Below are 110,538 nucleotides of genomic sequence, written 5' to 3' on the forward strand. Positions count from 1 at the left end.
TGACCAACGGGCAGTTCTCTTTGCTGATGGCGCTGAATCGTCCGCACGCGCCCACCGTGGGCGAACTCGCTCCCTTCCTGGCCATGGATCGCACCACGCTGACGGCGCTGATCAAGCCGCTGGAGCGCCGGGGGGCTGCTGGCGGTGATCGCCGATGCTCACGATCGCCGCAAGCGCCGCGTGCGCCTGACGGCTGCGGGGCATGCGCTGCTCAAGCGCGCCTACCCGCTGTGGTGCGACGCGCATGGCGCCCTCGAACGCCGGTTCGCGGATGCGCCCGCGCTGCGGGACCTGCTGCGCCGCGTGACATCACTGCCGCAGACGTGACGCGCTGATTGGCAGGTGCAAGGCCAGAACACGATCGAAGATCTGGCCTGGCCCGCCAAAACTCCAGAAAGCCCACCACCACCGATCGGTTTTTTCATCCACGCGCCCCTGATCTCGGGACTCCCCCGCGCACGGAGAGCGCACTTGCCCCGCCACCCCGGCAGGGGGTAAGGTCGTGGCGGGAGATGGCATACCTCCCCGTGTCCAACCGCCGCAAGGCTGATGATGCCTACCGAACGCGCATGACCCGATGCGGTCTCGCGGCCCGAGCCATCCGCCCGACTGGGGCAGCCGCCATCCCGCGCATGCGCGAGACAGCCACCTCCAGAGAGGTCTTGCCATGTCCGGTTTGCTGCATCCCCGCAATTCCCATCCTGCCTCCAGCGCGCCTGCGCGATCACCGCAGGCCGGCAGCCGCAGGGCGCAGCGGCTGCGCGAGGCCGCCGGGCGCCTGCTGGCCGCTGCCGACGTGCGCATCGACGGCACCCGCGACTGTGATCTCCAGGTGCACGACGAACGCGTGTTCGAACGCGTGTTCGCGCACGGCTCGCTGGGCTTCGGCGAGTCCTACATGGACGGCGACTGGAGCGCACGCGACCTGCCCGGCCTGCTGACCAGGCTGCTGCGCGCGCGCCTGGACGAGCGCGTGCGCACCTTCGGCACCCTGCTGCTATGGGCGCAGGCGCGCTTTCTCAATCTGCAGCGGGGCAGGCGCGCCTACGTGGTCGGCCAGCGCCATTACGATCTCGGCAACGACCTGTTCGCCGCCATGCTGGGCAGGCGCCTGGTGTACAGCTGCGGCTACTGGGCCGAGGCCAGCGACCTTGACGCCGCGCAGGAGGCCAAGCTGGACCTGGTCTGCCGCAAGCTGCGCCTGCGCCCGGGCCTGCGCGTACTCGACATCGGCTGCGGCTGGGGCGAGGCGCTGAAGTTCGCGGCCGAGCGCTACGGCGTGCGCGGGGTCGGCATCACCATCTCCCGCGAGCAGGCCGACCATGCAAGCGCGTTGTGCGCGGGGCTGCCGGTGGAGATCCGCCTGCAGGACTACCGGGAGCTGCGCGAACCGTTCGACGCGGTGTTCTCGATCGGCATGTTCGAGCACGTCGGCGCGCGCAACTACCGCACCTACTTCGACGTGGTGCGGCGCTGCCTCGCCCCGGGCGGGCTGTCGCTGCTGCACACCATCGGCAGCAACCAGCCGCCGAACCGGCCGGACCCGTGGATCGCGCGCTACATCTTCCCGAACTCGCAGGTGCCCTCGATGCGCCAGGCCGCCGCCGCGCTGGAAAGCCGCTTCGTGGTCGAGGACTGGCACAACTTCGGCGCCGACTACGACCGCACCCTGCAGGCCTGGATGGCGAATTTCGAGGCGGCCTGGCCGCGGCTGTCACAGCGCTACGACGAGCGCTTCCGGCGCATGTGGTGGTTCTATCTCTCGGCCTCGGCCGCTGCATTCCGCACCCGCCGCAACCAGCTGTGGCAGCTGACGCTCTCGGCCGAAGGCGTGCCCGGCGGCTACCGCGTGCCGCGCTGACGGCGGCGGCGGCGATCCGGATAATCGCGCCAGCGGCAGCCGCCGCGATCTTCCGCGACGCCCGCCCATGACCGCTCCCCCGCATCTCGCGCACGGCTGGAACGCCACCCCGATGGCGCCCGACTGGCCGCCGCTGCGGGCCGACGAGGCCGCGGCGGTGCTGGCGCGCTACCCCTCGCTGTCGCCGCCGCTGCAGCTGCGCTGGCACAGCCCGCGGCCGTTCTCGGCCGCGGCGCGGGTGGCCTGCGCGCAAAGCGAGGTCTTCCTCAAGCGCCACCACGCGGGTGTGCGCAGCGCCGCGCAGCTGGCGGAGGAGCACGCCTTCATCGCGCACCTGCGCGCGCATGGCCTGCCGGTGCCGCGGGTGCTCACCGATGCCAACGGCCACAGCGCGATCGCGCTGGGCGAATGGACCTACGAGGTGCACGCGCTGGCCGAAGGCCTGGACCTGTACCGCGACGCGCCGTCGTGGACGCCGCCGCTGTCGGCCGCGCATGCGCGCAGCGCGGGGCGCATGCTGGCCCGCCTGCATCTGGCCGCGCGCGATTACGCCGCGCCTGCGCGCAGCACCGCGCTGCTGGTGACCGGCGATGCGGTTCTGCGCGCCAGCGATCCGCTGGCGGCCATCGCCCAGTCCTGCGCGCAGCGCCCGGGCCTGGCCGCCGCACTGGCCACCCGCGACTGGGCGCAGGAACTTGCGCCGCTGCTGCCCGCGCTGGGCGCGCTGCAGCCGCGCCTTGCGGCACTGCCGACGTGCTGGACGCACGGTGACTGGCATGTCTCCAACCTGCTCTGGGACGGCCCCGGCGCGCGGGCCGGGGTGGCGGCGATCCTCGATTTCGGCCTGTGCGCGCCGACCTTCGCCCTGCTCGACCTGGCCACCGCGATCGAGCGCAATGCCATCGCCTGGCTGGATCCCGATCCAGCCACCCGTGCCGTGTTCCCGGAAATCGCCCGCGCTCTGTTGGCCGGCTATGCCGAACTGCTGCCCCTGAGCAGGGCCGATACCGACCTGCTGGCCGACCTGCTGCCGCTGGCGCACCTGGATTTCGCGCTGTCGGAACTGGAGTACTTCCACGCCGTGCTGCGCCAACCGGCGATGGCCGCGGTGGCCTGGCGCGATTTCCTGCTGGGCCATTTCGCCTGGCTTGCACAGCCGCGGGCGCAGGCGCTGCTGCAGGCGATCCGGGGCGCGGGATGAGGGCGTGCTGGCCGGCGCGGGCCGGGTTGTGCTTCAATGTCGGCTAGAAGCGGGGGTGCCCGGCGCAGGCCGGGCTGAGAGAGTCCCTTGGAACCTGATCCGGTTCGCACCGGCGTAGGGAGCTTGATCGAGGCGGCGTGCCCCTGCGGGCGCCCGCCTGCCGTCGCTTCGTCCCTTCCTCGACGATGACGACGCTGATGACACTCCGGCTTTCTCCTCTTCTTCTCGCCCTGCTGCCGCTGCTGGCCCAGGCCGCGGCCACTGACGACACCGCCCCGCAGCGCGACCGCATCACCCGCCTGCCGGCCGTGCAGGTGCACGGCGCAACCCCCTCCTCCGATTCCAGCCTGCAGGGCTGGGGCACGGGGCGCGCGCAGGACATCCCGGCCAGCCTGGAGGTGATTGGCCGCGACCAGATCGATACCCGCCAGATCCGCAGCCTGAGCGAACTGGCGCGCGAGGACGCCGCGCTCGGCGACAGCTACGCGCCGGTCGGCTATTACCAGAACCTCAACATCCGCGGCTATCCGCTGGACCTGGGCAGCGGCTATCGCTTCAACGGCCTGGCGATGACCGGCGAGCAGGCCATCGCGCTGGAAGACAAGCAGCAGGTGGAGATCCTCAAAGGACTGGCCGGGATCGATGCCGGCGTGCTGGAGCCCGGGGGATTGATCAACTTCGTCAGCAAGCGCCCGGCCGATGTGCGCACGCTCACGCTCGGCACCGACTCCCACGGTTCGCGCTATGTCGCGCTGGATGCGGGCCAATGGCTGACGCCGGACTTCGGGGTGCGCACCAACCTGGCCTGGGACGACATGCACTCTTACGTGCACCACGCCGACGGCCATCGCGCGCTGGCCGCGCTCGCCGCCGACTGGGTACCGACCGAAGCGACCCGGGTGGAGCTGGACGTAAGCGACCAGCGCAGCGCGCAGCGCTCGGCCTCTGGCTACCAGCTGCTGGGCGGCACGCGCCTGCCGCCGCATCCGGACCCGACCCGGATGCTGGGCTATCAACCCTGGCAGCGGCCGGTGCGCATCCATTCGACCAATGCCAGCGCGCGCCTGCGCCATGCGCTGGGCGAAGCGTGGACGCTGCGCCTGGCCGCCGGCCGCAGCCGCAGCGCCATCGACGACAACGTCGCCTTCGCCTACGGCTGCTACTACGTGGCCGCCTGCGCCAGCCTGCCCGGCAATCATTTCGGGCCGAACGGCGAGTACGACATCTACGACTACCGCAGCCCCGACGACACCCGCCTCAGTGGCAGCGCGCGCGCCAGTATCGAAGGCCGCTTCGCCACCGGCACGCTGCAGCACGTATTGACCCTGGGCGCGGACTGGCGCCACCGCAGCATCACCCGCCGCGCCAGCGTCAACGAGTACGTCGGCAGCGCCAACATCGACGACCGCGACCCGCCGGTGTACGCGCCTTCACCCGAGCAGCCCGGCCCGCGCGTGCGGCGCCTGGACAGCCGCCAACGGGCGGCCTTCGCGCTCGACCGGATCGCGCTGGGCGCGCACTGGCAGCTGCTGGCCGGGGTGCAGGCCGCGCGCCTGGACGAAACCGCGCGCGACAAGCACGCCGCTGTCACCCGCACCACCCGCCTGCGCCGCACCCTGCCGCAGGCGGCGCTGATCTTCCAGCCGCAGGCGGCGCTCAGCCTGTATGCCAGCTACAGCGAAGGGCTGGCGCTGGGCAAGGAAGCGCCGTTCTGGACCAGCAACGACGGCGAGGTGCTGGGCCCGCGCCTGTCGCGCCAGCTCGAAACCGGCGTGAAGTACCGCTGGCAGGAGCGCGTGGACTTGCAGGCCGCCCTGTTCCGCATGCGCCAGCCCTATCAGTTCGCGCAGCCGGATACCAGCAGCGCCGGCTACAGCTTCGTCGAGCGCGGCCAGGAAACCCGCACCGGGATCGAGCTGTCGGCCCACGGCGCGCTGACCGAGGCCCTGCGCCTGGATGCCAGCGTGGCGCTGCTGCGTGCACGTGCGAGCGGCACCGGGACCCCGGCTTACGAAGGACATCAGCTGGCCAACGTGCCGGCCTGGCGCAGCAGCGTGCAGCTGGACTATCGCCTGCCGTGGTGGCCGCAGGTCGGCGTGCAGGGCGGCTGGCGGCACGCCGCCCGCAATCCCGCCACCGCCGATGGCAGCGTGCGCGCACCGGCCTATGACGTGTTCGACGCCGGCCTGCGCTGGCAGGGCCAATGGGGCGCGCATCCGCTCAGCGTGCAGTTGGGCATCGACAACCTGTTCGACCGCCGCTACTGGCGCGACGTGGGCAGCGCCTACGGCGATACCTACCTGTTCCCCGGCGCGCCGCGGCTGGCGCGGCTGAGCCTGCGCGTGGGGCTGTGATGCCGCTGCACGAGCTCGCCGCGGCGGCGCTGAGCGCCGCTGCGGTGTGGCTGACCACCCGCCGCAACCCGTGGTGCTATCCGGTCGGCCTGGCTTCGGTGGCGGTGTACCTGTGGGTGTACCTCGACGCGCGCCTGTATTCGGAAGTGCTGCTGCAGCTGTTCTGGATCGCCATGCTGATCACCGGCTGGCGGCGCTGGCTGCGGCACCTGGACGCGAGCGGCCATGTGCAGATCGCCGCACTGCCAGCCGCCGCGGCATGGCGGCACCTGCTCGCCGGGATCGCCGGCGGGCTGGCACTGGGTGCGTTCATGCACACCTACACCAACGCCGCGCTGCCGTGGCTGGACGCGATGCTCACTGCGCTCAGCCTGGTCGGCCAGTTCTGGCAGAACCGCCGCCACATCGCCGCCTGGTGGATGTGGATCGCGGTGGACGCGGTGTACGTCGGCATGTTCACCAGCAAGCACCTGTACGTGACCGCCGCGCTGTACGCCGGCTTCGTGGTCCTCGCCGTGCAGGGCCTGCGCGCCTGGCGGCGGGCGCGGCCCGCGGCCTAGACCACCTGCGCGCAGCGCGAGAAACGGCCCGCTGAAACGAAGAAACCCCGCTGCGGCGGGGTTTCTTCGTTTCCTTCTTGGTGCCCAAGGGGGGACTCGAACCCCCACGACTTGCGTCGCTACCACCTCAAGGTAGTGCGTCTACCAATTCCGCCACCTGGGCAATGCGTGGATTCTAGAACCTGCTGCCGCCGGCGTCACTTGCCGGGGGGCGGGCGCGGCCGGCGGCTCCGCCGGCGCCGGGGCCGCGGCGGCGGGCTGCACCGGCGCGGGGGGGATCTGGGCGGCGGGCACCCGCGCGGCAGGCGCGGCCGGGGCGGTGGGCACCGGCTGCTGCGCCATCAGGCCCAGGTCCGGCTTGGCCGGGCCGCCCCTGCCCTGCTTGCTGGCGTACATGGCCATGCCCATGCTCACGGTGAAGAACACGATGGCCAGCCACTTGGTGGTCTTGCTCAGGAAGTTGGACGCGCCGCGCGCGCCGAACACCGTGGCCGAGGCACCACCGCCGAAGCCGGAGCCGGACTGCGCGCCTGCGCCCTGCTGGAGCAGCACGAAGGCGATGATGGCGATGGCCACCAGCACGTAGAGGATGTTGACGAGTTGCAGCAGCATGTCGCGCGTTCTCAGGTGAGGTCGGCCGCCGCCTGCGCGATGGCCAGGAAATCCGCGGCCACCAGCGAGGCGCCGCCGATCAGCCCGCCGTCCACATCGGCCTGCGCGAACAGGCTGGCCGCGTTGTCGGGCTTGACGCTTCCGCCGTACAGCAGCGGCAGCAAGCGAGCGATTTTAGCATCGAACTTCGCCACTTCGCCACGGATGAAGGCATGCACCGCCTGCGCCTGCTCCGGACTGGCGGTGCGCCCGGTGCCGATCGCCCACACCGGCTCGTAGGCCACCACCGCGCGCGCGAACGCCGCCGCGCCGGCGCGCTCCAGCACCGGGAGCAGCTGGCCGGCCACCACCGCCTCGGTCTGCCCGGCCTCGCGCTCCTCCAGGCGCTCACCCACGCACAACACCGGCACCAGCCCGGCCGCCTGCGCGGCGACGAACTTTTCGGCCACCAGCGCGCTGCTCTCGGCGTGGTACTGGCGGCGCTCGGAATGACCCACCAGCACGTAGCGGGCGCCGACGTCGGCCAGCATCGCAGCGGCCACCTCGCCGGTATAGGCGCCCTTGTCGTGGGCGCTGCAGTCCTGCGCGCCCAGCGCGATGCCGGCTTCCGCGCACGCCCCGGCCAGGCCGTCCAGGTAGGGGAACGGCGGCAGCACCGCCAGCTCCACCCCGGCGGGGCGGGCCGCGCCCAGCTCCGCGACCAGCGCCGCCGCGAACGCGCGGCTACCGTGCAGTTTCCAGTTCCCGGCGACGATCTTGCGGCGCATGCAGTGCTCCCCGTGCGAAGGGCCGCAAGTTTAGCAATTGCGCCCGCCGCCGCCGTATAGTCCGCGACATGAACCGCCCCGCCCCGATGATGCGCATCCTGCCCTACCGCAAGCCCACCGAGGGCCGCGACTACTGGGTGTTCGACGACGTGCTGCCCAACGCCATGGCCGTGCGCGAGCGCTGCCTGGCGAAACAGGACTGGGCGCTGGGGTTCCCGCATACCGGTGAAAGCTGGCCGGGCCGGCGGGCGATCCCGGCGCTGGAGCCAGACGAGCTCACGCAGGTGGAAGAGCGCGTGCGCGCCGCCACCGGCGCCAGACGGCTGTGGGTGCAGCCGGCACCCGACGGCAAGACTCTGAACCACAACTGCGTGCAGGTGGTGGGCGCCCGCGAGGCGCAGGCGCGCCCGCATGCCGACTCGCGCTCGCTGTGCCGCTATGCCGCGGTGCTGTACCTGCTGCCGGATGCCCCCGCCGACAGCGGCACCGGCTTCTACCGCCAGCGGCTGCCCAGCGGCCAGCTCGGCGGCAATACCGTCACCAAACCGCACGACAACCTGGTGGACGCGCTCGGCACCCGCTTCGTGCCGCCGGACAGCTTCGTGGAGGACGTGCGCGTGCCCAACCGCTTCAACCGCCTGCTGGTGTACAGCGCCGCGCTGATCCACAGCGCCACCGCCTACTGCGGCAGCGTGCTGGAAGATTCGCGCATGGCCGCGGTGTTTTTCTGGATGGCCTGAGCCCGGCACGCAAGCCGACGCCGGGCGTGCGAAGGCCGCCTCGCGGCGGCCTTCCCGCGCTCACTTCAGCTTGATCTCGCGCAGGCGCTCTTCCAGATAGCCCTGGGCGGTGATCGGCTGCGGATAGCGGCTGGGATTGCCGGCGCTGACGCAGTTGGGCAGCACGTCGATCACGAAATCCGGGTTCGGGTGCAGGAAGAACGGCGTGGAGTAGCGCGGCTGGCGCGCCTTCTCGCCCGGCGGGTTCACCACCCGGTGGGTGGTGGACGGCAGCACATGGTTGGTCAGGCGCTGCAGCATGTCACCGATGTTGACCACGATGGTGTCGGCGTCCGCGGTGAACGGCACCCACTCGCCCTTGCGCGAGAGCACCTCCAGCCCTTCCGCGCTGGCCCCGACCAGCAGGGTGATCAGGTTGATGTCCTCGTGCGCGCCGGCGCGCACGTTCGGGATCTCATCCGCGGTGATCGGCGGATAGTGGATCGGGCGCAGGATCGAATTGCCATTGTCGATCTTGTCCGCGAAGTAGTCCCCGGGCAGCCCGAGGTTCAGCGCCAGGGCGGAGAGCACCCGCGATCCCAGCGCGTCCAGCGCGTCGTACAGCGCCAGCGCGCGCGCGCGGAACTCCGGCACTTCCGCCGGCCACAGGTTGGGCGGCATCACGTCGGCGTATTTCTCGTCGCGCCGCTCGCGGCCGACGTGCCAGAACTCCTTGAGGTCGAAGTACTTGGCGCCCTTCGCGGTCTCCACTCCGAACGGGGTGTAGCCGCGCGCGCCGCCGCCGCCGGGCACGTGGTACTGCTTCTTGGCCTCCTCCGGCAGGGCGAAGAACGCGACGAAGGCGTCGTAAGCACCGTCGATCACCTCCTGCGGGATGCCGTGGCCGCGGATGCCGGCGAAGCCCCACTCGCGGTAGGCGTTGCCCAGCTCGGCCACGAAGGCCTCGCGGTCGGTGTCGAAGCGGCGGATGTCGAGGGTCGGGATCTGCGGCTGGCTCATGGGACGGCTCGGGAATAATGAGGAGTTCCGCGCAGTATGCCGTCGCCGGCGCGCGCGGGGATTGATCGGGATCAGGCCGCGGCCGCACGCACGGCGGCGGCCAGGGCCTGCACGGTGGATTCGACCAGCGCGGGGTCGTCGGCTTCGACCGTCACCCGCACCACCGGCTCGGTGCCGGACGGTCGCAGGAAGGCGCGACCGCGCCCTTCCACCGCGCGCTGCGCCTGCGCCAGCGCGGCCTGCACTGGCTCCGCCTCGGCCGGCTTGCGGCCCGCCTCGAAGCGCACGTTGACGGTCCTCTGCGGCAGCTTGCGCAGGCCCTGCACCGCCTCGGCCAGGCCGATGCCGCGCCGGCGCAACACCTCCAGCACCTGCAGCGCGCTGACGATGCCGTCACCCGTGCTGGTGCGGTCCAGGCACAGGAGATGGCCGCTGGCCTCGCCGCCGAGCACCCCGCCGTGCGCCAGCAGCTGCTGGTGCACATAGCGGTCGCCGACCCTGGCGCGCACGAAGCCGATCCCGCGCGCGGCCAGGGCCTGCTCCAGGCCGTAGTTGCTCATCAGGGTGCCGACCACCGGCCCGCGCAGGCGACCGCTGGCCTGCCAGTCGCAGGCCAGCACATACAGCAGATCGTCGCCATCGCGCACGTTGCCCTGCGCATCCACGAACAGCACGCGGTCGCCGTCGCCGTCGAACGCGATGCCGAGCTCGACGCCGCTCTCGCGCACCCGCGCAGCCAGCGCCTCGGGATGGGTGGAGCCCACGCCCTCGTTGATGTTGACCCCGTTCGGTTCGACCCCGATCGCCTCCACCCGCGCATCCAGTTCGCGCAGCACCAGCGGCGCCAGCTGGTAGGTGGCGCCATTGGCGCAGTCCACCACGATGCGCATGCCGCCGAGCTGGAAGCCCTTGGGCACCGAGTTCTTGCAGGCCTCGACGTAGCGCCCGACGGTGTCGCGGGTGCGCACCGCCTTGCCCAGGCGCTCGGACGGCACGGTGCGGAACGGCTGCTCCAGCGCGGCCTCGATCGCCAGCTCGGTGGCGTCGTCGAGCTTCTCGCCCTGGGCCGAGAAAAACTTGATGCCGTTGTCGTGGTGCGGGTTGTGCGAGGCGGAGATCACGATCCCGCCGTCGGCGCGCATGGAGTGGGTGAGGTGCGCCACCGCCGGGGTCGGCATCGGCCCCATCAGCTGCACGTCCACGCCGGCCGCCACCAGCCCCGCTTCCAGCGCGGCCTCGAACATGTAGTTGGAGATGCGGGTGTCCTTGCCGATCACCACCATCGGCTTGCGCCATTCCTGGCGATCGCGCGCGGCGGCGGCCAGCGCATGCCCGTACGCATTGCCCAGGCGCAGCACGAAATCGGCCGAGATCGCGCCCTCGCCCACCCGCCCGCGGATGCCGTCGGTGCCGAAATAGCGGCGCCCGCTCATGCTGCCTCCGTGGCGTCCACCGGCACCGGCTGCTTCATCAACAGCGCCAGCAGGTGCGCCAGCCGCTGCCGCATCTCGCGGCGGTCCACGATCTGATCGACGGTGCCATGCTGGAGCAGGAACTCGCTGCGCTGGAAGCCTTCCGGCAGCTTCTCGCGCACGGTCTGTTCGATCACCCGCTGCCCGGCGAAGCCGATCAGCGCGCCCGGCTCGGCCAGGTTGAGGTCGCCCAGCATGGCGAAGCTGGCGGACACCCCGCCGGTGGTCGGGTGGGTGAGCACCGAGATATACGGCAGCCCGGCCGCGCGCAGGCGACCCAGCGCGGCCGAGGTCTTGGCCATCTGCATCAGCGAGAACAGGCTCTCCTGCATGCGCGCGCCGCCGCTGGCGGAGAAGCACACGAACGGGCAGCGCAGCGCCAGCGCGCGCTCGGCCGCCAGGGCGAAGCGCTCGCCCACGACCGAGCCCATCGAGCCGCCCATGAAGGCGAAATCGAACGCGGCGGCCACCAGGTCGCGGCCCATCAGCCGGCCCTCCAGCGCCACCAGCGCGTCGCGCTCGCCGGTGGACTTCTGCGCGGCCTTGATGCGCTCGGAATACTTCTTCTGGTCCTTGAACTTGAGGACATCGGTCGGCCCGAGCTCGGCGCCGATTTCGCGCCCCTGCCCGCCATCCAGCAGCGCCGCCAGCCGCACCCGCGCGCGGATCGGCATGTGGAAGGCGCACTTCGGGCAGACCTCGAGGTTCTCCTCCAGTTCCGGCCGGTACAGCGCGGCGCCGCAGCGCTCGCACTTCTCCCACAGGCCCTCGGGCACGCTGCGCTTGCGCTCGCCGCCCACCTCGGTGCGGATGCCGGTGCCCGGCATCAGTTTCTTAAGCCAGCTCATTGGTCTTGATCACCGCAGATTGCATTGCAGGCAGGATTGCCCGGCCCGCCCCGGCACCCGCCGGGACGGCCCGATCCCGCTACTTTACTCCCCGGCCCAGCGCCTGGCCCGGCCCGCTTCAGGCCGCGGCCGCGACCCCGTCCAGCGCCGCCCGCAGCGGATGCAGGAAGACACCGGCGCGCGCGGCGGCGGCATCCGCATCCGGGCCGCCGTCCAGCGCCGCCACCAGGGCGCTGCCGACCACCACACCATCGGCGTGCGCGGCCATCGCCGCGGCGCTGTCGGCATCACGGATGCCGAACCCGGCGAACACCGGGATGCGCGTCATCGCCCGCACCTGCGCCAGGTGGCGCGCGGCCTCCTCCACGTCGAGCCGGGCGGCGCCGGTGACGCCGGCATAGCTGACGTAGTACAGGTACCCGTCGGCCTGCGCGCACAGCCGCTGCAGGCGTGCCTGCGGGGTGGTCGGCGAGGCCAGCGAGATCAGCGCCAGGCCGTGCTGGGCGAACGCGGCCTGGTACACCCCCGCCTCTTCCGGCGGCAGGTCCACCAGCAGCATGCCATCCACCCCGGCCTGCGCGGCTTCGGCGGCGAACGCGGCCGCGCCGCGCACCTCGACCGGGTTCAGGTAGCCCATCAGCACCACGGGCGTGTCCGCATCCGTCGCCCGGAACGCGCGCACGCAGTCCAGCACGTAGGTCATGCCGGCGCCGCGCGCCAGCGCGCGCTCGGAGCTGCGCTGGATCACCGGGCCATCCGCCATCGGGTCGGAGAACGGCACCCCCAGCTCGATCAGGTCCGCGCCGGCCTGCGCCAGCGCGTGCATGACCGGCACGGTCGCCGCCAGCGCCGGATCGCCGGCGGTGACGAACGGCACCAGCCCCTTGCGCCCGGCCGCACGCAATGCGTCCAGCCGCTGCTGCAGACGGGTCATTCGTTGGCCGCGGCCGCCGTGGCGGTGTCGGCATTCTTCAGGCGGCCGATCTTGACGCCGGCGGCCTTGTACTCCTCGGCCAGCTCGGAATCGCCCACGTCGATGCCGCGCTCTTCGCCCATGCCGTCCAGGTGCTCGTTCAGCATGCGGCGGTACATGGTGGTCATGTAGTCCAGGAACGGTACGCGCTCCTCGGCGGCGGCGATCGGCTTGACGCTGGTCAGGAACACGTGCGCGTTGAAGCGCGCGCTGGCGAACAGGGCGGCCAGGCTGATGTTCTTCTCGCCGTACTTCTGGGACTGCTTGTGGGTCAGCTCCAGGTATTCGTTGACGCACTCGAAGAACTGCGGCGGGAACGGGGTGCCCGTCTGCGGATCGACCGGGTTCTGGGCCTGCGGGGTGGTTTCGTCGGCCATGGCCGGACTCCTCTACTGGATGATGAACGAAGGGACAAGCCGGCCATTTTGGCCCAAACCGGGCCCGCAGGCCAAATCGCCCCTTCCGGGCCGCTATAGCGACAACCCCTCGCGCGCGGCGATGGTGTGCACGTCCTTGTCGCCGCGGCCGGACAGATTGCACAGCACCAGCGCATCCTTCGGCAGCTCGCGCGCCAGCTTGATCGCCTGCGCCACCGCGTGAGCTGGACTCCAGCGCCGGCAGGATGCCCTCGCTGCGGGTGAGGCGATGGAAGGCGTCCAGCGCCTCGGCATCGGTGATGCCCACGTACTCGGCGCGGCCGCTGTCCTTGAGGAAGGCGTGTTCGGGACCGACGCCCGGATAGTCCAGCCCGGCGGAGATCGAATGGGTCTCGATGATCTGGCCGTCGTCGTCGCAGATCACATAGGTGCGGTTGCCGTGCAGCACACCGACCCGGCCCGCGGCCAGCGATGCGGCGTGGCGGCCGGTCTCGATGCCGTCACCGGCCGCCTCGGCGCCGACGATGCGCACGGACGGGTCGTTGAGGAAGGCGTGGAACAGGCCGATGGCATTGCTGCCGCCGCCCACGCAGGCGGTGATCGCGTCCGGCAGGCGCCCGTACTCGGCCAGCATCTGCGCCCGCGCCTCGCGCCCGGCCACCGCGTTGAAGTCGCGCACCATGCGCGGGTACGGGTCGGGGCCGGCGACCGTGCCGATGATGTAGAAGGTGTCGTGGACATGGGTGACCCAGTCGCGCATCGCCTCGTTCAGCGCGTCCTTCAGCGTGGCCGAGCCGCTGGTGACCGGCACCACCGTCGCGCCCAGCAGCTTCATCCGGTACACGTTGATCTTCTGCCGCTCGATGTCGGTGGCGCCCATGTACACCACGCACTCCAGTCCCAGCCGGGTGGCCACGGTGGCGCTGGCCACGCCATGCTGGCCGGCGCCGGTCTCCGCGATGATCCGCTTCTTGCCCATGCGCGCGGCCAGCAGCGCCTGGCCGATGGTGTTGTTGATCTTGTGCGCGCCGGTGTGGTTGAGGTCCTCGCGCTTGAGCAGGATCTGCGCGCCGCCGACCTCGCGGCTCAGGCGCTGGGCGTGGTAGATCGGGCTGGGGCGGCCCACGTAATGCTTGAGGTCCTGCTCGAACGCGGCGAGGAAGGCCGGATCGGCGCGCGCGGCGTCGTAGGCGGCGGCCAGCTCCTGCAAGGGGCCGATCAGGGTCTCGGCGACGAAGCGGCCGCCGTGGCGGCCGAAGTGGCCGTCGGCATCGGGAAAGGCGTGGAAATCGATGACCGCGGCGGCGGCCTGGGGGCGGGAAGCGTTCACGCGGAAGTCTCCGGGGTCGGAACGCGCGGGGCGCGGGGCCACGGCGCGGGTCGAAACGAGGGGGAGTGGCGCCCGGGGGCGCGCAGGCACGACGCGTCGCGCGGCGTTATCGGACCGCCGCCGCAGGCACGCGGCGCCAGCGCCGCAGGGAGCGGCCGAAAGGAGCGCGGGGGGCGGTTGGAAGGCTTCATGGCGTGGCCATAGCCTACCCGATCCGGGGCGTGGTTTGCCCGTCGCAGTCCGCCTCGCGCACGGCCTCCACGAACCGCCGCATGCGCGCGCCGTCCTTGATGCCGGGCGCCAGCTCGATGCCGCCAGCCACGTCCACGCCCCACGGCCGCACGGCGCGGACCGCATCGCCCACGTTGTCCGGATCCAGTCCGCCGGCCAGCAGCCACGCGCCGTCGAGGGCGGCGGGGATCGCCCCGGCATCCAGCCGCTGCCCGCTGCCGCCCGGCTGCCCCGGCGCGTGGCCGTCCAGCACGAAGCCAGCGGCATGCGGCCAGCGCGCGCGCAGGGTCGCGCCGTCCACGGCCACGCCGCCCAGGCCCAGGCCCTTGAAATACGGCAGCCCGAAGCGGCGGCAGAACGCATCGTCCTCGCTGCCGTGGAACTGCAGCAACGTCGGCCGCAGCTGCGCGATGGCGGCGCGGACCTCGGCCTCGGAATTGTCCATGAACAGCGCCACCAGCTCCACCATCGGCGCCAGCGCCGCGCGCAGGGCCGGCGCCAGCGCCGGATCCACCCGGCGGCGGCTGCGCGCGGCGAAGATCACCCCCACCGCGTCCACGCCCAGCTCGCCGGCCAGGCGCACATCGCCCGGGCGGGTGAAACCGCAGAACTTGATGCGGGTGCGCAACGGCGTGGCGCGGGCCAGGTCATTCATCGCCGCAGGCCTCCTCCGGCAAGCCCCAGTGGCGCGGGTACTTCGGGCCGAGGAACAGCAGCCCGGCGGCCGGCGCGGTAGGGCCAGCGACGGTGCGATCGCGGCCGTCCAGCAGCTCGGCGATCCACTCCGGCGGGCGCTCGCCGCGCCCCACCACCAACAGCGAGCCGACGATGTTGCGTACCATGTGGTGCAGGAAGGCGTTGGCCTGCACCTCCACCACCACTTCGTCGCCGGTGCGGATCACGCAAATCTCCTGCAGGTTGCGGCGGGCGTGCGTAGCCTGGCACTGCACGCTGCGGAAGGCCGAGAAATCCCGTTCCCCGCGCAGCGCCTGCGCCGCATGGTGCATGGCCGCCGCATCCAGCGGCATCCGTTCCCAGCCCAGGTACTGGCGCTCCAGCCCGGGCCGCGCGCTGCGGTTGAGGATGCGGTAGCGGTAGCGGCGGGCGACGGCGGAGAAGCGCGCACTGAAACCGGCCGCCACCGGCACGCACCAGCGCACCGCCATCGTCGGCGGCAGGTTGGCGGTGGCGCCCAGCACCCAGCCGCGCGCATCGCGCGTGGCCTCGGTATCGAAATGCACCACCTGGCAGCGCGCGTGCACGCCGGCATCGGTACGACCCGCGCAGATGGTATCGATGCGGCTATTGGCGACCTTCGACAGCGCGATCTCCAGCGCGGTCTGCAGGCTGCCGTCCGGCTCCAGCGCGCCGGCCTGGCTCAGCCGCTGCCACCCCGAAAACCCGCTGCCGTCATACTCGACGCCCAGTGCCAGCCGCATCGCGCCCCGGCCTGCCTCAACCCACCAGCTTGCTGAGCATGCGCGCGGCTTCGTCGCTGACCGCCTCATCCTTGTCGTCCAGCAGTTCCAGCAGCAGCTGCTGGGCCGAATGCTCGTCGCCCATGTCCAGGAATGCGCGCACCAGCTTGAAGCGCTGTTCCGGGGTGGCGTGCGCGGGCACCCCGCCCGCGGCCTCCACCGCCGCAGGGGCCGCCGCCGGAGTCGGCGCGGGGGAGGCCGGGGCCACATCCGGCCCGGCCTTGACCCAGCCCGAATGCCATTGCGGCGCATCCGCGCGCGGCACAGCGGGCACTGCCGGCGGCAGGCTGGCCAGATCCACGGTGACCTCGGCAGCATGCGGCGTGACAGGAGGCGCCGGGTCTTGCGCCGTCACGGACGCCTCCGTGCCTGCCGGTTCCTGCTGCGCCGGCATCTCCGCATCGGCGGCTTCATCCGCAGCCACCGCGGCGTCCGCAGGGGCGGCATCGGCCGCGTCTTCCATCGGCGCCGTCCCGGCAGCGGCGGTCACGGCGGTCATGCTGGCCGCCAGCGCCTCGCTGTCGAACACCCGCCGGCGCGGCGGCGCGGCCGGCTTGCGGCGGCTGGCCAGCCACCACGCCAGCACCGCCAGCACCACGACGCCCAGTCCGCCCCCGACATAGGGCAGCACGCCGGATTTGCTCTCCGCCGCCGGCGCGCTGGCTGGCTGCGCGGCGGCAGCGGGCTTGGCAGCCGCCGGGGCCGCCTGCGCGGCGGCCTTGCTGGCCTGCGCCAACCGCGCCTGGGCGGCCGCCAGTTCGCTGTCCTTCAGCGCGATCAGCTTCTGCTGCTCGTCCTTCAGCTTTTCCAGCGCGGCCACGCGCTCCTTCAACTCGCCGATCTCGGCGCTCTTGGCCGCGATGTCCTCATCGCGCTGACGCAATTCCTGCTGCAGCATGCTGCCCTCGCCACCGGCGCTGGTGCCGGACTGGATTCCCTGGCCTTGCCCGGTGCGGCCGGCGGCAGGATCTGCAACCGGGCCTCGCCGCGCGCGGCGGTGGTGGATGTGGACGCCGGCGCGCGCGCAGCGGGCGCCGGCGGGGAGGCGGCCGCGGGAGCCGCCGGCGTTGCGACGCTTGCAGCCGCGGCGGCGCTTGCCTCCGGCTGGCGCACGGCGCGGTGCGCCTGCCACCATTGCCGCATCTGCTGACCCACGATTTGGGCTGCCTCGGCGGCATCGATGGCGGCCACGTCCTCGCGGCGGGGCACGCGCAGCACCGCGCCCTGACGCAGGCGGTTGACGTCATCACCAAGGAAGGCGTCGGGATTGGCGCGCAGCAGGGCCAGCAGGGCCTGGTCGAGACTGCCGCCCTGGCGCAGGCCGAGCTTGACGGCGATCTTCGACAGGGTCTCGCCGGCCTTCACCGGGCCATATTCCATGGCGGACGCGGCGGTGGCCGCGGCGCGGGGCGCGGCTGGCGCGGCCGGCAGCGGGGCCGCCGCGATCGCACGGGATGCCGAAGGCTCGGGCGCCGGCATCGTCGGGGCCGGGGCCGGCGGAGTCGCCGCTGCGGGCGCAGGTGCCGGCGCGCTGGCGGCAACCGTCGGGGCCGCGACCGCAGGCGCGGGGCGCTGCACCAGGTTCTCGGCCGGCGGCTGCGGCAGCTGCACCGGTGCCTGCACCACGCTGGCCGCGGCGTTCGGCACATCGATCGGCGCGGAGTACTCGCGCACCAGGCGGCCACTGCCCCAGTCGACCTCGATCAGGAAGTTCAGCACGCCCTGGTCCACCGGCTTGAGGGTGGTGACCCGGATCACCGGGCGCCCCTTGCTGTCACTGCCCAGACTGAACTGCAGGTCGGCGGCGACTCCCGAGGGCGGCGACAGCCCCACCCGACGGAAGGTCTCCGGCGAGGCCAGCCGCGCCTGCAGCGCGGCCAGCTCGCCCGGGGTAGTGGAAATGATCGGGATTTCGGCCAGCAGCGGCTGGTTGCGCCGCGACTTGACCTCGATCTGGCCCAGGCCCAGCGCCCACGCCTGGCCGGCAGCCAGCAGCAGCGCGGCAGCCACCGCGGTTCTCAAGGTCCGGTTCACGTGCGCTCCATCCCCATGTAAGCGTTGCGACTCTAGCCGTGCGCGGCCTTCGCCGGCAAGCCCTCGGCCAGCAGCAGCTCGGCGATCTGCACCGCGTTGAGCGCCGCGCCCTTGCGGATGTTGTCGGCCACCACCCACAGATTCAGCCCGCGCGGATGCGACAGGTCCTCGCGGATGCGGCCCACGAACACCGGGTCCCTGCCCGAGGCGTGGGTCACCGGGGTGGGATAGCCGCCGGCCTTGCGCTCGTCCACCACCTCCACGCCCGGCGCCTGCGCCAGCAGCGCGCGCGCCTCCCCGGCGGTGATCTTCTTCCTGGTCTCGATGTGCACCGCCTCGGAGTGGCCGAAGAACACCGGCACCCGCACCGCGGTGGGGTTCACCTGGAGCGAGGCATCGCCGAGGATCTTCCGGGTCTCCCACACCAGCTTCATCTCTTCCTTGGTGTAGCCGTTGGGCTGGAACTCGTCGATGTGCGGGATCAGGTTGAACGCGATCTGCACCGGGAACTTCGCCGGCGCCGGGTCCTGGAAGCTGAGCAGGGCCGCGGTCTGCCGGCCCAGCTCCTCCAGCGCACGGCGCCCCGCCCCGGACACCGACTGGTAGGTGGCCACGTTGATGCGCTCGATGCCGTATTCCCGATGGATCGGCGCCAGCACCGGCATCAGCTGCATGGTCGAGCAGTTGGGGTTGGCGATGATCCCGCGCGGGCGGTGGCGCGCCGCCTCCGGGTTCACCTCGCTGACCACCAGCGGCACGTCGTCGTCGTAGCGGAAGGTGGAGGAATTGTCGATCACCACCGCGCCGGCGGCGGCGAACTTCGGCGCGTATTCCTTGGAGATGGCGCCGCCCGCGGAGAACAGCGCGATGTCGATGGAGGCCGGATCGAACGTGGCCAGGTCCTGCACCACCAGCTCGTCGTCGCCGAACGCCACCACGCTGCCGGCCGAACGCTCGCTGGCCAGCGCCACCACCGCGCTTACCGGGAACCGGCGGTCGGCCAGGATCGCCAGCATCACCTCGCCCACCGCGCCGGTCGCGCCGACCACGGCCACCTTGTACTGCTTGCTCATCGTTGCTTGCCTCTGGAATCTGGATGCGGCGCCGGGTGGCGCCCGCGGGGGAATGGATTGGCCTGCGTGTCCCGCTGCGGCGCGCTGCTGCCCGTGGGGGCAAAGCCGGCGGCGCGCCGCTAACGTTTCGGGGCCGTGGCCGGGACACGCGGCGACACCTCGCCCACGTCGCCGCACTGCGCGCGGTGGCGCAGCGCCTGGTCCATCAGCACCAGCGCCAGCATCGCCTCGCAAATGGGCGTCGCGCGGATGCCCACGCAGGGTCGTGGCGGCCGGTGGTGACGATGTCCACCACGTGACCGTCCACGTCCAGCCCCTGCACCGGCAGGCGCAGGCTGGAGGTCGGCTTGAACGCCACCGCCACCGACACCTGCTGCCCGGTGGAAATGCCGCCCAGGATGCCGCCGGCGTGATTGGATAGAAAGCCCTCCGGCGTCATCACGTCGCGGTGCACGCTGCCCTTCTGCGCCACGGAGGCGAAGCCGTCACCGATCTCCACGCCCTTGACCGCGTTGATCGACATCATCGCCGCCGCCAGCTCGGCATCGAGCTTGCCGTAGACCGGCTCGCCCCAGCCCGGCGGCACGCCGTCGGCCACCACCAAGAGCTTCGCGCCCACCGAATCGCCGGACTTGCGCAGCGCGTCCATATATCTCTCGAGCTCCGGCACCTGCTCCGCGCAGGGCCAGAAGAACGGATTGCCTTCGACCGCACTCCAATCGTGCGCATGCGGCACGATCTCGCCGAGCTGGACCATGCAGCCGCGTACCGTGACCCCGCGCTGCGCCAGCCACTTCTTGGCGATGACGGCGGCGGCCACGCGCATCGTCGTCTCGCGCGCGCTCGAACGCCCGCCGCCGCGCGGATCGCGGATGCCGTACTTCTGCCAGTAGGTGTAGTCGGCATGGCCGGGGCGGAACTGCGCAGCAATCTTCGCGTAGTCCTTGCTGCGCGCATCCACGTTGCGGATCAACAGCGCAATCGGCGTGCCGGTGGTGACGCCCTCATACACGCCGGACAGGATTTCGACCTCGTCCGCCTCATGCCGCGCCGAAGTGTGACGCGTCTTGCCGGTGGCGCGGCGGGAAAGATCATGCGCGAAGTCCGCAGGCTGGATCGCGATCCCCGGCGGGCAGCCGTCGATCACGCAGCCGATCGCCGGCCCGTGCGACTCGCCGAAGGTGGTGACGCGCAGCAGGTGGCCAAAGGTGTTCATTGCCTCAGAGCAGCCGCCCGGTTGTCGCCGCCGGGGCCTTGTGGCCTTCGCGGGCATCCGCCAGTCGGGCGATGCTGGCGTGGTGCTCGATCAGGTCGGCGCATTCGGCCACGAAGATGCCCATCTGCCCCACCTTGAACTCCACCCAGGCCAGCGGCAGTTCCGGCAGCAGCTTGACCAGCGCGCGCTCGGCCTCGCCCACCTCACAGATCAGCAGGCCATCCTCGGTGAGGTGCAGCGGGGCGTCGCGCAGGATCTTCAGGGCCAGGTCCAGGCCGTCGTCGCCGGCGCGCAGGCCCAGCTCGGGCTCGTGCGCGTATTCGCGCGGCAGGGCGTCGGTTTCGCCGTTGGTGACGTACGGCGGGTTGGTGACGATCAGGTCGTAGCGCTCACCCTGCAACGCGGAGAACAGATCGGACTTCAGAAAGCGCACGTTCTCCACGTGCAGCCGCGCCTCGTTCTCGCGCGCCAGCGCCAGCGCGTCGTCGCTGATGTCCGCACCGTCCACGTGCCAGTCCGGGTTGTAGTGCGCCATCGCGATCGCAATGCAGCCGGAGCCGGTGCACAGGTCCAGCGCGCGGCGCACCTCGCGGTCGCCCAGCTCAGGGCTGGAAGCCGGATTCGATCAGCTCGGCGATCGGCGAGCGCGGCACCAGCGCGCGCGGATCGCATTTGAAGCTGAGCCCCGCGAACCACGCCTCGCCGGTGAGGTAGCAGGCGGGGATGCGCTCCTCGATCCGGCGCAGGAACAGGCCCAGCACATCTTCCTTTTCGGCCTCGGTGATGCGGGCGTTGCCGTAGGCAGGCGGCAGGTCGTGCGGCAGGTGCAGGGCGTGCAGGGTGAGCTGGGTAGCCTCGTCCAGCGCGTTGTCGTAGCTGTGGCCGAAGGTCAGGCCCGCCGCGTTGAACCGGCTGGCGCCGTAGCGGATCAGGTCGATGATGGTCTGCAGTTCCTGAGACATGGGCGAAGGCGCGCGGGCAAAGGATTTGAAGTATAGCGGCGGTGCCCCGCTATCATGGGCATTCACCGCCTGCTGTTGCCATCCCATGTCCAAACGTTTCATCCCCCTGCTGGTCGTCGCCGTGGTCGCCGCCGCGCTCGGTCTGTGGGCCGCGCAGCGCCTGCTCGCCCCGGCATCTCCCGCGACGCCCGCCCTGCCCGCCCCGCGCGCGCTCACCCTGTTTCCCACTCCACGCGCCCTGCCCGACTTCCGTCTGCAGCAGGCCGACGGCACCGCGCTGACGCCGGACACGCTGAAAGGCCACTGGACGCTGGTGTTTCTGGGTTATACCCACTGCCCCGACGTGTGCCCGACCACCCTGGCGGAAATCGCCGGCGCGCAGAAGCAGTGGGCCGCGCTGCCGGAGGCCAGCCGCCCGCGGGTGCTGTTCGTCTCCGCCGATCCCGAGCGCGACACCCCCGAGACCGTCGCCCGCTACGCCCACGCCTTCCACCCCGACACCCTGGCCGCCACCGCGCCACTGCCGCAGCTTCAGGCCTTCGCCCGCGCGCTGTCGCTGGTGTTCATGAAGACACCCGGCCCCAGCGGCGATCCGGCCGACTACAGCATCGACCACAGCGCCGCCTTCGTGCTGCTGGACCCTTCGGTGCGCATGGCCGGCGTGGTGCAGCCGCCGTTCGACGTGAAGGGCATCGCGGCCGATCTGGAAGCGCTGACCACCCCCGCCCGATGAGCCCCGTCACCGCCCTCACCTACGTGCTGCCGCACCGCCTGTTGTCCTCACTGGCGCGGCGCCTGGCCTATTCCACCAACCGCGCGGTCAAGCAGTGGCTGATCGACACCGTGACCCGCAAGTTCGGCGTGGACCTGAGCGAAGCGGCACAGCCCGACCCCACCGCCTACCCCAGCTTCAATGCCTTCTTCACCCGCGCGCTGAAGCCCGGCGCGCGCACGCCGGACCCCGATCCGCGCGCCTTGCTGATGCCGGCCGACGGCCGCATCAGCCAGTGCGGGCCGATCGTGGACGGCCGCATCTTCCAGGCCAAGGGCCAGGGCTTCACCGCCGCCGAACTGCTGGGCAGCGAGCAGGATGCCGCCCCCTTCCGCGACGGCCGCTTCGCCACCGTGTACCTGTCGCCGCGCGACTACCACCGCGTGCACATGCCGTGGACCGGCACCCTGCGCGAAACCGTGCACGTGCCCGGCCGCCTGTTCTCGGTGGGCGTGGACGCCGTGGCCAGCGTGCCGCGCCTGTTCGCCCGCAACGAGCGCCTGGTCTGCCACTTCGACACCGACTTCGGCCCCATGGTGCAGGTGATGGTGGGCGCGCTGCTGGTTTCCGGCGTGGAAACCGTGTGGGGCGGCGTGGAAATCCCCGCCTACGGCGACGCCATCACCCGCAAGGACTACCGCGGCCGCGGCATCACCCTGCAGCGCTTCGCCGAGATGGCCCGCTTCAACTACGGCAGCACCGTCATCGTGCTGCTGCCCAAGGGCGCGGCCACGCTGGATCCGGCGCTGCATGCCGAATCCCCGGTGCAGCTGGGGCAGCGGCTGGCGCTGCGGGTGTGACGACGACGCTTGACCGATTGGAACCCGGATCAAGACAAGGCCACAGCAATGCGGGTTCCACGCGCTGCGTTTGCCTGTCGCCAGCCTGAGCCTGCAAGCCTTCAGCGCGCGGGCCGGTCGGCGCAGGCGATACAGTGGGTAGCCAGCGGGTCGGCCTCGAGGCGGCGTGGGTCGATCGGCGCGCCGCAGGCCAGGCAGTCGCCGTATTCGCCCTGTTCCATGCGCCGCAGCGCCACGGCGATCTGCTGCAGCTGGCGCTGCCGGCGCTGCTCGGTGGCCAACGCCATCTGCTGCCCTTGCAGGGCATCCATGCGCGACAACCGGCCGACGCTGGCCTGATCGAGCTCCACCGTCTGCCCGGCGACAGCGGAAGCCTCTGCAATTGCCAGCAACTGTTCGCGCAGGGTCAGCAGGCGGGCATGCAGCGCCTGCCACTCCGGCGCGACGCGGGAATCAGCCACGGCAGCCCTCAAGCTTCAACGTCTGCCCCGGCCTGATCGCGTACCTGGGCTTCTTCAGCTTGTTGGCCCTGGCCAGGTCGCCGAGATCGCACTGCAGTTTGCGGGCGATGCCGTGCAGGGTATCCCCGCGCTTGACCTTGTACGTACGCACCGGGACCGGCTTGCGCTCGGCCGGCGCAGGTGCGGGCGAGGCCTCGCTGGCGGACGGCCCATTGACCGGCGTGGGCTCGCCCACCCGCACCAGCGCGGATTGCACGTTGCTGGCCACCAGCTGCTGGGCCAGCTCCAGGCGCTTGCCGCGGGTGCAGTTGAAGCGGTACAGCCAGGCGATGCGGGTGGTGGCGTTGAGCGCGGTGCCGGCCGGCAGCATCACGTCCGGACTCCAGCGCGGATTGAGGTTGCGCAGCGGGCGCAGGTAGCCATCGCGCGAGCCCCAGTTGCCGAGGCAGATGGTGAGCTCGTACAGCGAGGCCGGCTGCGCCAGGGTGATGGTGGACGGGCGCGCGCTGACCTTGGGCCAGCGGATGCCGTAGTCCTTCGGGTGCAGGAACAGCCATGCCGCGGCGATCACCATCGGCACGTAGTCCTTGGTCTCGGCCGGGAACTGGCTGTACACGTCGATGTCCCAGAAGCTGCGGCCGCCGGTGGCCTGATACACGCGCAGGGCGCGCCCTTCGCCGCCGTTGTAGCCGGCCAACGACAGCTCGATGCTGTTGCCAAGCTGGGCCATGCGCTCGCTCAGGTACTGCGCGGCGGCATCGGCGGCGGCGCGCGGGTCGTAGCGGGTGTCGAAGCCGCTGCCGTCGTCGCCCAGGCCGAAGCGGCGGCCGGTGGCCGGCATGAACTGCAGCGGGCCGACCGCGCCGGCGCGCGAGCCGGCGTGCACCTTGCCGTTCGATTCCTTGGCCAGGATGCCGAACAGCAGCGCCTCCGGCAGGCCGTAGCGGCGGAACGCGGGCGACATCAGGTGCTGCATGTAGCGGTAGTTCTCGTAGCTGTCCATCAGCTGCGGGCGCAGGTCGGTGAGCCAGCGGCGGATGCCGGCCTGCACCGCGGGGTTGAACTGCACCATTTGCACGAAGCGCTGGCCGTCCTCGCTCAGCAGCGCCGCCGCGCTGGCGGAATCGGGCACCTCGGCGGCGGTGAAATCGCGCTCGTCCAGCGGGTCGCCGCCGTCATCGCCTGCAGCGGCATCGTCGAAGCGCGGGGTGTCCTGCAGCAGGCGCTCGTAGGTGGCCAGCATCTGCTCCACCGCGCAGCCGCGCTGCTTGCCGCAGGCCTCCACCACGACCTTCATCTCGGCCAGCGCGGCGGTGGTGGCCTTGGCGGCGGCGTCCTCGTCCTCGGCCTGCATGGCATCGCGATAGCGCTGCTCGGCAGCATTCATGCGCTGCTGCAGCGCCGCCACCGCGGCCTGGTCGCGGCGCGACTCGGCCACACTGCCGCCGCCGCGCTCGCGCCGCGCCTCGTCGGCATGGGCAGGCAGGCTGAGAGCCACCAGCAGCGGCAGCAGGAAAGCGGCGATGGAACGGACGTGCATCGGCGGGCATCGGCAGTGCGTGGGGGCAGGCAGGGTAGCCGCGGCAGCCGCGCAGGGGGCAAGGCGCACGGCGTGAATGCGCGGGCTTGGCGCTAGAATCTGGCGCACCCGTGAATGGAGCACGCGCATGGATCCCATCCTGGTCGGCAAGGCCATCACCACCGGGGAGGGCGGCCCGGTGTTCCTGCAGCCGGCCTTCGGCAACCGCCACGGGCTGGTGGCCGGCGCCACCGGCACCGGCAAGACGGTGACCCTGATGACGCTGGCGGAAGGCTTCAGCCGGCTGGGGGTGCCGGTGTTCCTGGCCGACGTGAAGGGCGACGTGGCCGGGCTGGCGGTGCCGGGCACGCCCAGCGAGAAGCTGCAGGCGCGCATCGCCCAGCTGGGCATCGCGGACTACCGCAACGAAGCCGCGCCGGTGGTGTTCTGGGACCTGTGGGGCAAGGCAGGGCACCCGGTGCGCGCCACCATCAGCGAAATGGGCCCCACCCTGCTCGGCCGCATCCTCGAGCTCAACGACACCCAGGCCGGGGTGCTGGACATCGTGTTCAAGCTGGCCGACGACCGCGGCCTGCTGCTGCTCGACCTGCCCGACCTGCGCGCGCTGCTGGCCCTGATCGCGGAGGAGCGCAAGGACATCAGCACCGCGTACGGGCTGGTCAGCACGCAGTCGATCGGCGCGATCCAGCGCGCACTGCTGCGGCTCGAACAGGAAGGCGCCGATGCCTTCTTCGGCGAGCCGGCGCTGGAACTGGCCGACCTGATGCGCACCACGCCGGACGGACGCGGGGTGGTCAACATCCTCGCCGCCGACCAGCTGATCCTGAAGCCGCGGCTGTATTCCAGCTTCCTGCTGTGGCTGCTCTCCGAGCTGTTCGAGACGCTGCCGGAGGTGGGCGATCTGGACAAGCCCAGGCTCGTGTTCGTGTTCGACGAGGCGCACCTGCTGTTCGACGATGCGCCGGCCGCGCTCCAGCAACGGATCGAGCAGGTGGTGCGGCTGATCCGCTCCAAGGGCGTGGGCGTGTACTTCTGCTCGCAGTTCCCGGACGACGTGCCGGCGAACGTGCTCGGCCAGCTCGGCAACCGCTTCCAGCACGCGCTGCGCGCCTACACCCCGCGCGACCAGAAGGCGGTGAAGACCGCGGCGGAAACCTTCGTCAGCAATCCGAATCTGGACGTGGCGCAGGCGATCGGCCAGCTCGGCGTGGGCGAGGCGCTGGTCTCCACCCTGCAGGGCAAGGGCGTGCCGATGCCGGTGGAGCGCACCCTGATCGCGCCGCCGCGCTGCCGGATGGGCGCCATCACCGAGGCCGAGCGCACGCAGGTGCGCGCCGGCAGCCCGGTGGGCGGCAAGTACGACGCCCGCATCGACCGCGAATCCGCGGCGGAGCGGCTGGCGGAGAAGGCGCAGACGCGCGCCGAGCAGGCGCAGGCACCGGCCGCCAGGACCGCGGAATCGGAGCCGGCCGGCGACGGCAACGGCTTCGGCCAGGCGGTGAAGGAGGCGCTGTTCGGCACCAGGCGCCGGCAGGGCATGATCGAAACCATGGCCAAGCAGACCGCGCGCACGATCGGCAGCCAGGTGGGCCGGCAGATCCTGCGCGGCCTGCTGGGCGGCATGTTCGGCGGCCGCAGGTGAGGGCCGCATGGGCCGCTGGCGTCCCCTGCCGAGAAGAGCACGGCACTCATCACCCGCGCCGGCCACGACCGCCTGAAGGCGGAGCTGGACGAACTCTGGCGCGTGCGCCGCCCGGAGGTGGTCAAAGCGCTGGCCGCCGCCGCCGCCGAGGGCGACCGTTCGGAAAACGCCGAATACACCTACCGCAAGAAGCAGCTGGGCGAGATCGACCGCCGCGTGCGCTACCTCAGCAAACGGCTGGAAGCGCTGAAGGTGGTGGACGCCGCGCCCGCTGACCGCGAGGCGGTGTTCTTCGGCGCCGCGGTGGAGCTGGAGAATGTGGCCAGCGGCGAATGCGTCTGCTACCGCATCGTCGGCCCGGACGAAACCGACGCCGCGCGCGGCTGGATCAGCATCGACGCCCCGCTGGCGCGCGCGCTGCTGAAAAAGCGGATCGACGACGAGGTGCAGGTGCAGCTGCCCGGCGGCCTGGTGCGCTACGTGATCGTGGACGTGCGCTACCCGGACTGAACCGCCGCGCATCCCGCGCCCGCGGCATTTCCTCGGCGCATACGCCCCGCGCCTGCGCGGCGCCCCCACCCGTTCGTCCTGAGAGCCTGTCGAAGGATGAACGGGGCCGTGGGCCCGTCCGTGGTTCGACAGGCTCACCACGAACGGGAATGGGCTGGCTCACCACGAACGGGAATGGGCACGCTCACCGCGAGCGGGGACGGCGAGGTTCTCCGCGCGGCGAGCGGTTGCCTCAGGCGCGCAGGGCGTCGAACTCGGGATGGCGGCCCATCCAGGCGTCGGCGTAGGAGCACTGCGGGTCCACCTTCCAGCCTTGCGCGCGCGCATGCTCCAGCGCGGCCTGCACCAGCGCGCCGGCGATGCCGCGGCCGCCGATCTCCGGGGGCACGATGGTGTGGGTGATGGCCATCACCGCGCCGGCTGGATCGAGGACGTAGTCCACCCAGGCCGCGTGGCCATCCACTTCGGTGCTGAAACGCTGACGGGCGGGATCGTGCTGGATCGTGTGCATGGTGGTCTCCGGGAATGGATCAAGAACCCAGCAGGCGGCGGACGAAATGCGCCCCCACCGCCGGCTGCAGCAGCAGGGTGAACAGCACGCCGTAGGCGGCGCCCCACAGGTGCGCGCTGTGGTTGACGTTGCCCTGGCCGCGCCGGTCCATCCACAGGCTGTAGCCGACGTACAGCACGGCGAACAGGAACGCCGGCACCGGCAGCGGGATCGGGAAGATGATCAGCCTGCTCCAGGGGTCGAACAGGATCGCCGCGAACAGCACCGCCGACACCCCGCCGGACGCGCCCAGGCTGCGGTAGTTCGGGTCGCGCTGGTGCGCAAGATACGTGGGCAGGATCGCCACCACGATCGCCGACAGGTAGAACAGCACGAAGCCGGCGCTGCCGATCCAGGCGGCGAACACGCGCTCGACCATGCTGCCGAACGACCACAGGGTGATCATGTTGAACAGCAGATGCGCCCAGTCTGCGTGCACGAAGCCATAGGTGAGCAGGCGCTCGTACTGGCGCTGTCGCACCAGCGCCGGCGGCCACAGCAGCAGGCGGTCGAGCAGGCGCACGTCGCCGAACGCGCGCCAGCTCACCAGTACGGTGACGAGCACGATGACAAGGGTGACCGACATCGCTCAGCGCCTCCGGCTCAGGCCCACTCGGTGAGACCTTCGCGCGCATACAGCTGCGCGAACGACGGCCGCGCCTTCAGACGCTGCGCAAGCTGCGCCAGCTGCGGCCACTCGGTGGCCGGGCGCGGCATGTTGCGCGACCAGCGCATCAGCATCACCAGGTAGAAATCAGGAACGCTGACGGCCTCGCCCAACAGGTGCGGGCCGTGTGCGGCCAGGTGCGCGTCGATCCGACCCCACTGCGCCTCGATGCGCGCGGCGCAGTGGCGGCGCACCGCCTCGGCCTGCGCCTCGCCCGCCGGCTCGTGCGGGTACCACCACTGCCGGAACAGCGGCTGCACCACGTTGGCGAGATTGAACATCCACTGCAGGTAATCGGCGCGGCGCGGATCATCCATGGCCGGGGCCAGGCCGGCCTGCGGGTGGCGCTCGGCCAGCAGCATCGCCAGTGCGGCCGCCTCGTACTGCGGCTTGCCGTCCAGCACCAGGGTGGGCACCACGCCGTTCGGGTTCAGCGCCAGGTACTCGGGCGATTTCTGCTCGCGGGCGGCAGTATCCACCAGGCGCAATTCGTGCGGCAGGCCGGTTTCGAGCAGCAACCAATGCACGAGGAAGCTAGCGGCGCCGGGGGCGTAGTACAGGACGTTGGACATGGTGGGCTCGTGGGATGGGCGCGGGAGGAATGCCCGGATTTTCCCACAGCCGTCGCGCCGCGCCCCGTGCCCCTGGGCAGGGGGCAAGCGCGGACTGTGCTGGGCTACCATCGCGCGGCCCCATCGGAGACTGCCCATGCCCCGCGCGATCCGCCGCCATTTCCTCGCCCTGGCCCTGCTCACCGCCTGCCTGCCGGGTCTGGCCGCCCGCCCGGCGCTGTCCACCGTGGCCGAACGCAGCGGCTACCAGCAGACCGGCCGCTATGACGAGGTGATCGCGCTGTGCGCTGCCTTCCAGCAGGCCTTCCCGAAGGCGGTGCGCTGCTTCGACTTCGGCACCACCCCGCAGGGGCGGCCGATGAAGGCGCTGGCGATCTCCACCGGCGGCGCGCTGACCGCGGAAGACGCGCGCGCGCGCGGGCTGCCGGTGGTGCTGGTGCAGGGCGGCATCCACGCCGGCGAGATCGACGGCAAGGACGCCGGCTTCGCACTCGCGCGCGACCTGCTGCAGGGCAAGCTGGACACGCCGGGCCAGCGCATCCTCGACCGCGTGGTGCTGCTGCTGGTGCCGGTGTTCAACGTGGACGGGCACGAGAACTTCCGCGCCTGGAACCGCCCGAACCAGCGCGGGCCGGAGCAGATGGGCTTTCGGGTCACCGCCCAGCGCCTCAACCTCAACCGCGACTACGTGAAAGCCGACGCGCCGGAGATGCAGGCGATGCTGGGGCTCATCAACCAGTGGGACCCGCTGCTCACGCTTGATCTGCACGTCACCGACGGCGCCAAGTTCCGCCACGACATCTCCGTCACCGGCGAGCCGGTGAACGTGGGCGACGAGGCGCTACGCGCGGCCGGGCGCGCGCTCAAGGACGGCATCATCAACCGCCTGAAGGCGCAGGGCGCGCTGCCGGTGGGCTTCTATCCCAGCTTCGTGCGCGGGGACGACCCGTCCAGCGGCTTCGTGGAAAGCGCCTATCCGCCGCGCTTCTCCAGCGGCTATTTCCCGCTGCGCAACCGCCTGGTGATACTGGTGGAAACCCATTCCTGGAAGCCCTATCCGGCGCGCGTGCGCGCCACCTACCACGCGGTGCTGGACGCCCTGCAGCTGGTGGCGGAGAACGGCGCGCAATGGAGTGCGCTGGCCGCGCAGGCCGATGCCCGCGCCCGCCAGCTGGGCGGCACCCCGGTGGCGCTGGACTACCGCACCACCGAGGACAAGCGGGTGATCGATTTCCTCGGCTATGCCTACCAGCGCGTGCATTCGGACATCTCCGGCGACGAGATGACGGTGTACGACGAAACCACGCCGCAGCTGTGGATGCTGCCGCTGCGCGACACCATCGTGCCCGCGCTCAGCGTGATCGCACCGCAGGCCGGCTATCTGGTGCCGGCCGAATACGCCGCACAGGTGGGCGCGCTGCTGCGCCTGCACGGGATCGATTTCCGCACCCTCTCAGGCCCGCTGGCGCAGGCGCCGGTGCAGGCCTTCACCGCCGACCAGGTGACGTTCTCCACCACGCCGATGGAAGGCCACCAGCGCGCCACCCTGTCCGGGGCGTGGGCACCATCCAGCGTCGATATTGGTGCTGGCGCGCTGTTCGTGCCGATCGCGCAGCCGAAGGCGCGCCTGCTGATGGCGATCCCGGAGCCGCAGGCCCCGGATTCGATGGCGGCCTGGGGGCTGTTCAACAACAGCTTCGAGCGCAAGGAATACATGGAAGGCTACGTCGCCGAGGAGCAGGCGCGGCGGATGCTGGCGCGCGACCCGGCGCTGAAGGCCGCGTTCGCGCAGAAGCTGAAGGACGACCCCGAGTTCGCCAGGAGCCCGCGCGCGCGGCTGGACTTCTTCTACCGCCGCCACCCGGCCTGGGACGTGGGCTACGACCGTTATCCGGTGCTGCGCACCGACCGCGTGCCGGAGTGACCGCGATGCCGGCGCATGACGGCGGTCGCTTGCCTGCACCCGCAACGCGCGCCATGCTGCCGGGCATGTCCGGTATCCCGTCCTCCCAGTGCGGCTGAATTCCCCCGTCGCCTGGCTGCTGCTGGCCGTCCTGGTGGGGCTGGCCTGGCGGCATGGGCTGCCCGCCGCGGGCAACACGCCCATCGCCGCGTCCGCGGCATCCGCCGATCGCACCGACGGCTGCGCCCTGCCCGCTTTCCTGCCGGCGGAGGCGCGCGCCACCGTCGCCCTGATCCAGCGCGGCGGGCCGTTCCCGCATCCGCAGGACGGCAGTGTGTTCGGCAATTACGAAGGCCACCTGCCGCGCCAGCCGCGCGGCTGGTACCACGAATACACCGTGCCCACGCCCGGCGCGCGCAACCGCGGCATGCGCCGGATCGTCACCGGCGGTACCCCGCCGCGCGAGTGGTATTACAGCGACGACCACTACGCGAGCTTCCGCCGCTTCGACGTGCCCTGACTCCGCGCGCAAGGACCGCCCATGACCGACGACGACGCCTTCTCCCTCGCCCTGGACGACCCGCGCCAGGCCGGCGTGTTCTTCGTCACCGGCGATGATCTGGATGCACTGGCGGCCTCGGCGCTGGATGCCGACCTGCTGCTGCGGCGGATCGACCTGCGCGACTGCAACGGCAAGGACGCGCTGCTGGCGCGCCTGCAGGACGCGCTGGCGATGCCGCCCGGCGGCCACAACTGGGACGCCCTCAGCGACCGCCTGCGCGACCTGTCGTGGCTGCCGGCATCCGGCTATGCGCTGCTGCTGGCCAACGCCGGCGACCTGCGCGATGCCGACGAAACCAGCTTCGACACCCTGCTGGACATCCTCGACGTGACGACGGTGGACTGGCAGCAGCGCAACGTGCCGTTCTGGGCCTTCCTGGCCCTGCCGGAGAGCGACTTCCCGCCACTCGCGTGAGGTGCGCGCTAGCATATCGGCATGGACCTGCCTTCCGCTGCGGCGCTGCGCCGCGCCACCCTCGATGACATCCCAGCGCTGGTGGACCTGGTGACCCGCGCCTACCGCGGCGACGCCAGCCGCGCCGGCTGGACCACCGAAGCCGACCTGCTGGACGGCAATCGGATCGACCCGGAGGTGCTGGCCGCCGACCTCGCGCGCCCGCGCAGCGTGGTGCCGGTGCTGGAACAGGACGGCCGCCTGCTGGCCTGCGCCCACGTGGCCGAGGACGACGGCGCCGGCTACTTCGGGATGTTCGCGGTGGACCCGGTCCTGCAGCGCGGCGGCATCGGCAAGCAGGTGCTGGCCGAGTGCGAGCGCATCGCCCGCGACGAATGGGGCCTGCCGGTCATGCGTATGACCGTGATCGACGTACGCGCGGAACTGATCGCCTTCTACGAACGCCGCGGCTACCGCCGCACCGGCGTGTTCAAGCCGTTCCCCTACGGGGATACGCGCTTCGGTCTGCCCAAGCGGCAAGACCTGCGCTTCGAGGTGCTGGAAAAGCCGCTGCGCGCTGGGGCGATGGCATGAGTGCGCCGTGGACGTACGTGTGCAGCACCGCCGAGCTGCTGCCCGGCGAAATGAAGACCGTTTTCGACGAGAACACCGGCACCGCGATCGTCGTGTTCAATCTCGATGGGGATCTGTACGCGCTGGAAGACCGCTGCTCGCACGAGGACTTCGAGCTGTCCGCCGGGCATTTCGACGCCACCAGCGGCGACGTGGAATGCGTGCTGCACGGCGCCCGCTTCGACGTGCGCGACGGCCGCGCCCTATGCGCGCCCGCCTACGAACCGGTGGCCAGGTTCCCGGTGAAGGTGGAAAACGGCGGCGTGTACGTGCGCGACGACCGTTGAGCCTCCGGCCCGCGCGGCGGGCGGCCCCCTCCGTTTCCATCCCCCTGCAGCCGCGTGCGGGGCGGCGCACGCATCCCCTGATCCATCGCCAGACCCGGCCTCGGCCGCTGGGCGTGCTGCATTCCGACTTGTTGTAAATGCGAATTGTTCGCATTATTATGCGCGCACCGCGTCCCCCGCGACGCCCCCCCCACCCCAAAAAACATATCCCCGAGGATCCGATGACCACGCACCGCCCCCTGCACCACCTCCCGCTTGCCGCCCTGGCGCTTGCCATCGGCGTCGCCCTGGCGCCCGCCGTCCGCGCGGCGGACACCCCGGCCGACCCGGAAAAGCGCGACCCGGCCAAGGACGTCGATGCGGTGATCGTGGTCGGCCAGCGCTACCTGCCGGAGTACCAGGCGCGCACCACCCGCGGCGCGACCAAGACCGACACCCCGCTACTGGACGTGCCGCAGGCGGTCACCGTGGTGACCGACAAGCTGGTGGCCGACCAGGGCGTGACCAGCCTCAACGAGACCTTCCGCTACATGCCCGGGGTTGGCACCGCCCAGGGCGAGGGCAACCGCGACACCCCGGTGATGCGCGGCATCAGCTCCACCGGCGACTTCTACGTGGACGGCATCCGCGACGACGTGCAGTACTTCCGCGACACCTACAACCTGGAGCGGGTGGAGGCGCTGAAAGGCCCGGAGCGCGATGATCTTCGGGCGTGGCGGCAGCGGCGGCGTGATCAACCGCATCACCAAGCTGGCCGACGGCATGAACCACCGCAGCGCCACCCTGCAGCTCGGCTCGAACCTGCGCCGGCGCGCGACCGTGGATTTCGGCCAGGGCTTCGGCGAGAGCGCCGGTTTCCGGGTCAACGCGATGGCCGAAGACTCCGGCAGCTTCCGCGACGACGTGTACCTCAAGCGCCACGGGATCAACCCGTCGCTGAACTTCGATTTCGGCGCTGCGACCTCCGTGGTGCTGGCCTACGAGCGCTTCCACGACGACCGCACCGCCGACCGCGGCGTGCCCTCCTACCAGGGCCGCCCGCTGCGCACCGACCCGTCCACCTTCTTCGGCAACCCGCGCCTGAGCCGCACCGAGGCCGACGTGGACGCCTTCGATGCCACCGTCGAGCACGCCTTCAGCGACACCCTGCGCCTGCGCAACCATCTGCGCTGGGCCGATTACGACAAGTACTACCAGAACGTGTTTCCACGCGCAGTGGATGCCACCGGTACGCTGGTGACCCTGGCCGCCTATCGCAACGCCACCCGCCGCCGCAACCTGTTCAACCAGACCGACCTCGTGTGGAAAGTGGACAGCGGCGCGCTGCGGCATACCGTGCTGGCGGGAACCGAGCTGGGGCGGCAGGTGACCGACAACTTCCGCCAGACCGGCTACTTCGCGCCGGGGACTGACGTGGTCCCGGTCGCCAACCCGAACGTGGACGTGGCGGTGACCTTCCAGCAGAGCGCGACCGACGCCGACAACCACGGCATCGCGCGCACCGCGGCCGTGTACCTGCAGGACCAGATCGAGTTCTCGCCGCAGTGGCAGGCGATCGTTGGCCTGCGCTACGACGCCTTCCGGATGGACCTGCGCAACAACCGCAACGGGCAACGGTTGCGCAGCGACGACGGCATGCTGTCGCCGCGCGCGGGGCTGATCTACAAGCCGCGCGCGGATGTCTCGCTCTACGCCAGCGTCAGCACCGCGTTCCAGCCGCGCGCCGGCGACCAGCTGGCCTCGCTCACCGCCAGCAACGCCGCGCTGAAGCCGGAGCGCTTCTACAACCGCGAGCTGGGCGCGAAGTGGGATATCCGCCGCGACCTGCAGGCCAGCATCGCCGTGTACCGGCTGAACCGCAGCAACGTGGCCGTCACCGATCCGAACGACGCCACCCGCCTGATCCTGGTCGACGGCCAGTACAGCTCAGGGCGTCGAGCTGGGCCTGGCCGGCCGCATCACCGAGCACTGGCAGGTGATGGGCGGCTACGCCTGGCAGGACGGCGAGATCACCGCCACCCAATCGGCCAGCGCGGTCAAGGGCAACCGCCTGGCACAGCTGCCACGCCATTCCGCCTCGCTGTGGAACCGCTACGACTTCGACGAGCGCCTGGGCGTCGGCCTCGGGCTGATCCATCGCGGCGCGATCTTCGCCAACGTGGACGATGCGGTGACGCTGCCCGCCTTCACCCGGGTGGACGCCGCGCTGTACTGGACGCTCTCGCCCAGGTTCCAGGTGCAGCTCAACGTCGAGAACCTGGGCAATGTGCGCTACTTCGCCAGCGCGCACAGCAACACCAACATCAGCCCGGGCGCGCCGCGCAGCGCGTGGGTGACGCTCAACGTCCGCTACTGAGCGCCTGCGCATGGAGCCTTCGCGCCTACCCCGCCGCGGCAACGCGCTGTACCGCGGCATCCGCCAGCTGCATCTGTGGATCGGCGCCTGGGGCGCGCTGGCGGCGATCCTCTACGGCGCCACCGGGCTGGTGCTGAACCACCGCATGGGCGACGGCGCCTGGCCGCAGGGCGACAGCCGGGACACCGCGCGCATCACGCTGGCGATCCCGGCGAGCGCCCGCGCCACCCCGGAGCAGCTGTCGCTGTGGCTGCGGGACACCCGCGGACTGGATGCGCAGCTGATCCGCAAGGGTGGGCCCGGCGCCTCCGGCGATGGCAAGCCAGCGCCAAAGTGGTCGCTCAGCGGCGGCACGGCGCGCACGTCGTGGACGCTGGAGTACGCGCCGGGCAGCGACCACGCCCTGCTCAAGCACAGCCAGCACTCGCCGCTGGCGGCGCTGAACCGCCTGCACAAGGCCGTCGGCGGCGGGCTGCCCTGGCGCCTGCTGGCCGACAGCTTCGCCATCGGCATGCTGCTGCTCGGGCTGTCCGGGATCTGGATGTGGGCGCGCGGGCGCCGCCTGCGCACACTGGTGTTCAGCGTGATGGGGCTGTCGACCCTGGCCTTCGCGGCGGCGCTGGCCTTCGCGCTCGGCTAGCGCCCGCGCCGCCGCGCTGGCGTACTCACCGCGCCAGGGCGTCGGCGGCGGCGAGGATGTCCTCGTCCTTCGGGATCACCAGGAAGGCCGCGCCCGCCAGCGGGGTGTAGGTATCCGCGCCGACCACGCGCTTGAGCGGCTTGCCGCCGAAGCCGGCTTCGGTGATCGCGGTGATCACGCCCTCGCCGATGCCGGCGCTGAAGCGGCCTTCATCGACGATCAGGATGCGCTCGCATTCGCCGGCGTGCCTGGCGATCGCCGCGTGGTTGAGCGGCACCAGCCAGCGCAGGTCCACCACGCGCACCTTCCAGCCGTGCTGCTTCTCGATCCCGCGCGCGGCGCGCAGGCTCATCGGCACGCCGTTGCCGAAGGTGAAGATCACGCAGTCGGTGGCGTCCGCCTCGTAGACGCGTTCCTCGCCCAGCACCAGCGCCTGCTCGGGCGGCGGGTAGGCGGTCAGCCACTGGCCGTCGCCCGCTTCAAACAGATCCTTGGTCATGTACAGGGCAATCGGTTCGAGGAAGGCGGTGACGCGGCCGTCCACCTTCGCCAGCGCCACCAGCGTGCGCAGCATCATCGCGGCGTCGTCACCACGCGACGGGCAGCCGACCACCAGGCCCGGGATATCGCGCAACGCGGTGACCGAGTTGTCGTTGTGGAAGTGCCCGCCGAAGCCGCGCTGGTAGCCCAGGCCGGCGATGCGCACCACCATCGGGTTGCGGAACTGGTCGTTGCTGAAAAACTGCAGCGAGCAGGCCTCGCCGCGCAGCTGGTCGATGGCATTGTGCAGGTAGGCCAGGTACTGGATCTCGGGGATCGGCAGCAGGCCCATGTTGGCGAAGCCCTGCGCCATGCCCAGGATCATGGTCTCGTCCAGCAGCGTGTTGAACACGCGCTTGCTGCCGAAGGCCTTGTACAGCCCCTTGGTGACCGTGTACACGCCGCCCTTCTGCGCCACGTCCTCGCCGAACAGCAGCGTCTCCGGATACTTGGCCAGCAGATCGTGCAGGGCCTGGTTGATCTGGATGGCCAGATGCCTCGGCGCCTGCTTCTCGGGCAGCCTGTCCTCGCCGCCGAACGCCTTGACGCGGGCCTCATGCGACGGCGCGCGGCTGGCCTCGGCCTGCACCTCGTCCGGCGTGTACGGCGCCAGCGGGCGCATCACGTGCTCCAGCGTCTCGATGCGCGGGCGGCGATCGGCCTCCTCGGCGGCGGCGAAGCACTTGCGACGGGTGTCCTCGTACAGCGCCAGGATCTCGTCCTGCGTCATCAGCCCCGACTCCAGCGCGATCGCCGCACTGCGCAGCAAGGGGTCGCTGGCTTCGACCGCGCACAGCTCCTCGATGCTGCGCCACTCGATCTCGAAGTCGGTGCCGGCGTGGCCCATGACGCGGGTGGTGCGCAGGTGCAGGAAGGTCGGCCGGCGGGTACGGCGGCAGTGCTCCACCGCGCGCAGCACGTCGCCGTAGCCAGCGGCGAGGTCGAGACCGTCAGCGAAGAAATAGTCGAGGTCGGGGCGCTGGCGGAAGCTCTCGCCGATCCAGCCGCTCGGGGTCTTCACCGAGATGCCGATGCCGTTGTCCTCGCACACGAACAGCACCGGCGCCGGCAGCTTCTGATAGGCCGTCCAGCTGGCCGCGTTGAACGCGGTCTGCGCGGTGGCGTGGTTGGCGGAGGCGTCGCCGAACGAGCAGATGGCGATGGAATCCTCCGGCACCGGCAGGCCCGCGCCGAGGCGCTTGGCGGCTTCGATCGCCACCGCGGTGCCCAGCGCCTTCGGCAGGTGCGAGGCAATCGTCGAGGTCTGCGGCAGCACCCACAGCGGCTTGCTGCCCCAGACCTTGTGGCGGCCGCCGCTGGCCGGATCTTCCGCGCTGGCGGCAAAGCTCAGCGCCGAATCCATGATCGGGTCCATCCCCGGCAGCTTGCGGAAGCGCTCGGCCATGAAGCCGCCGCTGCGGTAGTGCAAAAACGCCGGATCGGTATGCCGGGTGGCGCGCGCCACCATCGCATTGCCTTCGTGGCCGCTCGAACCGATGGTGTAGAAGACCTTGTTCTGCACGCGCAGCACGCGCGCCATCAGGTCCAGGTGGCGCGAGATCAGCTGCGATTCGAACAGCTCGCGGAAGCCGCGCGCATCCAGCGCGCTGCCGTCGAGGATCGCCTCATCCGGTGCCGGCTTGGGCTGGGCGTGCCCGGTCCAGCCGCGCACGAACTCCTGGAAGTTGACGTCGCAGATCTCGGCGCGGTTGAGGCCCTTCATGCGGGCAGGAATGGGGTGCGGAACGGGCGCGAACATGCGGGCCTCGCGGACGGGCAGAGGGAGTCGGCCGCAGGCGCGCGGCCGATCGAAATCAAAACGCGTTGATGCCGGTCAACTCGCGGCCGACCACCAGCTGGTGCACGGTCTCGGTGCCCTCATAGGTGATGACCGACTCCAGGTTCAACGCATGCCGGATCGGGCAGTGCTCGGTGGTGATCCCGGCGCCGCCCAGCAGGTCGCGCGCCTCGCGGGCGATGTCGAGCGCCATGCGCACGTTGTTCCACTTGGCCAGCGAGACCTGGGTCGGCTGCATGGTGCCAGCGTCCTTCAGCCGCCCCAGCTGCAGCGACAGCAGCTGGGCCAGGGTGATGCGGCGGGCCATGTCGGCCAGCTTCAGCTGCGCGGCCTGGGTGGCGGCCACCGGGCGCCCGAACAGGATGCGCTCCTTGCTGTAGCGCAGCGCCTCGTCGAGGCAGGCGATGGCGGCGCCGATCGGGCCCCAGGTGATGCCGTAGCGGGCCTGCGTGAGGCACCCCAGCGGGCCCTTCAATCCCTTCACGTTGGGCAGGCGGTTGGCCTCCGGCACGCGCACGTTATCGAAGTACAGCGCGCTGGTGACCGAGGCGCGCAGGCTCATCTTGTGCTTGATTTCCTGCGCGGCAAAACCGGGCATCCCTTTCTCGACGATGAAACCCTGGATGCCCTCGTCGGTCTGCGCCCACACGATGGCGATATCGGCCAGATTGCCATTGGTGATCCACATCTTGGCGCCATTGAGCACCCAGTCGCCGCCATCGCGGCGCGCGTTGGTCTTCATGTTGGCCGGGTCGGAGCCGCCGTGCGGCTCGGTCAGGCCGAAGCAGCCGATCACCTCGCCCGCCGCCATGCCGGGCAGCCAGCGCTGGCGCTGCTCCTCGCTGCCGTAGGCGTAGATCGGGTACATGCACAGCGAGCTCTGCACCGAGACGAAGCTGCGGATGCCGGAATCACCGCGCTCCAGCTCCTGGCAGATCAGGCCGTAGCTGACCGAGTTCAGGCCGGCGCAGCCGTACTTCTCCGGCAGCGAGGACCCCAGCAGGCCGAGCGCGGCGATCTCGGGCACCAGCTCCTTCGGGAAGCGGCCGGCGTCGAAGCACTCGCCGATGATCGGCAGCACCTTCTCGTCGGTAAAGCGCGCCACGGTGTCCTGCACCGCACGCTCTTCTTCGCTGAGCATGGAACGGACGTCGTACAGGTCGTAGGGGTGCAGGGCCATGGCGGGTTGACGGTCAGGATGGACGAACCGCCATTGTAATCTTGCGGCCCGTACAGCCGGTACGTGCGATCCGACCAGGTTTTCCCTGCGGATCGTCGATCCCGCCGTCCCCCGCGCGCGTTTCGCCAATCCATGCAAAACGGGGCCGGAGATCACTCCGGCCCCGCGTGCAATCCGCCTGCGGATGTGGCGTCAGCGCATCGTCGCGCCGTCGGCGGCGGCGGTCTGGGTCACCACGCGACCGTCGATCACCGGCAGCTGCGCGCCAGGCTTGCTGTCCATGCGCACGGTGTGCTGCTCGCCGTTGTAGCGGTAGGTGACGTCATAGCCCACCGTCTTGCTGCCGTCGCCCAGCGCGACCCGGCTGCCGGGCTTGCTGTCCATGCGCATCGTGCCGGTGCTGCCATCGGGCCTACGGTAGGTGACGTTCCAGCCGACCGTGCGCTCGCTGGTGGAGGTGCCGGTGACGGTGTGGCACTGGCGCTCGGTGCGGTTCACCACCTTGCCGCCTTCGTGGCGCCTGTCGATCTCACGCCCGGCATAGCCACCCGCCACGGCGCCGGCGACGGTCGCCAGCTTGCGGCCGTCGCCCTTGCCGATCTGGTTGCCAACCAGGCCACCGATCAGGGCGCCAGCCACGGTACCGCCGACGTTGCCATCGCGCTCGGGCAGGCGCTCCTGCACCACCACGTCCTCGCACACTTCGCGCGGGGTATTGACGGTATTGGTCTCGCGGATCGGCTCGCTGCGCACCACGCTGGCGTACAGCGGCGCGCTGGCGGTCACCGGCTTGACGTCCAGCACGTCGGCATAGTCCAGGCGCGGCGCGGCGGAGGCCGGGATGGCATTGCCGGCCGGCAGCGGCTCGCCGTTGGCGCCCGTCTGCGGCAGGGCGGCGGGCGCGGCGGCCGCGGCCTCCTGGGCCTGCGGCTTGCGGCTGTTCATGTAACCGGCGACGGCGACACCGCCGACCACCAGGGCGGCCGCGACGGCGATGGCAAGGGTGGTGTTGTTGGACATGTTCGGCTCCCGCATGAGTTGAAGTGGAAAACCCCCTGAGGCGTGGCCGATTGCAGCACGGCGAATCTGAATCGGCCCCGAGCAACCAGTATGCGCGCTCACGCGCCGGCAGGATGCGTTCAGCTTGATAAGCGCCGCATTCAGCATGCCCCGTGCTAGCGTGTCCACATGCGCAATCTACTCCTCGCCCCGTTGCTGCGTTGGCTGGGAAGGCTGAGCTTCCCGCGCCTGTTCCTCGTCAGCGCGCTGCTGTTCCTGCTCGACCTGGCCGTGCCGGATTTCATTCCGTTCGCCGACGAGCTGCTGCTGGGCCTGCTCACCCTGCTGCTGGCGCGCTGGAAGAATCCCGCCGCGACGGGCAAGGTGCCGGCCGCTGGTGATGCCGGACGCTGAACATGTGGCTGGTCGATAGCCACAGCCATTTCGACGCGCCCGAGTTCGACGCCGACCGCGACGCCGCCTGGCAGCGCGCGCGCGCGGCCGGGGTGGAGGTGCAGATCGTGCCGGCGGTCGCCGCCGACGGCTGGGACACGCTGCACGCGGTGTGCGCGTCCCGCCCCGGCCTGTTTGCGGCCTACGGGCTGCATCCGATGTACCTGGACCGGCACCGCCCCGAGCACCTGCCGCGATTGCACGACTGGATCGCGCGCGAACGACCGGTCGCGGTGGGCGAATGCGGGCTGGATTTCTTCGTGCCCGGCCTGGACGCGCAGGCGCAGCAGCTCTATTTCGAGGGCCAGCTGCGGCTGGCGCGCGAGTTCGACCTGCCGGTGATCGTGCACGCGCGGCGCGCGATGGACGCGGTGATCGCCGCGCTGCGCCGCATCGGCGGGCTGCGCGGAGTGGTGCACAGCTTTTCCGGCAGCCCCGAGCAGGCCGCGCAGCTGCACCGGCTCGGCTTCCTGCTCGGCATCGGCGGGCCGGTGACCTACGAGCGCGCGCAGCGCCTGCGCCGGATCGTGGCGACGATGCCGCTGGAGCAGCTGCTGCTGGAAACCGACAGCCCCGACCAGCCGGGCGTCGCGCACCGCGGCCAGCGCAACGAGCCGGCCTATCTGCCAGAGGTGCTGGAAGTGGTGGCGCAGCTGCGCGGAATGGCGCCGGAGGCGGTAGCGAAAGCCATCCGCGACAACGCCGCGCGCCTGTTCAACCTGCCCGTCAACCTGCCCGCTTCGGCTTGAGCAGCAGCTCGATCGCCTTGCCCACCGCCGCGAACGCGAACGCGCCGGTGACATGGGTGGCCGCGCCCAGCCCGGCGCCGCAATCGAGCTTCAGCGCCTCCTCCTTGCCCAGCTGCGGGCGCACGCCGCACACGCTGCCATCGGCCTGCGGGTAGCGCACGTTCTCCAGCGAATACACCGCCGGTACCCCGAAATAGCGGTCGTGGTTCTTGGGGAAGTTGAACTCGCCGCGCAGCTTCTTGCGGATCAGCGAGAGCATGGCGTCGTGCTCGGTGCGCGAAAGGTCGCGCACGCGGATCTGGGTGACGTCGCTGCGCCCGCCGGCCGCGCCGACGGTGATGATCGGCTGCTTGCGCCGGCGGCAATAGGCAATCGCCTCGACCTTGGTGCGGAAGCTGTCGCAGGCATCCAGCACCAGCGCGCCCGGCGCCTGCAGCAGCTCGGCCATGTTCGCCGGCGTCAGGAAGCGCGACTCCAGCTGCAGCCGGATGCGGGGATTGATCGCGCGGCAGCGCTCGGCCATCGCTTCGATCTTCATCCGCCCGTACTGGCCATCCAGCGCCGGCAGCTGGCGGTTGGTATTGCTGACGCACAGCTCGTCGGCGTCGATCAGGGTCAACGCGCCGACGCCGCTGCGCGCCAGCGCCTCCACCGCCCACGAACCCACGCCGCCGATGCCGACCACGGTGACGTGGCAGGCGGCCAGGCGCGCCAGCGCGCCACGCCCGTACAGGCGGTCGATCCCGGAAAAACGCTGCGTCAGTTCCGCATCCATCGGCATATAGTCTAGTGGCCATGTTGCAAGCCGTGCTGCGCTGCGCGATGCTGCGCCCAGCGCCGCCTTAGAGTTCCTGCTCCATGTCCGCGACCCGCATCATCAAGAAGTACCCCAACCGCCGGCTGTACGACACCGAGATCTCCAGCTACATCACGATCGAGGACGTGCGCCAGCTGATCGTCGATGGCGAGGAATTCGAGGTCCGCGACGCCAAGACCGGCGAGGACCTCACCCGCCAGGTACTGCTGCAGATCATCGCCGAGCATGAGCAGGACGGCCAGCCAATGCTGTCCACCCAGCTGCTCAGCCAGCTGATCCGCTTCTACGGCGACTCGCTGCAGGGCTTCATGGGCAACTACCTGGAGCGCTCGATGCAACTGTTCCTCGAGCAGCAGAACCAGTTCCGGCAACAGATGGGCGGCCTGCTGGGGCAGACGCCCTGGACCCTGCTGAACCAGCTCACCGAGCGCAACCTGGCGCTGTGGAAGGACTTCCAGAGCAATCTCGGCAACGGCCTCGGCACGCCCACCCATCCGCGCGAGAAGGACGCGCGCAAGCCACGCTGAGCAGCCATCAAATCTGCCGCACCAAACGGAACCCCACCCGCGCGCTGGCCACGTCCACCCCGCCGGCGGTGCGCCAGGCCGAGCGCACCTGCGCCGGCGCACTGGACCATGCACCGCCGCGATACATGCGCACGCGGCAGCCCGGATTCACCCAGGCCGCGCCATTGCCTGGCGCGCGTCGATAACCCTTGTGCCAGCAATCGGCGACCCATTCGCTGACGTTGCCATCCAGGTCATACAGCCCGAACGCATTGGCGCGGAAACGGCCCACCGGCGCCGGGCCCCACCAACCGTCGCCGTAGCCGGGAAACGCATTGCTCCAGCGCCGCCCCTGCGGTGACACATCGCGGCTGCCGGCCAGATTCGCCTGCCCCGGCGGTGGCGGCCCATCGCCCCAGGGCCAGCGCCCGCTGCCGCCGGCACGCAACGCGTACTCGAACTCGGCCTCGCTGGGCAGACGGTAATGCGCGCCGGTCTGCGCGCTCAGCTCAGGCGGCGTAGGCCTCGGCATCGCGCGCGGTGACGTGCAGCACCGGCATGTCATCGCCGGCGGGGCGACCATCGTAGGCGCTGCGCCAGTCCACTCCGCTGGCGCGCACGAAGTTGCCGCTGCGCCCGTCGTACACGATCGAATGCCCGCGCCGGGTGGCGCGGGTGACATAGCCGGTGGCCTGCACGAAGCGGCGGAACTCGCCGACCGTGATCTCATGCCGGCTCATGGCAAAACCGCGGTCGAAATGCACCGCATGCCGCGGCTGCTCGTCCGGCGATGCGTCTGGATCGCCCGACATCGCCCCCATCATGAAATCGCCGTGCGGCACCACCACCAGCGACGGCCCGCGGCTGCCATCGGCCAGCGCATCGCTGAATACCTGTCCGGGCCGGAACAGGCCGTAGCGGCTGACCTGGTCGATACGCTCGCGCAGCGCCACGCTGACCGGATCGCCCGGCGCGGCGATGCGCAGGATCTCGGCCAGACGTTCGCGCGCCAGGCGCAGGTCGGCATCGCCCAGCGCCATCATCCCTCGTCACCCAGGCGGCGGATGCGGTCGGCGCGCGCGGCCTCGATGCTGGCACGCGCCGCAGCAATCACTTCGTCATCGTCGCGTGTGCGCTGCGCGCGCGCCAGCATGGCATACGCAGCATCGAAATCGCCCTGCCGCGCCAGCGCCAACGCCTGCGCGATCAGGCGTGCCTGCACCGTGGCGATCCCCTGCTGCACCCGCGCCAGCGCCGGCCACAGCGCCTGCGCCTTGCGGTAGTGCGCCAGCGCCCCCTGCTCCGGGGTATCCAGCAACCCGGCCCGCAGCGCGCGATCCCCCGCCTCGACCTCATCGAACGCCTGCCCGGCGCGGTCCACCGCCTGCAGGTAGCGCACTACCTCCGGATGCTCCGGCCACAACGCGCGCAACACGCTGCCATGGCGCTGGGCAAAGCGCAGCGACGCCAGATCATCGCCACCGGCCAGGGCGATCCATGCCTGCGCCAGCAGCGCCGCCTGCGCCTTTGCGAGCAGCTGCGCATCCTGCGCGTTGCCCGGTTCGCGCTTTTGCAACGCCAGCAGGATCGGGATGGCGGAACTTGCGGTCTCGAACAGATCGCCGCGCGCCAGCGCCCGCCGCGCCTGCGCACGCGCGCGTGCGGGGTCGTCGATCCGCACATCAGGCAATGACCAGCTAAGCACTTCGGCCAATGCATCATCGCCTTCGATGCGCACCTGGGCTGGCGCGCGCGAAGTCCGCCCGTCGGCAATGGCCTCGCGGCGGCGCTCCGACTGTTGCGCCGCATTCGAAGCGGACGGTGACGGCTGGCATCCCGACGCCGCCACCATCACCCCCGTGATGACCAAGACTGCTGCGCGCACGCCTCTGCTCCCTGCTGCCGGCGACGCGCCGGCCACGCTGCGGGTGAACGTAGGCCATGCGCACGCGCCCGGCAACCGCATAATGCACGCATGACGCACTGGATCGACACCCCCGACGCGCTGCGCGCGCGTCTTGCCCGTCCGCCCGCCACGATCGGGCTGGATACCGAATTCATCCGCGAACGCACCTACTGGCCGCAGCTGGCGCTGGTGCAGATCGCGCTGGATGCAGACGACATCCTGCTGGTGGATCCCCTGGTTCCCGGCATGTGCGAGGCGCTGGCCCCGCTGCTGGCCGATCCGGCGGTGCTCAAGCTGATGCACAGCCCGAGCGAGGATTTGGTCGCGTTCAAGCACACCTGCAAGATGCTGCCGGCGCCGCTGTTCGACACCCAGGCCGCCGCCGCCCTGTGCGGACTGGGCGCGGGCCTCGGCTACCAGAAACTGGTGCAGGCGCTCACCGGCACCGCGCTGACCAAGGGCGAAACCCGCTCCGACTGGCTACGGCGGCCGCTGTCGCCGGCCCAGCTCGACTACGCCGCCGACGACGTGCGCCACCTGCATGCCCTGCATCAGACGCTGGACGCACGCCTGCAGGCGCTCGGGCGCGCGGCCTGGCTGGCCCAGGACAGCGCCCGCCAGCTGGTCGATGCGCACAGCGACGCGGGCGACCGCTGGCCGCACCTGGCCCTGCGCAGCGCGCAGTTCCTGGATGCCGATGGCCAGCGCCGCCTGCTGCGGCTGCTGCGCTGGCGCGAGGCCCAGGCCCGTACCAGCGACCGCCCGCGCAGCTGGATCCTCGACAATGACCTGGCGGTGACGCTGGCGCGCCAGGCCCCTACCGACCCGCAGGCCCTGCAGGCGGTGCTGGGGGCCACGCCCAAGGCCCCGCGCGACCTGCGCGATGCGCTGTGGCAGGCCCTGGTCACCCCGCTGGCGGATGAAGCGCAAGCCCCGCTGGCGCGCGGCGACGACCGCGACAAACGGCAATTGCGTGCGCTGCAGGACGTGGTGACGGCGGTCGCGGCAGAGCTGGGCCTGCCGGAAAGTGTGCTGGCCCCGCGCCGCCTGCTGGAAGGCCTGCAGGACGGCAGCGGCTGGACCGGCGCGCTGGCCGGCTGGCGTCGGGCCGTGCTGGAACCGCGGCTGGCGCCGCTGCTGGGGGACTAGCTAGTTGGCAGCGCCCGATGGCATCCGTATAATCGCGCTTCCCTCCGTGGGGCCATAGCTCAGCTGGGAGAGCGCGTCGTTCGCAATGACGAGGTCGGGAGTTCGATCCTCCCTGGCTCCACCACCTTCCAACGCCCGACCGGCAACGGTCGGGCGTTTTCGTTCGTGAGCCTCACCGGCATGAAGACCTTTCTGCTGTTCCTGGCCACCGCCGTGGCCGAGATCGTCGGCTGCTATCTGCCGTGGCTGTGGCTGAAGCAGCAGGGCCCGGCCTGGCTGCTGCTGCCGGCGGCGCTGAGCCTGGCGCTGTTCGTATGGCTGCTGACCCTGCACGATGCGGCATCGGGGAGGGTGTATGCCGCCTACGGTGGGATGTACATCAGCGTCGCGATCGCCTGGCTATGGGTAGTGGACGGCGTCCGCCCCAACGGCTGGGACGTGCTCGGGGTCGCGCTGGCGCTGGCGGGCATGGCGGTGATCGCGTTCCAGCCGCGCTGAGCGACCGCAGGCCAGCGCTTTTGCCGGCGCCAGAAATCCATCTGAAAACGCATCGGGCCGCCCGGCTGCGACCCGGAGCGGCCCGATACTGGATTATGCAGACACTGCGGCGCTCATCTGGTGCCGGAGATAGGAATCGAACCTACGACCCCATCATTACGAATGACGTGCTCTACCAACTGAGCTACTCCGGCGAGGCCGGCAAGTTTAGCCGCTGGCAGGTCATTGCGCCAGTTGCCGCAGTTCCTTGGGCAGGGCGAACACCATGTCCTCCGGGTCGCCGTGGAGCTCACGCACATCGGCCGCGCCCAGCGCGCGCAGGCGCTCCAGCACGCCGCGCACCAGCACCTCCGGGGCGGAGGCGCCGGCAGTGACACCGACCCGCCGGCGCCCGGCGATCCAGGCCGGGTCAATCTGCCCGGCGTCGTCGATCAGCCAGGCCACGGCGCCCTCGCGCTCGGCCAACTCGCGCAGGCGGTTGGAGTTGGATGAGTTCGGGGAGCCCACCACCAGCACCGCGTCGCAGCCGTCGCGCACCAGCGCGCGCACGGCGTCCTGGCGGTTCTGGGTGGCATAGCAGATGTCGTCGTGCTTGGGCCCCTGGATGGCCGGATACTTCGCCTTCAGCGCCGCGATGATGTCACGGGTGTCGTCCACGCTGAGCGTGGTCTGGGTGGTGTAGGCGCAGTTGTCCGGCTGCTCCAGTTCCAGCGCAGCGACATCCTCGATGTCCTCGACCAGGTGAATGCGCCCGTTTCCGCCGTCGCCACTCCACTGGCCCATGGTGCCCTCCACCTCGGGGTGGCCGGCATGCCCGATCAGCACCATGTCGCGGCCGCGCCGGCTCTGGCGGCTGACCTCCAGGTGCACCTTGGTCACCAGCGGGCAGGTGGCGTCGAACACCTTCAGCCCGCGCCGCTCGGCCTCCGCGCGCACCGCCTGCGAGACCCCGTGCGCGCTGAACACCACGGTGGCGCCGTCCGGCACCTCGTCCAGTTCCTCCACGAACACCGCGCCGCGCGCCCTGAGGTCGTCCACCACGAACTTGTTGTGCACAACCTCGTGGCGCACGTAGATCGGCGCGCCGAAGACTTCCAGCGTGCGCTTGACGATCTCGATGGCACGATCGACGCCGGCGCAGAAACCGCGCGGATTGGCAAGCAGGACATCCATGCCGGCAGTTTACTCCTTCGCCTGCGCCCGGCCGCCCCGCAGGCCGGCCAGGGCCAGGCCGATCGCACCGCACACCACCGCGCTGTCGGCCACGTTGAATGCCGGCCAGTAGTGCTGGCCGACGTGCCACTGGATGAAATCCACCACGTGGCCATGCACGAAGCGGTCGATCACGTTGCCCAGCGCGCCGCCGATCACCAGCGCCAGCGGCAGCGCCTGCTTCCAGTCCGCACGCGGCAACCGCGCGAGCATCCATGCCATCAGCGCGCTGATCGCCAGCGCCAGCCCCACGAAGAAATACTTCTGCCAGCCGCCGGCATCGGCCAGGAAGCTGAAGGCCGCGCCGGTGTTGTAGGTGCGGTACCAGTTCCAGAACCCGTCGATCACCGGCACCGCGGTGTATTCGGGCAGCGTCTTCAGCACCCAGGCCTTCGACCACTGGTCCAGCACCAGCACCAGTGCGGAGACGCCCAGCCATGGCAGCGCGGTCGGCTTCATCCCGGCCATCAGAAGTACACCCGGGTTTCGCCAGCGCCGTCCACGTTCTCGACGCAGCGGCCACACAGCAGCGGATGCGCGGCATGCGCGCCCACGTCCTCGCGGTGGTGCCAGCAGCGCACGCATTTTGGTTTAGATGTGGCGCGCGCCGACACCGCGATGGCGGCGGCCGCCTCCGCGTCCGGCACCACCGCGACATCGCCGCTGATGAAGAAGAAACGCAGCTCATCGACCAGCGGCGCCAGCCAGTTCTGGTCGGCCACCCCGCAGCGCAGGGCGATCTCCGCCTCCAGCGCCGCGCCGATCTCGCCGGCGGCACGCATCGGCTCCAGCGCCTTGGCCACCTGCTCGCGCAGCGCCAGCAGCGCCTCCATGTCGCGCGCCGAGAGCGCGGCATCCTCCGGCAGCGGGGCCAGGCCGTCGTACCAGGTTTCCAGCAGGACGTTGCCGGCGCGCGCGCCGGGCAGGTGGCCCCACATCTCGTCGGCGGTGAAGCTCAGCACCGGTGCGATCCAGCGCACGAAGGCCTCGGCGATGCGGTACATCGCGCTCTGCGCGCTGCGGCGGCCGGGCGAATCCTCCTGCATGGTGTACAGGCGATCCTTGGTGACATCCAGATACAACGAGCCAAGATCTACGCTGCAGAAATTCATCAGCGCCTGTACCACCGCGGCGAAGTCGTATTCGGCATAGGCGCGCGCGATCTGCTCCTGCACCTGCCAGGCGCGATGCACGATCCAGCGATCGAGCGCCACCATGCCATCCAGCGGCCGCAGATGGCGCGCCGGATCGAAGCCGTGCAGGTTGCCGAGCAGGAAGCGCGCGGTGTTGCGGATGCGGCGGTAGGCGTCGGCGTTGCGCTTGAGGATCTCCTGCGACAGCGTCATCTCGTTGCTGTAGTCGGCGCTGGCGATCCACAGGCGCAGGATGTCCGCGCCCAGGGTCTTCATGATCTCCTGCGGCTCGATCCCGTTGCCCAGCGACTTCGACATCTTGCGGCCGTGCGCGTCCACGGTGAAGCCGTGGGTGAGGCACTGCCGGTAGGGCGCGGCCTTGTCGATCGCAACGCCAGTGAGCAGGCTGCTCTGGAACCAGCCGCGGTGCTGGTCGGAGCCTTCGATGTAGAGGTCGGCCGGCTTGCCCAGCCCGCGCGCGACCAGCACCGCCTCGTGGGTGATGCCGGAATCGAACCACACGTCGAGGATGTCGGTGATCTTCTCGTAATCGCCCGCCTCCTCGCCCAGCAGCGCGGCCGGCTCCAGCGCATACCAGGCGTCGATCCCGGCCTGCTCCACGCGCTCGGCCACCTGCCGCATCAGCTCCACGCTGCGCGGGTGGATCGCGCCGGTCTGGCGGTGCACGAACAGCGCGATCGGCACGCCCCAGGTGCGCTGGCGCGAGATGGTCCAGTCCGGGCGCCCTTCCACCATGCCCGCGATCCGCGCCTGGCCCCAGGTGGGGTACCACTGCACGGTCTCGATCGCGGCCAGCGCGTCGCGGCGCAGGTGCGCCTGCTCCATCGAGATGAACCACTGCGGAGTGGCGCGGAAGGCGATCGGCGTCTTGTGCCGCCAGCAATGCGGGTAGCTGTGGGTCAGCCTGGCGAAGGCCAGCAGGCGGCCGCTATCGCGCAGCGCCTCCACCAGCAGGTCGTTGGCCTTCCATACGTGGACGCCGGCCAACACCGTTTCGCCGGCGGGCGCGGTGCCCGGCAGGTACACGCCGCGGCCGTCCACCGGATTGAGCGTGGCGGCGTCGTATTGCTCGACCAGGCCGTACTTCTGCGACACCGCGAAGTCTTCCTGGCCGTGGCCGGGCGCGGTATGCACGGCGCCGGTGCCCTCCTCGGCGCTGACGTGGTCGCCGAGCAGCACCGGGATGTCGCGGTTCGGATAGAACGGATGCGCGAACCGCAGGCCTTCCAGCGCCTCGCCGCGCGCGCGGCCGCGCACGAAGACCTCGGCCACGCCGTAGCGCTGCAGCGCCTTCTCGGCCAGCGCCTCGGCCAGCACCAGCCAGCGGCGGGTGCCGTCGGCGCTCGCCGGGCCTTCCACCAGCACGTAGTCCAGCTCCGGACCCAGCGCGATCGCCAGCGAGGCCGGCAAGGTCCACGGCGTGGTGGTCCAGATCGGGAGGGCCACCTCCACGCCTTCCGGCAGCTCGCAGCCGAAGACGCGGCTGACCTGCTGTGGGTTGCGCGCGGCGTAGGCCACGTCGATCGCGGGCGAGACCTTGTCGTGGTATTCGATCTCGGCCTCGGCCAGCGCGCTGCCGCAGTCGAAGCACCAGTACACCGGCTTCACCCCGCGCAGCAGGTGGCCGTTCTCCACCACCTTGGCCAGCGCACGGATCTCGTCGGCCTCGAACTTGAAATCGAGGGTGCGGTAGGGGTTGTCCCAGTCGCCGAGCACGCCCAGGCGCTTGAAGTCGCGGCGCTGCACCTCGATCTGCTCGCTGGCGTATTCGCGGCACTTCTGGCGAAACTCGGTGGCGTCCAGCTTGGTGCCGACCTTGCCCCATTTCTTCTCGACGGCGATCTCGATCGGCAGGCCGTGGCAGTCCCAGCCCGGGATATAGGGCGCATCGAACCCTGCCAGTGTCTTCGATTTGACGATGATGTCCTTGAGGATCTTGTTGACCGCATGGCCGAGGTGGATGGCCCCGTTCGCGTACGGCGGACCGTCGTGCAGCACGAAGCGCGGGCGTCCCGCGGCCACCTTGCGGATCTGCGCGTACAGGCCTTCGGCCTCCCAGCGCGCCAGGATCTCCGGCTCGCGCCTGGGCAGGTCGCCGCGCATCGGAAAATCGGTTTCCGGCAGCAGGATGGTGGCCTTGTAGGGGTTTTCGGTCTTGTCGGTCACGCTGACGCCTGTGTGGTCGGGACTGGGGTGGGGGAATCCGCATGCGGGCGTGCGGTCGCCTGTCCGGGGCCGGACCCGGCGAGGATCGCACGCGCGCGGGCCTCGTCGCGCTGCATCTGTGCCACCAGCGCGGGCAGGTCCGGGAATTTTTCCTCGTCGCGCAGGTGGGCGACGAACTCGACCTCGATCCGCTGCCCGTACAGGCTGCCTTCGAAATCGAACAGATGCGCTTCCAGCAGCGGCTCCACACCATCGACCGTGGGGCGGGTGCCGAAGCTGGCGACCGCCGGCCATGGCGCCGCCCCGACCCCGTGCACCCAGGTCGCATACACCCCGCGCAGCGCCGGCACCTTGCCGCCGTAGCGCAGGTTGGCGGTGGGGTAGCCGAGGGTGCGGCCAAGCTGGCGCCCGCGCACCACCCGCCCGGCAACCGCATACGGACGGCCCAGCAGGCGCGCGGCCTGCGCGAAGTCGCCTGCCGCCAGCGCGGCGCGGATGCGGGTGCTCGATACCCGCTCGCCGTCCAGCTGGACCGGCTCGATCTGCTGCGCGGTGAATCCAAGGCTTGCGCCCATCGCCTGCAGCAGCGCGAGGTCACCGGCGCGGCCCTGGCCGAAGCGGAACGCCGGGCCGACCCAGACCTCGCGCGCACCCAACTGCGCGGCCAGCACCGTGCGCGCGAACTCCGCGGCCGGCATCGCCGCCAGGCGCGCATCGAAGCGCAGCAGACCCACGCCATCGCAGCCCAGCGCCCACAGGCCTTCGGCCTTGGCCCGCGGCAGCATCAGCCGCGGCGGCGGGGCCGCACGCGCAACGCGCGCAAAGAACTCGCGCGGCAGTGGCTCGAATCCCAGCGCCACCGCTGGCACGCCCAGCACACGCGCACGCGCGACCGCGCGGCCCACCAGCGCGCGATGGCCGAGGTGGAGGCCGTCGAAGGCGCCGATGCAGACCACGCTGCCCTGCGGGCACAGCGCCCGCCCGTGCCCCGCGGCGGGGCCGGCATCGCGGAAGAAGAAGCTCATGGCAGGCCCGCAGTATAGCGGCGGCGGGCGGCGCGATGCCCGCCGGCGCGCGCGTTCAGGCGTTCAGTGCTGTTCGCGGAAATCACGCACCCGGAACCCCAGCGCCAGCATCGCCAGCGCGTACACCCCGGCTCCGCCGCCGACCAGCAGCGCCAGCCAGCCCAGGCGCAGCCACTTGTCCACCGCGGTGAAGTCCGGCGCCAGCTGCAGCCCGGCCAGCAGCGCCGCAGCCATCGCCGCGTTCGCCAGCGCCAGCCGCAGCAGGTAGCGGCCCCAACCCGGCTGCAGGTCGAACACGTTGGCCTTGCGCAGCCAGCGCCACAGCAGCAAGAGGTTCAGATAGCTGGACAGGGCGGAGGCGATGCCGAGTGCGAAATGCAGGCCCGGCACCCGCGCCAGGGTCGCCATCACCCCGCCGGTCTTGGCCGCCTCCGGCACCCACAGCCAGTACATCAGGGCCAGGATGCCCACGTTGAACGCCATGTTGGCGACCATCGCCACCAGCCCCGCACGCACCGGGGTGCGGGTGTCCTGGCGCGCGTAGAACGCCGGCAGCACCGTCTTCACCAGCGCGAACGCCGGCAGCCCGAAGCTGAGGCCGAACACCGACAGCGCGGTCATGCGCGCCGCCTCGGCGGTGAACCTGCCGTACTGGAAGATGGTGGACACCAGCGGCAGCGCCAGCAGCATCAACCCCAGCATCGCCGGCAGGATGATCGCCAGGGTGGTGCGCAGGCCCCAGTCCAGCGACTTCGAGAACCCCGCGCGGTCGGTGTTGACATGGTGGCGCGCCAGGGTCGGCAGGATCACCGTGCCCAGCGCGATCCCGAACACGCCCAGCGGGAACTCCAGGAAGCGGTCGGCGGTGGACAGCCAGCTCTGCGAGCCGTGCACCAGCATCGCCGCGATGAAGGTGTCGAACAGCAGGTTGACCTGCGCCACCGACGAGCCCAGCAGGGTCGGCACCATCAGCCGCACCACCTTGCGCACGTCCGGGTGGCGCCAGCCCCAGCGCGGCAGCGCCAGCAGGTCCAGCCGCGCCAGCGCCGGCAGCAGGAACAGCAGCTGCAGCACGCCAGCGGCCAGGATCGCCCAGCCCATCGCCATGATCGGGGGATGCGCCAGGCGCGAACCCCACAGCGCGCCGGCGATCATGCACAGGTTGAGGATGATCGGCACGAACGCCGGCAGGCCGAAACGGTGGTAGCTGTTCAGCGCGCCGCCGGCCAGCGCGGTCAGCGAGACGAACAGCAGGAACGGGAAGGTCAGCCGCAGCAGGTCGGCGATCAGCGCATTCTGGCCGGGGGCCGGGTCGGCCTGGGTGAACACGTCGGCCAGTTGCGGCGCCAGCAGCATGCCCAGTGCGGTCACCACCAGCAGCACTCCGCCCAGGGTGCCGGCCGCGCGCGCCACCAGCGCCTTGAGGTCGGCGTGCGGGCGGGTTTCCTTGACCTCGGTGAACACCGGCACGAACGCGGTGGAGAACGAGCCTTCCGCGAACAGCCGGCGCATGAAGTTGGGGATCCGGAACGCCACCCAGAACGCATCGGTCATCCAGGTGGCGCCGAAGGTGGCATTGAACACCTGGTCGCGCACCAGCCCGAACACCCGGCTGAGCATGGTCATGCCACCGAACGACAGCACTCCGCGCGCCATGCTGCGGTGCCGCGCCCCGCCCTGTCCGCCGCCCGCGCTCACGCCGGCACCGCCGTCTGGCGCGCGCGGCCGCGCAGGTTGACCCAAGCCATTGAATCATCCATAATTGGCGGTCTTTCCGAACCCCTCGCTTGCCGGCCATTGTGCCAGCCGGCGAACCCCGCAGCCAAAACTCCAGACTTCCCAGGATTTTCCCCGTGGCCAACATCAAGTCCGCCAAGAAGCGCGCCAAGCAGACCGTCGTGCGCAATGCCCGCAACGTGGCCCAGCGCTCGCAGCTGCGCACCGCCGTCAAGAAGGTGATCAAGGCGATCGACGCCAACGACGCCTCCGCCGCCCGCGAGGCCTTTGCCGTGGCCCAGCCGCTGCTGGACCGCTTCGCCGCCCGCGGCCTGATCCACAAGAACAAGGCTGCCCGCCACAAGGCCCGCCTGACCGCGCGTATCAAGGCGCTGCAGGCCGCCTGAGGCCGCATCCGCGGATTCGGCGAAAACCCCCGCGCAAGCGGGGTTTTTCATGCCCGTTTCCCGGGCCGGGCGACGCTCACGCATCGGCGTGCCCGTGCCCCTTGCCGGCCGGCGCGCCGGCGCCCTCGCCCGCCTCGGCCCGCTCCTCGCGCAGGCGGTCGAAGAAGGCCTGCACCGCCAGCATGATCGGCCAGGTGCCCTCGCGCCCGATGGCCGACACCAGGAACCACGGCGCCTCCCAGCCCAGCTCGGCCACGATGGCCTCGGCCGCGGCGTGCGCCTCGTCCTCGAACATCAGGTCGGCCTTGTTCAGCACCAGCCAGCGCGGCTTCTCCAGCATCGCCGGGTCGTACTTGCGCAGCTCGTGCTCGATCGCGCGCACCTGCTCCACCGGCGAGGGCATGTGCGTGCCGCCGCCCAGCGCATCCATCGGCGAGATGTCCACCAGGTGCAGCAGCAGACGGGTGCGCTGGACGTGGCGCAGGAACAGACTGCCCAGCCCGGCGCCGTCGGCCGCGCCCTCGATCAGGCCGGGGATGTCGGCGATCACGAAGCTGCGGCCCGGTTCCACGCTGACCACCCCGAGATTCGGGTACAGCGTGGTGAAGGGATAGTCCGCCACCTTCGGGGTCGCCGCCGAGACCGCGCGCACGAAGGTGGACTTGCCGGCATTGGGGAAGCCGAGCAGGCCGACGTCGGCCAGCAGCCTGAGCTCCAGCCGCAAGGTGCGGCTCTCACCCTCCTCGCCCGGCGTCGCCTTGCGCGGGGCGCGGTTGATCGAACTCTTGAAGTGCATGTTGCCGAGCCCACCCTTGCCGCCCTTGGCCACCAGCAGGCGCTGGCCGTGCACAGTGAGGTCGCCGATCACCTCGTCGGTCTCGACGTTGTGCACCACGGTGCCCACCGGCACCGTGATCACGATGTCCTCGCCGGCCTTGCCGTACATCTGCCGGCCCATGCCGTTCTCGCCGCGCTGCGCCTTGAACCTGGTCTGGTGGCGGAAATCCACCAAAGTGTTGAGGTTCTCGTCGGCCTGCAGCCAGACGTCGCCGCCATCGCCGCCGTCGCCGCCGTCCGGGCCGCCCAGCGGGATGAACTTCTCGCGGCGGAACCCGATGCAGCCGTTGCCGCCATTACCGGCGGTGACCGTGATTTCAGCTTCGTCGACGAGTTTCATGCGGGGATTGTGCCGTGTTGGTGGGGATTCGGCGAAGCGGCGCTCCGCCTGCAAACGAAAAGCCCCGCCGGGGCGGGGCTTTTCGCGATCGCGTGCCGGCGCGCCTTACTGGGCGGCGCTGACGATGCTGACCGTGCGGCGCTTCTTCGGGCCCTTGGTGGAGAACTCCACGGTGCCATCGACCAGCGCGAACAGGGTGTGGTCGCGGCCGAGGCCCACGCCGGTGCCCGGGTGGAACTGGGTGCCGCGCTGGCGGACGATGATGTTGCCGGCTTCGACGGCCTGGCCGCCGTACAGCTTCACGCCCAGGTACTTCGGTTCGAGTCGCGGCCGTTGCGGGTCGAACCACCAGCCTTTTTGTGTGCCATGACTGCGTCTCCTTACTTGCTGCCGCCGGCGATGCCGGTGATCTGGATTTCGGTGTAGTGCTGCCGGTGGCCCATCTGCTTGCGATGGTGCTTGCGGCGGCGGAACTTGACGATGCGCACCTTGTCGGCGCGGCCGTGGCCGACGACCTTCGCGGTGACGGAAGCGCCCTTCAGCGCGTCGCCCAGCTTGATGCCGTCGGCGTCGCCCAGCATCAGGACGTTGTCCAGGGTGATCTCGCTGCCGGCTTCGGCTTCGAGCTTCTCGACGCGGAGCGTTTCGCCCTGCATCACGCGGTATTGCTTACCGCCGGTGACCAGTACTGCGTACATGTTGGAGTCTCTCGGTTCTGTCGTTCTTCTAGGCGCCCCGCCACGTCACGGCGGCGGGGCCTGCCGCCATCGTGGGCGGACAGGAGCGGAATTGTAGGGGATTCAGCGGGTTAGGGTCAACCCGCCCACCGGCCGGGCGGAATGCGGCCCCTCCGGGCGCCCCGCCCGACGGCGGCGCGCTGCATCCGGACGGCCCCATCGCCCGTCTCATCCCGGGCGACGCACGACACCGAAACTGGCAATCCCGCGATTTGCCCCCGAATCGCCCGCTCGCTACGCTTCCCGATTGGCCGGCGCATGCCGGCCTCCCCCACCCGGCAGGACATCCCGATGGCCCTGGACTACATCCGCCTCCGCGGCGCACGGACGCACAACCTCAAGAACATCGACCTCGACCTGCCACGCGACCGGCTGATCGTAATCACCGGCCTGTCCGGCTCCGGCAAGTCGTCGCTGGCGTTCGACACCATCTACGCCGAGGGGCCAGCGCCGCTACGTGGAATCGCTCTCCGCCTACGCGCGGCAGTTCCTGAGTGTGATGGACAAGCCCGATCTCGACCACATCGAGGGCCTGTCCCCGGCGATCTCGATCGAGCAGAAGTCCACCAGCCACAACCCGCGCTCGACGGTCGGCACCATCACCGAGATCCACGACTACCTGCGCCTGCTGTACGCACGCGTCGGTACGCCGCGCTGCCCGGACCACGGCTTCCCGCTGGAGGCGCAGACCGTCAGCCAGATGGTCGATCAGGTGCTGGCGATGGAGGCCGACCCGGCGCTGGCCGAGCAGCGCTGGATGCTGCTGGCGCCGGCGGTGCGCGAGCGCAAGGGCGAACATGCGCAGGTGTTCGACCAGCTGCGCGCGCAAGGGTTCGTGCGGGTGCGGGTGGACGGCGTACTGCACGAGATCGACGCGGTGCCGCCGCTGGCGCCGCGGGCAAAGCACACCATCGAGGCGGTGATCGACCGCTTCCGCCCGCGCGCCGACCTCCGCCAGCGCCTGGCCGAATCGTTCGAGACCGCGCTCAAGCTGGGCGACGGCATGACCATCGTGCAGTCGATGGACGACGTGCATGGAAGCACGAGTGCCGCGGGAGGCAGGATGCCGGAAGCGGCCGCCGCGCCGCTGCTGTTCTCCTCGCGCTACGCCTGCCCGGTGTGCGACTACTCGCTGCCGGAGCTCGAACCGCGGCTGTTCTCGTTCAACTCGCCGGTGGGTGCCTGCCCCGGCTGCGACGGCCTCGGAGTGGCGCAGTTCTTCGACCCGGCCAAGGTGGTGGCGCATCCCGAACTGTCGCTGGCGGCCGGGGCGATGCGCGGCTGGGACCGCCGCAATACCTACTACTTCTCGATGATCGCCTCGCTGGCGCGGCACTACGGCTTCGACGTGGACACCCCGTGGCAGCAGCTGCCGGCGCGCATCCGCGACATCCTCCTGAACGGCAGCGGCCGCGAGGAGATCAACCTCGCCTACATCGGCGAGAGCGGCCGCCGGGTGCAGCGCCGGCATCCGTTCGAGGGCATCCTGCCGAACCTTCAGCGCCGCTACCGCGAGACCGAGAGCGCCGCGGTGCGCGAGGAGCTGGCCAAGTACATCAGCGAGCGCGCCTGCCCCGAGTGCGGCGGCGCGCGCCTGAACCGGCAGGCGCGCAACGTGTTCGTGGCCGACCGCCCGCTGCACGAGATCGCGGTGCTGCCGATCGATGCCTGCCTGGATTTCTTCGAACACCTCTCGCTCCCGGGCTGGCGTGGTGAGATCGCCACCAAGATCGTGAAGGAGATCCGCGAACGGCTGGGCTTCCTGGTGGATGTCGGACTGGACTACCTGAGCCTGGACCGGCAGGCGGATACGCTCTCCGGCGGCGAGGCCCAGCGCATCCGCCTGGCCAGCCAGATCGGCGCCGGCCTGGTGGGCGTGATGTACGTGCTGGACGAGCCCTCGATCGGCCTGCACCAGCGCGACAACGAGCGCCTGCTGGCGACCCTGACCCGCCTGCGCGACCTCGGCAACACGGTGATCGTGGTCGAGCACGACGAGGATGCGATCCGGCTGGCCGACCACATCGTGGACATCGGCCCCGGTGCCGGCGTGCACGGCGGCGAGGTGGTGGCACAGGGCAGCCTGTCCGACATCCTGCGGGCGCCGCGCTCACTGACCGGGCAATACCTGTCGGGCCAGCGCCGGATCGAGGTCCCCGCGCAGCGCCACGCGCCGAACCGCAAGCGCCTGCTGAGGCTCAAGGGCGCCAGCGGCAACAACCTGCAGGATGTGGATCTGGAGATCCCGGCCGGGCTGCTGACCTGCGTCACCGGCGTCTCCGGCTCCGGCAAGTCCACCCTGATCAACGACACCCTGTACGCACTGGCCGCCAATGAGATCAACGGTGCCGCGCATACCCCGGCGCCCTACCGCGAGGTCCAGGGGCTGGACCTGTTCGACAAGGTGGTGGACATCGACCAGTCGCCAATCGGGCGCACGCCGCGCAGCAATCCCGCCACTTACACCGGCCTGTTCACCCCGCTGCGCGAGCTGTTCGCGCAGGTGCCGGAGGCGCGCGCGCGCGGCTACTCGCCGGGCCGCTTCAGCTTCAACGTGCGCGGCGGCCGCTGCGAGGCCTGCCAGGGCGACGGCCTGATCAAGGTCGAGATGCACTTCCTGCCCGACGTGTACGTACCTTGCGACGTCTGCCAGGGCAAGCGCTACAACCGCGAGACGCTGGAGATCCTGTACAAGGGCTACAGCATCCACGATGTGCTGAAGATGACGGTCGAGGACGCGCTGGAGCTGTTCGCGCCGGTGCCGGCGATCGCGCGCAAGCTGGAAACCCTGGTGGACGTGGGCCTGTCCTACATCAAGCTGGGCCAGAGCGCGACCACCCTGTCCGGCGGCGAGGCGCAGCGGGTGAAGCTGTCGAAGGAGCTCTCGCGCCGCGACACCGGCCGCACCCTGTACATCCTCGACGAGCCCACCACCGGCCTGCACTTCCACGACATCGAGGCGCTGCTGGCGGTCCTGCACCGGCTGCGCGACGACGGCAACACGGTGGTGGTGATCGAGCACAACCTGGACGTGATCAAGACCGCCGACTGGATCATCGACCTCGGCCCGGAGGGTGGCCACCGCGGCGGCCAGATCATCGCCACCGGCACCCCGGAAGAAGTCGCCGCCAATCCGGCCTCGCACACCGGGCGCTTTCTTGCGCCTTTGCTCGAACGCGATCGGGCAAGCTCGGGTGCCCGCCATCGCAAGAAAGCCTCGCCATGACTGCACCGCACGCCCCATTCCGCACCCCGGTCACGCTGCGCTGGAGCGACCTGGATGCCCTCAACCACGTCAACAACGCGCGCTACCTGACCTTCCTGGAGCAGGCGCGCATCGAGTGGCTGCAAGGCATCGGCGACGCCTGGGTCAGCGACGAGGCCGGGCCGGTGGTCGCCTCCGCCACCCTCAACTTCAAGGCGCCGATCACCTACCCAGCGGATATTTTCGTGGAACTGTTCGCGGAGAAGCTGGGCACCAGCAGCGTGGTGATCGGCCACCGCATCGTCGCGGCAGATGGCACGCTGCACTGTGACGGCCAGGTCGTGGTGGTATGGATCGACCGCCGCAGCGGGCGCCCCACGCCGCTGCCGGACGGCGTGCGCCGCGCCGCCGAGACCCTGCTTCCGGCCTGACCGCCCGCGGCCCTTCCCGCCCACCGACGGAGCACCGCCATGTCCCTGATCACCACCCGCGTCCACGGCGACATCCACGAACTGCAGCTGGCGCGGCCGCCGGTCAACGCGCTGGATCCGGCGCTGTGCCTGGCGCTGGCGCACGCGCTGGAACACGCGCTGACGCAGGGCACGCGCGGAATCGTGCTGGCGGGCGGACCCAAGGTGTTCTCGGCCGGGCTGGACGTGCCCTATCTGCTGTCGCTGGGCGACGACCAGGACGCCCTGCTGCAGGCCTGGTCGGCGTTCTTCCGTGCACGCGCGCGCTGGCCGCCTGCCCGGTGCCGGTGGCGGCGGCGATGGCCGGCCATGCCCCGGCCGGTGGCTGCGTGCTGGCGCTGTGCTGCGACTACCGGGTGCTGGCCGACGGCCCCTACCGGATCGGCCTGAACGAAACCCAGGTCGGCCTGGTCGCGCCGGAAGGCATCCAGGCCCTGCTGGCGCGCGTGGTCGGCGCACACCGCGCCGAACGCCTGCTGGTGGAGGGCACGATGCCGGAGGCGCGCGAGGCGCTGCGGATCGGGCTGGTGGACGAACTTGCCGACATCGACGACGTTTCCGCGCGTGCGCGCGCCTGGCTGGAGCCGTTGCTGCAATTACCACCGATGCCGATGCGCGAGACCCGCGCGATCGCCCGCCGCGACGTGGTGGCGGCACTGGCGCCGGAGCGCATCGACCTGGAGCGATTCGTCGAACAGTGGAGCCACCCGACACCCAGGCCGCACTGCGCGCGATGCTGGCGCGGATCGGCAAGTGATCGCTGTGATCCGGCCCAAAGCCGGAGCGCATCAAGCACGAGGCGCAGTGCTGGGCCACAGGCGTCTGCTGGGGCCGATCGGGGACATCCCGCCGGCGGAAGCAGAAGCCGTTTACTATCAGCAGCAGCGTGAACTCGCCATGGCGGCGTGACTCACGCCAACGAGTCTCCGGGATTCCCTGGGCGGTTCAGCCACAGCCCCGATTCGGCATCGTAGTACTGCCCCGGGAACCCCAGGTTCAGCCCGCCGAAGGTGTCGCGCGTCACGCGGCGGCCAAATGCGCTATTCGCCGCCTTCCACACCCCCTGCTGGCCGGCATCGGTGACCAGCTGCGGTCTCCCCAGGTGGTCATTGTGCAGGTAATAGAGCTGATCATTGCGAACCAGGGCGATGGGCTCGCTGCCGCTATAGACGTAGCTGGTCCACACGCCGTCGGTGTATTCCGCCAGCAGCCGGTTGAAGCCGGCATACACATACCGACTCTGGTGGCTGGCGTTGCGCTTGCCCATCCGCGAGGGTGTCAGGATTTTTGTGTGAGGGGCCTACCATGACGATGTTCAGGAGCCCCCATGCCACGCAAGAAACCCCCCAGTCGCGAAGCCGGACGCCATTCTTCCCGACGAACTGCTTGAGAAGCTGATCCCCGGCCCGGTGGACGCTGCCGGCGTCGAGGCCGTGTTTCAGAAGCTGAAGAAGGCCGTGATCGAGCGCGCCCTGGGCGCCGAGCTGGGCGTGCACCTGGCCAGCCCCGAGGGCGGTCGCGGCAACCACCGCAACGGCCGCAGCGGCAAGACCGTGCTGACCGACGAGGGGCCGCTCCGGATCGACGTGCCCCGTGATCGTGCCGGCAGCTTCGCGCCGCAGCTGATCCCGAAGCACGAGCGCCGCTTCGCCGGCTTTGATGACCGGATCATCTCGATGTACGCCCGCGGCATGTCGGTGCGCGAGATCCAAGGGCATCTGGCCGAGATGTATGCCGTCGACGTGTCGCCAGAGTTCATCAGCGCGGTCACCGACGAGGTGATGGCCGAGGTGGGCGCATGGCAGACCCGGCCGCTGGAGCCGATGTACCCGGTGGTGTTCTTCGACGCGCTACGAGTGAAGATCCGCGAGGACGGCGTGGTGCGCAACAAGGCGGTGTACTTGGCCTTGGGCGTGCTGCCGGACGGCACCCGCGACATCCTCGGGCTGTGGATCGAGAACACCGAAGGCGCGAAGTTCTGGATGAAGGTCTTCAACGACCTGAAGACCCGCGGCACGCAGGACATCCTGATCGGCGTGGCCGATGGGCTGAAGGGCCTGCCCGAAGCGCTGGAAGCGGTGTTCCCGGCCACGACGCTGCAGACCTGCATCGTGCACCTGATCCGCAACAGCCTCGACTTTGCCAGCTGGAAGGACCGCAAGGCGCTGGCCGCGGCGATCAAGCCGATCTACACCGCGCCCAGCGCGGGAAGCCGCAGAAGCCGAACTGGACGCGTTCGAGCAAGGCCCTTGGGGGCAGCGCTTCCCGACCGTCGTCGCGGCCTGGCGGCGAGCGTGGAGCCGGGTGATCCCGTTCTTCGCGTTCCCCCCGAGGTGCGGCGGATCATCTACACCACCAACGCCATCGAGAGCGTCCATTCGCGGCTGCGCAAGATCATCAAGAGCCGCGGGCATTTCCCGAGCGACGAGGCCGCGACCAAACTGATCTGGCTGGCCCTGCGCAACATCACCGCCGACTGGAAGCGGGCGAGCAAGGAGTGGAAGTCCGCGATGAACCAGTTCGCGATACTGTACGGCGACCGCTTCACCCTCGCGCCGCGCTGAGCGGCACGAAGGCAGATTCAGAAAACCGCCTCACACACAAAAATTCAGACAGCCCCTACGGCGACCGCTTCACCCTCGCGCCGCGCTGAGCGGCACGAAGGCAGATTCAGAAAACCGCCTCACACAAAAATTCAGACAGCCCCCCATCCGCTGCTCCAGGGCGTTCACCGTGTACGTCGTGGTCAGCCCCTGCGCGGTGTGGCCGGCCAGGCGCCCGAACCCATCATACGCCAGCGTGTGCTCCACGCCCGCCGCGCCTGGCTTCCCAAACCCTTGGCGTCATCGAATGTCAGATGCATCGATCCTCATCTCTATCGCCATTGCGCTATTTTCACCGACAGCGGGGGAGTTGTTCAGACTTCTCTTATTCCAATAGCCGTTGCTTTTAGGCAGCACGAACTTTACGTTCGCCTGTCCCCACACGTACTCACCAAGACAACTTTTCGGCGAACATTTCATGGAAAAGTTGATCGTACTCCCATCATTCAGGCGAGGCGAGAACAGCAAAACCCCGGCGCTTTCCTTCACCTTGGCAAGGTGAAGCTCATTGATGCCATCTTCGGCTATCTGCACCGATGCAACCAAACCTCCATCTACAGGAATGATCGTTATCTCGAGACCATTTAGGTCGCCGCTCTCTTCGTTATACGCCAACGTCGAATAGGTTCCGACGCTACTCTCGGCAGCCGCACATGCGACTACCGAGAACAACAAGGTGCCACAGATATCACTGACCACACGTGCATCCATCAGCGGCTCCATTGGCAAAATCTTTTTGAGCTTGTTTGATCAATGCCTGGCGATTGCCAGTGGCTTGAAAGAAGCCGGCGCCTGCGCGGCGGGCCTTGGAATGCCGTGGAATATTGCGAACGCCCGACTCCCTCTGCGCGAGCGATGCGCGCAGGCTCCTAGGAAACACGGACGGGCGGAACCTAACATCGCCAAATGACGCGCGCAATCCGGCATGGGCGGCGGCCGCGCGGTGGCCGCGCCGCGCAGGCTAGAGGATCTCGCGCACCCGTTCCGGCGGGCGGCACAGGCGCACGCCCTTGGGCGTGAACACGAACGGGCGCTCGATCAGGCGCGGATGCGCCACCATCGCCTGCAGCAGCGCCTCGTCCTCCAGCCCCGAATCGTCTAACCCGAGCGCGGCGTACTCCGGCTCGCCCGTGCGCAGCGCCTTGCGCACCGCCAGCCCGGCGCCGGCAATCGCCTGTCGCAGCTGCGCGACGGTCGGCGGCTGCGCCACGTAATCGACGATCCGCGGTTCGATGCCCGCCTCGCGCAGCAGCGCCAGCGCGCCGCGCGACTTGCTGCAGGTCGGACGGTGCCAGATCACCACGTCTTGCATGCCAGCCCTCCTCACGGCCCGGTCGCGACCGGGCGCGCCGGATCGGTGATCCAGCCGCTCCAGGAACCGGTGAACAGCCTGGCCCCGCGCAGGCCGGCGCGCTCCATCGCCAGCAGGTTGTGGCAGGCCGTGACGCCGGAGCCGCACATCGCCACCACCTCGGACGGATCGCGCCCGCCGAGCAGGTCGCGGAACTCGGCGGCCAGCTGCATCGCCGGCTTGAACTGGCCGTTGTGCAGGTTCTGCGCGTAGGGCCGGTTGAGCGCGCCCGGCACGTGCCCGGCCACCCGGTCCAGCGGCTCCTGCTCGCCGCGGAAGCGCTCCGGCGCGCGCGCGTCGATCAGCAGCCCGCCGGCCGCCAGATGCGCTTCCACTGCCGGCGCATCCAGCAGTCGCGTGGTATCGAATGTGCCGGTGTAGCGCGCCGGCTGCGGCTGCGGCAGCGCGCTGGACGCCGGCAGCCCGAGTGCGACCCAGCGCGACAGGCCGCCGTCCAGCACCGCCACCTTCTCGTGCCCGAGCACGCGCAGCAAAAACCACAGCCGCGCGGCGATCGCGCCGTCGCCATCGTCGTAGGCCACCACCTGGGTGGACGGACTGATGCCCCACTGCTGCAGCCGCTGCAGGAAGACGTCGCACTGCGGCCAGGGATGGCGGCCCTCGCCCGTGCGGCTCATGTCGGACAGGTCGCGCTCCAGGTGCGCATACACCGCGCCCGGGAGGTGCGAGCGCCGCCAGGCCTGCTCGCCGGCCGTGGGATCGGCCAGGCTGAAACGGCAGTCCACGACCGCCAGATCCCCGCGACTGAGCGCCAGCGCCAGGATGTCGGGTTGTACCAGGGTCGTCCAGCCAGCCATCACACGCTCCCTTGCTCCACGCCTGCAGTGTCGTCCACGTTCGCCAGCCGCTGGCGAAGGTTGAACAGGATCGAGGCGGTGGCGCCCCAGATCCGCTGCTGCGGATAATCGTACTGGAACACGTGCCGGGTGCGTCCGCCGAACTGCAGTTCGACGGACTTCAGCCGGGCCGGATCCAGCAGCAGCTGCAACGGCACCTCGAACACGTCGGCCACCTCGTCCGGCTGCGGGCGCGGCTGGAAATCGGCGGCCAGAAGCGCCAGCACCGGCTGTACGCGGAAGCCGGTGAGCGTGGCCAGCGGATCGAGGTAGCCCAACGCGCGCGCCTGCGCCGGCTCCAGCCCGACTTCCTCGTGCGCCTCGCGCAGGGCGGTGGCCACCGGGCCGGGATCGGCCGGATCCACATTGCCGCCGGGAAAGCTGACCTGCCCGGCGTACTGGCGCAGGCGCTCGTTGCGGCGGGTCAGCAGCACGGTGGCGCCGGGCGCGCGCGGGATCACCCCCACCAGCACCGCCGCCGGACGCGGCACCGCAGGCAGCGGCAGCCCGTCCAGCTCCGCCAGGTTCCAGGGCGCCCCCTGCGGCGGACTGGCCAGCGGGTATGCCGCCCGCTGCAGCCGGGCCGCCAGCAGGTCGGCCTGCATCAGCGGGGCTCCCGGCGCACGGCGCGGGCGGGCAGCACCTCGTCCATGGAATGCAGGCGCTGTGCCTCGCTCATGCCAGCCCAGGCGGCGATCTCCTCGCCGCTGCGATGGCAGCCTTCGCACAGACCCTGCGCATCCAGCCGGCAGATGCCGATGCAGGGGCTGAGCATGGCGACAGGGATGGAGATCGTGGCGGACGGGATCATCGCGTGGAATGGTAATGCCGGAAACGCGAAGCGCCGGTCAGGACCGGCGCTTCGGGGACCGCGGCAGGCGCGATCAGGCCGTCACTTCACCGCGCCCAGCTCGACCTGCAGGGCGATCGCCTGCTGTGCGAGCTGCTCGTTCTGGCCGCCGCCCATCTTGCCCGGCGGGATCACCACCTCGTACACCGCGCCCTGCTGCATCAGCGGCAGGGTCTCCTTCAGCGCCGGGATCGGCGCATCGCCGACCTTGAACGGCGGCGGGGTCTGCACGCTGCTCAGCGGCATGCCGACGGCGGCGAGGAAGCTGCGGAACGCGATCTGCACCTCGCTGCTGGCGGTCGGCTTGGCGCCGGTGCCGGCCTTGGCCACGCGGTACATGATGCCGCTGGGCAGGGTGATCACGCCCTGCTGGGCCTTGTACTTGTTCACGAAATCGGCCGACTGCGCCTGGTTGTCGGCCAGCGCCTTGCGGAACGCCGCCTCGGCTTTCTGCTGCATGCGCTGCTGGAAGCCGGCGTAGGCCGTGCCCAGCTGCTGTTCGGTGTAGGCCGGCTGCTTCTTGCCGAAAGCGTCCTGCAGGCCGCGCACCACGGTGGCGATGTCGATCGGCTCGCCGGTATTGGCCAGTTCCTGGCCCAGCTGCCAGCCGAAGGCATAGCTGGCGTGGAACTTGTCCACCGTCGGAGCGCCGGCGGGCTTGGCCGCGGGGGGTCGCCGGCTTGGCCGGCGCCGGGGCCGGCTTGGTCTGCGCCGAGGCGATGCCGGCGGTCAGGGTCAGGGCCGCCAGGCTGGCAGCAATCGCACGCAACTTCATCCACAACCTCGTTGGTCAGATCGGACCGGCGGGCGGCCCGCGGGGAATCCGGCACGCGGCCGGGGAGTCGTCGTCCGGCCAATCCGCGCCGGCATGACAGGGTAGGATACTGGCCGCGGTGCATGCCTGCCACCGCGGCCCGGCAGTGTGACACGTCACGCCGGGCAAAGTTCCATCCCATCCGGACTATCCCCCATGACCGAGCCCCTGCTGCTGATCGACACCGCCGATGGCATCCGCACCCTCCGCATCAACCGCCCGGACAAGCTGAACGCCCTCAATGCCGGGGTGATCGACGCCCTTGATGCCGCCTTCGCCGATGCCGGCCGCGATCCCGATGTGCGGGTGGTGGTGCTCACCGGCGCCGGCCCCAAGGCCTTCGTGGCGGGCGCCGACATCGCCGAGATGCACGCGCTCTCGCCGGCTCACGGCCGCGACTTCTCCCTGCGCGGCAGCCGCATGATGCGCCGGATCGAGAGACTGCCCAAGCCCGTGATCGCGATGATCAACGGTTTCGCCCTCGGCGGCGGGCTGGAGCTGGCGATGAGCTGCCATCTGCGGATCGCGGCGGACACCGCCAAGCTCGGTCAGCCCGAGATCAACCTGGGCCTGATCCCCGGCTTCGGCGGCAGCCAGCGCCTGCTGCGCCTGTGCGGACGCGCCGCCACCCTGGAACTGTGCCTGACCGGCGCGCCGATCACGGCCGAGCGCGCGCTGCAACTGGGGATCGTCAACCGGGTGGTGCCCGCTGCCGAGCTCGAAGCGGAAACCGGCCGGCTCGCCGCGCAACTGGCCACGGCCGCCCCGCTGGCGCTGCGCGGCCTGCTGGACTGCGTGAACATCGGCGGCGAATGCGGGCTGGAAGAAGGCCTGGAGTACGAATCGGCCCAGTTCGGCCTGATGTTCGCCACCCACGACATGCGCGAAGGCACCGCTGCGTTCCTGGACAAGCGCAAGCCCGCCTTCACCGGCACGTGACCGCCGCGGCGATGGCCGGTTTCTGCCCCGATTGCCGCTGCACCGCGCCGGAGGGCGCGCAGGCGCATGCGATCCTGGCCGCGCTGGCGGGCGACGACCTCGACGCGGCGCTGCGCCTGGGGCTGCTCGAAACCGCAGCGTGCCCGGCCTGCGCAACCGGCCTGCCGGCAGCGGCTGCAGGACGCGCGCACGGCCCGCCTGCGCGCATTGGCCGCGCGCGAGCGCCATCGCGCCCGGCAGGCGCGGCTGGCGCGCCTGCGTGAACGGCGCGCCGCCGCCCGCGCCGCGCCCGTTCATCCATCGCCCGCCGTGGCGCCGACGCTACCGCCCGCGGCCGCCGCCGCGCTGGCGCGGGCGCTGGAAAAAGCCCGCGCGCGCCGCTCATGAGCGACCGTCCCCGCCGCCAGGCGGCACGCGGCAGCCGCCTCACCCGCGACGAAATCCGCGAACTGTTCAGCCGCCTGCGCGCGGCCAACCCGCAGCCGACCACCGAGCTCGAATACACGACCCCGTTCGAACTACTGGTGGCGGTGGTGCTCTCCGCGCAGGCCACCGACGTGGGCGTGAACAAGGCCACCCGCCGCCTGTTCCCGGTGGCCAACACGCCGCAGGCGATCCTGGCGCTGGGCGAAGACGGGCTGAAGGGCTACATCAATACGATCGGCCTGTACAACGCCAAGGCCGCCAACCTCATCGCCCTGTGCCGGCAGCTGCTGGAGCAGCACGGCGGCGAGGTGCCGCGCACCCGCGAAGCGCTGGAAGCGCTGCCCGGCGTGGGCCGCAAGACCGCCAACGTGGTGCTGAACACGGCCTTCGGCGAACCGACCATCGCGGTGGACACCCACATCTTCCGGGTCGCCAACCGCACCGGGCTGGCGCCCGGCAAGACCGTGCGCGCGGTCGAGGACAAGCTGGTGAAGCTGGTGCCGGCCGAGTTCGCACGCGACGCCCACCACTGGCTGATCCTGCACGGCCGTTATGTGTGCAAGGCGCGCCGGCCGGATTGCCTGCACTGCCCGCTCCACGACCTGTGCCGCTGGCCCGACAAGGGCCCGTCGAGCTGGGCGAACTGACGCCGCATCCATCCGCTGGACAGGAGTCGCTACATGAAAAAAGCGGCGGACCGAAGTCCGCCGCCGGTGCCACTTCGTCTGGCAGTTGTCGTCGATCAGAAGCGGAACTCGCCCCACACGCCGAACTCGTCGGTCTTGAGGTCCTTGGTCAGCAGCGCATTCTTCTGGTCGGTGTGCTTGTACACGGTGGCCAGCTTCACGCCCTTGGTGATCGGGAACTCGACGCCCAGGTTGTAGTAGGTGTCGCGCAGGGTCGGGTCGAGGGTCTTGCTGAGGTCGGTGCGGTCGTAGCGGCCGAACAGGTTGATGCCGTCGCCGCCGAGGCCGATGCTGCCCCAGGCCGACCAGCCGCTGGCCTTGTCGGTGGCCACGGTCAGCACGTTGTTCCAGTTCTTGGCCTGGAAATACTCCACGCCGAAGCGGGTGGTGCCGGCGGCGTAGGCGGCCAGGAAGTCCACGCGCTCGGCGTTGTGCAGGCTGTTCACGGTCTGGGTTTCCTTGCCCAGGGTGCCGTTGTAGAAGCCCACCGCGAGCACGGTGCTGCTGGTCGGCGAGTAGCTCAGGCGGCCTTCGAAGTCCAGGCCCTTGCTGCGGCTGGGGTTCTTGTAGCCGTTGCCGTTGAGCGCGGCCACCGCGTATTCCACCGCGCCACCGGCGACCTTGCCGCCGGCGTGCAGGCCCCAGTCGGCCGAGGTGCCGAACTTCAGGCGGTCGATGAGGGTGTTCTCGACGTAGCGCATGCCATACCAGTTCTCCGCGAACGGCACCCACGGCAGGTCGGCGCTACCGGCGCGCAGCACGAAGGCGTTGCTGAGCTTGTACTGCACGTAGGCTTTCTTCAGGTAGACCTCGGTGGAGGCGATCGCCGAGGAGTACTGGAAGTCGGTGGTCAGGTTCATCGACCACTGGTCGTTGAACTTGTGGTCCACGCCCAGGTAGAAGCGCTTGATGTCGAACGCGAAGCCCGACTTGTTGGTCTTGACGCCCTTGTTCTGGTCGTCGATGTTGGTCAGGTCGTAGTACAGGCGGCCGCTGATGCTGGTGTCGTTCACCAGCTTGGCCAGCTTGTCCACCTTGCCCTTGGTGGCCTCGGCGTCCTCGATCGCCTTGGCCTGGGTGACGTTCACGTCGGACTGCGCATCGGACTGCGCCTGCAGCGCCTCGACCTGCGCCTGCAACGCGGCGATCTGCGCCCTCAGCTCGGCGATGTCCTGGGCGCTGGGCGCACTCTGCGCGGCGGCATTGAAGCTGGTGCTGGCGATGGCCAAGGCGACGGCGGCGGCCAGATGGGTGGGGCGCATGGGAAAGACTCCAGATGGTGGATGACGGAATGGAAAAAGAAGCAGGCAGGCGTTCTAGGCACTGCACGCGCACGGCCGCGGCCGGTACTCGTGCCGGGGGCTATTCCACTGCGGATTCATTGCAGGTTTATGTCGGACTCACGTTTTTTTCACGCTCGGCATGGTCATGCCGACCAGCGGCAGCCCGTCACGTGATCGTCATATTTCAGACGCACGCCTGTCACCGCACGGGGATGCAATACGCGGCGAGCGGCCTGGCCGCCCATCGACCCCATTCACCAGGAGTGTTCCGTGCTCAAGTCCCTCAAGTCCCGCCTCGTCGTGCTCGCCCTGGCGACCAGCCTCGCCGGCTCCGCGTTCGCGGCCGACATCACCGGCGCCGGCTCGACCTTCGTGTATCCGATCCTGTCCAAGTGGTCGGCCGACTACAACGCCAAGACCGGCAACAAGATCAACTACCAGTCGATCGGTTCCGGCGGCGGCATCGCCCAGATCAAGGCCGCCACCGTGGACTTCGGCGCCTCCGACAAGCCGCTTCCGTCCGAGGAACTCAAGCAGGCCGGCCTGGCGCAGTTCCCGCTGGTGATCGGCGGCATCGTACCGGTGGTGAACGTGCCGGGCGTGGCCCCGGGCGCGATGAAGATGGACGGCGCGCTGCTGGCCGACATCTACCTGGGCAAGATCACCAAGTGGAACGACCCGCGCATCGCCGCGCTCAATCCGGGCCTGAAGCTGCCGGATCTGAAGATCACCGTGGTGCACCGCTCCGACGGCTCCGGCACCACCTTCAACTTCACCAATTACCTGTCCAAGATCAGCCCGGAATGGAAGCAGAAGGTCGGCGAGGGCACCTCGGTGCCGTGGCCGGCCGGCGTCGGCGGCAAGGGCAACGAGGGCGTGGCGGCCTACACCCGCCAGATCCGCGGCGGCATCGGCTACGTGGAGTACGCCTACGCCCTGCAGAACAAGCTGACCTATGCGCTGATGAAGAATGCCGCCGGCAACTTCGTGCGCCCCAGCGACGAGACCTTCCAGGCCGCCGCCGCCAGCGCCAATTGGGGGGCCGCCAAGGACTTCAACCTGGTCATGACCAATGCGCCGGGCGCCAATGCCTGGCCGATCGCGGCCACCGTCTTCGTGATGATGTACAAGAAGCCCAAGGATGCCGCGCGCACCCGCCAGGCGCTGAACTTCTTCAGGTGGGCGCTGGAAAACGGCCAGCCGCAGGCGACCTCGCTCGATTACGTGCCGCTGCCGGCCCCGCTGGTGCAGCAGATCGAGACCTACTGGGCGCAGAACATCGCCAGCAAGTAATCCTGCCTGCGGGTTGAGAAGAAGGCGGGCCCTTGGGGCCCGCCTTTTTCATCTTCGCGCATGTCACGAAGTCGTCATAAAAACATCGTTTCATAGCCGCTGCACATTGATCCTGTCGCCCCCACCCCGCCGCACGCCTTGATCCCGGCCCGACCGCCGGGGTCTCCACCCCCTGCCGCGCCACCGGCGGAGCCCTAGTCCCTGCGATGAACGTCACCTCCGACAGCCTTGCCCAGACCCAGCGCGAACGCGCCGATCTGCGCACCGACACCCGTTTCCGCTGGCTGGTCACCGCCGCCGGCATGGTCGTATTGATCGCCCTGACCGCCGCCGCGCTGTCGATGCTGTGGGGTGGCCGCGCGGCTTTCCACAAGTTCGGCCTTGCGTTCTTCTGGACCGAACAGTGGGATGCGGTGCAGCAGCAGTTCGGCGCGCTGGTGCCGATCTACGGCACCGTGGTCACCTCCGCCATCGCCATGCTGATCGCGGTGCCGGTCAGTTTCGGCATCGCCTTCTTCCTGACCGAAATCGCCCCACGCTGGCTGCGCGCGCCGATCGGCGCCGCCATCGAGCTGCTGGCCGGCATTCCGTCCATCATCTACGGCATGTGGGGTCTGTTCGTGCTGGCGCCGCTGCTGGGCGAGCATGTGTTCCCGTGGGTGGACGAGCATCTCGGCCAGCTGCCCGGCATCGGAGTGCTGTTCAGCGGCCCGCCGCTGGGGCTGGGCATGGGCACCGCGGGGCTGGTGCTGGCCATCATGGTCATCCCGTTCGTTTCCTCGGTGATGCGCGAGGTGTTCCTCACCGTGCCGGGCCCGCTCAAGGAATCGGCCTCCGCGCTCGGCGCGACCCGCTGGGAAGTGGTATGGGACGTGGTGCTGCCCTATACCCGCTCGGCGGTGATCGGCGGCATCTTCCTCGGCCTGGGTCGCGCGCTGGGCGAGACCATGGCGGTGACCTTCGTGCTCGGCAACGCGCACGCGCTCACCTTCTCGCTGCTGGAGCCGGGCAACTCGATCGCGGCCACCATCGCCAACGAGTTCACCGAAGCCGATTCCAAGATGTACCTGTCGGCGCTGATCGCCCTCGGCTTCGTCTTGTTCATGCTGACCTTCGTCGTGCTCACGCTGGCACGCCTGATGCTGCGGCGGCTCAACCGCCAGGAGGGCCACTGATGCGTCCGTCCCTGCACGGCTGGCGCGCGTTCAAGAACATCCTCGCCCAGGGGCTGGCGACCGCCGCCGCCCTGTTCGGCCTGTTCTGGCTGGTCTGGATCATGTGGACCACGCTGCGCAACGGCATCAGCGCGATCAGTCCGGCGCTGTTCACCCAGATGACGCCTCCGCCCGGCGAGGAAGGCGGCGGCCTGCTCAATGCCTTTTTCGGCAGCGCGGTGATCAGCCTGATGGGCATCGCCATCGGCGCGCCGATCGGCGTGCTGGCCGGCACGTACCTCGCCGAATACGCCAGCCGGCATTGGCTGGGCGAGACCGTGCGCTTCGTCAACGACATCCTGCTGTCGGCGCCGTCGATCGTGCTCGGCCTGTTCGTGTACACCCTGGTGGTGGCGCAGATGGGCCACTTCTCGGCGCTGGCGGGCGGCATCGCGCTGGCCTTCATCGTGCTGCCGGTGGTGGTGCGCACCACCGACGAGATGCTGCGCCTGGTGCCGGTGCAGATGCGCGAGGCCGCGCTCTCGCTGGGCGTGCCGCAGTGGAAGATGATCCTGCAGGTGCTCTACCGCAGCGCCCTGCCCGGGATCGTCACCGGCATCCTGCTGGCGCTGGCGCGCATCAGCGGCGAAACCGCGCCGCTGCTGTTCACCGCGCTCAACAACCAGTACTGGACCACCAACCTGCTGGCGCCGATGGCCAATGTGCCGGTGGTGATCTTCCAGTTCGCGATGAGCCCCTACGACGGCTGGCACGCGCTGGCCTGGGCCGGCGCCTTCATCCTCACCCTGTTCGTGCTGGCGATCAGCCTGATCGCGCGGGCGATCGTGCTGCGCAACAAAATGACCCATGACTGACCTGCGGACCATCCCGATGCCTTCCTCGCACGCCGCGGCCATGCCCGCCAACCACACCGCCGGGGGCGCCGCTGCCGCCGCCCAAGATCGCCGCGCGCAGCCTGAACTTCTTGGTACGACAAGTTCCACGCGGTCAAGAACATCAACCTCGACGTGCCGGAGAAGCACGTCACCGCGCTGATCGGGCCGTCCGGCTGCGGCAAATCCACCCTGCTGCGCGTGTTCAACCGCATCTACGCGCTCTACCCCAAGCTGCGCGCCGAAGGCGAGGTGCTGCTGGACGGCGACAACGTGCTGGATCCGAAGTACCCGATCAACCGCCTGCGCAGCAAGGTCGGCATGGTGTTCCAGAAGCCGGTGCCGTTCCCGATGACGATCTACGAGAACGTCGCCTATGCCATCCGCCATCACGAGCGGCTGTCGCGCTCGGAGCTGGACGACCGGGTGGAGCAGGCGCTGCGCCAGGCCGCGCTGTGGGACGAGGTGAAGGACAAGCTGAAGGCCAGCGGCCTGGGCCTGTCCGGCGGCCAGCAGCAGCGCCTGTGCATCGCGCGCGCGGTCGCCCTGCGCCCGGAGGTGCTGCTGCTGGACGAGCCGACTTCGGCGCTGGATCCGATCTCCACCAGCCGCATCGAACAGCTGGTGGAAGAACTCAAGCAGACCTTTACGATCATGATCGTCACCCACAACATGCAGCAGGCGGCGCGCGTGTCCGATTTCACCGCGTTCATGTACCTGGGCGACCTGATCGAGCATGGCCCGACCACCCAGATTTTCTCGAATCCTGCCAAGCAGCAGACCGAGGACTACATCACCGGGCGCTTCGGCTGAGCCACGCCGCCCACCGCGCCCGACGGCGCGCCGCCCAGCGCGGGACAGGAGCAAACGCATGAACGAGCAAAGCAGCCATATCGTCCGCAGCTACGACCAGGAGCAGGCCGCCCTGCTCGATGATCTGATCCGGATGGGCAACATGGCGGTCGCCCAGCTGGAGGCGGCGCTGGACGTGGTGGAACGCCGCGACGGCAACGCCGCCGAGCGGGTGATCGCCAACGACGAGGCGATCGACACCCTGGAGCAGCAGGTCAACCACGACGTGATCCACCTGATCCGGCGCGGCCCGCTGGCCACCGACCTGCGCATCATCCTCGCCGCGCTGCGCGTGGCCTCCGACATCGAGCGCATCGGCGACTATGCGGCCAACATCGCCAAGCGCTCGCTGGCGCTGAACCTGGCCCCGCCGCTGCCGCACACCCGCGGCCTGGGGGCGCTCGGCAAGCTGGCGGCACAGCAGGTACGCGACGTGCTCGCGGCCTACCGCGACCGCGACGGTGAAGCCGCCCTGCGCGTACGCGACCGCGATGCCGAACTGGACACCCTCTACACCGGGCTGTTCCGCGAGCTTTTGACCTACATGATGGAAGACCCGCGCGCGATCACACCGTGCACGCACCTGCTGTTCATGGCCAAGAACATCGAGCGCATCGGCGACCACGCCACCAACATCGCCGAGAACATCTGGTTCCTGGTCCACGGCGAAAACCCGCTGCCGGAACGCGAGAAGCGCGACGAAAGCAACACCACCGTGGCCTGATGCGCCCTGCCGGCGGCGCGCTGGCCACAGGCCGCCGCCACGGGTAGGATCGGGTTCCCGACCCACCTCCGCCAGGAGCCCGCCATGTCCCAGATCCGCAAACCGCTGTCCGTGCTGCTCGGCGCCGCCGTCGCCACCGGCACCCTCGCCACCGGCAGCCTGTTCTCGATGGACGCGCTCGCCCACGGCTACATGCAGGACGCCGCCAGGGCCGGCAGCGGCAAGGCCGCCGAAGGCAAGTGCGGCGGCGAAGGCAAGTGCGGCGCCGGCAAGATGGCGGTCGCCAAGGCCAGCCACGAAGGCGGCTGCGGCATGGCGAAGATGGACACCGACAAGGATGGCCGCATCTCGCGCACCGAGTTCACCGCCGCGCACCCCGATCGGACAGCCATGTTCGCCGAGATCGACCGCGATGGCGACGGCTTCATCAGCCAGGCCGAGATGGACGCCCACCACGCCGCCATGCAGAAAGACGCCAAGCCGGCCGCCAAGGCCGCCAGCGAGGGCAAGTGCGGGGAAGGCAAATGCGGCGAGGGCAAGTGCGGCAGCATGTGAGCCGGCATGCCCGCTGCCCTGCCTGCCCGTAGCGCCGGCCTCGGCCTGCGCCGCGCCCTGCTGGACGAGCTGCTCGCGGCGCCCGTGGGCGCCTTCGATTTCCTGGAATGCGCCCCCGACAACTGGATCGGCGTCGGCGGCGCGCTGGGCGAGCGGCTGGCGCAGCTCTCGACGCGCCATCCGCTGAGCTGCCACGGCCTGTCGCTCTCGCTGGGCGGGCCGGATCCGCTGGACCTGGACCTGCTGCGCCAGACCCGCGCCTTCCTCGACCGCCATCGCGCGGTGCTCTACAGCGAGCACCTGAGCTATTGCGCCGCCGGCGGCCAGCTGTACGACCTGCTGCCGCTGCCGCACACCGGGGACGCCGTGCGCCACGTCGCCGCGCGCATCCGCCAGGCACAGGACGCGCTCGGACGCCGGATCGCGGTCGAGAACGTGAGCACCTATGCGGTCCCGGCCGCAGAGATGGACGAAGCCGCGTTCGTGCGCGCGGTGCTGGACGAAGCCGACTGCGACCTGCTGCTGGACGTGAACAACGTGTACGTGAACGCCGCCAACCACGGCTTCGACGCGCGCGCGTACATCGCCGCGATGCCTTCGCCGCGGATCGTCGCGTATCACATCGCCGGCCATTACGACGAGCCCGACGGGCTCAAGATCGACACCCACGGCGCGGCGGTGAAGGACGCGGTGTGGGCGCTGCTCGACTTCGCCTATGCCACCCACGGCGTGCGCCCCACCCTGCTGGAGCGCGACTTCCACTTCCCGCCGCTGCCCGTGCTGCTGGACGAAGTGGCGCAGATCCGCGCGCTGCAGGCGGCGGCATGAGCGCGCTGCACGCACAGCTGCACGCGCTGGCCGCGCACGTGCGCGACCCCGCCGCGCATCCCGGCCCGGCGGGAATCCCCGAGCGCCGCCTGCGGGTGTACCGCGAGCTGGTGCGCAACAACCTCGATGCCCTGCTGGGCGGCACCTTCCCGGTGCTGCGCGACACCCTGGGGCAGGCGGGCTGGAATGCGCTGCGGGATCGCTTCCTCGCCGTCCACCGCAGCTCAGACGCCGCTGTTCCCTCGGCTGGGGCTGGAGTTCGTTGCCTTCCTCGCGAACGTCGAGGATCCGTCGCGGCCCTGGCTGGCGGAGCTGGCCGACTACGAATGGGCCGAGCTCGGCCTGCAGCTGGCGGAGACCGCCGCCCCGCCGCACGACCGCGCGGCCGACCTGCTCGAAGGCATCCCGACGCTGTCGCCGCTGGCCTGGCCGCGCGCCTACCGCTGGTCGGTGCATCGCATCGGCCCCGGCTTCCAGCCCGCCGTCCCGCCGGCGCAGCCCACGCTGCTGCTGCTGCGCCGCGACGCCGACGGGCGCGTGCATTTCTCGCAGCTCTCGCCGCTGCTGTACCGGCTGCTGGAACTGGCGGACGGCAACACCGCCCGCAGCGCCCGCGCGCTGCTTTCGCAGCTGGCCGCGGACGCCGGCCAGCACGACAGCGCCGCTTTCCTGCGCGAGGCTCTGCCGATGCTGGCGCGGCTGCGCGAGGAAGGCGTGCTGGCGTGGCGCGCCGCTGCCGGCTGAAACCGGGCGGCCCGCGGCGCGCAAGGTTGGGAAACTGTATCCCCGCGGCAACCGCGGCGCGTACTACCCTTGGGCAGCATGGATGGCGTTCCACCCACCCATCCCCAAGGAGCTTCCCATGCACCCCCTGTCCCGCACCGCCCTGCTCGCCGTCCTGACCACCCTCGCCTTGGCCGCCGTCGCCGGCACTCCGCCTGCCGCCAGGACCTCCGGCATCAGCCTGGAGCAGGCCCGCACGATCGCGCTCAAGGCCGCGCCCGGCAAGATCGTCAAGGAAGAGCGCGAGAAGGAGAATGGCGCCCTGCGCTATTCCTTCGACATCCAGCAAGACGGCAAGATCCACGAAATCGGCGTGGACGTGGTCACCGGCAAGATCGTCGAGGACAAGTTCGAAGACCCGGCCAACCGCGACTGACCCTACCGCCGTGCTGCGCATCCTGCTCGCCGAGGACGACGCCGAAACCCGCCAGTTCGTGGAACGCGGGTTGCGCGAGCACGGCCACAACGTCCTCGCCGCCGAGCGCGGCGAGGATGCCCTGCATCTTGGCCTGACCGAGGCGCTGGACGTGATCGTGCTCGACCGCATGCTGCCGGGGCTGGACGGCCTGTCCGTACTCAAGCGCCTGCGCGCGGCCGATGTCGGCACGCCGGTGCTGATGCTGACCGCACTCGGGCGGATCGAAGACCGCGTGAGCGGCCTGCAGGCCGGCGCCGACGACTACCTGGTCAAGCCGTTCGCCTTCAGCGAGCTGGCCGCGCGGGTGCAGGCGCTGGCGCGCCGGCGCGCGCCCGCCAGCGTCGCCACCGTGCTGCAGGCGGGCGGGATCGAGATGGACCTGCTGCGGCGCGAGGTGCGCCGCGCGGGCCGCCCGATCGCCCTGCAACCGCGCGAGTTCCGGCTGCTGGAGGAACTGCTGCGCAATGCCGGCGAAGTCGTGACCCGCAGCATGCTGCTGGAGCGGGTATGGGACTTCCACTTCGACCCGCAGACCAAGATCGTGGAAACCCATATGAGCCGCCTGCGCGCCAAACTCAACGACGGTTTCACCGAGGATGCGGTCGAAACCGTGCGCGGCGCCGGCTACCGGGTGCGCACATGAGCGACACGCGCCTGCTTCCACGCAGCGCGGCGCGCCGGATCGCGCTGGTCGGGCTGCTGATCTACGCGCTGGCGCTGCTGCCGCTGGGCGCGGCGATCTACTACGCCACCCACGCCGCGCTGCGCCGGCAGATCGAGGCCAACCTGGTGCAGCTGTCCGACACCCTGCAAACCGACTACCGCAACGACGGCGCGCGCGGGTTGCTGCAAATGATGGCGCGCCTGCACGGCAGCGGCCCGATCCCGCAGGGCGCCGCGCTGTTCGCGCCCGACGGGCGCCGCCTCGGCGGCAACATCGACACCACCCTGCCGGCGGCGTCCGGCTGGCAGCGCATCCTGCTGCGCGATCCGCGCGAAGGCCCGGATCCGGCGCTGGCGCTGGTGCGCGTGCTGCCGGACGGCAACCGCCTGGTGGTGGCGGCCGACCTGGAGGCGCTGGAAGCCATCGGCCGCACCCTGCTCGGCATGTTCGCGCTGGCCGCGCTGGCGCTGCTGGTGCTGGGCGCGCTCGCGGCCTGGGCCCTGACCCGCTACCTCGGCCACCGGTTGGCACCGATCCAGGCCACCGCGGATGCGGTGATGCGCGGCCAACTGGAGCAGCGCGCGCGGGTCGGCGCCGGGGGCGACGAATTCGACCGCGTGGCCGCCTCGCTGAACGCGATGCTCGACCGCATCGCCGCGCTGGTCGACCACCTGCGCCAGGTCAGCGCCGATCTCGCGCATGACCTGCGCACCCCGCTGATGCGCCTGCGCAACCAGCTGGAAACCCTGCCGCAGGAGGCCGACCCCGAACGCCGGCAGGCGCTGCTCGCGGCCGCGCAGGCGCGCACCGACGAGGTGCTGGGTCTGTTCGATGCGATCCTGCGCATCGCCGAGGTCGATGCCGGCGAACTGGCCAGGGGCTTTGGCGTGCTCGATCTGAGCGCGCTGCTGAACGATCTGGCCGAGAGCCTGCAGCCGCTGGCCGAGGATACGGGCCATCCTTTCAGCTACGCGATCGCGCCCGGACTGACGGTGCACGGCGATCGCCAGCTGCTGGCGCAGGCGGTGCTCAACCTGGTCGAGAACGCCCTGCGCCATACCTCGCCCGGTTGCCGGGTGGAGCTGCGCGCCGGGATCGCCGCCGATGCCGGCAGTGGCGCCATCGTGATTTGCGTGCGCGATGACGGCCCCGGCATCCCCGCCGTCGACCGCGAGCGCGTACGCCAGCGTTTCGTGCGGCTGGAAGCCTCGCGCCACACGCCCGGCCACGGCCTGGGCCTGAGCCTGGTGGAAGCCATCGCGCAGGCGCACGCCGGCCGACTGCAGCTGGAAGACGCCGCCCCCGGCCTGCGCGCCTGCCTGGTCCTGCCGCCCCCTCACGACGCCATGGAGCCCCGTCCATGATCCGATCCGTCCGGCCCCTGTCCGCGCTGACGCTCGCGCTGTTGCTGGCCGGCTGCGCCAGCTACGCACCGCAGCCGCTGGCGCAGGATCCGGCCGTGCTGGCACCGCCGCTGGCCAGCGTGCTTCAGGCGCGCGCGGAAGCGATCCAGCGCCCGTGGCTGGCCCCGGTGCGGATCGACCTGCAATCGCCGCTGGACGACGCCGCGGTGGCGGCGCTGGCGGTGGTCAATGGCCCCGATCTCATCGCCCTGCGTACGCGCGCCGGGGTCGCGGATGCGCAGGCCTTCGCGGCCGGACTGCTGCCCGACCCCACCTTCAGCCTGGGTGCCGACAAGGTGCTGCGCGGGCCGGACACCCTGCTCAACCTGAGCGCCGCGCTCGGCTTCGACCTCAACGCCCTGCGCACGCGCGCCCTCACCCGCGCCCAGGCCATTGCGCAGGCGCGCAGCGTGCGCCTGGACCTGGCCTGGGCGGAATGGCAGGCGGCCGGCCAGGCGCGCCTGCAGGCGGCGCGCATCCGCGCCTATCAGCGCCAGCTGCCGCTGCTGCGCGACAGCGCAAGGGCCGCCGCGCAGCTGGCCGACGCCAGCCTGCGCGCCGCCACGCGTGGCGACGCGGCGGCCGACGCGGCGCAGGCGCAGCGGCTGGCCGCACTGGATGCGCAGACCCGCCTGCGCACCCTGGAACAGAACCTGCGCGATGCCCGGCAAACGCTGAACCGCCTGCTCGGCCTGCCGCCGGATATCGAGCTGGCGCTGGTGGATGCGCCGACACCGGACATCGCGCCGCCACCGCTGAATGCCCTGTTCGCGCAGGCACGCGCGCAGCGCAGCGACCTGGCCGCGCTGCGCGCCGGCTACGCTGCGCAGGAAGCCGCGCTGCATCGGGCCATCCTGCAGCAGTTCCCCAGCCTCAACCTGACCCTGACCGGCAACCGCGATTCCGCCGGCAACCTGCTGCTCGGGCCGGCGCTCGATTTCACCCTGCCGCTGTGGAACCGCAACCGCGGCAACATCGCGGTGGAGACCGCCACCCGCGCCAGCCTGCGTGCGGAATACGAGGCGCGCCTGTTCCAGACCCGCGCCGATCTGGAAGGCGCGCGCCAGGCCCTGCTGCTGGCGCTGCGCCAGCGCGCGGCGGCGCAGGCGGATGCGCCCGCACTGCGGCAGCAGGCCGCCGCGGCGCAGGCCGCCGCCGCACGCGGCGACCTCTCGCAGGCGGCCGCGGAAACGCTGCAACAGGCCTGGCGCGACCGCCAGCTGCTGCTGGCGCAACTGGACCAGACCATCGCCGAACAACGCATCGCGCTGCAGCTGCTGGTCGGCGCTCCGATCGAGGACACCCCATGACCTACTACCGCCCCACCGTCCTTCTGCTCTGCCTGCTGCTGGCGGCCTGCGGCCGCTCCGGCGATGCCGGCGATGCCGCGCCCGCCACCGGTACCGCGTCCGCGCTGGTCACCCTGGCCACCGCCGAGCGCGGCGCGGTAGCGCAGACCATCACCGTCTACGGCCAGGTCGAGGCCGGCAGCGACAGCCAGCGCATGCTGGCCGCGCCGGTGGAGGCCGTGGTGGCGGCGATCGCGGCGCCGGCCGGCAGTCGCGTGCGCGCAGGGCAGCCGATCGTGCGCCTGCAGCCGAGCCCGGCCACCCGCGCGCAGTGGCAGTCTGCCGTGGCCGAGGCGCAGGCCGCCCGCGAGGCCCTGGCGCGCGCGCAGCGGCTGCGCGCGGACGGCCTGGCCAGCCAGGCCGAGGTCGAGGCCGCGCAGGCGCGCCTGACCACCGCCGAGGCCCAGCGCAGCACGCTGCAGGCGCGGCTGGCCCAGCTCGACCTGCGCGCGCCCGCCGCCGGCGACGTGCAGCGGGTGCTGGTCAATGTCGGCGACCTGCTCGCCCCCGGCACGCCGGTGGCCAGCCTGGCGGTTTCCGGCGCCGGGGTGGCGCGGTTCGGGATCGACCCGACGCAGATCGGCAGCCTGCAGGTGGGCGCCCCGGTGCAGGTGCAGCCGCTGGACGGCCGCCCGCCGCTGGCGGCCAGCGTGCGCAGCCTCAGCCGTGCGATCGATCCGCAGACCCGGCTGGCGACATTTCTGGTGGACATCCCCGCCCGCGACGCTCCCAGTCCGGGCCAGCCGCTCACCGCGCAGGTCGCGGTGGTCCGCGACCGCGATGCGGTGGTGGTGCCCTACGCCGCACTGCTGGACGACGCTGGCCAGCCCTATGTATACGTGGTGAACGACGGCACTGCGCATCGCCGCGACGTGCGGGTGGGGCCGACCGACGGCTGCCGGGCGGCGATCCTGTCCGGGGTGCGCGCCGGCGAGCAGGTGGTGGTGGCCGGCGGCACCGCGCTGGAAGACGGCCTGAAGGTGCGCACGCGATGAGCAGCGCGCTCACCCGCCACGCGCGCAGCCTGTGGCTGGCGCTGCTGCTGCTCACCCTGGGCGGGGTGGTCGGCGCGCTGCGGATGCCGGTCAGCCTGTTCCCGCACATCGACTATCCGCGCGTGCTGGTGGCGATCGACGCCGGCGAACGCGACCCGGCGCAGATGGAGGCCGAGATCACCCGCCCGATGGAGATCGCCCTGCGCGCGGTGCCCGGGGTCCGCCACATCCGCTCCACCACCAGCCGCGGTTCGGCCGAGATCGCGCTGAACTTCCCCTGGGGCCAGGACATGGCGCAGGCCACCCTGGCCACCCAGGGCGCATTGGCCACGGTCGCGGCGGAGATCCCGCCCGGCACCCGCTTCGAGGTGCGCCGCTCCGACCCCAGCCTGTTCCCGGTGCTGGGCCTGGCGCTGACCTCCGACAGCCTCGACGTGCAGGCGCTGCGCCAGCTGGCGGAGCTGAAGATCCGCCCGGCGCTGACCGCGGTGGACGGCGTGGCCGGGGTGGACGTGCTCGGCGGCGCCGCGCGCGAGTTCGCGGTGGACATCGACCCGGCGCGGCTGACCGCGCTCGGGCTGTCGATCGACGACGTGGCGCGCGCGCTGGCGCAGGCCAACCTGGTGCGCGGGGTCGGCCGCCTGCAGGACCGCCATCGCCTGTATCTGGTACTGGTCGAACACCGCACGGCCACGCCCGCGGCGCTGGCACGGATTCCGGTCAAATCCGGCGACAGCGCCGGCGCCGGGCTGGTGACGCTGGGCGATGTCGCGCAGATCCGCCCCGCCAGCGCCCCCAACTACACCCTGGTCAACAGCGACGGCCACCGCGCGGTCCTGGTCAACGTGCGCCAGGGCCTGGGCGGCGACACTGTGCGCATCGTGCAGCAGGCGCAGGCGCGGCTGGCCGGGCTCGGGCTGCCGCCGAGCGTCAAGGTGACCCCGTTCTACGACCAGTCGGAGCTGGTGGTGGGCGCCGCCGGCGCGGTGCGCGACGCGATCCTGCTCGGCGCCCTGCTGGCCGGGCTGGTGCTGTGGCTGTTCCTGCGCTCGTGGCGGCTGGTGGCGATCACCGCGGCGGTGCTGCCGGCGGTACTGGCCGCTACCAGCCTGCTGCTGTACGCGCTGGGCATGCACTTCGACATGATGACCCTGGGCGGCATGGCCGCCGCGGTCGGCCTGATCGTGGACGATGCGGTGGTGATGCTGGAGCACGTGATGCGGCGGATGCAGGAAGGCCGCGCGCGCACGCCGCCGGGCATCCTCGCCGCCGCCGCGGAGATGACCCGGCCGCTGCTGGGCTCCACCGGCGCCACCATCGTGGTGTTCCTGCCGCTGGCCTTCATCGCCGGCGTCAGCGGTGGCTTCTTCAAGGCACTGGCGGTGACCATGGTCGCCGCGCTGGTGATCTCGCTGCTGTATGCGCGCCTCTTGATCCCGCTGCTGTGCGCGCACTGGCTGCGCCCGCGCGATGCCGAGCTGGCCGAACGTGCCGGCGGCTGGCTGGGCTGGCTGCTGCACCACTACCACCGGGCCATCCGGGCGGTGATGGCGCAGCCGGCGCGCATCGCCGGCGCCGTGGTGCTGGTGCTGGCCATTGCCGGCGGGCTGGCCTGGTACAAGGTGCCGTCCGGCTTCATGCCGAAGATGGACGAGGGCGGCTTCATCCTCGATTACAAGGCCCAGCCTGGCGCCGCACTGGCCGACACCGACCGCCTGCTGCGCCAGGTCGAGGCGCTCATCCGGGCTACGCCCGAGGTCGCCAGCTATTCGCGCCGCACCGGCCTGCAGCTGGGTGGCGGGCTGACCGAGGCGGACGAAGGCGACTACTTCATCCGCCTCAAGGGCGGCCGCCGGCGCCCGATCGAGGCGGTGATGGCCGACCTGCGCCAGCGCATCGCAGACCAGGTGCCGGGGCTGCAGGTGGAGACCGCGCAGCTGATGGAGGACCTGATCGGCGATCTGACTGCGGTGCCGCAGCCGATCGAGATCAAGCTGTTCGGCGACGATCCGGCGCAGCTGGAGCCGGCCGCGCGCCGGGTGGCCGGCGCGATCGCGCGCATCCCCGGCGTGGTGGAGGTGGTGGACGGCCTGCGCGTGGCCGGCGACGCCATCGCGGTCCGGGTGGATGCCGGGCGCGCGCGTCTGCACGGGCTGGACCCGGCGCAGGTGGCGGACCAGGTGGAGGCGCTGGTCGGCGGCAACGTGGCGACCCGGGTCCGTGTCGGCGAGCAGATGCTGGACGTGCGCGTGCGCGCCCCGGCCGACCTGCGCGCGCGCGCGGCCGAGCTGGCGCAGCTGCCGCTGGTGGCGCCCGACGGGCATGCGCTGCGCGTGGGCCAGATCGCGCAGGTCACGGTGGTGGCCGGGCAGAAGCAGCGCACGCGCGAGGACCTGGCGCCCTTCATCGACGTCACTGCGCGCCTGGAAGGCCGCGACCTCGGTTCGGCAATGGCCGACGTGCGCCGCGCCGTGGCCGCGCTGCAGCTGCCGGCGGCGATCCGGGTCGAATACGGCGGACTGTATGCGCAGCAGCGGCAGAGCTTCGCGGACATGACGATGGTGTTCAGCGCCGCGCTGCTGCTGGCCGCGCTGCTGCTCACCTTCCTGTTCGAGCGCATCGCCTGGACCCTGGCGGCGATGCTGACCGTGCTGCTGAGCGCGGCGGCGGTGTTCATCGGCCTGTGGCTGACCGGGATCGAGCTGGACGTGTCGGCACTGATGGGCCTGACCATGGTGGTCGGCATGGTGACCGAGCTGATCGTGTTCTATTTCTCCGAGCTGCCGGCGGGCCAGCCGGCCAGCGCACATGCCCTGGCCGAGGCCGGCGAGAAGCGCCTGCGCCCGATCCTGATGTCGGCGCTGATCGCGATCCTCACCTTGAGCCCGCTGGCGCTGGGCATCAGCCGCGGCGCCGGGCTGCAGCAGCCGCTGGCCACCGCCATCATCTTCGGCCTGATCGCGGCGGTACCGCTGGTGCTGTTGCTGCTGCCGGCACTGGTCCGCGTGCTGCAGGGGCGCCCGCGCACACCGCCGGCGCCGGCATCGGCGCCCCCCGGATGAGTCAACCGACGAGCCGCAGCGCGCTGCCGCTGCGGTACAGGATGTAGGCGGCGACCACGAACACGATGCCGGCGAAGATCCGCGCCAGGGTATTGCGCTGGCTAGCCAGGCGCAGCGACAGCCGGGTGCCGGCCATCCCGCCCAGCAGGCCACCGGCGATGAACAGCCCGGCCACCGGCCAGTTCACCATCCCCGACGCCGCGTAGTTCAGCGCGGTGGCGAGGCCGAAGGTGCCGACCGCCAGCAGCGAGGAGCCGACCGCGTTGGCCATCGACATGCCGGTGGCCAGGATCAGCGCCGGCACGATCAGAAAGCCGCCACCGATGCCGAAGAAACCGGACGCCGCGCCGGCGACCAGCGCGGCCGCCCCGGTGCGCAGGCAGTTGCGCAGGCTGGTGACCTGCCGCGCGGCGTCGCGTTCGCGCCGCGGGCGCAGCATGGCAATGCCGACCACGACCATGATCAGCCCGAACAGGAACAGCAGCTGCTGCCCGTCGATCGCCTTGCCGAGACTGGAACCCAGCAGCGCGCCGAGGGGTGCCGACCAGCGCGAACACGATCGCGCAGGCCCAGCACACGTTGCTTCGCCGTGCATGCCCGGCGAAATTGAGATAGGCGTTGGCCGACACCGCCAGCGCGCTGGTACCGATCGCCACGTGCGGCTGGGCGATGCCGACCACGTACAGCAGCAGCGGGGTGGCGAGGATCGAACCGCCGCCGCCGATCAGGCCGAGCACGAACCCGACCGCCGCGCCGGAGCCGAGCGAGGACAGCGTCTGCCAGAGATCCAGCATGGCGCGTTAGCCCGGCAGCTGCCGGGCCATCTGGTAGGCCAGCGCGCAGCGGTTGCCGGAGGCGCAGTAGGCCAGCGCCTTGCCCGGTGCCTGTGCCAGCACCTGCTTGAGCTGGGCGGCCTGGGCCGGGGTCACCGCTCCAGAACGGACTGGGATGAAGTGGGTCTGCAGGCCGTGCTTCTTCGCCTCCACCTCGACCAGGGCCCAGGCGGGCTGGCCGAACATCTCGCCGTCCGGGCGCATGCAGATGAGGGTGGTGTAGCCGGCGGCGGCGATCGCGGCAACCTCGCGCGGATCCAGCTGCGGGCAGACGTGGTAATCGGAAGTGAGGGGAGTGATCGCGGGCATGGGCTATCTCCAGCAAGAAGGCAGATGGAAACCGACGGAGCCGGTGAATGGGGGAGCCGGGAGAAGACCGGCTCCGTCGGCAAAGGGCGTTCAAAGCGCGTCGATCGGCAGTTTGAGGAAGTGGCGGCCATCGTCATCCGGCGGCGGCAGATGGCCGGCGCGCATGTTCACCTGCAGCGAGGGCAGGATCAGGCGCGGCATGCCGAGGGTGGCGTCGCGTGCCCGGCGCATCGCGACGAAGCCGTCCTCGTCGCTGCCGTCGGCGACATGGATGTTGGCGCGCCGCTCCTCGGCGACGGAGGTCTCCCAGCGGATCTCGCGCCCGCCGGGGCCGTAGTCGTGGCACATGAACAAGCGCGTGTGCGGCGGCAGCGCCAGGATGCGCCGTGCCGAGCGGTACAGCGTGCGCGCATCGCCGCCGGGGAAGTCGGCGCGCGCGGTGCCGGCATCCGGCATGAACAGGGTATCGCCGACGAACGCGGCATCGCCCACCACGTGGGTCATGCATGCCGGGGTATGCCCGGGGGTGTGCAGGGCGAAGGCCTCCAGCGTGCCGATGGTGTAGCGCTCGCCATCGGCGAACAGGCGGTCGAACTGGCTGCCGTCGCGCTGGAACTCGGTGCCCTCGTTGAACACCTTGCCGAAGGTGCGCTGCACCTCCACGATCTTTTCGCCGATCCCGATCCTGCCGCCCAGCTGCTGCTGCAGCCACGGCGCGGCGGACAGGTGGTCGGCATGGACGTGGGTTTCGATCGCCATTCGACCTGCAAGCCCTGCGCGCGCACGTGGTCCACGATGCGCTGCGCCGAGGCGTAGCCGATCCGGCCGGCGGCAGGGTCGAAGTCCAGCACCGGGTCGATGATCGCGCAGGCCGTGCTGGCCGGATCGCGCACCACGTAGCTGATGGTGTTGGTGGCCGGATCGAGGAAGGCGGTCACGTCCGGACGGGCATCGGAAACGGGCGGCAGCGGTGCGCTGTGCATGGCGGTCTCCTCGGTGGCGGGTTGGACTTCCGGTGCGATGGCACCATCGCCGGTCTCCATGCGGGACACTGTAGGCCCGTCCCGCGCACATGGGAAACGAATTATTCCGTCCTGTGTGATCGCCCCGCTCGATGACGCTTCCGCTACCATGGCAGCGTCCCGGCCCTCCGCATGCCCGCCATGTCCGCCCTGCCCAACCTGCGCCACCTGCGCTACCTGGTCGCCCTGCACGACCACCTGCACTTCGGGCGCGCGGCCGCGGCCTGCTGCGTCACCCAGTCCACCCTGAGCGCCGGCATCCGCGAGCTGGAAGCGCAGCTCGGTGCGCAGGTGGCCGAACGCAGCAAGCGCCACGTGGTGATCACCCCGCTCGGGCACCGGCTGGTGACGCGCGCACGCCTGCTGCTGCGCGAGGCCGAGGCGCTGGTGGCGATGGCGGCCGAGGACGGCAACCCGATGGCCGGCACGATCGACCTCGGCGTGCTGCCCACCATTGGCCCGTTCCTGCTGCCGCGGCTGATCCCCGCGCTCGGCCGGCAGTTCCCGCAGCTGCGGCTGGCCCTGCGCGAGGACAAGACGGGCAACCTGCTGGACCAGTTGGCCGAGGGCCGGCTCGACCTGGTGCTGATGGCCTTCCCCTACGACACCCCGGGCATGGAAACCCGGATGCTGTTCGACGATGCCTACCGCTTCGCCACCCGCGACGACGACGCGCCGCGCCCGGTGAAGGGCAGGCGCTTCGACCTGCAGGCGCAGATCGACGAGCGCAACCTGCTGCTGCTGGAGCACGACCACTGCCTGCACAGCCACGCCCTGCCCGCCCTGCAGCATGCGGCGGAGGTGGGGCGCGTCAACTTTTCCTCGACCAGCCTGCACACCCTGGTGGCGATGGTGTCGGAAGGCATGGGCGCGACCTTCCTGCCGGACCTGGCCATCACCGGCGGCATCCTCAAGGGCACCCGGGTGGTGGTACAACCGCTGGGCGATGCCGCCAACGCGCGCACCATCGGACTGTGCTGGCGGCGCAACGCGGCGCGGCGCGAGACCTTCCTGGAACTGGGCCGTTTCCTGCGCGCCTGGGCGGCACGCCACGTGAAGCCGTGGACGCCCGCCTGAGCCGGCGCGCGCGGCGGCTCTGCTAGGCTTTGCGGATGACGGACCTGATGGATGCCCCCGCGGATGCGCCCGCCTTCGCGCCGATGGCGCAGCGTTTCCGCGGCTACCTGCCGGTGGTGGTGGACGTGGAGACCGGCGGCTTCGACTGCCAGCGCCACGCGCTGCTGGAGATCGCGGCGGTGCCGATCGAACTGGATGCCGCCGGCCGCTACGTGCCGGGCGAGGTCGCGCACGCGCACATCGCGCCCGCACCCGGCACCACGATCGACCCGAAATCGCTGGAAGTGACCGGCATCCGCATCGGCCACCGCTGCGCGGCGAGGTGGACGAGCGCACCGGGCTGGACGCGGTGTTCGTGCCGGTGCGCGCGGCGGTGAAGAAATACGGCTGCCAGCGCGCGATCCTGGTCGGCCACAACGCGCATTTCGACCTCGGCTTCCTCAACGCGGCGGTGGCGCGGGTGCAGCACAAGCGCAACCCGTTCCATCCGTTCAGCGTGTTCGACACGGTGACTCTGGCCGGCCTGGCCTATGGCCAGACCGTGCTGGCACGCGCGGCGATCGCCGCGGGGCTGGGCTGGGATCCCAAGGAAGCGCATTCGGCGGTGTACGACGCGCTGCAGACGGCGCGCCTGTTCTGCGCGATCGCCAACGCCTGGCCGCTGCCGCCCGCCGCGGACGCCGACGCCGCCTGAACGCAGACTTCGGTCAGGTGCCGGCGCCCTTGCGGGCGCCGCCGAGCGTGCGCGCGATGCCGTACACGCTGATCGCCACCCAGGTCGCCTCCAGCAGGAACACCGAGATGTTGAAGCTGCCCCACAGCGAGGCCAGCACCCCGGCCGCGCCCAGCAGGTTCATCAGCTGGTAGGGCAGGCGGTTGCCGTGCAGGCGGCCGGCCTGCAGCAGGAAATACGAGAGCACGATCAACGCCGTGCCGGCCAGCCCCACCCAGTCGTACCAGTGCAGGTTCATCCGCGTCTCCTTGCCCGGCTCACGCCAGCCGCTGGCGCACGGCCTCGAACAGCGCAACGCCGCTGGCCACCGAGACGTTCAGGCTTTCGAAGCCACCCGGCATCGGGATTTTCACCAATCCGTCGCAGTGCTCGCGGGTGAGCCGGCGCAGGCCCTCGCCCTCGCTGCCCAGCACCAGCGCCACGTTGCCGGTGAGGTCGATGGCGTACAGCGAGGCCTCGGCCTCGCCCGCCAGCCCGTAGATCCACACGCCGGCCTTCTGCAGCTCGCGCAGCGTGCGCGAGAGATTGGTGACGCTGAAGACCGGCAGCGTGTCCGCCGCACCGGCCGAGGTCTTGCGCACGGTGGCGTTGAGCTGCACCGCCTTGTCCTTGGGGATGACCACCGCGGTCGCGCCCGCCGCCGCCGCACTGCGCAGGCAGGCACCCAGGTTGTGCGGGTCCTGCACGCCGTCCAGCACCAGCAGCAGGGCCTTGCCTGCGGCCGCCTCGATCAATGCCGGCAATTCATGCTCGTCCCAGGTCCTGGCTGCCGCATAACGCGCCGCCGCGCCCTGGTGGCGCACGCCGCCGGCCACGCCGTCCAGCGCCTGCTGGGCGACCCGGCGCACGTCGATGTCCTGGCGCCGCGCCTGCTGCTCGATCTCGAGGAGGCGCGGGTTCTTGCCGCTGGCGTCCAGCAGCACTTCGCGCACGTGCTCGGCGTCGTGCGCCAGCGCGGACGCGACCGCATTGATGCCGACGATCCATTGGGAGGATTTGCTCATGCGGCTATTGTGCCGCGCCGCGGCGCCGCGCGCCGGGAAACCTGCGCCCGCGGCGAAAGGGAGGGCGCCCTGGCTAGTACGCCTGCTTCTGCCGCTTCGCCGGCTTGCCGCGTTCCGGCAGCGGCGGCAGGCTGGCGTCGTCCTCGGCCAGGCGGAAGTCGATCTTGCGCTCCTCCACGCTGGCCTTGAGCACCACGATGCGGACGCGGTCGCCGAGTCGGAACGCGCGGCCGCGGCGCTCGCCGGTGAGGGTCTTGCGCACTGCGTCGAAGTGGTAGAAGTCGCGCGGCAACTGGGTGACGTGGATCAGGCCGTTGACCTTGGACTCGTCCAGCTCCACGAACAGGCCGAAGCTGGTGACACCGCTGATGGTGCCGTCGAACTCCTTGCCGACGTGGCGTTCCATCCACGCCGCGCGGTAGCGCTCGTCCACCTCGCGCTGGGCCTCGTCGGCGCGGCGGGAGCGCTCCGAGCACTGCAGCGCCAGCGCCGCCATCGCGTGCGGCGAATAGTCGTAGGTCTCCGGCCGACCGCCGCGCAGCGCGTGCTTGATCGCACGGTGCACCAGCAGGTCGGCATAGCGCCGGATCGGCGAGGTGAAGTGCGCATAGGCCTCCAGCGCCAGCCCGAAGTGGCCGATGTTGTCGGGCGCGTACACCGCCAGCGCCTGGCTGCGCAGGATCACCGATTCCAGCAGCGCCGCGTCCGGGCGCTCGCGCACTTTCTCCAGCAGGTGGCGGAAGTCCTTCGGCCGCACCTTGCCCCACGGCGGCAGGCGTAGCTGAAACTCCTTGAGGAACTCCTCGAGGTCGGCGTACTTCGACTCTGGCGGCTTGTCGTGATCGCGGAACGGCGCCGGCACGCCGCAGGCCAGCAGGAACTTCGCAGCCTCGACATTCGCCGCGATCATGCATTCCTCGATCAGCTTGTGGGCGTCGTTGCGCTGGAGCATGCCGGCCTGCGCCACCGCGCCCTGCGCATCCAGCACGAAGCGCACCTCGCCGGTCTCGAACTCGATCGCACCGCGCCTGGCGCGCGCCTTCTCCAGCACCTTGAACAGCCGGTGCAGATGGCGCACCTGCGGCAGCAGCGGACCGATCTTGGCCAGCGCGGCAGCGCGGTCGTCCTCGGGGATGCCCTCGCCCACCGCGTTCCACACGTCGCTGTAGGTCAGCCGCGCGTGCGAGTGCATCACCGCCTCGTGGAAGCTGGAGCGGGCGACCACGCCGTCGCGACCGATCTCCATCGCACACACGAAACACAGCCGGTCCACCTGCGGATTGAGCGAGCAGATGCCGTTGCTCAGGGTCTCCGGCAGCATCGGCACCACGAAACCGGGGAAGTACACCGAGGTCGCGCGCGCCTGCGCCTCCGCGTCCAGCGGCGTGCCGGGGCGCACGTAATGCGAGACATCGGCGATGGCGACGATCAGGCGGAATCCGTCGCGGGTCGGCTCGCACCAGACCGCATCGTCGAAGTCCCTGGCGTCCTCGCCGTCGATCGTCACCAGCGGCACCGCGCGCAGATCCATGCGCCCGGCGATGTCGCCCGGCGTCACCTCCAGCGGTATCGCGGCGGCCTGCATCAGCACCTCGGGCGGGAACTCGTGCGGGATGTCGTGGCCGTGGATCGCCGCCTCCACCGCCTGCGACGCGGTGAGCCGGTCGCCCAGCACCGCCAGCACGCGTCCGATCGGCGGCCGGTGCACTTCCGGCGCCTGCACGACCTCGGCCACCACCAGCTGCCCCGGGCGCGCGCCGTTGCGCGCGTCCTGCGGGATCAGCAGATTGCGCTGGATGCGCTGGTCGTCCGGCACCACGTAAGCGATGCCCAGCTCCTCGGTATAGCGGCCCAGCAACCGGGTCAGGCGGCGCTCCAGCACCTCGACGATGGTCGCCTCGCCGCGGCCGCGGCGATCCATCCCGGTGATGCTGACCAGCACGCGATCGCCATGGGTGACCTTGCGCATCTCGTACGGCGGCAGGAACAGATCGTCGCCGCCCTTCTCCGGGCGCAGGAAGCCGAAACCGTCGGGATTGGCGATCACCGTGCCCGGGATCAGCTCGGCCTGCGCCGCCGGCACATAGCCGCCGCGGCGGTTCTGCAGCAGCTGGCCGTCGCGCAGCATCGCGGCCAGGCGCTTCTGCAGCGCCTCGAAGCGATCCGGCGCCTGCAGCCCGAGCACGCGCGCCAGCTCGGTGTCGTCCAGCGGGCCCTCGTGTGCGGCCAGCACCTGCAGGATCATCTCGCGGCTGGCGATCGGCTGCGCGTAGCGCTGCGCCTCGCGCTGGGCATGGGGATCGGATGCCGGCACCGGCGTGCGCCGGCCGGCCGGGGGCGGTTCGGGCATCCACGGCGGCCGCGCGCCGGAGGGGCCGTCCTTGCGTACCGGGGTGCGCCGCCTGCCGCTTGCGGACGGGGTGTCGGCGGCCTTGCCGGGGGTCTTGCCGCGGCCACCGCCGCGCTTGCCTGGGGGTTTGCTCATCCCGCGATGGTACAGGCAGGCAGGTGAAGCGCCGCCCGTCGGTGAAAATATCTGTTGACAGCCCGCGGGCATCTCCGGAAAATGCGCGGCTCACCACCGGCCCAGGTGGCGGAATTGGTAGACGCACTAGTTTCAGGTACTAGCGGGTAAAACCGTGGAGGTTCGAGTCCTCTCCTGGGCACCACGTGAAGCATGAAAAGCCCGCGCACGCGGGTTTTTCCGTTTCTGGCCCAGCACGCCTAGCCCCGCACGACCACACGGCGACGGCGGCATCCGGTGGCGTCGTGCATCGCGTGCCGCGCGGCCAGCGGCGTGCAGGCTCAGACCCCGGCGGCGTGCCGCCACAGCGCGCGCATCAATGGCGGCAGGCGTCCGGCCAGGCCCAGGGCATGCCCGCGCAGCAGGGTCGGCAGCAGCGCGTCGTTGCTGAACACCCGGTTGATCGCCTCGAACGCATACGCGCCGAGTGCGTTCTCGCTGCGGCGGGTGCGCGCCCAGCGCGCCAGCCGCGCCGGCGCGGCGATGTCCGTGCCCTGCGCCTGCGCCGCGCGCACCAGCGCGCGCAGCGCGGCCACGTCGCGCAGACCATGGTTCACGCCCTGCCCGGCCAGCGGATGCATGACGTGTGCGGCATCGCCCACCAGCAGCACCCGCCCGGCGACCTGGGTGGCCGCCAGTTGGCGCCGCAGCGGGAACGCGGCGCGCTCCGAGTGCAGGGTGAAATCGCCAAGCACGCCGCCGAACGCGGTGGACAGCGCACGCTCGAACTCCGCCGGCGGTGCTTGCAACAGGCGCTGCGCCTCGGCCTCCGGCAAGGTCCACACGATCGAGCCCAGATGCCCCGTCAGCGCCGGATCGCCGTCCGCGGCGAACGGCAGCAGCGCGACCGGGCCACTCGGCAGAAACCGCTGCCAGCAGGTATCGCGGTGCGGCGCGCTGCTGGCCACGAACGCCACCAGCCCGCGCTGGTGGTAATCGTGCGACGGGGCCGCGATGCCGGCCAGCCGACGCAGTGCGGACTGCCCGCCGTCGGCCGCGACCGCCAGGTGCGCCTCCAGCTGCAGGCCGTCCTCCAGGCGCAGGCGCACGCGATCGGCGTCCTGCTCCAGGCCCTCCACCCGCGCCGGGCAGTGCAGACGCACGCCGGCCGCCGGCAGCGCCCGCCACAGCGCCTCCACCAGCAGGGCGTTCTCGACGATCCAGCCCAGCTGCGCCTGCCCCAGCGCGTCGGCATCGAATACCAGCGGATCGCCGCCACCGGCATCCCACACCCGCATACCGCGATAGGGCTGCACGCGGGATGCGCGAACTTTCTCCCACACCCCCAGGCCACGCAGCAGCTCCGCATTGTCGGGAGCGAAGGCATACACCCGCAGATCGCGCGCCTCGCGCTGCCACGGCGCGGGCGGGCGCGCCTCCACCAACGCCACCTGCAGGCCCGCGCGCGCCAGCGCCAGCGCCGCCGCCGCGCCCACCACGCCACCACCGGCGACCACGGCATCCAGCCTCCCGCGCCGGCTCATGCGGCCTCCCCGCGGCACAGCGCCGGCACGTCGCCGCGATAGCCCATCGCGCCGCCGACCAGCCAGCCCTGCAACCACGCCAGACCGGACACGGCCAGCAATCCCGTGCTGCGCAGCGGGCGCAGCAGCGCGGCCTCGCTGGCGGTCAGCCGCGCCAGCCCATCCGAGAACGCCAGCGTACGCGCGCGATCCTCGGCGCGGCGCCCGGCATGCCGCTGCAGCACCACGTCAGCGCCGGGATCGTCGCCCTCGGCGGCGATGCATTCGGCCAGGGTGAGCGCATCGCGCAGACCAAGATTGAAGCCCTGCGCGCCGACCGGGTGGATCGCCTGCGCGGCGTTGCCGACCAGCACCGCGCGCGGCGCGGTGAGCGCATCGGCCACGCAACGCCGGATCGGATAGGCGCTGCGCGGCCCGACCGCGAGCAGGCGCCCGGCGCGCCAGCCGAAGCATTCCTGCACGCGGGCGAGGAAGGCGGCATCGTCGAGCGCGGCCACGGCCTCGGCCTGCGCGCGCGGCACGCCATGCACCAGCCCGTAATGGCCGTCGCCGCGCGGCAGCAGCGCGGTCGGGCCGTGGTCGGTCAGGCGCTCGTACGCCGTGCCATCCGGCGCGCGCTGGGTGCGCAGGCGGGCCACGAACAGGGTCTGGCCGTAATCGTGCTGGCGGGCGCCGATGCCGAGCGCCGCGCGCACCTCGCTCTGCGCGCCATCGGCGGCGACCAGCAGCCGCGCAGCGAGGACGCGCTCGCCGCCAGGCTCCGCGACGCGGATCCGCCGCAGACCAGGATCCCCCACCTCCAGCCCGCAAAAGCGCGCCGGGCGATAGCGGGTCAGGTGGCGCAACTGCAGCAGCCGCGCCTCCAGCGCCTCGCCGAAATCGCGCGCCACCACCACCCGCCCGAACACCTCGCGCCCATAGTCCCGCGCCTCCAGCAGGAGGCGCCCGAAATCACCGCGACGACTGACGTGGATGCGCCGGATCGGCCCGGTGGGCGCGCGCAGCAGGGGCAGCACGCCCAGCGCCTGCAGCGCGTTGAGGGTGGCCTCGGCGAAGCTGAGGTTGCGCTGGTCGAACACCGGCGGCAGCGCCCCGGCAGGCGCCGCCTCGACCAGGCCGACGTCCAGGCCCTGGGCATCGAGGGCGATGGCGAGGCTGGCGCCGACCAGCCCGCCGCCGACGATCAGGACGTCGTGCACCGGGCCGCGCGTGGGGGCGTGGGAAGACATTGCGTTATGCTAACGGCTTCACCGTACCGCCGTGCGCATGCCCATGAACCGCCCCGCTTCCCTGCTTCCCGCCGGCCCGCTGCTGCTGGCCGTGCTGATCTTCGCCGCCGCGCTGAGCCGGGTGCTGCCGCATCCGCCGAATTTCTCGCCGGTGGAAGCGGTGGCGCTGTTCGGCGGCGCCTATTTCGCCCGCCGCGGCTGGGCGCTGGCGGTGCCGCTGCTGGCGATGTTCGCCTCCGACCTGGTGCTGGGCCTGGTCAACGGCGGCCTCTACTGGAACTACTTCGCCAGCGCCGGCTACCTGCTGGTGTATGCCTGCATCGCGCTGACCACCGTGCTCGGCTTCGGCCTGCGCGGCAAAGTGAGCGGCGGCCGCGTGCTCGGCTATGCGCTGGCCGGTTCGCTGCTGTTCTTCGTGCTGACCAACGCCGGAGTGTGGGCGTTCGGCACGCTGTACCCGCACACCGCCGCCGGCCTGGTGGCCGCGCTGGTCGCCGGCATCCCGTTCTTCCAGTGGACCGTGCTCGGCACCCTGTTCTATTCCGCGCTGCTGTTCGGCGGCTTCGAACTGCTGCGCCGCCGGCTGCCGGCCCTGCGCGCACAGACCGCCTGATGGGCAACCGCCTCAGCAAGATCTACACCCGCACCGGCGACGACGGCAGCACCGGCCTCGGCGACGGCTCGCGGGTGGGCAAGGACTCCGCACGGGTGGAGGCCTACGGCACGGTGGACGAGGCCAATTCCTGCATCGGCCTGCTGCTGGCGGCGGACCTGCCGGATGCCGTGCGCGGCCTGCTGGTGCGCATCCAGCACCAGCTGTTCGACCTCGGCGGCGAGCTGTGCATCCCCGGCCATGCCGCCATTTCCGATGCCGACATCGCGGCGCTGGAAGCGCAGCTTGACCACTTCAACGCAGACCTGCCGGCGCTGAAGGAGTTCATCCTGCCCGGCGGCGGCGAGGCCGCGGCGCGCTGCCACGTGGCGCGCACGGTGGTGCGCCGCGCCGAGCGCGCGACGGTGGCGCTGGCGCGGCAGGAGGATATCCGGCCGCAGGCGGTGCACTACCTCAACCGCCTGTCTGACCTGCTGTTCGTGCTGGCGCGGGTGCTGGCGCGCGCGGCCGGCCACGGCGAAGTGCTGTGGCAGCACGAGCGCCGCAGGTGACTGCAGGCGTGCATCTGCAGGCCTTCACCCACGCCGCCTGCCTTGCGCATGACACCGGGCCCGGCCATGCCGAGCGTCCCGGGCGCCTGCGCGCGGTGCTGGAGGCGCTGGAGCGCGCGCATCCCGATCTCGACTGGCAGCAGGCGCCGCGCGCCAGCCGCGGCCAGCTGCTGCGGGTGCACGACGAGGCCCTGCTGAAGACGGTGCTGGACCACCAGCCGCGCGAACGGGTGATGCTGGACCCCGACACCGTGCTCTCCCCGCCTCCGCCGAGGCCGCGCTGCGCGCCGCCGGCGCCGGGGTGGCGGCGGTGGATGCGGTGCTGTCCGGGCAGGCCCGGCGCGCCTTCTGCGCGGTGCGGCCGCCCGGCCACCACGCCACCGCCAGCGCCGCGATGGGCTTTTGCCTGCTCAACAACGTCGCGGTCGCGGCGCGTCATGCACTCGACGCGCACGGTCTGGAGCGGGTGGCGATCGCCGATTTCGACGTGCACCACGGCAACGGCACCCAGGCCATCTTCGCGGACGACACCCGGGTGCGCTTCGCCAGCTCGCACCAGTGGCCGCTGTACCCGGATTCCGGCGCGCGCAGCGAAACCGGCTGCGGCAACGTCTTCAACGCCCCGCTGCCGGAAGGCACCGACGGCGCCGCATTTCTGGCTGCCTGGGAGGATGAGCTCCTGCCGTTCCTGGACGCATTCCGGCCGCAGCTGGTGTTGGTCTCGGCCGGTTTCGACGGTCACCGCCGCGACCCGCTGGCCGGCCTGCAACTGGAAGCCGAGGACTACGCGCACCTGACCGCCCGCCTGGTGGCGCTGGCCGACCGCCATTGCGACGGCCGGCTGGTGTCGATGCTGGAAGGCGGCTATGAGCTGCAGGCGCTGGCGGAATCCTGCGTTGCCCATGTAGACGCCCTGCGCGCCTGAAGCCCGCACGCCGCCCCCGGTTTGCCGGACTGGTTTGCCGGCTTGGACGGCTTGCGGCAAGCTTGATTCTCGTTTCCCCGCCCTCCGGATTCTTCGTGCGCCCGATCCTGCGCCTGCTGCCGCTTCCGCTCTGCCTCGCCGCCGCGCTGTCCGCGCAGGCGGGCGAACGCCCGATGCCGCAGAACTGGGCGCTGTGCCCGGTGGGGGATGTGGTGCCGGCGTTCGCGGACTTCCCGCGTGCGCCGGAGGGGCTGCACATCGACCCGCTGGACAAGACCACCGCGCCGGACGCGGCGGACGGCAAGCACGCCCCGATCGACATCGAGGGCGACCACCTGGACGGTACCGATGCCAACCCGGTGTTCCAGGGCAACGTCACCATGCGCCGCGGCAACCAGTTCATGGGCGCCGACCAGCTCACCTTCGACAAGGCCGAAGGCCGCTACAAGGCCGAGGGCAGCGTGCGCTTCCAGGCCAACGGCCTGCGCCTGCGCGCGGCGCGTGCCGAAGGCGACCAGACCTCCGACACCCACACCATGCAGGACCTGCAGTACCAGCTGCTGTCGCGGCGCGGCAACGGCAAGGCCGACAGCCTGAGCCTGGCCGGCGAGGAGGGCAGCCTGCGCGGTGCCACCTACTCCACCTGCCCGCCGCAGGCGCGGCACTGGGAGCTGGACGCACGCCGGATCGACATCGACAACCAGACCGGCTGGGCCCGGGCCTACGGCGCCAGCCTGCATGTGGGCAAGGTGCCGGTGCTGTATTTCCCGTTCTTCATGTTCCCCACCGACGATCGCCGCCGCAGCGGGCTGCTGCTGCCGTCGATCTCCAATTCCAGCCGCAATGGCCTGGACTGGGCGCAACCGGTGTACCTGAACCTGGCGCCGAATTACGACGCCACCCTCACCCCGCGCATCATGACCTCACGCGGCGCGCTGCTGGGCGGGCAGTTCCGCTACCTGCAGGAAAGCGGGCGCGGCACGCTCAACGGCTGGTGGATGCCGCACGACCGCCTGCGCGACCGCGACCGCGGGAGCATCGACTTCAAGGGTGTACAGAACGTCTCCGAGCACTGGCAGGCGCGCGCCGATCTCGTCTGGATCAGCGACCCGCGCTATCTGGAAGACTTCAGCAGCAGCCTGGACGGACTTTCGCGCGCGACCACCTTCAGCAACCTCGGGCTGTATGGCCTCGGCCAGGGCTGGACCGCCGGGGTGACCGCCGACCACTGGCAGCTGGCCGACTACACCCTCACCCGCAGCGTGCTGCCCTACGACCGCCTGCCGCGCGCCTTCCTGTACTGGCAGCGCAGCGCGGGCATGGCACTGACCTACGGCGTGGATGCCGAGGCGGTGCGCTTCCAGCACCCGGTGTACGCTGCCGGCTCCCGCTTCGACGCCAAGCCCTGGATCAGCGCCCCACTGCAGGGCGATGCCTGGTTCCTGCGCCCCACCCTGGCCTGGCGCTACACCACCTATGTGCTGGATCCGGCGCTGGCGCAGAGCCTCGGCAGCGGCAAGACGCCCTCGCGCGCGCAGTCCATCTTCAGCCTCGATGGCGGGCTGTTCTTCGACCGCGAGATCCGGGTCAAGGGCCGCGACTACCTGCAGAGCATCGAGCCGCGCCTGTTCTACCTGAACGTGCCCTACGTGGACCAGTCCGGGATGCCGGTGTTCGACACCCAGCCGCTGACCTTCAGCTGGGAGCAGCTGTTCCGCGACAACCGCTATTCCGGCGGCGACCGCCAGGCCGACGCCAACCAGCTCACGCTGGCGGTCAGCACCCGCATGATCCGCCAGTCCGACGGCTTCGAACGGTTCTCCGCCAGCATCGGCCAGATCCGCTACTTCCGCGAATCACTGGTACGCCTGCCGGGCGAGCCGATCACCGAGAAGGGCAACTCCGCCTGGGTGGTGGACGCCAATTACGCGCCCACCGACCGTTGGACCATCGGCGCCTCCTATCAGCGCGACCCCAAGTTCAAGCGCACCGATCTGGCCAGCCTGCGCGCGCGCTACCTGTTCCCGGACGACGGGATCGTCAACATCAACTACCGCTACCGCCGCGCGCAGCTGGAGCAGGTGGACTTCTCCTTCCTGTACCCGATCAACCCCAGCTGGAGCGTGGTCGGCCGCGAGTACTACTCGCTGCGCGACCGCAAGACGCTGGAAGGCGTGGCCGGGGTGCAGTGGGACAGCTGTTGTGTCGCGGTTCGGCTTGTGGCCCGCCGCTACGTGCAGAATCGGGCCGGTCAGCTGGGCAACACCCTGATGTTCGAGATCGAGCTCAAAGGGCTGGGTTCGGCCGGCCAGGACATCCAGACCACCTTGCGCCGCTCCATCCTCGGCTACAATCGCGACGACCTTTATCTGGTGCCGCCGCAGACTGCCACGGGCCAGCCTTCCAAGCCCGCCCCCGCGAACGCCAATCCATGATGCCCAACTCCCGCCTGCGCGCCTCCCGATTCCTCGCTTCCCTGCTGCTGCCGGCCCTGCTGCTGGCCGGGCACGCGGGCGCACAGCAGGCCGCCGCGCCACTGCAGCCGGTGGAGCAGATCGCGGCGGTGGTCAACGACGACGTGATCCTGCGCAGCGAGCTGGAGCGTGCGATCGCCAACATCCGCGCCCAGTACAAGGGGCGCGAGGATCAGCTTCCGCCGGACAACGTGCTCGAACGCCAGGTACTGGAGCGCCTGATCCTGATGCGGTTGCAGCTGGCGCGCGCCGCCGATGCGGGCATCACCGCCACCGATTCGGACATCGAGCGCGCGGTGCAGGGCGTGGCCCAGCAGAACGGCCTGAGCGTGGACCAGCTGCGCGCGCGCATCGCCCAGGACGGCATGAGCTTCGCCGACTTCCGCAACAGCCTGCGCGACGAGATCGTGATCCAGAAACTGCGCCAGAGCTTCGCCCAGGGCCGCGTCAACGTCAGCGAGGCGGAGGTGGACGCGGCGATGGCCAGCGCCGCCGCAACCGCGACCCAGCAATACCACCTGGCGCATATCCTGGTGGCCACGCCGGAGGCCGCCAGCCCCGAGCAGATCGCCACCGCGCAGAAGAAGATCGAGGGCGTGAAGGCCCTGATCGACAAGGGCGAGATGAGCTTCTCCGCCGCCGCCGTGCGCTATTCCGACAGCCCCAATGCGCTGGAAGGCGGTGACCTCGGCTGGCGCAGCCTGAACGAGATTCCGCCGGCGTTTGCCGCCGCCATCCAGCAGATGCACGACGGCGAAATCCTCGGCCCGATCCGCGGCCCCAGCGGCTTCCAGCTGCTGCAGCTGGTGGGCACCCGCACCCAGGCGCCCGGCAGCGGCGACAAGGTCACCCAGTTCTCCGCGCGCCAGATCCTGGTCAAGGTGGACGACAAGACCAGCGATGCCGCGGCCCGGGCCAAGGCCGACGCCCTGGCCGCCAGGCTGGCCGGCGGCGCCGATTTCGCCAAGCTGGCCAGCGAAAACTCCGACGATGCCACCACCCGTCGCCGCGGCGGCGATCTCGGCTGGTTCACCGCCGATACCTACGGCACTGCCTTCGGCCTGCAGGTGGCCGCACTGGCGGACGGCCAGACCTCGGCTCCGTTCAAGACCGATGCCGGCTGGGTGATCGTGCAGCGCGTCGGCACCCGCGAGATCGCGGCCGGCGACGAGAACATGCGCGCCCAGGTGCGCGAGACCATCGGCCGCCGCAAGCTGGAGGACGAGTGGAACCGCTTCCTGCGCGAACTGCGCGGCGAGGCCTACGTGGACGTGCGCGACGCCCAGGGCCACTCCACCGCACCGGCACTGCCGGAAACGCCGAAGGAGCAGCGCAAGGCCAAGCCCACCCGCGAGATGCAGGATGCGGGCGCCGCCGGCACCTTCATGCCGGGCAGCGGCACGCCCTGAGGGCGCGATGCGCCCGCGGCTGGCCCTGATCCCCGGCGAACCGGCAGGCGTCGGCCCCGAACTCGTCGTGCGCGCCGCCCAGCGCGACTGGGACGCGGAGCTGGTCGCCTACGGCGACGCCGCCACCCTGCAGCGCGCCGCCGCTGCGCTCGGCCTGCCGCTGTACCTGCACCCCGCGGGCAGCCCGCCGGCGCAGGCGCGCAGCCTGGCGCTGGTGGACATCCCGCATCCGCGCGCCGCGCCCTGGGGACGACCGGACCCCGCCAATGCCCGCAGCGTGGTCGCCGCGCTCACCCGCGCCGCGCGGGACTGCCTGGCCGGCTCCCTGCACGGCATGGTCACCGGCCCGGTGCACAAGGCGGTGATCAACCAAAGCGGCCTCCCCTTCACCGGCACCACTGGCCTGCTGGCCGAACAGACCGGCTGCGAAGTGGTGATGATGCTGGCCAATCCGGCGATGCGGGTGGCCCTGCAAACCGTGCATCTGCCGCTGCGGGCGGTGCCCGACGCGATCACGCCGGAGGCGCTGGCGCGCACGCTGCGCATCGTCGAGGGCGCGCTGCGCACGCAGTTCGGGATTGCCGCGCCAGTGATCGCGGTGCTGGGCCTGAACCCGCACGCCGGCGAGGACGGCCACCTCGGCCGCGAAGAGCTGGACGTGATTGCACCCGCGCTGGAGGCGCTGCGCGGCGAAGGCCTGCGCCTGCTCGGCCCGCTGCCGGCCGATACCGCCTTCCTGCCGGAGAAACTGCACAACGTGGACGCGGTGCTGGCGATGTACCACGACCAGGGCCTGCCGGTGCTCAAGCACGCCGACTTCGCGCATGCGGTGAACATCACCTTGGGCCTGCCCTTCCCGCGGGTGGCGGTGGACCACGGCACCGCGCTCGACCTGGCCGGGCGCGGCCTCGCCGACCCGTCCAGCCTGTTCGCCGCGATCACCACCTGCGCGCGGCTGGCCATCGGCAGGCGCGCGTGATGGAAACGGTTTCCTTCGACGACTTTTTGAAGGTCGAGCTGCGCGTCGGGCGCGTGCTCTCCGCGGAACCGTTCGCGCAGGCGCGCAAGCCTGCCTACGTCCTGCATATCGACTTCGGGCCGGAGCTTGGTGTCCGCAAGTCCAGCGCACAGATCACCGCCCACTACCAGCCCGAGGCGCTGGTCGGCCGACTGGTCGTCGCCGTGGTGAACTTCCCGAAGAAACAGATCGGCCCGCTGATGTCCGAATGCCTGGTGACCGGCTTCCACGATGCCGATGGCGCGGTGGTACTGTGCGTGCCGGACAAGGACGTCCCGTTGGGAACACGCCTGCTATGACGACCGGCTTCACCGAACCGGCCAAGAAGCATCTCGGCCAGAACTTCCTGCACGAGAAAGGCGTGATCGCGAAGATCGTGCAGGCGATCGACCCGCAGCCGGGCGACGTGCTGGTGGAGATCGGACCCGGCCAGGGCGCACTGACCTTCCCGTTGCTGGAGCGCCACGGCGAGCTGACCGCGATCGAATTCGACCGCGACCTGCACGCGCCCCTGCAGGCTGCGGCGCGCGCGCACGGCACGCTGCACCTGATCGCAGGCGACGTGCTGGGCGTGGACTTCAGCGCGCTGGCCGCGCACGCCGGCGACGCCCGCGGGCAGATCCGGCTGGTCGGCAACCTGCCCTACAACCTGTCCTCGCCGATCCTGTTCCATGCGCTGGAGCACGCCGGCGCGATCCGTGACATGCACTTCATGCTGCAGAAGGAGGTGGTGGAGCGCATGGCCGCCGCGCCCGGCAGCAAGGTCTATGGCCGCCTGAGCGTGATGCTGCAGGCCTATTGCACCGTGACGCCGCTGTTCACGGTGCCGCCTGGCGCGTTCCGGCCGGCACCCAAGGTGGACTCGGCGGTGGTGCACCTGGTGCCGAAACCGGCCAGTGCGATCGCCGTGCGCGATCACGCTGCGTTTGCCGATGTCGTGCGCGCCGCGTTCGGCCAGCGCCGCAAGACCCTGCGCAACGCGCTGTCCGGCAGCGCGACACCGGAACAGATCACCGCCGCCGGGCTGCGACCCGACGCGCGCGCCGAGCAGATCGCCGTCGCCGGTTTCGTGCGGCTGGCCAATCTCGTCGCCGCCCGCGGCGGCTGAGCCCCACTATCCACGGTACGGCGGCCTGCGTCACCACGCCGGGCACACGGCCATTCAGATCAAGATGCCTCCGGCAGCCAGGCGGCCACCCAGTCCTCGATCGCGGCGCGCTGGCGGGCGCGCAACAGCGCCGGCGCGGCCGCGCGCAGGCGACCGAGATCGCACTGACGGATCGCCTGCCGCACCTCCAGCAGGGTTGCCGGGTGCAGGCTCAACTCGGTCAGCCCCAGCGCCAGCAGCAGCGGCACCAGCCGCGGATCGGCAACCATTTCGCCACAGACCGTGACCGGGCGGCCGCGGCGCTGGCCGATCCGGACCACGTCGCGCAGCACCCGCAGCACCGCCGGGTGCAGCGGGGTGTAGAGCTCGCCCAGTGCTTCGTGGGTGCGATCGGCCGCCAGCAGGTACTGCACCAGGTCGTTGGTGCCGATCGACAGGAAATCGCACTGCGCCACGAAAGACACCAGCGCCAGGGCCGCGGCCGGGACTTCGATCATCGCGCCCAGTGGCACCTGCGGTGCGGTCTCCAGCCCCTGCGCGCGCAGCTCGCGCAGGACTTCGTCCAGCATCCGCCGCACCGCGCGCAGTTCCTCGCCGCCGCTGATCATCGGTACCAGCACCCGCACCGGGCCATAGCCGGAGGCGCGCGCGATCGCGCGCAGCTGGGTGCGCAGCAGCTCCTGCCGCGCGAGCGATAGCCGCACTCCGCGCAGGCCCAGCGCCGGGTTGGGCTCGTCGCGCAGGGCCAGGCCGGTCTTGTCGGCCTTGTCGGCACCGAGGTCCAGGGTGCGGATGGTGACGGTGCGCCCGGTCATCGCCAGCACCGCATCGCGGTAGGCGCGGAACTGCGCCTCCTCGTCGGGCAGCACGCTGCTGCCCAGGAACAGGAACTCGGTGCGGTACAGGCCGACACCCGCGGCGCCCAGCGCATGCGCCTCGGTGACGTCGTCGCGCGATTCCGCGTTCGCCCACAGCTTGATGTCGATGCCGTCCAGGGTGCGGGTGGGCTCGCGCCGCAGGCGGTTGAGCTGGCGCCGCTCGCGGCGCGCCTCGGTCATCCGGCGGTGGTGGGCGCGCAGGTCGGCGGCGTCCGGCTCCAGCACCACCAGCCCGCTGCCGCCGTCGATCGCCAGCACGTCGCCGTCGTTGACCTTCTGCAGCGCCTGCGCGGCACCCACCACCAGCGGCAGGTGCAGGCTGCGCGCGAGGATCGCGCTGTGCGACAGCAGGCTGCCGCCGGCGGTGACCACCCCGACCACGCCCTGCGCCTGCAGCTGCGCCAGCTCCGCCGGCGCCACGTTGTCGGTCACCAGAATCTCGCCGGACACCCCCTGCAGCTCGGCGCGACCGCTGTGCAGGGCGGCGTGCAGGCGGCCGATCACCTGGTCGATATCGTCGATCCGGCTGCGCAGATAGGCATCGTCCATGCCCTCGAACACCGCGGCGATGCGGTCGCGCTGCAGGCGCAGCGCGTAGTCGGCCGAATACAGCCCGGTGCGGATCAGTTCGTCGATCCCCGACAGCAGCTCGGGATCGTCCAGCAGCAGCGCGTGCAGGTCGAGGAACTCGCCGATCTCGTGCGCCAGCGCGCCGTGCAGGCGCTCGCGCAGCTGGCGCATCTCCGCACGCACGCTGTCCACCGCGGCATGGAAGCGCGCCCGTTCGGCGTCCACCTCGGCGGCGGTGATGCGCGCCTCGTCGATGTCCAGCGCGTGCGGCAACCGCACGCGGGCCCGTCCAAGCGCGCTACCGCGGGCGGCGGCGATGCCGGACAGAACCTGGCGCATCAGCTGTCCTCGTCGAAGCGGCGCTCGAACAGCGCCGCCACCGCGTCGGCGGCGGCCTGCTCGTCCTCGCCGTCCACCCGCAGCACCACCTCCGAGCCCGGTCCGGCGGCCAGCAGCATCACGCCCATGATGCTCTTGGCGTTGACCTCGCGCCCGCGCGCCTCCAGCGTGGCCTGGCAGCGGAACGCGGACAGCAGCTGCACCAGCTTGGCGGTGGCGCGCGCATGCAGGCCGAGGCGGTTGCTGACCTTGAGTTCGCGCCGGATCATGCGCCGCCTCCGCGGGTGCCGCGCGGGTGGATGGGGTCAGATGTCATCAATGATGGCTCCGCTGCGGGCACCGGCGGCGGCCACCGCCGGCAGGTCGGCCAGTTCCAGCTCCGCGTAGTTCATCACCCGCAGCAGCATCGGCAGGCTGAGCGCGGACACCCGGCGTGCCGGCGTGCCCAGGCGCGCCAGGCGCGCCGCGAGGTTGGCGGGCGTGGCGCCGTACAGGTCGGTCAGGATCAGCACGCCCTCGCCGCCATCCACCCGGCGCATCGCCGCGCTGGCCTGCGGCAGCAGGGCCTCCGGTTCGCCGTCGAACGGCACCTCGAACGCCTCGCACGCCAGCGGCAGCCTGCCCAGCAGGCGCGCGGCCACCGCCAGCAGGGGCTGGCCGATGCCTTCATGGGTGACGAGGAGGATCCCGACGCTCATCCGCGCAACTTAGCAGACCGCGATGACGGCGGGGAAGCGCATCCGTCCGTGGCGACGCGTGATCGCAACGGGCCGCGTGTCAATCCAGCTCGCGGTGGTGGGTGGCGACCTCGCGCCAGCCATGCTCGCGACTGTGCCGGGCCAGGCGCTCGGCCAGGTACACCGAGCGGTGGCGGCCGCCGCTGCAGCCGAACGCCACGGTGACATAGCTGCGGGTATCGGTGCTGAGCCTGGGCAGCCAGGTGTCCAGGAACGTCTGCACCTGCGCGACGTAGGTCGCCACCTCCGGCTGCGCGTCGAGGTAATCGCGCACGGCCTCGTCGCGTCCGGACAGCGGGCGCAACCGTGCGTCCCAGTGCGGGTTCGGCAGCACCCGCGCATCGAACACGAAATCGGCATCGCCCGGTACCCCGTGGCGGTAGGCGAACGACTCGAACAGCAGCGCCAGCCCCGCGCTCTCCAGCCCGAATTCGGAGAGGATGCGGCGACGCATCTGGTGGACGTTGAGCTCGCTGGTGTCGATCAGGATGTCCGCGATCTGGCGCAGCGGGCGCAGCGCCTGGCGGTCCAGCGAGATCGCGTCCGCCAGCGGCAGCCCCAGATGGCTGAGCGGGTGCCGGCGGCGGGTGTCGGCATAGCGGCGCAAGATGACGTCGCTGCGCGCTTCGAGGAACAGCAGGCGCGGATTCACGCCCATCGCGCCCACCTGCGACAGGATGCCCGGCACCTCGGCCAGATCACCCAGGCTGCGCGCATCGATCACCACCGCCACCTTCTCCGGAGCAGAATCCCCGGCCCGCATGCGGCGCACGAACTCCGGCAGCAGTTCGGCAGGCAGGTTGTCCACGCAGTAGTAGCCGAGATCCTCCAGCGTATGCAGCGCCCCGGACTTGCCGGAGCCGGACATGCCGCTGACCACCACCAGCGCGGGAGCCACCGGTGTGCTCATGGGCTGGCGTGCTCGATGGAAGTGGCTGTGCCGGGCCATGAACGCCGCGGCCGGGTCGATGCCCTTGCTGCGCAGGATGTGCATGCGGGTGGCGGCCTCGGTAAGCACCGCCAGATTGCGGCCGGGCATCACCGGGATGGTGATCATCGGCACGTCCAGGTCGAGCACGCGGCGGCTGCCGAGGTCGCCGGTCAGGCGCTCCATGCCGCTGGGGTCGGGCTCCAGCGACGGCCGCGACAGGTGCACGATCATGCGCAGGTACTTGTTCCGCTTGACCGCGGTATCGCCGAACATCTGGCGGATGTTGAGCACGCCCAGCCCGCGCAGCTCCAGCATGTCCTGCAGCAGTTCCGGGCAGGTGCCGTCGAGCACGTCGGGGGGCGATCTGGGTGAACTCGGGCGCGTCGTCCGCCACCAGGCGGTGGCCGCGGGTGATGAGCTCCAGCGCCAGTTCGCTCTTGCCCGAGCCGGACTCCCCGGTGATAAGCACGCCGATCGAATAGATCTCCATGAACACGCCGTGCAGGGTCACGCGCGGCGCCAGCTTGCGCGCCAGCACGTACTGCAGGTGATTGAGCAGTTCGTGTCCCCGCCGCGGCGAGACCCACAGCGGGGTATCGGATTCCTCGGCCGCCAGCCGCAGATCCTCGGGACACGCCTGATTCTTGCTCAGGACCAGCGCCAGCGGCCGGAACCCGATGATTTTCTGGATGGTCTCCCAGCGCTGGCGGGCGTCCAGCCCGTCCAGCCATTCCAGCTCCTCGGTGCCGAGGATCTGCACCTTGTTGGGATAGATGGCATTGAGGTAGCCCGCCAGCGACGGCCGGCGGGCCACGGTCTGCACCGCCTCCAGTACCCGCTCGCCGCCGCGCTCGCGGCCGGCCACCCAGCGCAGGCCCAGACGCTCCTGCTGGAGCTCGAACAGCTCGGCGGCGGTGATGCGGGCGGTGGTCACGGCGGGCAGGTCAGCCGGCGAGGTCGCGCGGCAGACTTTCGCCGCGATGGTGATCGACCATCTTGTCCTTCTGCTTCAGCAGCAGGCGGTCGAGCTTGTCGGCCAGCAGGTCGATCGCCGCGTACATGTCGGCCGCGTTGGCATCGGCATGCAGGATCTTGCCGGGCAGGTTCACGGTGGCCTCGGCCCGGTGGTCGGGCTTCTCCAGCCCGAGCTGGACGCGGATCTGGCAGGGATGCTCGAAATGCCGCCCCAACCGCTCGAAGCGGGTCTCCACGTACTTGCTCAGGGCGGGGGTGACGTCCATTTGCTGGCCGTAGGTTTCGATCTGCATCTTGACCTCCTTCTGCACGATGGGCCGCGCGCGGGGGTGCTCGCGGCAAGGCGGCGGGCGTGGCCCCTGCGGCGGCGTGTTGCCGCCCGGCGAGCCCCCATCCGCGCCTCCGGCTCCCAACCTATCGGCCCGGTGGGCATCCGGCAAGGGCCACGCGCGATCACGTTGGCGGCGGTTCGTGCAGGCCGCGCCGGAGCAGCCTCACAGGCGGAAGTCGTCGCCCAGATACACCCGGCGCACGTCGGCGTTCTGCAGCACCGCTTCGGGCGTACCCTGCGCCAGCACCCCGCCGTCGGCCAGGATGTAGGCGCGGTCGCAGATGCCCAGCGTCTCGCGCACGTTGTGGTCGGTGATCAGCACGCCAATTCCGCGCGCCTTGAGGTGGCGCACGATGCGCTGGATCTCGTTGACCGAAATCGGATCGACGCCGGCGAACGGCTCGTCCAGCAGGATCATGCGCGGCTTGCCGGCGAGCGCACGCGCGATCTCCACCCGCCGCCGCTCGCCGCCGGACAGGCTGGCGCCCTGCTGCTCGGCCACGTGGCCGATCTGCAGCTCGTCCAGCAGCGCATCCAGCTCGTGCTCGCGGCCGTCCTCGTCGAGGTCGGGCCGCAGCTCCAGCACCAGCCGCAGGTTGTCGGCCACGCTCAGCTTGCGGAAGATCGAGGGCTCCTGCGGCAGGTAACCCAGGCCCAGCCGCGCACGCCGGTACATCGGCTCGCCGGTGATGTCGGCGCCGTCCAGCACGATCCGCCCGGCATCGGCCGAGACCAGGCCCACGATCATGTAGAAGCAGGTGGTCTTGCCGGCGCCGTTCGGGCCCAGCAGGCCGACCACCTCCCCGGGGTTGAGCGTCAGCCCGAAATCGCGCACCACCTCGCGCGACCGGTAGCGTTTGCGCAGTTCCTCGGCGACCAGCATCAGGGCGTGCCCTTGCCGGCGTCCGCCGGCGCGTCCTTGGGCAGGATGCGCATCTTGACCCGGCCGCCGTTGCCGCCGCTCTCCACCTGCCCGGTCTTGAGGTTGTAGACCACGCGCTGGCCGTTGAGGGTGCCGCGCTGCTGGCGGATCACCACGTTGCCGGTGAACACCATGACCTCGTTGCGCAGGTCGTAGTCGATGTTGTCGGAGGTGGCGTCGATGCGGTCGCCGTCATCCATTTCCTGCTGCAGACTGACCCCGCCGCTGAGCAGGGCGCGGCTGGGATTGCCGCCGGCCTGCTGGATCACCGCCTTTTCCGCCTTCACCCGCAGCGTGCCCTGCACCAGGGTGACGTTGCCGGTGAGGGTGCAGCTGGCGTTGTTGCCGGTGCCGCAGGTGCTGCGCGCGGACTCGATGTCCATCGGCTGGTTGCGGTCGGAGCTGCGCGCCGCCGCCGCGCCGCAGGCGACGGTCAGGGCCGCGGCCAGCAGGCCGGCCAGGAAGTCAGTGCTGCGGGACATAGCGGGTGCGAACCTGGGAAAGTAGCGAGACCTGCTGGCGGTCCAAATCCGCCTCCAGCCCCTTGCCCTGCATTGTAAGGCCGGGGCGGGTGATGGTGACATCGGCGCTGGTGCTGGCCAGATTGCGGTTCAGGTCCAGCGCCAGGCGGTCGGTTTCAATCCGGGTCGGCGGCGGTGCCTGCGGCGGGCTGGTCGCCAGCACCTCGTCGTGCAGCTCGATCCGGCTGCCGTCGGCCGGCACCCACCCGCGCCGGGCGCGCACGTCCCAGTAGCGCCCCTCGCGATCGGGCACCAGGAAGCGCGGGGTGGCCAGCGCCAGGGTACGGTCGGCGGGATTGCGTTGCAGCTCCGGGCCGAGCAGGGTGAACGCCTCCTTGCCCTGCCTGTCCAGCGAGACCACCTCGAAATCGCGCAGCACATAGTCCGGGCGCGCCAGCAGCACGCCGTCGTCGCCCGGATGCGCGCGCATCCAGATCGACCAGCCGCTGGCGATGGCGACTGCCAGCAGCACCAGGGTCAGCAGCCGGCGCAGCCTCACGGCGCGGGCTCCCGCGCCAGCAGCGCCTCCACCTTGCCCTGCGCCTGCAGCAGCAGGTCGCAGGCCTGGCGCACCGCGCCCTCGCCGCCGGCCAGCGGCGTGGTCCAGTGCACGTCCGCGCGCAACCACGGGTGCAGATTGGCCGGGGCGATGGCCAGGCCGACCGCGCGCAGCACCGGCAGGTCAGGCAGGTCGTCGCCCATGAACGCCACCTCCTCCAGGCCCAGGCCGCGTTCCGCGGCGATCCGGCGCAGGCAGCCGAGCTTGTCTTGCTCGCCCAGGTGCAGATGGCCGATGCCGAGCTCGCGTCCGCGCGCCAGGGTGGCCTCGCTGCGGCGCGCGCTGACCAGCGCGGTGGCGATCCCGGCGCGCCGCAGCAGGACCAGGCCGAGCCCGTCCTGCACGTGGAAGCGCTTGCTCTCGCCGCCGTGGGCGTCATAGTGCAGGCCACCGTCGGTCAGGGTGCCGTCCACGTCGAAGCCGATCAGGCGGATGCGCGCCGCCCGCGCCAGCAGTTCCGCCGAGTGGTCGAGGCCCATCATCACACCACCCGCGCGCGCAGCAGGTCGTGGATGTTCAGCGCGCCGACCAGGTGGCCGTCGCCATCGGTCACCAGCAGGCCCTGGATCTTGTGGGTTTCCATCAATTTGGCCGCCTCGGTTGCCAGCGCCTCGGGGCCGATGGTGCGCGGCGTGCGCGTCATCACCGCGTCGATGCGGGTGGCGCGCAGATCGATGCCGGGATCGTTCAGGCTGCGCCGCAGGTCGCCGTCGGTGTACAGGCCCAGCAGGCGGTCGTCGGCGTCCACCACCGCGGTCATGCCCAGCCGCTTGCGGCCCATCTCCAGCACCGCCTCGCTCAGGCTGGCGTCCGGCGGCACCCGCGGCACCGCCTCGCCCACGTGCATCACGTCGGAAATATGCAGCAGCAGGCGGCGCCCGAGCGCGCCGGCCGGGTGCGAGCGCGCGAAATCGTCGGCGGTGAAGCCGCGCGCCTCCAGCAGCGCCACCGCCAGTGCATCGCCCAGCGCCAGCGCGGCGGTGGTGCTGGAGGTCGGCGCCAGCTGCAGCGGGCAGGCCTCGACCGGCACGCCCACGTCGAGGTGAATGTCGGCCTCGCGCGCCAGGCTGGAGCCGGCGCGGCCGGTCATCGCGATGATGGAGTTGCCCTGCCGGCGCAGGGCCGGCAGCAGCAGCAGGATCTCGTCGCTCTCGCCCGAGTACGACAGCGCCAGCAGCACGTCGGCATCGGTCACCATGCCAAGATCGCCGTGCGCCGCCTCGCCCGGGTGCATGAAGAACGCCGGGGTGCCGGTGGAGGCCAGGGTCGCCGCGATCTTGCGCGCCACGTGCCCGGACTTGCCCATCCCGGTACACACCACCCGTCCGCGGCAGGCCAGCATGGCCTGGCAGGCGGCCTCGAATTCGCTGCCGATGCGGGCGGCCACCGCACCCAGCGCCTCGGCCTCGATGGCCAGCACGCGCCGGCCGCTGGCGGCGA

At 70.9% G+C, this 110,538-nt stretch carries 100 protein-coding genes, 4 tRNA genes, 17 pseudogenes and 2 riboswitches (1 of these 123 cut by a window edge); of the genes and pseudogenes, 59 read left to right on the top strand and 62 right to left on the bottom strand.

Annotated elements, in window-relative coordinates; genetic code table 11:
* The first annotated feature begins 144 nt into the window (after positions 1–144).
* The 5 genes from LJB71_RS11815 (at position 145) to pnuC (ending at position 5,976) form a co-directional block, all read left to right on the top strand.
* Positions 145–327, top strand: a complete 183-nt coding sequence (locus tag LJB71_RS11815; RefSeq protein ID WP_259304333.1) for a hypothetical protein — start codon at positions 145–147, stop codon at positions 325–327.
* A 172-nt stretch (positions 328–499) separates the two neighbouring features.
* Positions 500–566, top strand: a riboswitch (Fluoride riboswitch).
* A gap of 101 nt (positions 567–667) precedes the next feature.
* A complete protein-coding gene (cfa, locus tag LJB71_RS11820; RefSeq protein WP_259304334.1) occupies positions 668–1,861 on the top strand; it encodes a cyclopropane fatty acyl phospholipid synthase in 1,194 nt (397 codons plus the stop codon).
* Positions 1,862–1,928: 67 nt separating this feature from the next.
* Positions 1,929–3,062: a phosphotransferase gene (locus LJB71_RS11825; protein ID WP_259304335.1), complete on the top strand. Its 1,134-nt coding sequence runs from the start codon at positions 1,929–1,931 to the stop codon at positions 3,060–3,062.
* A 41-nt stretch (positions 3,063–3,103) separates the two neighbouring features.
* Positions 3,104–3,200, top strand: a riboswitch (TPP riboswitch).
* A gap of 59 nt (positions 3,201–3,259) precedes the next feature.
* On the top strand, positions 3,260–5,416 hold the full coding sequence (locus tag LJB71_RS11830) for a TonB-dependent siderophore receptor (protein ID WP_259304336.1): 2,157 nt from the start codon (positions 3,260–3,262) through the stop codon (positions 5,414–5,416).
* On the top strand, positions 5,416–5,976 hold the full coding sequence (pnuC, locus tag LJB71_RS11835) for a nicotinamide riboside transporter PnuC (RefSeq protein ID WP_259304337.1): 561 nt from the start codon (positions 5,416–5,418) through the stop codon (positions 5,974–5,976). Before LJB71_RS11830 ends, pnuC begins: the two co-directional genes overlap by 1 nt.
* A gap of 78 nt (positions 5,977–6,054) precedes the next feature.
* On the opposite strand, the gene LJB71_RS11840 is transcribed toward pnuC, so the two are convergent.
* The 3 genes from LJB71_RS11840 to tpiA form a co-directional block, all read right to left on the bottom strand.
* Positions 6,055–6,139 (bottom strand) — tRNA-Leu (locus LJB71_RS11840).
* On the bottom strand, positions 6,118–6,588 hold the full coding sequence (gene secG / locus LJB71_RS11845; RefSeq protein WP_259304338.1) for a preprotein translocase subunit SecG: 471 nt from the start codon (positions 6,586–6,588) through the stop codon (positions 6,118–6,120). The genes LJB71_RS11840 and secG overlap by 22 nt, the downstream gene beginning before the upstream one ends.
* A gap of 11 nt (positions 6,589–6,599) precedes the next feature.
* The gene (gene tpiA / locus LJB71_RS11850) at positions 6,600–7,355 is read right to left on the bottom strand and encodes a triose-phosphate isomerase (protein WP_259304339.1); all 756 of its coding nucleotides are present in this window, start codon (positions 7,353–7,355) and stop codon (positions 6,600–6,602) included.
* Positions 7,356–7,423: 68 nt separating this feature from the next.
* Here tpiA and LJB71_RS11855 point away from each other — a divergent pair, with 68 nt between their 5' ends.
* The gene (locus LJB71_RS11855; protein WP_259304340.1) at positions 7,424–8,095 is read left to right on the top strand and encodes a DUF6445 family protein; all 672 of its coding nucleotides are present in this window, start codon (positions 7,424–7,426) and stop codon (positions 8,093–8,095) included.
* Positions 8,096–8,155: 60 nt separating this feature from the next.
* Here the strand turns inward: LJB71_RS11855 and LJB71_RS11860 are convergent, their stop codons facing one another.
* The 13 genes and pseudogenes from LJB71_RS11860 to prmB all read right to left on the bottom strand — a co-directional run bounded on the left by LJB71_RS11860 (position 8,156) and on the right by prmB (position 21,088).
* A complete protein-coding gene (locus LJB71_RS11860; protein WP_259304341.1) occupies positions 8,156–9,094 on the bottom strand; it encodes a 2-oxoglutarate and iron-dependent oxygenase domain-containing protein in 939 nt (312 codons plus the stop codon).
* Between the two features lie 71 nt (positions 9,095–9,165).
* Entirely contained in the window at positions 9,166–10,527 is a 1,362-nt protein-coding gene (gene glmM, locus LJB71_RS11865; RefSeq protein WP_259304342.1) for a phosphoglucosamine mutase, read from the bottom strand.
* Positions 10,524–11,414 carry an acetyl-CoA carboxylase, carboxyltransferase subunit beta gene (gene accD / locus LJB71_RS11870; RefSeq protein ID WP_259304343.1) on the bottom strand — a complete coding sequence of 297 codons (891 nt, stop codon included), beginning with the start codon at positions 11,412–11,414 and terminating at the stop codon, positions 10,524–10,526. Before accD ends, glmM begins: the two co-directional genes overlap by 4 nt.
* Positions 11,415–11,532: 118 nt before the next feature.
* Positions 11,533–12,348 (bottom strand): tryptophan synthase subunit alpha, encoded by an 816-nt coding sequence (gene trpA / locus LJB71_RS11875; protein WP_259304344.1) that lies wholly within the window; start codon positions 12,346–12,348, stop codon positions 11,533–11,535.
* On the bottom strand, positions 12,345–12,764 hold the full coding sequence (locus LJB71_RS11880; protein WP_259304345.1) for a DUF3144 domain-containing protein: 420 nt from the start codon (positions 12,762–12,764) through the stop codon (positions 12,345–12,347). Before LJB71_RS11880 ends, trpA begins: the two co-directional genes overlap by 4 nt.
* Before the next feature lie 93 nt (positions 12,765–12,857).
* Positions 12,858–14,094, bottom strand: a pseudogene (gene trpB, locus LJB71_RS11885) (tryptophan synthase subunit beta).
* Between the two features lie 205 nt (positions 14,095–14,299).
* The gene (locus LJB71_RS11890) at positions 14,300–14,980 is read right to left on the bottom strand and encodes a phosphoribosylanthranilate isomerase (RefSeq protein ID WP_259304346.1); all 681 of its coding nucleotides are present in this window, start codon (positions 14,978–14,980) and stop codon (positions 14,300–14,302) included.
* Positions 14,973–15,764, bottom strand: a complete 792-nt coding sequence (gene truA / locus LJB71_RS11895; protein WP_259304347.1) for a tRNA pseudouridine(38-40) synthase TruA — start codon at positions 15,762–15,764, stop codon at positions 14,973–14,975. Before truA ends, LJB71_RS11890 begins: the two co-directional genes overlap by 8 nt.
* 16 nt (positions 15,765–15,780) lie before the next feature.
* A complete protein-coding gene (locus LJB71_RS11900) occupies positions 15,781–16,686 on the bottom strand; it encodes a FimV/HubP family polar landmark protein (RefSeq protein WP_259304348.1) in 906 nt (301 codons plus the stop codon).
* A complete protein-coding gene (locus tag LJB71_RS11905; RefSeq protein WP_259304349.1) occupies positions 16,632–17,837 on the bottom strand; it encodes a FimV/HubP family polar landmark protein in 1,206 nt (401 codons plus the stop codon). The genes LJB71_RS11900 and LJB71_RS11905 overlap by 55 nt, the downstream gene beginning before the upstream one ends.
* A 32-nt stretch (positions 17,838–17,869) precedes the next feature.
* Entirely contained in the window at positions 17,870–18,910 is a 1,041-nt protein-coding gene (locus LJB71_RS11910; RefSeq protein WP_259304350.1) for an aspartate-semialdehyde dehydrogenase, read from the bottom strand.
* A gap of 119 nt (positions 18,911–19,029) precedes the next feature.
* Positions 19,030–20,126, bottom strand: a pseudogene (gene aroC, locus LJB71_RS11915) (chorismate synthase).
* 4 nt (positions 20,127–20,130) lie between these two features.
* Positions 20,131–21,088: pseudogene (prmB, locus tag LJB71_RS11920) on the bottom strand (50S ribosomal protein L3 N(5)-glutamine methyltransferase).
* Between the two features lie 85 nt (positions 21,089–21,173).
* On the opposite strand from prmB, the gene LJB71_RS11925 reads away from it, so the two are divergent.
* Positions 21,174–21,821 (top strand): SCO family protein, encoded by a 648-nt coding sequence (locus tag LJB71_RS11925; RefSeq protein WP_259304351.1) that lies wholly within the window; start codon positions 21,174–21,176, stop codon positions 21,819–21,821.
* The gene (gene asd / locus LJB71_RS11930; protein ID WP_259304352.1) at positions 21,818–22,660 is read left to right on the top strand and encodes an archaetidylserine decarboxylase; all 843 of its coding nucleotides are present in this window, start codon (positions 21,818–21,820) and stop codon (positions 22,658–22,660) included. The genes LJB71_RS11925 and asd overlap by 4 nt, the downstream gene beginning before the upstream one ends.
* A gap of 101 nt (positions 22,661–22,761) precedes the next feature.
* Here asd and LJB71_RS11935 read toward each other — a convergent pair whose 3' ends face one another.
* Both LJB71_RS11935 and LJB71_RS11940 read right to left on the bottom strand, forming a co-directional pair.
* Positions 22,762–23,121 (bottom strand): TraR/DksA C4-type zinc finger protein, encoded by a 360-nt coding sequence (locus LJB71_RS11935; protein ID WP_259304353.1) that lies wholly within the window; start codon positions 23,119–23,121, stop codon positions 22,762–22,764.
* Positions 23,114–24,661 (bottom strand): transglycosylase SLT domain-containing protein, encoded by a 1,548-nt coding sequence (locus tag LJB71_RS11940; RefSeq protein WP_259304354.1) that lies wholly within the window; start codon positions 24,659–24,661, stop codon positions 23,114–23,116. Before LJB71_RS11940 ends, LJB71_RS11935 begins: the two co-directional genes overlap by 8 nt.
* Positions 24,662–24,788: 127 nt before the next feature.
* Here LJB71_RS11940 and LJB71_RS11945 point away from each other — a divergent pair, with 127 nt between their 5' ends.
* Complete coding sequence (locus LJB71_RS11945; RefSeq protein ID WP_259304355.1) at positions 24,789–26,303, top strand: DUF853 domain-containing protein; 1,515 nt, start codon at positions 24,789–24,791, stop codon at positions 26,301–26,303.
* Between the two features lie 7 nt (positions 26,304–26,310).
* Positions 26,311–26,813 (top strand): annotated as a pseudogene (gene greB, locus LJB71_RS11950) (transcription elongation factor GreB).
* A 232-nt stretch (positions 26,814–27,045) separates the two neighbouring features.
* On the opposite strand, the gene LJB71_RS11955 reads toward greB, so the two are convergent.
* Genes LJB71_RS11955 through LJB71_RS11965 form a run of 3 tightly spaced genes read right to left on the bottom strand, consistent with a single transcriptional unit; the run spans position 27,046 to position 28,602 of the window.
* On the bottom strand, positions 27,046–27,372 hold the full coding sequence (locus LJB71_RS11955) for a GNAT family N-acetyltransferase (RefSeq protein ID WP_345779467.1): 327 nt from the start codon (positions 27,370–27,372) through the stop codon (positions 27,046–27,048).
* On the bottom strand, positions 27,344–27,949 hold the full coding sequence (locus tag LJB71_RS11960) for a rhomboid family intramembrane serine protease (protein WP_259304357.1): 606 nt from the start codon (positions 27,947–27,949) through the stop codon (positions 27,344–27,346). The genes LJB71_RS11955 and LJB71_RS11960 overlap by 29 nt, the downstream gene beginning before the upstream one ends.
* A gap of 17 nt (positions 27,950–27,966) precedes the next feature.
* Positions 27,967–28,602 (bottom strand): glutathione S-transferase, encoded by a 636-nt coding sequence (locus LJB71_RS11965; protein WP_259304358.1) that lies wholly within the window; start codon positions 28,600–28,602, stop codon positions 27,967–27,969.
* A 136-nt stretch (positions 28,603–28,738) separates the two neighbouring features.
* Here LJB71_RS11965 and LJB71_RS11970 point away from each other — a divergent pair, with 136 nt between their 5' ends.
* The 9 genes and pseudogenes from LJB71_RS11970 to LJB71_RS12010 all read left to right on the top strand — a co-directional run bounded on the left by LJB71_RS11970 (position 28,739) and on the right by LJB71_RS12010 (position 35,376).
* On the top strand, positions 28,739–30,526 hold the full coding sequence (locus tag LJB71_RS11970; protein WP_259304359.1) for a M14 family zinc carboxypeptidase: 1,788 nt from the start codon (positions 28,739–28,741) through the stop codon (positions 30,524–30,526).
* A 94-nt stretch (positions 30,527–30,620) separates the two neighbouring features.
* Entirely contained in the window at positions 30,621–31,025 is a 405-nt protein-coding gene (locus LJB71_RS11975; RefSeq protein ID WP_259304814.1) for a ribonuclease domain-containing protein, read from the top strand.
* Positions 31,026–31,046: 21 nt separating this feature from the next.
* On the top strand, positions 31,047–31,481 hold the full coding sequence (locus LJB71_RS11980) for a barstar family protein (protein ID WP_259304360.1): 435 nt from the start codon (positions 31,047–31,049) through the stop codon (positions 31,479–31,481).
* Between the two features lie 21 nt (positions 31,482–31,502).
* Positions 31,503–32,054, top strand: a complete 552-nt coding sequence (locus LJB71_RS11985; RefSeq protein WP_259304361.1) for a GNAT family N-acetyltransferase — start codon at positions 31,503–31,505, stop codon at positions 32,052–32,054.
* Positions 32,051–32,380, top strand: a complete 330-nt coding sequence (locus LJB71_RS11990; RefSeq protein ID WP_259304362.1) for a non-heme iron oxygenase ferredoxin subunit — start codon at positions 32,051–32,053, stop codon at positions 32,378–32,380. Before LJB71_RS11985 ends, LJB71_RS11990 begins: the two co-directional genes overlap by 4 nt.
* A 221-nt stretch (positions 32,381–32,601) precedes the next feature.
* A pseudogene (locus LJB71_RS11995) lies at positions 32,602–33,012 on the top strand (TonB-dependent receptor plug domain-containing protein); the annotation flags it as partial.
* Positions 33,013–33,250: 238 nt separating this feature from the next.
* Positions 33,251–34,216 (top strand): annotated as a pseudogene (locus LJB71_RS12000) (TonB-dependent receptor); the annotation flags it as partial.
* Positions 34,217–34,358: 142 nt separating this feature from the next.
* A complete protein-coding gene (locus tag LJB71_RS12005) occupies positions 34,359–34,736 on the top strand; it encodes a TonB-dependent receptor (RefSeq protein WP_259304815.1) in 378 nt (125 codons plus the stop codon).
* A 10-nt stretch (positions 34,737–34,746) separates the two neighbouring features.
* Complete coding sequence (locus LJB71_RS12010) at positions 34,747–35,376, top strand: PepSY-associated TM helix domain-containing protein (RefSeq protein ID WP_259304363.1); 630 nt, start codon at positions 34,747–34,749, stop codon at positions 35,374–35,376.
* 25 nt (positions 35,377–35,401) lie between these two features.
* Here LJB71_RS12010 and LJB71_RS12015 read toward each other — a convergent pair whose 3' ends face one another.
* From LJB71_RS12015 to LJB71_RS12025, 3 genes are all read right to left on the bottom strand, one after another.
* Positions 35,402–37,675, bottom strand: coding sequence for a thiamine pyrophosphate-dependent enzyme (locus LJB71_RS12015; RefSeq protein ID WP_259304364.1), 2,274 nt, complete (start codon positions 37,673–37,675; stop codon positions 35,402–35,404).
* 55 nt (positions 37,676–37,730) lie between these two features.
* Positions 37,731–38,894, bottom strand: coding sequence for an acyl-CoA dehydrogenase family protein (locus LJB71_RS12020; protein ID WP_259304365.1), 1,164 nt, complete (start codon positions 38,892–38,894; stop codon positions 37,731–37,733).
* A gap of 192 nt (positions 38,895–39,086) precedes the next feature.
* Positions 39,087–39,914, bottom strand: coding sequence for a glycine zipper 2TM domain-containing protein (locus tag LJB71_RS12025; RefSeq protein WP_310649420.1), 828 nt, complete (start codon positions 39,912–39,914; stop codon positions 39,087–39,089).
* A gap of 168 nt (positions 39,915–40,082) precedes the next feature.
* Between LJB71_RS12025 and LJB71_RS12030 the strand changes: the two genes are divergently transcribed.
* Together LJB71_RS12030 and LJB71_RS12035 are read left to right on the top strand one after the other, a co-directional pair.
* On the top strand, positions 40,083–40,307 hold the full coding sequence (locus LJB71_RS12030; RefSeq protein WP_259304366.1) for a DUF6116 family protein: 225 nt from the start codon (positions 40,083–40,085) through the stop codon (positions 40,305–40,307).
* A 2-nt stretch (positions 40,308–40,309) separates the two neighbouring features.
* Positions 40,310–41,095, top strand: a complete 786-nt coding sequence (locus tag LJB71_RS12035) for a TatD family hydrolase (protein WP_259304367.1) — start codon at positions 40,310–40,312, stop codon at positions 41,093–41,095.
* Here the strand turns inward: LJB71_RS12035 and LJB71_RS12040 are convergent.
* On the bottom strand, positions 41,073–41,870 hold the full coding sequence (locus LJB71_RS12040) for a tRNA threonylcarbamoyladenosine dehydratase (protein WP_259304368.1): 798 nt from the start codon (positions 41,868–41,870) through the stop codon (positions 41,073–41,075). The genes LJB71_RS12035 and LJB71_RS12040 overlap by 23 nt on opposite strands.
* Before the next feature lie 83 nt (positions 41,871–41,953).
* Here LJB71_RS12040 and phaR point away from each other — a divergent pair, with 83 nt between their 5' ends.
* Complete coding sequence (phaR, locus tag LJB71_RS12045) at positions 41,954–42,439, top strand: polyhydroxyalkanoate synthesis repressor PhaR (RefSeq protein WP_259304369.1); 486 nt, start codon at positions 41,954–41,956, stop codon at positions 42,437–42,439.
* Between the two features lie 7 nt (positions 42,440–42,446).
* Here the strand turns inward: phaR and LJB71_RS14680 are convergent.
* Both LJB71_RS14680 and LJB71_RS12060 read right to left on the bottom strand, forming a co-directional pair.
* Positions 42,447–43,461 (bottom strand): annotated as a pseudogene (locus LJB71_RS14680) (formylglycine-generating enzyme family protein).
* On the bottom strand, positions 43,458–44,132 hold the full coding sequence (locus LJB71_RS12060; protein ID WP_259304372.1) for a hypothetical protein: 675 nt from the start codon (positions 44,130–44,132) through the stop codon (positions 43,458–43,460). The pseudogene LJB71_RS14680 and the gene LJB71_RS12060 overlap by 4 nt, the downstream one beginning before the upstream one ends.
* Before the next feature lie 16 nt (positions 44,133–44,148).
* Between LJB71_RS12060 and LJB71_RS12065 the strand changes: the two genes are divergently transcribed.
* From LJB71_RS12065 to LJB71_RS12080, 4 genes are all read left to right on the top strand, one after another.
* A complete protein-coding gene (locus LJB71_RS12065) occupies positions 44,149–44,397 on the top strand; it encodes a hypothetical protein (RefSeq protein ID WP_259304373.1) in 249 nt (82 codons plus the stop codon).
* The gene (gene rnd, locus LJB71_RS12070) at positions 44,394–45,473 is read left to right on the top strand and encodes a ribonuclease D (protein WP_259304374.1); all 1,080 of its coding nucleotides are present in this window, start codon (positions 44,394–44,396) and stop codon (positions 45,471–45,473) included. The genes LJB71_RS12065 and rnd overlap by 4 nt, the downstream gene beginning before the upstream one ends.
* A gap of 48 nt (positions 45,474–45,521) precedes the next feature.
* A tRNA-Ala gene (locus LJB71_RS12075) sits at positions 45,522–45,597 on the top strand.
* 56 nt (positions 45,598–45,653) lie between these two features.
* Positions 45,654–45,971, top strand: coding sequence for a YnfA family protein (locus tag LJB71_RS12080; protein WP_259304375.1), 318 nt, complete (start codon positions 45,654–45,656; stop codon positions 45,969–45,971).
* A gap of 118 nt (positions 45,972–46,089) precedes the next feature.
* On the opposite strand, the gene LJB71_RS12085 is transcribed toward LJB71_RS12080, so the two are convergent.
* The 6 genes from LJB71_RS12085 to murJ all read right to left on the bottom strand — a co-directional run bounded on the left by LJB71_RS12085 (position 46,090) and on the right by murJ (position 53,184).
* A tRNA-Thr gene (locus LJB71_RS12085) sits at positions 46,090–46,165 on the bottom strand.
* Between the two features lie 28 nt (positions 46,166–46,193).
* A complete protein-coding gene (gene ispH, locus LJB71_RS12090) occupies positions 46,194–47,144 on the bottom strand; it encodes a 4-hydroxy-3-methylbut-2-enyl diphosphate reductase (protein ID WP_259304376.1) in 951 nt (316 codons plus the stop codon).
* Between the two features lie 9 nt (positions 47,145–47,153).
* Complete coding sequence (lspA, locus tag LJB71_RS12095) at positions 47,154–47,651, bottom strand: signal peptidase II (protein ID WP_259304377.1); 498 nt, start codon at positions 47,649–47,651, stop codon at positions 47,154–47,156.
* Complete coding sequence (gene ileS, locus LJB71_RS12100; RefSeq protein WP_259304817.1) at positions 47,651–50,440, bottom strand: isoleucine--tRNA ligase; 2,790 nt, start codon at positions 50,438–50,440, stop codon at positions 47,651–47,653. Before ileS ends, lspA begins: the two co-directional genes overlap by 1 nt.
* A 59-nt stretch (positions 50,441–50,499) precedes the next feature.
* Positions 50,500–51,528 carry a bifunctional riboflavin kinase/FAD synthetase gene (locus LJB71_RS12105; RefSeq protein ID WP_259304378.1) on the bottom strand — a complete coding sequence of 343 codons (1,029 nt, stop codon included), beginning with the start codon at positions 51,526–51,528 and terminating at the stop codon, positions 50,500–50,502.
* Between the two features lie 63 nt (positions 51,529–51,591).
* The gene (gene murJ, locus LJB71_RS12110) at positions 51,592–53,184 is read right to left on the bottom strand and encodes a murein biosynthesis integral membrane protein MurJ (protein ID WP_259304379.1); all 1,593 of its coding nucleotides are present in this window, start codon (positions 53,182–53,184) and stop codon (positions 51,592–51,594) included.
* 197 nt (positions 53,185–53,381) lie between these two features.
* Between murJ and rpsT the strand changes: the two genes are divergently transcribed.
* Positions 53,382–53,651, top strand: a complete 270-nt coding sequence (gene rpsT / locus LJB71_RS12115) for a 30S ribosomal protein S20 (protein ID WP_114961028.1) — start codon at positions 53,382–53,384, stop codon at positions 53,649–53,651.
* 76 nt (positions 53,652–53,727) lie between these two features.
* Here the strand turns inward: rpsT and obgE are convergent, their stop codons facing one another.
* From obgE to rplU, 3 genes and pseudogenes are all read right to left on the bottom strand, one after another.
* On the bottom strand, positions 53,728–54,828 hold the full coding sequence (gene obgE / locus LJB71_RS12120; RefSeq protein WP_259304380.1) for a GTPase ObgE: 1,101 nt from the start codon (positions 54,826–54,828) through the stop codon (positions 53,728–53,730).
* 105 nt (positions 54,829–54,933) lie between these two features.
* Positions 54,934–55,196: pseudogene (gene rpmA, locus LJB71_RS12125) on the bottom strand (50S ribosomal protein L27).
* 12 nt (positions 55,197–55,208) lie between these two features.
* The gene (rplU, locus tag LJB71_RS12130) at positions 55,209–55,526 is read right to left on the bottom strand and encodes a 50S ribosomal protein L21 (RefSeq protein WP_259304381.1); all 318 of its coding nucleotides are present in this window, start codon (positions 55,524–55,526) and stop codon (positions 55,209–55,211) included.
* 330 nt (positions 55,527–55,856) lie between these two features.
* Here rplU and uvrA point away from each other — a divergent pair.
* The 3 genes and pseudogenes from uvrA to LJB71_RS12145 all read left to right on the top strand — a co-directional run.
* Positions 55,857–58,737: pseudogene (gene uvrA / locus LJB71_RS12135) on the top strand (excinuclease ABC subunit UvrA); the annotation flags it as partial.
* 50 nt (positions 58,738–58,787) lie between these two features.
* Entirely contained in the window at positions 58,788–59,201 is a 414-nt protein-coding gene (locus tag LJB71_RS12140) for a thioesterase family protein (protein WP_259304382.1), read from the top strand.
* Positions 59,202–59,240: 39 nt separating this feature from the next.
* Positions 59,241–59,997 (top strand): annotated as a pseudogene (locus LJB71_RS12145) (enoyl-CoA hydratase/isomerase family protein).
* A 153-nt stretch (positions 59,998–60,150) separates the two neighbouring features.
* Here LJB71_RS12145 and LJB71_RS12150 read toward each other — a convergent pair.
* Positions 60,151–60,507 carry an RHS domain-containing protein gene (locus LJB71_RS12150; protein WP_259304383.1) on the bottom strand — a complete coding sequence of 119 codons (357 nt, stop codon included), beginning with the start codon at positions 60,505–60,507 and terminating at the stop codon, positions 60,151–60,153.
* Positions 60,508–60,649: 142 nt separating this feature from the next.
* On the opposite strand from LJB71_RS12150, the gene LJB71_RS12155 reads away from it, so the two are divergent.
* On the top strand, positions 60,650–61,804 hold the full coding sequence (locus LJB71_RS12155; RefSeq protein WP_259304384.1) for an IS256 family transposase: 1,155 nt from the start codon (positions 60,650–60,652) through the stop codon (positions 61,802–61,804).
* Positions 61,805–62,083: 279 nt separating this feature from the next.
* On the opposite strand, the gene LJB71_RS12160 is transcribed toward LJB71_RS12155, so the two are convergent.
* The 5 genes and pseudogenes from LJB71_RS12160 to LJB71_RS12185 form a co-directional block, all read right to left on the bottom strand.
* A complete protein-coding gene (locus tag LJB71_RS12160; RefSeq protein ID WP_259304385.1) occupies positions 62,084–62,566 on the bottom strand; it encodes a hypothetical protein in 483 nt (160 codons plus the stop codon).
* A gap of 238 nt (positions 62,567–62,804) precedes the next feature.
* Entirely contained in the window at positions 62,805–63,155 is a 351-nt protein-coding gene (gene arsC / locus LJB71_RS12165; RefSeq protein ID WP_259304386.1) for an arsenate reductase (glutaredoxin), read from the bottom strand.
* Between the two features lie 11 nt (positions 63,156–63,166).
* Positions 63,167–64,012, bottom strand: coding sequence for a sulfurtransferase (locus LJB71_RS12170; RefSeq protein ID WP_259304387.1), 846 nt, complete (start codon positions 64,010–64,012; stop codon positions 63,167–63,169).
* Positions 64,012–64,862, bottom strand: a pseudogene (locus LJB71_RS12175) (CoA pyrophosphatase). The gene LJB71_RS12170 and the pseudogene LJB71_RS12175 overlap by 1 nt, the downstream one beginning before the upstream one ends.
* A gap of 81 nt (positions 64,863–64,943) precedes the next feature.
* Positions 64,944–65,540 (bottom strand): FKBP-type peptidyl-prolyl cis-trans isomerase N-terminal domain-containing protein, encoded by a 597-nt coding sequence (locus tag LJB71_RS12185; protein WP_259304390.1) that lies wholly within the window; start codon positions 65,538–65,540, stop codon positions 64,944–64,946.
* 331 nt (positions 65,541–65,871) lie between these two features.
* Here LJB71_RS12185 and LJB71_RS12190 point away from each other — a divergent pair, with 331 nt between their 5' ends.
* From LJB71_RS12190 to nth, 3 genes are all read left to right on the top strand, one after another.
* A complete protein-coding gene (locus tag LJB71_RS12190) occupies positions 65,872–66,654 on the top strand; it encodes an enoyl-CoA hydratase-related protein (protein WP_259304391.1) in 783 nt (260 codons plus the stop codon).
* Between the two features lie 207 nt (positions 66,655–66,861).
* The gene (locus LJB71_RS12195; RefSeq protein WP_259304392.1) at positions 66,862–67,041 is read left to right on the top strand and encodes a hypothetical protein; all 180 of its coding nucleotides are present in this window, start codon (positions 66,862–66,864) and stop codon (positions 67,039–67,041) included.
* The gene (gene nth / locus LJB71_RS12200) at positions 67,038–67,727 is read left to right on the top strand and encodes an endonuclease III (protein ID WP_259304393.1); all 690 of its coding nucleotides are present in this window, start codon (positions 67,038–67,040) and stop codon (positions 67,725–67,727) included. Before LJB71_RS12195 ends, nth begins: the two co-directional genes overlap by 4 nt.
* Before the next feature lie 95 nt (positions 67,728–67,822).
* On the opposite strand, the gene LJB71_RS12205 is transcribed toward nth, so the two are convergent.
* Positions 67,823–69,028: an OprO/OprP family phosphate-selective porin gene (locus LJB71_RS12205; RefSeq protein ID WP_259304394.1), complete on the bottom strand. Its 1,206-nt coding sequence runs from the start codon at positions 69,026–69,028 to the stop codon at positions 67,823–67,825.
* Positions 69,029–69,319: 291 nt separating this feature from the next.
* Here LJB71_RS12205 and pstS point away from each other — a divergent pair, with 291 nt between their 5' ends.
* The 14 genes and pseudogenes from pstS to LJB71_RS12275 all read left to right on the top strand — a co-directional run bounded on the left by pstS (position 69,320) and on the right by LJB71_RS12275 (position 84,022).
* Positions 69,320–70,342, top strand: coding sequence for a phosphate ABC transporter substrate-binding protein PstS (gene pstS, locus LJB71_RS12210; protein ID WP_259304395.1), 1,023 nt, complete (start codon positions 69,320–69,322; stop codon positions 70,340–70,342).
* Between the two features lie 206 nt (positions 70,343–70,548).
* Entirely contained in the window at positions 70,549–71,517 is a 969-nt protein-coding gene (pstC, locus tag LJB71_RS12215) for a phosphate ABC transporter permease subunit PstC (RefSeq protein WP_259304396.1), read from the top strand.
* The gene (pstA, locus tag LJB71_RS12220) at positions 71,517–72,371 is read left to right on the top strand and encodes a phosphate ABC transporter permease PstA (protein ID WP_259304397.1); all 855 of its coding nucleotides are present in this window, start codon (positions 71,517–71,519) and stop codon (positions 72,369–72,371) included. The genes pstC and pstA overlap by 1 nt, the downstream gene beginning before the upstream one ends.
* A 71-nt stretch (positions 72,372–72,442) precedes the next feature.
* Positions 72,443–73,202 (top strand): annotated as a pseudogene (gene pstB / locus LJB71_RS12225) (phosphate ABC transporter ATP-binding protein PstB).
* A 58-nt stretch (positions 73,203–73,260) separates the two neighbouring features.
* The gene (gene phoU, locus LJB71_RS12230; protein WP_259304398.1) at positions 73,261–73,965 is read left to right on the top strand and encodes a phosphate signaling complex protein PhoU; all 705 of its coding nucleotides are present in this window, start codon (positions 73,261–73,263) and stop codon (positions 73,963–73,965) included.
* An 84-nt stretch (positions 73,966–74,049) separates the two neighbouring features.
* Positions 74,050–74,520, top strand: coding sequence for an EF-hand domain-containing protein (locus tag LJB71_RS12235; protein WP_259304399.1), 471 nt, complete (start codon positions 74,050–74,052; stop codon positions 74,518–74,520).
* 6 nt (positions 74,521–74,526) lie between these two features.
* Positions 74,527–75,348, top strand: coding sequence for a DUF692 domain-containing protein (locus LJB71_RS12240; RefSeq protein WP_259304400.1), 822 nt, complete (start codon positions 74,527–74,529; stop codon positions 75,346–75,348).
* Positions 75,345–76,250: a putative DNA-binding domain-containing protein gene (locus LJB71_RS12245; RefSeq protein WP_259304818.1), complete on the top strand. Its 906-nt coding sequence runs from the start codon at positions 75,345–75,347 to the stop codon at positions 76,248–76,250. Before LJB71_RS12240 ends, LJB71_RS12245 begins: the two co-directional genes overlap by 4 nt.
* Positions 76,211–76,507 (top strand): PepSY domain-containing protein, encoded by a 297-nt coding sequence (locus tag LJB71_RS12250; RefSeq protein WP_259304401.1) that lies wholly within the window; start codon positions 76,211–76,213, stop codon positions 76,505–76,507. The genes LJB71_RS12245 and LJB71_RS12250 overlap by 40 nt, the downstream gene beginning before the upstream one ends.
* A gap of 10 nt (positions 76,508–76,517) precedes the next feature.
* Positions 76,518–77,192 (top strand): response regulator transcription factor, encoded by a 675-nt coding sequence (locus tag LJB71_RS12255; RefSeq protein ID WP_259304402.1) that lies wholly within the window; start codon positions 76,518–76,520, stop codon positions 77,190–77,192.
* On the top strand, positions 77,189–78,577 hold the full coding sequence (locus tag LJB71_RS12260) for a HAMP domain-containing sensor histidine kinase (protein WP_259304403.1): 1,389 nt from the start codon (positions 77,189–77,191) through the stop codon (positions 78,575–78,577). Before LJB71_RS12255 ends, LJB71_RS12260 begins: the two co-directional genes overlap by 4 nt.
* Positions 78,574–79,926 (top strand): TolC family protein, encoded by a 1,353-nt coding sequence (locus tag LJB71_RS12265; protein WP_259304404.1) that lies wholly within the window; start codon positions 78,574–78,576, stop codon positions 79,924–79,926. Before LJB71_RS12260 ends, LJB71_RS12265 begins: the two co-directional genes overlap by 4 nt.
* Complete coding sequence (locus LJB71_RS12270) at positions 79,923–80,960, top strand: efflux RND transporter periplasmic adaptor subunit (RefSeq protein WP_259304405.1); 1,038 nt, start codon at positions 79,923–79,925, stop codon at positions 80,958–80,960. Before LJB71_RS12265 ends, LJB71_RS12270 begins: the two co-directional genes overlap by 4 nt.
* Positions 80,957–84,022 carry an efflux RND transporter permease subunit gene (locus LJB71_RS12275; RefSeq protein WP_259304406.1) on the top strand — a complete coding sequence of 1,022 codons (3,066 nt, stop codon included), beginning with the start codon at positions 80,957–80,959 and terminating at the stop codon, positions 84,020–84,022. Before LJB71_RS12270 ends, LJB71_RS12275 begins: the two co-directional genes overlap by 4 nt.
* Position 84,023: 1 nt before the next feature.
* Here the strand turns inward: LJB71_RS12275 and LJB71_RS12280 are convergent.
* The 3 genes and pseudogenes from LJB71_RS12280 to LJB71_RS12290 all read right to left on the bottom strand — a co-directional run bounded on the left by LJB71_RS12280 (position 84,024) and on the right by LJB71_RS12290 (position 86,147).
* Positions 84,024–84,816 (bottom strand): annotated as a pseudogene (locus LJB71_RS12280) (sulfite exporter TauE/SafE family protein).
* Positions 84,817–84,822: 6 nt separating this feature from the next.
* On the bottom strand, positions 84,823–85,164 hold the full coding sequence (locus LJB71_RS12285; RefSeq protein ID WP_259304407.1) for a TIGR01244 family sulfur transferase: 342 nt from the start codon (positions 85,162–85,164) through the stop codon (positions 84,823–84,825).
* Between the two features lie 90 nt (positions 85,165–85,254).
* A pseudogene (locus tag LJB71_RS12290) lies at positions 85,255–86,147 on the bottom strand (MBL fold metallo-hydrolase).
* 180 nt (positions 86,148–86,327) lie between these two features.
* Between LJB71_RS12290 and LJB71_RS12295 the strand changes: the two are divergent.
* Both LJB71_RS12295 and rnt read left to right on the top strand, forming a co-directional pair.
* Positions 86,328–87,263, top strand: coding sequence for a hydrogen peroxide-inducible genes activator (locus tag LJB71_RS12295; protein ID WP_259304408.1), 936 nt, complete (start codon positions 86,328–86,330; stop codon positions 87,261–87,263).
* 47 nt (positions 87,264–87,310) lie between these two features.
* Positions 87,311–87,957: pseudogene (gene rnt, locus LJB71_RS12300) on the top strand (ribonuclease T).
* Positions 87,958–87,970: 13 nt separating this feature from the next.
* Here the strand turns inward: rnt and LJB71_RS12305 are convergent.
* The 3 genes from LJB71_RS12305 to rnr all read right to left on the bottom strand — a co-directional run bounded on the left by LJB71_RS12305 (position 87,971) and on the right by rnr (position 91,350).
* Complete coding sequence (locus LJB71_RS12305) at positions 87,971–88,234, bottom strand: hypothetical protein (protein ID WP_259304409.1); 264 nt, start codon at positions 88,232–88,234, stop codon at positions 87,971–87,973.
* 19 nt (positions 88,235–88,253) lie between these two features.
* Positions 88,254–89,000 carry a 23S rRNA (guanosine(2251)-2'-O)-methyltransferase RlmB gene (rlmB, locus tag LJB71_RS12310; RefSeq protein ID WP_259304410.1) on the bottom strand — a complete coding sequence of 249 codons (747 nt, stop codon included), beginning with the start codon at positions 88,998–89,000 and terminating at the stop codon, positions 88,254–88,256.
* Between the two features lie 73 nt (positions 89,001–89,073).
* Complete coding sequence (gene rnr / locus LJB71_RS12315; RefSeq protein ID WP_259304819.1) at positions 89,074–91,350, bottom strand: ribonuclease R; 2,277 nt, start codon at positions 91,348–91,350, stop codon at positions 89,074–89,076.
* A 234-nt stretch (positions 91,351–91,584) separates the two neighbouring features.
* On the opposite strand from rnr, the gene LJB71_RS12320 reads away from it, so the two are divergent.
* Positions 91,585–91,669: transfer RNA gene (locus LJB71_RS12320), tRNA-Leu, on the top strand.
* A 136-nt stretch (positions 91,670–91,805) separates the two neighbouring features.
* Here LJB71_RS12320 and LJB71_RS12325 read toward each other — a convergent pair.
* Together LJB71_RS12325 and ubiH are read right to left on the bottom strand one after the other, a co-directional pair.
* On the bottom strand, positions 91,806–93,008 hold the full coding sequence (locus tag LJB71_RS12325) for an FAD-dependent oxidoreductase (protein ID WP_259304411.1): 1,203 nt from the start codon (positions 93,006–93,008) through the stop codon (positions 91,806–91,808).
* Positions 93,005–94,237, bottom strand: coding sequence for a 2-octaprenyl-6-methoxyphenyl hydroxylase (gene ubiH / locus LJB71_RS12330; protein WP_259304412.1), 1,233 nt, complete (start codon positions 94,235–94,237; stop codon positions 93,005–93,007). The genes LJB71_RS12325 and ubiH overlap by 4 nt, the downstream gene beginning before the upstream one ends.
* Before the next feature lie 43 nt (positions 94,238–94,280).
* Here ubiH and LJB71_RS12335 point away from each other — a divergent pair, with 43 nt between their 5' ends.
* The 8 genes and pseudogenes from LJB71_RS12335 (at position 94,281) to rsmA (ending at position 102,335) form a co-directional block, all read left to right on the top strand.
* A complete protein-coding gene (locus LJB71_RS12335; protein ID WP_259304413.1) occupies positions 94,281–94,850 on the top strand; it encodes a DUF6580 family putative transport protein in 570 nt (189 codons plus the stop codon).
* On the top strand, positions 94,850–95,401 hold the full coding sequence (locus LJB71_RS12340; RefSeq protein WP_259304414.1) for a cob(I)yrinic acid a,c-diamide adenosyltransferase: 552 nt from the start codon (positions 94,850–94,852) through the stop codon (positions 95,399–95,401). The genes LJB71_RS12335 and LJB71_RS12340 overlap by 1 nt, the downstream gene beginning before the upstream one ends.
* A 14-nt stretch (positions 95,402–95,415) precedes the next feature.
* A pseudogene (locus tag LJB71_RS12345) lies at positions 95,416–96,326 on the top strand (histone deacetylase family protein).
* 95 nt (positions 96,327–96,421) lie between these two features.
* Positions 96,422–98,761, top strand: coding sequence for an LPS assembly protein LptD (lptD, locus tag LJB71_RS12350; protein WP_259304415.1), 2,340 nt, complete (start codon positions 96,422–96,424; stop codon positions 98,759–98,761).
* Positions 98,761–100,209: a peptidylprolyl isomerase gene (locus LJB71_RS12355; RefSeq protein WP_259304416.1), complete on the top strand. Its 1,449-nt coding sequence runs from the start codon at positions 98,761–98,763 to the stop codon at positions 100,207–100,209. Before lptD ends, LJB71_RS12355 begins: the two co-directional genes overlap by 1 nt.
* Positions 100,210–100,216: 7 nt before the next feature.
* Positions 100,217–101,188: a 4-hydroxythreonine-4-phosphate dehydrogenase PdxA gene (gene pdxA, locus LJB71_RS12360; RefSeq protein WP_259304417.1), complete on the top strand. Its 972-nt coding sequence runs from the start codon at positions 100,217–100,219 to the stop codon at positions 101,186–101,188.
* Positions 101,188–101,526, top strand: coding sequence for a tRNA-binding protein (locus LJB71_RS12365; protein ID WP_259304418.1), 339 nt, complete (start codon positions 101,188–101,190; stop codon positions 101,524–101,526). The genes pdxA and LJB71_RS12365 overlap by 1 nt, the downstream gene beginning before the upstream one ends.
* Entirely contained in the window at positions 101,523–102,335 is an 813-nt protein-coding gene (rsmA, locus tag LJB71_RS12370) for a 16S rRNA (adenine(1518)-N(6)/adenine(1519)-N(6))-dimethyltransferase RsmA (protein ID WP_259304419.1), read from the top strand. Before LJB71_RS12365 ends, rsmA begins: the two co-directional genes overlap by 4 nt.
* A gap of 59 nt (positions 102,336–102,394) precedes the next feature.
* On the opposite strand, the gene ptsP is transcribed toward rsmA, so the two are convergent.
* From ptsP to LJB71_RS12425, 11 genes and pseudogenes are all read right to left on the bottom strand, one after another.
* Positions 102,395–104,122 carry a phosphoenolpyruvate--protein phosphotransferase gene (gene ptsP / locus LJB71_RS12375; RefSeq protein WP_259304420.1) on the bottom strand — a complete coding sequence of 576 codons (1,728 nt, stop codon included), beginning with the start codon at positions 104,120–104,122 and terminating at the stop codon, positions 102,395–102,397.
* Positions 104,122–104,391: an HPr family phosphocarrier protein gene (locus LJB71_RS12380; protein ID WP_259304421.1), complete on the bottom strand. Its 270-nt coding sequence runs from the start codon at positions 104,389–104,391 to the stop codon at positions 104,122–104,124. Before LJB71_RS12380 ends, ptsP begins: the two co-directional genes overlap by 1 nt.
* A 36-nt stretch (positions 104,392–104,427) precedes the next feature.
* A complete protein-coding gene (locus tag LJB71_RS12385) occupies positions 104,428–104,820 on the bottom strand; it encodes a PTS sugar transporter subunit IIA (RefSeq protein ID WP_259304422.1) in 393 nt (130 codons plus the stop codon).
* A gap of 79 nt (positions 104,821–104,899) precedes the next feature.
* Positions 104,900–105,769 carry an RNase adapter RapZ gene (gene rapZ, locus LJB71_RS12390; RefSeq protein ID WP_259304820.1) on the bottom strand — a complete coding sequence of 290 codons (870 nt, stop codon included), beginning with the start codon at positions 105,767–105,769 and terminating at the stop codon, positions 104,900–104,902.
* A gap of 21 nt (positions 105,770–105,790) precedes the next feature.
* Positions 105,791–106,724: pseudogene (hprK, locus tag LJB71_RS12395) on the bottom strand (HPr(Ser) kinase/phosphatase); the annotation flags it as partial.
* A gap of 10 nt (positions 106,725–106,734) precedes the next feature.
* Positions 106,735–107,058, bottom strand: a complete 324-nt coding sequence (raiA, locus tag LJB71_RS12400) for a ribosome-associated translation inhibitor RaiA (RefSeq protein ID WP_259304423.1) — start codon at positions 107,056–107,058, stop codon at positions 106,735–106,737.
* Between the two features lie 201 nt (positions 107,059–107,259).
* Positions 107,260–107,979 carry an LPS export ABC transporter ATP-binding protein gene (lptB, locus tag LJB71_RS12405; protein WP_259304424.1) on the bottom strand — a complete coding sequence of 240 codons (720 nt, stop codon included), beginning with the start codon at positions 107,977–107,979 and terminating at the stop codon, positions 107,260–107,262.
* Positions 107,979–108,500, bottom strand: coding sequence for a lipopolysaccharide transport periplasmic protein LptA (lptA, locus tag LJB71_RS12410; RefSeq protein WP_259304425.1), 522 nt, complete (start codon positions 108,498–108,500; stop codon positions 107,979–107,981). The genes lptB and lptA overlap by 1 nt, the downstream gene beginning before the upstream one ends.
* Entirely contained in the window at positions 108,484–109,038 is a 555-nt protein-coding gene (lptC, locus tag LJB71_RS12415) for an LPS export ABC transporter periplasmic protein LptC (protein WP_259304426.1), read from the bottom strand. Before lptC ends, lptA begins: the two co-directional genes overlap by 17 nt.
* Positions 109,035–109,577, bottom strand: coding sequence for a phenylphosphate carboxylase subunit delta (locus tag LJB71_RS12420; RefSeq protein WP_259304427.1), 543 nt, complete (start codon positions 109,575–109,577; stop codon positions 109,035–109,037). The genes lptC and LJB71_RS12420 overlap by 4 nt, the downstream gene beginning before the upstream one ends.
* A 2-nt stretch (positions 109,578–109,579) precedes the next feature.
* Positions 109,580–110,538: the 3' portion of a KpsF/GutQ family sugar-phosphate isomerase gene (locus LJB71_RS12425; RefSeq protein ID WP_259304428.1), read on the bottom strand. It continues 28 nt past the right edge of the window; 959 of the gene's 987 nt are visible here — the last part of the coding sequence; its start codon lies beyond the right edge, outside the window — the gene reads right to left on this strand; it ends in the stop codon at positions 109,580–109,582.

The organism is Thermomonas sp. S9 (assembly GCF_024704365.1).
Lineage (GTDB): Bacteria > Pseudomonadota > Gammaproteobacteria > Xanthomonadales > Xanthomonadaceae > Thermomonas.

Excerpts from the sequence above, each read along its gene's own strand:
- LJB71_RS11880 (WP_259304345.1), bottom strand. The coding sequence starts at position 12,764 with ATGGCCGACGAAACCACCCCGCAGGCCCAGAACCCGGTCGATCCGCAG.
- ispH (WP_259304376.1), bottom strand. The coding sequence starts at position 47,144 with ATGGATGTCCTGCTTGCCAATCCGCGCGGTTTCTGCGCCGGCGTCGAT.
- LJB71_RS11855 (WP_259304340.1), top strand. The coding sequence starts at position 7,424 with ATGAACCGCCCCGCCCCGATGATGCGCATCCTGCCCTACCGCAAGCCC.
- LJB71_RS11925 (WP_259304351.1), top strand. The coding sequence starts at position 21,174 with ATGTCCAAACGTTTCATCCCCCTGCTGGTCGTCGCCGTGGTCGCCGCC.
- LJB71_RS12025 (WP_310649420.1), bottom strand. The coding sequence starts at position 39,914 with ATGTCCAACAACACCACCCTTGCCATCGCCGTCGCGGCCGCCCTGGTG.
- rnr (WP_259304819.1), bottom strand. The coding sequence starts at position 91,350 with ATGCCCGAACCGCCCCCGGCCGGCCGGCGCACGCCGGTGCCGGCATCC.
- trpA (WP_259304344.1), bottom strand. The coding sequence starts at position 12,348 with ATGACCCGTCTGCAGCAGCGGCTGGACGCATTGCGTGCGGCCGGGCGC.
- obgE (WP_259304380.1), bottom strand. The coding sequence starts at position 54,828 with ATGAAACTCGTCGACGAAGCTGAAATCACGGTCACCGCCGGTAATGGC.
- LJB71_RS12040 (WP_259304368.1), bottom strand. The coding sequence starts at position 41,870 with ATGGATGCGGAACTGACGCAGCGTTTTTCCGGGATCGACCGCCTGTAC.
- LJB71_RS12240 (WP_259304400.1), top strand. The coding sequence starts at position 74,527 with ATGCCCGCTGCCCTGCCTGCCCGTAGCGCCGGCCTCGGCCTGCGCCGC.
- LJB71_RS12005 (WP_259304815.1), top strand. The coding sequence starts at position 34,359 with ATGGGCGGCTACGCCTGGCAGGACGGCGAGATCACCGCCACCCAATCG.
- rlmB (WP_259304410.1), bottom strand. The coding sequence starts at position 89,000 with ATGAGCAAATCCTCCCAATGGATCGTCGGCATCAATGCGGTCGCGTCC.
- LJB71_RS12265 (WP_259304404.1), top strand. The coding sequence starts at position 78,574 with ATGATCCGATCCGTCCGGCCCCTGTCCGCGCTGACGCTCGCGCTGTTG.
- lptB (WP_259304424.1), bottom strand. The coding sequence starts at position 107,979 with ATGCTGGTCGCCGAGGAACTGCGCAAACGCTACCGGTCGCGCGAGGTG.
- lptA (WP_259304425.1), bottom strand. The coding sequence starts at position 108,500 with ATGTCCCGCAGCACTGACTTCCTGGCCGGCCTGCTGGCCGCGGCCCTG.
- secG (WP_259304338.1), bottom strand. The coding sequence starts at position 6,588 with ATGCTGCTGCAACTCGTCAACATCCTCTACGTGCTGGTGGCCATCGCC.
- LJB71_RS12150 (WP_259304383.1), bottom strand. The coding sequence starts at position 60,507 with ATGGGCAAGCGCAACGCCAGCCACCAGAGTCGGTATGTGTATGCCGGC.
- tpiA (WP_259304339.1), bottom strand. The coding sequence starts at position 7,355 with ATGCGCCGCAAGATCGTCGCCGGGAACTGGAAACTGCACGGTAGCCGC.
- pstC (WP_259304396.1), top strand. The coding sequence starts at position 70,549 with ATGAACGTCACCTCCGACAGCCTTGCCCAGACCCAGCGCGAACGCGCC.
- LJB71_RS12380 (WP_259304421.1), bottom strand. The coding sequence starts at position 104,391 with ATGATCCGGCGCGAACTCAAGGTCAGCAACCGCCTCGGCCTGCATGCG.
- LJB71_RS12365 (WP_259304418.1), top strand. The coding sequence starts at position 101,188 with ATGGAAACGGTTTCCTTCGACGACTTTTTGAAGGTCGAGCTGCGCGTC.
- rapZ (WP_259304820.1), bottom strand. The coding sequence starts at position 105,769 with ATGAGCACACCGGTGGCTCCCGCGCTGGTGGTGGTCAGCGGCATGTCC.
- rplU (WP_259304381.1), bottom strand. The coding sequence starts at position 55,526 with ATGTACGCAGTACTGGTCACCGGCGGTAAGCAATACCGCGTGATGCAG.
- LJB71_RS11985 (WP_259304361.1), top strand. The coding sequence starts at position 31,503 with ATGGACCTGCCTTCCGCTGCGGCGCTGCGCCGCGCCACCCTCGATGAC.
- LJB71_RS11990 (WP_259304362.1), top strand. The coding sequence starts at position 32,051 with ATGAGTGCGCCGTGGACGTACGTGTGCAGCACCGCCGAGCTGCTGCCC.
- LJB71_RS12420 (WP_259304427.1), bottom strand. The coding sequence starts at position 109,577 with ATGGGCCTCGACCACTCGGCGGAACTGCTGGCGCGGGCGGCGCGCATC.
- ubiH (WP_259304412.1), bottom strand. The coding sequence starts at position 94,237 with ATGTCTTCCCACGCCCCCACGCGCGGCCCGGTGCACGACGTCCTGATC.
- LJB71_RS12170 (WP_259304387.1), bottom strand. The coding sequence starts at position 64,012 with ATGGCTGGCTGGACGACCCTGGTACAACCCGACATCCTGGCGCTGGCG.
- phoU (WP_259304398.1), top strand. The coding sequence starts at position 73,261 with ATGAACGAGCAAAGCAGCCATATCGTCCGCAGCTACGACCAGGAGCAG.
- LJB71_RS12105 (WP_259304378.1), bottom strand. The coding sequence starts at position 51,528 with ATGAGCTTCTTCTTCCGCGATGCCGGCCCCGCCGCGGGGCACGGGCGG.
- arsC (WP_259304386.1), bottom strand. The coding sequence starts at position 63,155 with ATGCAAGACGTGGTGATCTGGCACCGTCCGACCTGCAGCAAGTCGCGC.
- LJB71_RS11970 (WP_259304359.1), top strand. The coding sequence starts at position 28,739 with ATGCCCCGCGCGATCCGCCGCCATTTCCTCGCCCTGGCCCTGCTCACC.
- pnuC (WP_259304337.1), top strand. The coding sequence starts at position 5,416 with ATGCCGCTGCACGAGCTCGCCGCGGCGGCGCTGAGCGCCGCTGCGGTG.
- LJB71_RS12245 (WP_259304818.1), top strand. The coding sequence starts at position 75,345 with ATGAGCGCGCTGCACGCACAGCTGCACGCGCTGGCCGCGCACGTGCGC.
- LJB71_RS11945 (WP_259304355.1), top strand. The coding sequence starts at position 24,789 with ATGGATCCCATCCTGGTCGGCAAGGCCATCACCACCGGGGAGGGCGGC.
- LJB71_RS11830 (WP_259304336.1), top strand. The coding sequence starts at position 3,260 with ATGACACTCCGGCTTTCTCCTCTTCTTCTCGCCCTGCTGCCGCTGCTG.
- LJB71_RS12190 (WP_259304391.1), top strand. The coding sequence starts at position 65,872 with ATGACCGAGCCCCTGCTGCTGATCGACACCGCCGATGGCATCCGCACC.
- LJB71_RS11940 (WP_259304354.1), bottom strand. The coding sequence starts at position 24,661 with ATGCACGTCCGTTCCATCGCCGCTTTCCTGCTGCCGCTGCTGGTGGCT.
- LJB71_RS12140 (WP_259304382.1), top strand. The coding sequence starts at position 58,788 with ATGACTGCACCGCACGCCCCATTCCGCACCCCGGTCACGCTGCGCTGG.
- LJB71_RS12335 (WP_259304413.1), top strand. The coding sequence starts at position 94,281 with ATGAACCGCCCCGCTTCCCTGCTTCCCGCCGGCCCGCTGCTGCTGGCC.
- rsmA (WP_259304419.1), top strand. The coding sequence starts at position 101,523 with ATGACGACCGGCTTCACCGAACCGGCCAAGAAGCATCTCGGCCAGAAC.
- LJB71_RS12205 (WP_259304394.1), bottom strand. The coding sequence starts at position 69,028 with ATGCGCCCCACCCATCTGGCCGCCGCCGTCGCCTTGGCCATCGCCAGC.
- murJ (WP_259304379.1), bottom strand. The coding sequence starts at position 53,184 with ATGGCGCGCGGAGTGCTGTCGTTCGGTGGCATGACCATGCTCAGCCGG.
- LJB71_RS11860 (WP_259304341.1), bottom strand. The coding sequence starts at position 9,094 with ATGAGCCAGCCGCAGATCCCGACCCTCGACATCCGCCGCTTCGACACC.
- accD (WP_259304343.1), bottom strand. The coding sequence starts at position 11,414 with ATGAGCTGGCTTAAGAAACTGATGCCGGGCACCGGCATCCGCACCGAG.
- LJB71_RS12010 (WP_259304363.1), top strand. The coding sequence starts at position 34,747 with ATGGAGCCTTCGCGCCTACCCCGCCGCGGCAACGCGCTGTACCGCGGC.
- LJB71_RS11890 (WP_259304346.1), bottom strand. The coding sequence starts at position 14,980 with ATGAATGACCTGGCCCGCGCCACGCCGTTGCGCACCCGCATCAAGTTC.
- LJB71_RS11825 (WP_259304335.1), top strand. The coding sequence starts at position 1,929 with ATGACCGCTCCCCCGCATCTCGCGCACGGCTGGAACGCCACCCCGATG.
- LJB71_RS12275 (WP_259304406.1), top strand. The coding sequence starts at position 80,957 with ATGAGCAGCGCGCTCACCCGCCACGCGCGCAGCCTGTGGCTGGCGCTG.
- pstA (WP_259304397.1), top strand. The coding sequence starts at position 71,517 with ATGCGTCCGTCCCTGCACGGCTGGCGCGCGTTCAAGAACATCCTCGCC.
- glmM (WP_259304342.1), bottom strand. The coding sequence starts at position 10,527 with ATGAGCGGGCGCCGCTATTTCGGCACCGACGGCATCCGCGGGCGGGTG.
- LJB71_RS12235 (WP_259304399.1), top strand. The coding sequence starts at position 74,050 with ATGTCCCAGATCCGCAAACCGCTGTCCGTGCTGCTCGGCGCCGCCGTC.
- LJB71_RS12160 (WP_259304385.1), bottom strand. The coding sequence starts at position 62,566 with ATGGAGCCGCTGATGGATGCACGTGTGGTCAGTGATATCTGTGGCACC.
- LJB71_RS12305 (WP_259304409.1), bottom strand. The coding sequence starts at position 88,234 with ATGAACCTGCACTGGTACGACTGGGTGGGGCTGGCCGGCACGGCGTTG.
- rnd (WP_259304374.1), top strand. The coding sequence starts at position 44,394 with ATGACGCACTGGATCGACACCCCCGACGCGCTGCGCGCGCGTCTTGCC.
- LJB71_RS12270 (WP_259304405.1), top strand. The coding sequence starts at position 79,923 with ATGACCTACTACCGCCCCACCGTCCTTCTGCTCTGCCTGCTGCTGGCG.
- LJB71_RS11910 (WP_259304350.1), bottom strand. The coding sequence starts at position 18,910 with ATGAGCAAGCAGTACAAGGTGGCCGTGGTCGGCGCGACCGGCGCGGTG.
- LJB71_RS12080 (WP_259304375.1), top strand. The coding sequence starts at position 45,654 with ATGAAGACCTTTCTGCTGTTCCTGGCCACCGCCGTGGCCGAGATCGTC.
- raiA (WP_259304423.1), bottom strand. The coding sequence starts at position 107,058 with ATGCAGATCGAAACCTACGGCCAGCAAATGGACGTCACCCCCGCCCTG.
- LJB71_RS12355 (WP_259304416.1), top strand. The coding sequence starts at position 98,761 with ATGCCCAACTCCCGCCTGCGCGCCTCCCGATTCCTCGCTTCCCTGCTG.
- LJB71_RS12385 (WP_259304422.1), bottom strand. The coding sequence starts at position 104,820 with ATGAGCGTCGGGATCCTCCTCGTCACCCATGAAGGCATCGGCCAGCCC.
- LJB71_RS12340 (WP_259304414.1), top strand. The coding sequence starts at position 94,850 with ATGGGCAACCGCCTCAGCAAGATCTACACCCGCACCGGCGACGACGGC.
- lspA (WP_259304377.1), bottom strand. The coding sequence starts at position 47,651 with ATGGCCGGGATGAAGCCGACCGCGCTGCCATGGCTGGGCGTCTCCGCA.
- LJB71_RS12250 (WP_259304401.1), top strand. The coding sequence starts at position 76,211 with ATGCACCCCCTGTCCCGCACCGCCCTGCTCGCCGTCCTGACCACCCTC.
- asd (WP_259304352.1), top strand. The coding sequence starts at position 21,818 with ATGAGCCCCGTCACCGCCCTCACCTACGTGCTGCCGCACCGCCTGTTG.
- ileS (WP_259304817.1), bottom strand. The coding sequence starts at position 50,440 with ATGCGCGGCGACCTGCCCAGGCGCGAGCCGGAGATCCTGGCGCGCTGG.
- ptsP (WP_259304420.1), bottom strand. The coding sequence starts at position 104,122 with ATGCGCCAGGTTCTGTCCGGCATCGCCGCCGCCCGCGGTAGCGCGCTT.
- LJB71_RS12295 (WP_259304408.1), top strand. The coding sequence starts at position 86,328 with ATGTCCGCCCTGCCCAACCTGCGCCACCTGCGCTACCTGGTCGCCCTG.
- LJB71_RS12015 (WP_259304364.1), bottom strand. The coding sequence starts at position 37,675 with ATGTTCGCGCCCGTTCCGCACCCCATTCCTGCCCGCATGAAGGGCCTC.
- LJB71_RS11965 (WP_259304358.1), bottom strand. The coding sequence starts at position 28,602 with ATGTCCAACGTCCTGTACTACGCCCCCGGCGCCGCTAGCTTCCTCGTG.
- LJB71_RS11960 (WP_259304357.1), bottom strand. The coding sequence starts at position 27,949 with ATGTCGGTCACCCTTGTCATCGTGCTCGTCACCGTACTGGTGAGCTGG.
- phaR (WP_259304369.1), top strand. The coding sequence starts at position 41,954 with ATGTCCGCGACCCGCATCATCAAGAAGTACCCCAACCGCCGGCTGTAC.
- LJB71_RS12020 (WP_259304365.1), bottom strand. The coding sequence starts at position 38,894 with ATGGCCCTGCACCCCTACGACCTGTACGACGTCCGTTCCATGCTCAGC.
- LJB71_RS12035 (WP_259304367.1), top strand. The coding sequence starts at position 40,310 with ATGTGGCTGGTCGATAGCCACAGCCATTTCGACGCGCCCGAGTTCGAC.
- pdxA (WP_259304417.1), top strand. The coding sequence starts at position 100,217 with ATGCGCCCGCGGCTGGCCCTGATCCCCGGCGAACCGGCAGGCGTCGGC.
- LJB71_RS12285 (WP_259304407.1), bottom strand. The coding sequence starts at position 85,164 with ATGCCCGCGATCACTCCCCTCACTTCCGATTACCACGTCTGCCCGCAG.
- nth (WP_259304393.1), top strand. The coding sequence starts at position 67,038 with ATGAGCGACCGTCCCCGCCGCCAGGCGGCACGCGGCAGCCGCCTCACC.
- LJB71_RS12260 (WP_259304403.1), top strand. The coding sequence starts at position 77,189 with ATGAGCGACACGCGCCTGCTTCCACGCAGCGCGGCGCGCCGGATCGCG.
- LJB71_RS12065 (WP_259304373.1), top strand. The coding sequence starts at position 44,149 with ATGCGCACCTGGGCTGGCGCGCGCGAAGTCCGCCCGTCGGCAATGGCC.
- truA (WP_259304347.1), bottom strand. The coding sequence starts at position 15,764 with ATGCGGCTGGCACTGGGCGTCGAGTATGACGGCAGCGGGTTTTCGGGG.
- cfa (WP_259304334.1), top strand. The coding sequence starts at position 668 with ATGTCCGGTTTGCTGCATCCCCGCAATTCCCATCCTGCCTCCAGCGCG.
- LJB71_RS12325 (WP_259304411.1), bottom strand. The coding sequence starts at position 93,008 with ATGAGCCGGCGCGGGAGGCTGGATGCCGTGGTCGCCGGTGGTGGCGTG.
- LJB71_RS11980 (WP_259304360.1), top strand. The coding sequence starts at position 31,047 with ATGACCGACGACGACGCCTTCTCCCTCGCCCTGGACGACCCGCGCCAG.
- LJB71_RS12030 (WP_259304366.1), top strand. The coding sequence starts at position 40,083 with ATGCGCAATCTACTCCTCGCCCCGTTGCTGCGTTGGCTGGGAAGGCTG.